At 63.5% G+C, this 103,167-nt stretch carries 94 protein-coding genes and 2 pseudogenes (1 of these 96 only partly in view); 54 read left to right on the top strand and 42 right to left on the bottom strand.

Annotated elements, in window-relative coordinates:
- The 3 genes from NCR93_RS26065 to NCR93_RS26055 form a co-directional block, all read left to right on the top strand.
- The coding region (locus NCR93_RS26065; RefSeq protein ID WP_250507778.1) for an electron transfer flavoprotein subunit alpha/FixB family protein at positions 1 to 216 on the top strand (216 nt) is incomplete at its 5' end.
- A 2-nt stretch (positions 217 to 218) separates the two neighbouring features.
- Positions 219 to 743, top strand: coding sequence for a DUF2889 domain-containing protein (locus NCR93_RS26060; RefSeq protein WP_175981697.1), 525 nt, complete (start codon positions 219 to 221; stop codon positions 741 to 743).
- Positions 744 to 825: 82 nt separating this feature from the next.
- Positions 826 to 2,298: a mechanosensitive ion channel family protein gene (locus tag NCR93_RS26055; RefSeq protein ID WP_175981519.1), complete on the top strand. Its 1,473-nt coding sequence runs from the start codon at positions 826 to 828 to the stop codon at positions 2,296 to 2,298.
- Positions 2,299 to 2,307: 9 nt separating this feature from the next.
- On the opposite strand, the gene flhC is transcribed toward NCR93_RS26055, so the two are convergent.
- Together flhC and flhD are read right to left on the bottom strand one after the other, a co-directional pair.
- Positions 2,308 to 2,916, bottom strand: coding sequence for a flagellar transcriptional regulator FlhC (flhC, locus tag NCR93_RS26050; protein ID WP_175981699.1), 609 nt, complete (start codon positions 2,914 to 2,916; stop codon positions 2,308 to 2,310).
- A gap of 22 nt (positions 2,917 to 2,938) precedes the next feature.
- The gene (gene flhD, locus NCR93_RS26045) at positions 2,939 to 3,256 is read right to left on the bottom strand and encodes a flagellar transcriptional regulator FlhD (protein WP_008346874.1); all 318 of its coding nucleotides are present in this window, start codon (positions 3,254 to 3,256) and stop codon (positions 2,939 to 2,941) included.
- A 305-nt stretch (positions 3,257 to 3,561) separates the two neighbouring features.
- Between flhD and NCR93_RS26040 the strand changes: the two genes are divergently transcribed.
- The 5 genes from NCR93_RS26040 to NCR93_RS26020 all read left to right on the top strand — a co-directional run bounded on the left by NCR93_RS26040 (position 3,562) and on the right by NCR93_RS26020 (position 8,888).
- Positions 3,562 to 4,446: a LysR substrate-binding domain-containing protein gene (locus NCR93_RS26040; protein WP_008346873.1), complete on the top strand. Its 885-nt coding sequence runs from the start codon at positions 3,562 to 3,564 to the stop codon at positions 4,444 to 4,446.
- 138 nt (positions 4,447 to 4,584) lie between these two features.
- The gene (locus tag NCR93_RS26035; RefSeq protein ID WP_175981521.1) at positions 4,585 to 5,826 is read left to right on the top strand and encodes a CaiB/BaiF CoA transferase family protein; all 1,242 of its coding nucleotides are present in this window, start codon (positions 4,585 to 4,587) and stop codon (positions 5,824 to 5,826) included.
- Entirely contained in the window at positions 5,823 to 6,599 is a 777-nt protein-coding gene (locus NCR93_RS26030; protein ID WP_175981522.1) for an enoyl-CoA hydratase-related protein, read from the top strand. The genes NCR93_RS26035 and NCR93_RS26030 overlap by 4 nt, the downstream gene beginning before the upstream one ends.
- A gap of 30 nt (positions 6,600 to 6,629) precedes the next feature.
- The gene (locus NCR93_RS26025) at positions 6,630 to 7,451 is read left to right on the top strand and encodes an enoyl-CoA hydratase-related protein (RefSeq protein ID WP_175981524.1); all 822 of its coding nucleotides are present in this window, start codon (positions 6,630 to 6,632) and stop codon (positions 7,449 to 7,451) included.
- A gap of 63 nt (positions 7,452 to 7,514) precedes the next feature.
- Positions 7,515 to 8,888: an MFS transporter gene (locus NCR93_RS26020; protein WP_175981526.1), complete on the top strand. Its 1,374-nt coding sequence runs from the start codon at positions 7,515 to 7,517 to the stop codon at positions 8,886 to 8,888.
- Between the two features lie 49 nt (positions 8,889 to 8,937).
- Here NCR93_RS26020 and NCR93_RS26015 read toward each other — a convergent pair whose 3' ends face one another.
- Entirely contained in the window at positions 8,938 to 10,314 is a 1,377-nt protein-coding gene (locus NCR93_RS26015; protein ID WP_175981528.1) for an NAD-dependent succinate-semialdehyde dehydrogenase, read from the bottom strand.
- Between the two features lie 125 nt (positions 10,315 to 10,439).
- On the opposite strand from NCR93_RS26015, the gene NCR93_RS26010 reads away from it, so the two are divergent.
- Positions 10,440 to 11,420: an AraC family transcriptional regulator gene (locus tag NCR93_RS26010; RefSeq protein WP_239295255.1), complete on the top strand. Its 981-nt coding sequence runs from the start codon at positions 10,440 to 10,442 to the stop codon at positions 11,418 to 11,420.
- A 14-nt stretch (positions 11,421 to 11,434) separates the two neighbouring features.
- Here NCR93_RS26010 and NCR93_RS26005 read toward each other — a convergent pair whose 3' ends face one another.
- Positions 11,435 to 12,388 carry a LysR family transcriptional regulator gene (locus NCR93_RS26005; protein WP_033535810.1) on the bottom strand — a complete coding sequence of 318 codons (954 nt, stop codon included), beginning with the start codon at positions 12,386 to 12,388 and terminating at the stop codon, positions 11,435 to 11,437.
- 185 nt (positions 12,389 to 12,573) lie between these two features.
- Between NCR93_RS26005 and NCR93_RS26000 the strand changes: the two genes are divergently transcribed.
- The 6 genes from NCR93_RS26000 to NCR93_RS25975 are packed head-to-tail and all read left to right on the top strand — an operon-like array spanning position 12,574 to position 20,675.
- Entirely contained in the window at positions 12,574 to 14,619 is a 2,046-nt protein-coding gene (locus NCR93_RS26000; RefSeq protein WP_008346862.1) for a hydantoinase/oxoprolinase family protein, read from the top strand.
- A gap of 4 nt (positions 14,620 to 14,623) precedes the next feature.
- Entirely contained in the window at positions 14,624 to 16,357 is a 1,734-nt protein-coding gene (locus tag NCR93_RS25995; RefSeq protein WP_175981530.1) for a hydantoinase B/oxoprolinase family protein, read from the top strand.
- Positions 16,354 to 17,523 carry a CaiB/BaiF CoA transferase family protein gene (locus tag NCR93_RS25990; protein ID WP_175981532.1) on the top strand — a complete coding sequence of 390 codons (1,170 nt, stop codon included), beginning with the start codon at positions 16,354 to 16,356 and terminating at the stop codon, positions 17,521 to 17,523. Before NCR93_RS25995 ends, NCR93_RS25990 begins: the two co-directional genes overlap by 4 nt.
- Positions 17,520 to 18,332 (top strand): enoyl-CoA hydratase-related protein, encoded by an 813-nt coding sequence (locus NCR93_RS25985; protein WP_175981534.1) that lies wholly within the window; start codon positions 17,520 to 17,522, stop codon positions 18,330 to 18,332. Before NCR93_RS25990 ends, NCR93_RS25985 begins: the two co-directional genes overlap by 4 nt.
- A gap of 32 nt (positions 18,333 to 18,364) precedes the next feature.
- Positions 18,365 to 19,726 (top strand): MFS transporter, encoded by a 1,362-nt coding sequence (locus tag NCR93_RS25980; RefSeq protein WP_008346855.1) that lies wholly within the window; start codon positions 18,365 to 18,367, stop codon positions 19,724 to 19,726.
- A gap of 13 nt (positions 19,727 to 19,739) precedes the next feature.
- Positions 19,740 to 20,675, top strand: a complete 936-nt coding sequence (locus NCR93_RS25975; RefSeq protein ID WP_175981536.1) for a hydroxymethylglutaryl-CoA lyase — start codon at positions 19,740 to 19,742, stop codon at positions 20,673 to 20,675.
- Between the two features lie 14 nt (positions 20,676 to 20,689).
- On the opposite strand, the gene NCR93_RS25970 is transcribed toward NCR93_RS25975, so the two are convergent.
- Positions 20,690 to 21,442 (bottom strand): alpha/beta fold hydrolase, encoded by a 753-nt coding sequence (locus NCR93_RS25970; protein ID WP_051996399.1) that lies wholly within the window; start codon positions 21,440 to 21,442, stop codon positions 20,690 to 20,692.
- A gap of 225 nt (positions 21,443 to 21,667) precedes the next feature.
- Between NCR93_RS25970 and NCR93_RS25965 the strand changes: the two genes are divergently transcribed.
- Together NCR93_RS25965 and NCR93_RS25960 are read left to right on the top strand one after the other, a co-directional pair.
- Positions 21,668 to 23,056, top strand: coding sequence for an MFS transporter (locus NCR93_RS25965; protein WP_008346849.1), 1,389 nt, complete (start codon positions 21,668 to 21,670; stop codon positions 23,054 to 23,056).
- A gap of 5 nt (positions 23,057 to 23,061) precedes the next feature.
- Complete coding sequence (locus tag NCR93_RS25960; RefSeq protein WP_175981537.1) at positions 23,062 to 24,051, top strand: D-2-hydroxyacid dehydrogenase family protein; 990 nt, start codon at positions 23,062 to 23,064, stop codon at positions 24,049 to 24,051.
- 6 nt (positions 24,052 to 24,057) lie between these two features.
- Here the strand turns inward: NCR93_RS25960 and NCR93_RS25955 are convergent, their stop codons facing one another.
- The 6 genes from NCR93_RS25955 to NCR93_RS25930 form a co-directional block, all read right to left on the bottom strand.
- A complete protein-coding gene (locus NCR93_RS25955; RefSeq protein WP_175981539.1) occupies positions 24,058 to 24,861 on the bottom strand; it encodes an amidohydrolase family protein in 804 nt (267 codons plus the stop codon).
- Positions 24,858 to 25,865, bottom strand: a complete 1,008-nt coding sequence (locus tag NCR93_RS25950) for a hydroxyacid dehydrogenase (RefSeq protein WP_008346842.1) — start codon at positions 25,863 to 25,865, stop codon at positions 24,858 to 24,860. Before NCR93_RS25950 ends, NCR93_RS25955 begins: the two co-directional genes overlap by 4 nt.
- Entirely contained in the window at positions 25,862 to 26,923 is a 1,062-nt protein-coding gene (locus tag NCR93_RS25945) for a LacI family DNA-binding transcriptional regulator (RefSeq protein WP_175981541.1), read from the bottom strand. Before NCR93_RS25945 ends, NCR93_RS25950 begins: the two co-directional genes overlap by 4 nt.
- A 19-nt stretch (positions 26,924 to 26,942) precedes the next feature.
- Complete coding sequence (locus tag NCR93_RS25940; protein WP_175981543.1) at positions 26,943 to 28,838, bottom strand: TRAP transporter large permease; 1,896 nt, start codon at positions 28,836 to 28,838, stop codon at positions 26,943 to 26,945.
- Between the two features lie 31 nt (positions 28,839 to 28,869).
- Positions 28,870 to 29,910, bottom strand: a complete 1,041-nt coding sequence (locus tag NCR93_RS25935) for a TRAP transporter substrate-binding protein (RefSeq protein ID WP_175981545.1) — start codon at positions 29,908 to 29,910, stop codon at positions 28,870 to 28,872.
- 237 nt (positions 29,911 to 30,147) lie between these two features.
- The gene (locus tag NCR93_RS25930) at positions 30,148 to 31,086 is read right to left on the bottom strand and encodes a LysR family transcriptional regulator (RefSeq protein ID WP_175981547.1); all 939 of its coding nucleotides are present in this window, start codon (positions 31,084 to 31,086) and stop codon (positions 30,148 to 30,150) included.
- A 178-nt stretch (positions 31,087 to 31,264) separates the two neighbouring features.
- Between NCR93_RS25930 and gbd the strand changes: the two genes are divergently transcribed.
- The 8 genes and pseudogenes from gbd (at position 31,265) to NCR93_RS25890 (ending at position 42,599) form a co-directional block, all read left to right on the top strand.
- The gene (gene gbd / locus NCR93_RS25925; protein ID WP_008346832.1) at positions 31,265 to 32,404 is read left to right on the top strand and encodes a 4-hydroxybutyrate dehydrogenase; all 1,140 of its coding nucleotides are present in this window, start codon (positions 31,265 to 31,267) and stop codon (positions 32,402 to 32,404) included.
- Positions 32,405 to 32,463: 59 nt separating this feature from the next.
- Complete coding sequence (locus NCR93_RS25920; protein WP_008346830.1) at positions 32,464 to 33,768, top strand: MFS transporter; 1,305 nt, start codon at positions 32,464 to 32,466, stop codon at positions 33,766 to 33,768.
- A gap of 63 nt (positions 33,769 to 33,831) precedes the next feature.
- Positions 33,832 to 35,034 carry an alpha-hydroxy acid oxidase gene (locus NCR93_RS25915; protein ID WP_081851806.1) on the top strand — a complete coding sequence of 401 codons (1,203 nt, stop codon included), beginning with the start codon at positions 33,832 to 33,834 and terminating at the stop codon, positions 35,032 to 35,034.
- Between the two features lie 18 nt (positions 35,035 to 35,052).
- Positions 35,053 to 35,841 (top strand): SDR family oxidoreductase, encoded by a 789-nt coding sequence (locus NCR93_RS25910; protein ID WP_175981549.1) that lies wholly within the window; start codon positions 35,053 to 35,055, stop codon positions 35,839 to 35,841.
- 447 nt (positions 35,842 to 36,288) lie between these two features.
- Positions 36,289 to 37,588, top strand: a pseudogene (locus NCR93_RS25905) (ATP citrate lyase citrate-binding domain-containing protein).
- Positions 37,589 to 37,599: 11 nt separating this feature from the next.
- Positions 37,600 to 40,299 carry a CoA-binding protein gene (locus NCR93_RS25900; protein ID WP_175981553.1) on the top strand — a complete coding sequence of 900 codons (2,700 nt, stop codon included), beginning with the start codon at positions 37,600 to 37,602 and terminating at the stop codon, positions 40,297 to 40,299.
- Between the two features lie 168 nt (positions 40,300 to 40,467).
- On the top strand, positions 40,468 to 41,766 hold the full coding sequence (locus tag NCR93_RS25895) for an MFS transporter (RefSeq protein ID WP_008346820.1): 1,299 nt from the start codon (positions 40,468 to 40,470) through the stop codon (positions 41,764 to 41,766).
- A gap of 50 nt (positions 41,767 to 41,816) precedes the next feature.
- Entirely contained in the window at positions 41,817 to 42,599 is a 783-nt protein-coding gene (locus NCR93_RS25890) for a substrate-binding domain-containing protein (protein ID WP_008346818.1), read from the top strand.
- Between the two features lie 14 nt (positions 42,600 to 42,613).
- On the opposite strand, the gene dctA is transcribed toward NCR93_RS25890, so the two are convergent.
- From dctA to NCR93_RS25855, 7 genes are all read right to left on the bottom strand, one after another.
- Positions 42,614 to 43,924, bottom strand: coding sequence for a C4-dicarboxylate transporter DctA (gene dctA, locus NCR93_RS25885; RefSeq protein WP_175981555.1), 1,311 nt, complete (start codon positions 43,922 to 43,924; stop codon positions 42,614 to 42,616).
- Positions 43,921 to 44,886, bottom strand: coding sequence for a LysR family transcriptional regulator (locus NCR93_RS25880; protein WP_008346814.1), 966 nt, complete (start codon positions 44,884 to 44,886; stop codon positions 43,921 to 43,923). The genes dctA and NCR93_RS25880 overlap by 4 nt, the downstream gene beginning before the upstream one ends.
- 609 nt (positions 44,887 to 45,495) lie before the next feature.
- A complete protein-coding gene (locus NCR93_RS25875; RefSeq protein ID WP_175981557.1) occupies positions 45,496 to 46,302 on the bottom strand; it encodes an alpha/beta fold hydrolase in 807 nt (268 codons plus the stop codon).
- A gap of 91 nt (positions 46,303 to 46,393) precedes the next feature.
- Positions 46,394 to 47,611, bottom strand: a complete 1,218-nt coding sequence (locus tag NCR93_RS25870) for a pyridoxal phosphate-dependent aminotransferase (protein ID WP_239295378.1) — start codon at positions 47,609 to 47,611, stop codon at positions 46,394 to 46,396.
- Positions 47,608 to 48,252, bottom strand: coding sequence for an RraA family protein (locus NCR93_RS25865; RefSeq protein ID WP_239295379.1), 645 nt, complete (start codon positions 48,250 to 48,252; stop codon positions 47,608 to 47,610). Before NCR93_RS25865 ends, NCR93_RS25870 begins: the two co-directional genes overlap by 4 nt.
- 2 nt (positions 48,253 to 48,254) lie before the next feature.
- A complete protein-coding gene (locus tag NCR93_RS25860) occupies positions 48,255 to 48,935 on the bottom strand; it encodes an RraA family protein (protein WP_175981563.1) in 681 nt (226 codons plus the stop codon).
- Between the two features lie 29 nt (positions 48,936 to 48,964).
- On the bottom strand, positions 48,965 to 49,624 hold the full coding sequence (locus NCR93_RS25855; protein ID WP_175981565.1) for an RraA family protein: 660 nt from the start codon (positions 49,622 to 49,624) through the stop codon (positions 48,965 to 48,967).
- Positions 49,625 to 49,766: 142 nt separating this feature from the next.
- On the opposite strand from NCR93_RS25855, the gene NCR93_RS25850 reads away from it, so the two are divergent.
- A complete protein-coding gene (locus NCR93_RS25850) occupies positions 49,767 to 50,687 on the top strand; it encodes a LysR substrate-binding domain-containing protein (protein WP_175981567.1) in 921 nt (306 codons plus the stop codon).
- A 304-nt stretch (positions 50,688 to 50,991) separates the two neighbouring features.
- Here NCR93_RS25850 and NCR93_RS25845 read toward each other — a convergent pair whose 3' ends face one another.
- From NCR93_RS25845 to NCR93_RS25795, 11 genes are all read right to left on the bottom strand, one after another.
- A complete protein-coding gene (locus NCR93_RS25845; protein ID WP_008346806.1) occupies positions 50,992 to 52,731 on the bottom strand; it encodes an ABC transporter substrate-binding protein in 1,740 nt (579 codons plus the stop codon).
- A gap of 102 nt (positions 52,732 to 52,833) precedes the next feature.
- The gene (locus tag NCR93_RS25840) at positions 52,834 to 53,115 is read right to left on the bottom strand and encodes a DUF2160 domain-containing protein (protein ID WP_175981569.1); all 282 of its coding nucleotides are present in this window, start codon (positions 53,113 to 53,115) and stop codon (positions 52,834 to 52,836) included.
- On the bottom strand, positions 53,115 to 53,927 hold the full coding sequence (locus NCR93_RS25835) for a carbohydrate ABC transporter permease (protein WP_008346802.1): 813 nt from the start codon (positions 53,925 to 53,927) through the stop codon (positions 53,115 to 53,117). Before NCR93_RS25835 ends, NCR93_RS25840 begins: the two co-directional genes overlap by 1 nt.
- Positions 53,917 to 54,810: a carbohydrate ABC transporter permease gene (locus NCR93_RS25830; RefSeq protein WP_008346800.1), complete on the bottom strand. Its 894-nt coding sequence runs from the start codon at positions 54,808 to 54,810 to the stop codon at positions 53,917 to 53,919. The genes NCR93_RS25835 and NCR93_RS25830 overlap by 11 nt, the downstream gene beginning before the upstream one ends.
- Entirely contained in the window at positions 54,807 to 55,931 is a 1,125-nt protein-coding gene (locus NCR93_RS25825) for an ABC transporter ATP-binding protein (protein WP_175981571.1), read from the bottom strand. The genes NCR93_RS25830 and NCR93_RS25825 overlap by 4 nt, the downstream gene beginning before the upstream one ends.
- A complete protein-coding gene (locus NCR93_RS25820; protein WP_175981573.1) occupies positions 55,918 to 57,009 on the bottom strand; it encodes an ABC transporter ATP-binding protein in 1,092 nt (363 codons plus the stop codon). The genes NCR93_RS25825 and NCR93_RS25820 overlap by 14 nt, the downstream gene beginning before the upstream one ends.
- A gap of 313 nt (positions 57,010 to 57,322) precedes the next feature.
- Positions 57,323 to 58,186: a hypothetical protein gene (locus NCR93_RS25815; protein ID WP_175981575.1), complete on the bottom strand. Its 864-nt coding sequence runs from the start codon at positions 58,184 to 58,186 to the stop codon at positions 57,323 to 57,325.
- The gene (locus tag NCR93_RS25810; RefSeq protein ID WP_175981577.1) at positions 58,183 to 58,971 is read right to left on the bottom strand and encodes a MetQ/NlpA family ABC transporter substrate-binding protein; all 789 of its coding nucleotides are present in this window, start codon (positions 58,969 to 58,971) and stop codon (positions 58,183 to 58,185) included. Before NCR93_RS25810 ends, NCR93_RS25815 begins: the two co-directional genes overlap by 4 nt.
- Positions 58,971 to 60,011, bottom strand: coding sequence for a formylglycine-generating enzyme family protein (locus tag NCR93_RS25805; protein WP_175981579.1), 1,041 nt, complete (start codon positions 60,009 to 60,011; stop codon positions 58,971 to 58,973). Before NCR93_RS25805 ends, NCR93_RS25810 begins: the two co-directional genes overlap by 1 nt.
- A 7-nt stretch (positions 60,012 to 60,018) precedes the next feature.
- On the bottom strand, positions 60,019 to 61,959 hold the full coding sequence (locus NCR93_RS25800; RefSeq protein WP_175981581.1) for an arylsulfatase: 1,941 nt from the start codon (positions 61,957 to 61,959) through the stop codon (positions 60,019 to 60,021).
- Positions 61,960 to 62,249: 290 nt separating this feature from the next.
- Positions 62,250 to 63,443 carry a porin gene (locus tag NCR93_RS25795; protein WP_175981583.1) on the bottom strand — a complete coding sequence of 398 codons (1,194 nt, stop codon included), beginning with the start codon at positions 63,441 to 63,443 and terminating at the stop codon, positions 62,250 to 62,252.
- A gap of 288 nt (positions 63,444 to 63,731) precedes the next feature.
- Between NCR93_RS25795 and NCR93_RS25790 the strand changes: the two genes are divergently transcribed.
- The 8 genes from NCR93_RS25790 to NCR93_RS25755 all read left to right on the top strand — a co-directional run bounded on the left by NCR93_RS25790 (position 63,732) and on the right by NCR93_RS25755 (position 70,934).
- Positions 63,732 to 64,199, top strand: a complete 468-nt coding sequence (locus NCR93_RS25790) for a RidA family protein (protein WP_008346786.1) — start codon at positions 63,732 to 63,734, stop codon at positions 64,197 to 64,199.
- A 243-nt stretch (positions 64,200 to 64,442) separates the two neighbouring features.
- Positions 64,443 to 65,663: a sulfite dehydrogenase gene (gene soxC, locus NCR93_RS25785; protein WP_175981702.1), complete on the top strand. Its 1,221-nt coding sequence runs from the start codon at positions 64,443 to 64,445 to the stop codon at positions 65,661 to 65,663.
- 25 nt (positions 65,664 to 65,688) lie between these two features.
- Complete coding sequence (locus NCR93_RS25780) at positions 65,689 to 66,282, top strand: c-type cytochrome (RefSeq protein WP_008346784.1); 594 nt, start codon at positions 65,689 to 65,691, stop codon at positions 66,280 to 66,282.
- 141 nt (positions 66,283 to 66,423) lie between these two features.
- Positions 66,424 to 66,645: a DUF6566 family protein gene (locus NCR93_RS25775; protein ID WP_033535802.1), complete on the top strand. Its 222-nt coding sequence runs from the start codon at positions 66,424 to 66,426 to the stop codon at positions 66,643 to 66,645.
- Positions 66,646 to 66,810: 165 nt separating this feature from the next.
- Positions 66,811 to 67,161, top strand: a complete 351-nt coding sequence (locus NCR93_RS25770) for a DUF3088 domain-containing protein (RefSeq protein WP_033535827.1) — start codon at positions 66,811 to 66,813, stop codon at positions 67,159 to 67,161.
- Positions 67,162 to 67,185: 24 nt separating this feature from the next.
- A complete protein-coding gene (locus NCR93_RS25765) occupies positions 67,186 to 68,514 on the top strand; it encodes an LLM class flavin-dependent oxidoreductase (RefSeq protein ID WP_175981585.1) in 1,329 nt (442 codons plus the stop codon).
- Complete coding sequence (locus NCR93_RS25760; RefSeq protein WP_008346779.1) at positions 68,514 to 69,467, top strand: aliphatic sulfonate ABC transporter substrate-binding protein; 954 nt, start codon at positions 68,514 to 68,516, stop codon at positions 69,465 to 69,467. The genes NCR93_RS25765 and NCR93_RS25760 overlap by 1 nt, the downstream gene beginning before the upstream one ends.
- Positions 69,468 to 69,596: 129 nt before the next feature.
- A complete protein-coding gene (locus NCR93_RS25755; RefSeq protein WP_008346778.1) occupies positions 69,597 to 70,934 on the top strand; it encodes an LLM class flavin-dependent oxidoreductase in 1,338 nt (445 codons plus the stop codon).
- Positions 70,935 to 70,976: 42 nt separating this feature from the next.
- Here the strand turns inward: NCR93_RS25755 and NCR93_RS25750 are convergent, their stop codons facing one another.
- The 3 genes from NCR93_RS25750 to NCR93_RS25740 are packed head-to-tail and all read right to left on the bottom strand — an operon-like array spanning position 70,977 to position 72,596.
- Positions 70,977 to 71,417, bottom strand: coding sequence for an OmpA family protein (locus NCR93_RS25750; RefSeq protein WP_175981587.1), 441 nt, complete (start codon positions 71,415 to 71,417; stop codon positions 70,977 to 70,979).
- Positions 71,398 to 72,048 (bottom strand): M35 family metalloendopeptidase, encoded by a 651-nt coding sequence (locus NCR93_RS25745; protein ID WP_175981589.1) that lies wholly within the window; start codon positions 72,046 to 72,048, stop codon positions 71,398 to 71,400. The genes NCR93_RS25750 and NCR93_RS25745 overlap by 20 nt, the downstream gene beginning before the upstream one ends.
- Positions 72,048 to 72,596, bottom strand: a complete 549-nt coding sequence (locus tag NCR93_RS25740) for a PAAR domain-containing protein (protein WP_175981591.1) — start codon at positions 72,594 to 72,596, stop codon at positions 72,048 to 72,050. Before NCR93_RS25740 ends, NCR93_RS25745 begins: the two co-directional genes overlap by 1 nt.
- Positions 72,597 to 72,761: 165 nt before the next feature.
- On the opposite strand from NCR93_RS25740, the pseudogene NCR93_RS25735 reads away from it, so the two are divergent.
- The 6 genes and pseudogenes from NCR93_RS25735 to NCR93_RS25710 all read left to right on the top strand — a co-directional run.
- Positions 72,762 to 72,950: pseudogene (locus tag NCR93_RS25735) on the top strand (IS5-like element ISCARN85 family transposase); the annotation flags it as partial.
- Positions 72,951 to 73,117: 167 nt separating this feature from the next.
- On the top strand, positions 73,118 to 74,716 hold the full coding sequence (locus tag NCR93_RS25730) for an ABC transporter substrate-binding protein (RefSeq protein WP_250497451.1): 1,599 nt from the start codon (positions 73,118 to 73,120) through the stop codon (positions 74,714 to 74,716).
- A gap of 12 nt (positions 74,717 to 74,728) precedes the next feature.
- Positions 74,729 to 75,709 (top strand): ABC transporter permease, encoded by a 981-nt coding sequence (locus tag NCR93_RS25725; protein ID WP_250437299.1) that lies wholly within the window; start codon positions 74,729 to 74,731, stop codon positions 75,707 to 75,709.
- A gap of 20 nt (positions 75,710 to 75,729) precedes the next feature.
- Positions 75,730 to 76,683 carry an ABC transporter permease gene (locus NCR93_RS25720; protein WP_175981597.1) on the top strand — a complete coding sequence of 318 codons (954 nt, stop codon included), beginning with the start codon at positions 75,730 to 75,732 and terminating at the stop codon, positions 76,681 to 76,683.
- Positions 76,684 to 76,697: 14 nt separating this feature from the next.
- Positions 76,698 to 78,386, top strand: coding sequence for an ABC transporter ATP-binding protein (locus NCR93_RS25715; protein WP_250532302.1), 1,689 nt, complete (start codon positions 76,698 to 76,700; stop codon positions 78,384 to 78,386).
- Positions 78,387 to 78,420: 34 nt separating this feature from the next.
- A complete protein-coding gene (locus NCR93_RS25710) occupies positions 78,421 to 79,623 on the top strand; it encodes an acyl-CoA dehydrogenase family protein (RefSeq protein ID WP_239295381.1) in 1,203 nt (400 codons plus the stop codon).
- A 66-nt stretch (positions 79,624 to 79,689) separates the two neighbouring features.
- Here NCR93_RS25710 and NCR93_RS25705 read toward each other — a convergent pair whose 3' ends face one another.
- Positions 79,690 to 80,676 carry a sulfonate ABC transporter substrate-binding protein gene (locus NCR93_RS25705; RefSeq protein WP_034470195.1) on the bottom strand — a complete coding sequence of 329 codons (987 nt, stop codon included), beginning with the start codon at positions 80,674 to 80,676 and terminating at the stop codon, positions 79,690 to 79,692.
- 266 nt (positions 80,677 to 80,942) lie between these two features.
- Here NCR93_RS25705 and NCR93_RS25700 point away from each other — a divergent pair, with 266 nt between their 5' ends.
- From NCR93_RS25700 to epsC, 4 genes are all read left to right on the top strand, one after another.
- Positions 80,943 to 81,764, top strand: a complete 822-nt coding sequence (locus NCR93_RS25700; RefSeq protein WP_175981603.1) for an ABC transporter substrate-binding protein — start codon at positions 80,943 to 80,945, stop codon at positions 81,762 to 81,764.
- Positions 81,765 to 81,776: 12 nt separating this feature from the next.
- Positions 81,777 to 82,508, top strand: coding sequence for an amino acid ABC transporter permease (locus tag NCR93_RS25695; RefSeq protein ID WP_008346762.1), 732 nt, complete (start codon positions 81,777 to 81,779; stop codon positions 82,506 to 82,508).
- Positions 82,505 to 83,236, top strand: a complete 732-nt coding sequence (locus NCR93_RS25690) for an amino acid ABC transporter permease (protein WP_008346760.1) — start codon at positions 82,505 to 82,507, stop codon at positions 83,234 to 83,236. Before NCR93_RS25695 ends, NCR93_RS25690 begins: the two co-directional genes overlap by 4 nt.
- 431 nt (positions 83,237 to 83,667) lie before the next feature.
- A complete protein-coding gene (gene epsC / locus NCR93_RS25685; RefSeq protein WP_008346756.1) occupies positions 83,668 to 84,603 on the top strand; it encodes a serine O-acetyltransferase EpsC in 936 nt (311 codons plus the stop codon).
- Positions 84,604 to 84,686: 83 nt separating this feature from the next.
- On the opposite strand, the gene NCR93_RS25680 is transcribed toward epsC, so the two are convergent.
- Together NCR93_RS25680 and NCR93_RS25675 are read right to left on the bottom strand one after the other, a co-directional pair.
- On the bottom strand, positions 84,687 to 85,889 hold the full coding sequence (locus tag NCR93_RS25680) for an acyl-CoA dehydrogenase family protein (RefSeq protein WP_008346754.1): 1,203 nt from the start codon (positions 85,887 to 85,889) through the stop codon (positions 84,687 to 84,689).
- Positions 85,890 to 85,923: 34 nt separating this feature from the next.
- Positions 85,924 to 86,499, bottom strand: coding sequence for a peroxidase-related enzyme (locus NCR93_RS25675; protein WP_008346752.1), 576 nt, complete (start codon positions 86,497 to 86,499; stop codon positions 85,924 to 85,926).
- A 209-nt stretch (positions 86,500 to 86,708) separates the two neighbouring features.
- On the opposite strand from NCR93_RS25675, the gene NCR93_RS25670 reads away from it, so the two are divergent.
- Entirely contained in the window at positions 86,709 to 87,350 is a 642-nt protein-coding gene (locus NCR93_RS25670; RefSeq protein ID WP_175981605.1) for a peroxidase-related enzyme, read from the top strand.
- 69 nt (positions 87,351 to 87,419) lie between these two features.
- Here NCR93_RS25670 and NCR93_RS25665 read toward each other — a convergent pair whose 3' ends face one another.
- A complete protein-coding gene (locus NCR93_RS25665; protein ID WP_008346747.1) occupies positions 87,420 to 88,247 on the bottom strand; it encodes a MetQ/NlpA family lipoprotein in 828 nt (275 codons plus the stop codon).
- A gap of 183 nt (positions 88,248 to 88,430) precedes the next feature.
- On the opposite strand from NCR93_RS25665, the gene NCR93_RS25660 reads away from it, so the two are divergent.
- Positions 88,431 to 89,762, top strand: coding sequence for an LLM class flavin-dependent oxidoreductase (locus NCR93_RS25660; protein ID WP_250532301.1), 1,332 nt, complete (start codon positions 88,431 to 88,433; stop codon positions 89,760 to 89,762).
- 96 nt (positions 89,763 to 89,858) lie between these two features.
- On the opposite strand, the gene NCR93_RS25655 is transcribed toward NCR93_RS25660, so the two are convergent.
- Entirely contained in the window at positions 89,859 to 90,497 is a 639-nt protein-coding gene (locus tag NCR93_RS25655) for an NADPH-dependent FMN reductase (RefSeq protein WP_033535800.1), read from the bottom strand.
- A gap of 248 nt (positions 90,498 to 90,745) precedes the next feature.
- Here NCR93_RS25655 and NCR93_RS25650 point away from each other — a divergent pair, with 248 nt between their 5' ends.
- The 8 genes from NCR93_RS25650 to NCR93_RS25615 all read left to right on the top strand — a co-directional run bounded on the left by NCR93_RS25650 (position 90,746) and on the right by NCR93_RS25615 (position 99,628).
- Entirely contained in the window at positions 90,746 to 91,333 is a 588-nt protein-coding gene (locus tag NCR93_RS25650; protein WP_008346743.1) for a nitroreductase family protein, read from the top strand.
- Between the two features lie 136 nt (positions 91,334 to 91,469).
- The gene (locus NCR93_RS25645) at positions 91,470 to 92,261 is read left to right on the top strand and encodes an EAL domain-containing protein (protein ID WP_008346742.1); all 792 of its coding nucleotides are present in this window, start codon (positions 91,470 to 91,472) and stop codon (positions 92,259 to 92,261) included.
- A gap of 116 nt (positions 92,262 to 92,377) precedes the next feature.
- Positions 92,378 to 93,877, top strand: coding sequence for an ATPase domain-containing protein (locus NCR93_RS25640; RefSeq protein ID WP_008346739.1), 1,500 nt, complete (start codon positions 92,378 to 92,380; stop codon positions 93,875 to 93,877).
- On the top strand, positions 93,874 to 95,544 hold the full coding sequence (locus tag NCR93_RS25635) for an ATP-binding protein (RefSeq protein WP_175981609.1): 1,671 nt from the start codon (positions 93,874 to 93,876) through the stop codon (positions 95,542 to 95,544). The genes NCR93_RS25640 and NCR93_RS25635 overlap by 4 nt, the downstream gene beginning before the upstream one ends.
- Positions 95,545 to 95,714: 170 nt before the next feature.
- Entirely contained in the window at positions 95,715 to 97,154 is a 1,440-nt protein-coding gene (locus NCR93_RS25630; protein WP_175981611.1) for an ATPase domain-containing protein, read from the top strand.
- Positions 97,155 to 97,167: 13 nt separating this feature from the next.
- Positions 97,168 to 97,554: a response regulator gene (locus tag NCR93_RS25625; RefSeq protein ID WP_008346734.1), complete on the top strand. Its 387-nt coding sequence runs from the start codon at positions 97,168 to 97,170 to the stop codon at positions 97,552 to 97,554.
- Between the two features lie 81 nt (positions 97,555 to 97,635).
- Entirely contained in the window at positions 97,636 to 98,016 is a 381-nt protein-coding gene (locus NCR93_RS25620) for a response regulator (RefSeq protein WP_008346733.1), read from the top strand.
- A 37-nt stretch (positions 98,017 to 98,053) separates the two neighbouring features.
- On the top strand, positions 98,054 to 99,628 hold the full coding sequence (locus NCR93_RS25615) for a sensor histidine kinase (protein ID WP_008346732.1): 1,575 nt from the start codon (positions 98,054 to 98,056) through the stop codon (positions 99,626 to 99,628).
- Positions 99,629 to 99,651: 23 nt separating this feature from the next.
- Here the strand turns inward: NCR93_RS25615 and NCR93_RS25610 are convergent, their stop codons facing one another.
- From NCR93_RS25610 to NCR93_RS25590, 5 genes are all read right to left on the bottom strand, one after another.
- Positions 99,652 to 100,794 carry an amidase gene (locus tag NCR93_RS25610; protein ID WP_175981613.1) on the bottom strand — a complete coding sequence of 381 codons (1,143 nt, stop codon included), beginning with the start codon at positions 100,792 to 100,794 and terminating at the stop codon, positions 99,652 to 99,654.
- Positions 100,791 to 101,306 (bottom strand): nuclear transport factor 2 family protein, encoded by a 516-nt coding sequence (locus tag NCR93_RS25605; RefSeq protein ID WP_175981615.1) that lies wholly within the window; start codon positions 101,304 to 101,306, stop codon positions 100,791 to 100,793. The genes NCR93_RS25610 and NCR93_RS25605 overlap by 4 nt, the downstream gene beginning before the upstream one ends.
- Before the next feature lie 14 nt (positions 101,307 to 101,320).
- Positions 101,321 to 101,695, bottom strand: coding sequence for a tautomerase family protein (locus NCR93_RS25600; protein WP_175981617.1), 375 nt, complete (start codon positions 101,693 to 101,695; stop codon positions 101,321 to 101,323).
- A gap of 78 nt (positions 101,696 to 101,773) precedes the next feature.
- Positions 101,774 to 102,274 carry an aromatic-ring-hydroxylating dioxygenase subunit beta gene (locus tag NCR93_RS25595; RefSeq protein WP_175981619.1) on the bottom strand — a complete coding sequence of 167 codons (501 nt, stop codon included), beginning with the start codon at positions 102,272 to 102,274 and terminating at the stop codon, positions 101,774 to 101,776.
- Positions 102,271 to 103,167, bottom strand: the 3' portion of a protein-coding gene (locus tag NCR93_RS25590) for an aromatic ring-hydroxylating oxygenase subunit alpha (protein ID WP_008346725.1). Its footprint extends 387 nt past the window's final position; only the last 897 of its 1,284 coding nucleotides appear in the window; its start codon lies beyond the right edge, outside the window; its stop codon occupies positions 102,271 to 102,273. Before NCR93_RS25590 ends, NCR93_RS25595 begins: the two co-directional genes overlap by 4 nt.

The raw sequence follows: 103,167 nt of genomic DNA, 5'->3' as shown, positions 1-103,167 counted from the left end.
GACTTTCAGGTCGGTCAAACCGGCAAGATCGTCGCGCCGCAACTGTACGTTGCAGTCGGCATCTCGGGCGCGATTCAGCACTTGGCCGGCATGAAAGACTCGAAGGTCATCGTCGCCATCAACAAAGACCCCGAAGCGCCGATCTTCAGTGTCGCCGATTACGGTCTCGTCGGCGATCTGTTCTCCGTCGTGCCGGATCTCGCGAGCACGCTGTGACGATGGATCGCGTGCCGTTGCACACGCGCCAGATCACGCTGCAAGGCTTCAGACGCGCGGATGGCCTCTACGACATCGAAGGCCATCTGCGCGACACGAAGTCATACGATCGCGATTCCCATGGCGTGATCGTCAAGGCGGGCGATCCGGTACACGAGATGATGCTGCGCATGACCATCGGCGTCGATTTCGTCATCCGCGAGGCGAAGGCCGAATCGATCATCGTGCCGTATGTCGGCCATTGCGAAACGATCGCGCCCGACTATCGCAAGCTCGAAGGCATGAAGCTCGCGCCGGGCTTCATGCGCGAAATCAGAAACCTGTTCGGCGGCTTGCGCGGCTGCACGCATCTGACCGAACTCATCGGCGCGGTGGCCACCGCCGCATTTCAGACGATGAGCGAGGAAATCAACGCGAGCGGCACCATGCGGCCGTTCCAGCTCGACGGCTGTCACGCGCTTCGTACGGATGGTCCGCTCGTGAAGGCATTTCATCCGAAGTGGTACGAGGCGCCGAAGCGCCTGTGACGCATCGGCGTGCGAGCCGTGGCTAGCGCGCGTTGCCAGCAAATGTGTATTCTCTCGAAGTCGTTCCTCGAGAGGAGCATCCGTGAAATACCCCTTGCTTCTGGGCTTCGGCATCGTCGCAATCGACGTGATCGTATGGCGCGCGCGATTGCCCGACAACGACCTGGCCCGGCTCTTCATACGGCTCGCGCTCTTTTTTCTGTTGAGCTGGGTGCTCTTTGCATCGGGTCTGAGTCCGTTCACGCAGGCGCCGTTCGCCGACGTCGTCGAATTGCACTGGGCGGGGCAAATTCTCGAAATCATCTGGTGGATGATGGGCGCGCGTCTGCTCACGCTCTCACTCGACACGCTGCTGCTTCCACGCGCCTGGAGAAAACAGCGGCTGTTCTCGGACGTTTTCGGTGCCGTGGTGTTTCTCGCGGCGGCCGTGGCGGCGCTTGGCTTCGTGCTCGAACTGCCGGTACGCGGCCTCGTTGCGACATCGGGAGCACTGGCGATCGTGCTGGGCCTCGCTATCCAGAGCACGCTCAGCGATGTATTCGCGGGCATCGTCATCAACACGACGGAACCCTACGCGATAGGTGACTGGGTGACGATCGACGACGTCGAGGGCAAGGTCGTCGAGATGAACTGGCGCGCGACACATCTGTTGACGGGGCAAGGCAATACGCTCATCGTCCCCAACGCTGTCGCGGCGAAGGCGAAAATCACCAATAACAGCAGACCGGGCGACGTCCACGGCATATCGATCGTCCTCGAGATCGAACCCGAGGCGCGGCCGAAGAACGTGCTGGACGCACTCGGGCGCGCGCTTACCGGTTGTAATCTGATTCTCGCGACGCCGGCCCCATACGCCCGCATGAAGCGCACGACGACGAACTCGGTCCAGTATGAAGTGGTGGCCTTCGTCGACGACATGAACAAAAAGCTCGCCGTATGCAACGAGCTCTTCGACCTCTGCTACCGCCATCTCACCGCGGCTGGCGTGGCATGGCGCGCGCTGGGCGTAGCGGCGCCCGCGCTTGCATCGAGAGATGAAAAAGAAGCCTTGTTAAGACGCGTCGACTTGTTCGACAGCCTTTCAGGCGAGGAAATAACGCGGCTCGCGAAGCGTTTGTCGCGACACGAATATCAGGCGAATCATCAGATCCTGGCGCCCGACACCGTGCCCGATAGCTTGTCGATCGTGCATTCGGGCGTGCTCTCGGTCGCGGTCGTCGAAGCGGCAGGCGCTCGCGAGGTTGCTCGCATCGGGCCGGGCGAAGCATTCGGGGAAGCGGGATTGCTCGCCGGAATCGCGATGCAAGTATCGATCTCGACGCTCACGCCATCGGTTCTATTTCAGCTGGCCAAGGACGACATGACGTCGTTTCTCAAAGATCATCCGGAAGTAGCGAAGCAAATGTGCGAGCTTCTGGCGTATCGGCAGGATAAGCTCGGCAAGCTCGCGACTCCGATGCCCGCCGAGCACGAACAAGGCCACTCGCTGTTCCAGTGGTTGATCGGGAAAGTATGGAACGCGCATTCGCTGAATCACGACTCCCGAAGCGATTGAGCATACGGCTCAAGCTGCTTCAGCGGAGATGGGTCGCGCGGCCGGATCGATGACATTCTCGTCAGTCACCGACGCAAAAGCCTGAACGGCCGCGCGTGCCGCCGCTTTCCTCGTCTTGCCCGCACGCGACGGCGGCTGACAGGCGCCGCACACGACGCCGTGCTGCAAGTCATGCTTGTGCGCGACGAACTTGCCGGTGCAGCGGCAGCAGGGCGTCAATTGCAGCATCTCCGCCTCGAAGAAACGCACGAGCGTCCAGGCGCGCGTCAGGTCGAGCACCGGTTCGGCGTCGTTGCGCGTGCAGTGCTCCAGATACAGCCGATATCCTTTGGTCAGCGCATCGAGGTGCGAGCAGCTCGCTTCGTTCTTGAGGAACAGATAAGTGTTGAAGAATAGCGACGCGTGAATGTTCGAAAGCCACGGCATGTACCAGTCCGCGGAGAAAGGCAGCATTCCCTTTGGTGGCGACACGCCTCGCACTTCACGATAAAGACGGATGAGACGTTCGCGCGAGAGCGTGAGTTCGCTTTCGAGGACCTGCATGCGCGCACCGAGTTCGATGAGCGCGACTGCGCGAAACACCTCTTGCGCTTCTTCGGTCAGGCTTTTCTTTGCAATGAGGTTCATGGAGGACGGCGCCTTAGATCAGCAGTTTGACGGGTTGGCCTGCCAATAGAACGGCAGCATGCGTCGAAGCGATGTCGGCGTGCTTCGGAGGTTGCGTCAGCGCGGAGAGCAGCATGTGATCGTTGAAGCGGAACGCGCATAACAGCTGATCGGAAGAGGCGAGCTTCACGACTTGGGGCAGCGAGAGGCTCATCAGCAGATCGGCAACCTCGGCGGATAGCCCGAGGCGAAACATGCCGATCGCGCGGTCCTCGCGCAAGATTCGCTGCGCCAGGATGAGATAGGAAAGATTGATCTCTCGAATGCTTTCTTGGATTTCGAAGGTGCTCATCTTTTTAGGCCTTGATGTCTCCAAGGCTTTCGTTGCCTTCAATGATTTCAGTCTAGGCGCGCGTCTCCACCGGATCAATCGTCAGAAGATTGATTTTAATTAATCGATTAGCAACACCGTTAAAGGATTGTTATCCCGTTCTCCGGGAACGGAATATGCGCTGCGGGGCGGCCTTGTCGGGACAGGAAAGCGGCTTTGCCACGATGATCGAGCGGCAGTCGATACTGGCGGCGAGTGGCCGCCTACCAACCTCCCTTCGACCATTTTCGCGCCACAATCCCGACATGCTTCCACACGGACAGGCTATGGAACGTCGCGCACTGCTTCCCCCGTTGAATCCGACCCGGGCGTTCGAGGCGACCGGACGCCTGCTGAGTATTTCCAAGGCCGCCGACGAATTGGCCGTGACGCCCGCCGCCGTCAGCCGGCAGGTACGCACGCTCGAAGCCTATCTGGGCGTCGATCTGTTCGAGCGTGTGAAAGGACGGCTTGAGCTGACCTCGGCGGGTGCGCGGTATCTGGCGGAGTTGATGCCGCTCTTCGCAGCGCTGCGCGAAGCCACCGACAGTCTGCGTTCGTCGGAACGGCGCGCCCGCGTGCTCAAGATCCGCTCGCCCGCCACATTCGCGGTGCGCTGGCTGATTCCGCGTCTCGCGAGCTTTCATCGGCTGCATGAAAACATCGACGTGCAACTGACGACATCACCGGCTCCGCTCAATTTCGCGCGTGAGGATATCGACGCCGGCATTCAGCTAGGCGACGGCAAGTGGCCCGGTCTGCGCGTGCAACGTCTGATCGCGAACGAACTGGTGCCTGTCGCCGCGCCGTCGAGACAGGTCAAGGCGCGCTCGCAGTTACAGGGCGAAACGCTTCTGCACACGCTCGCACGCCCTGAAGACTGGACCTTGTGGCTGAAGGCTGCGGGCCTTCCATTGAGCGGGCGACGCCGCGAGATGCGCTACGAAACGTCGCTGCTCGCGTATCAGGCAGCGATCGAAGGGCACGGCGTCGCGATCGCGCAGAAGGCGCTGGTGCGCAGCGAACTGGAAAGCGGTCTGCTCGTCGCTCCGTTTTCATTCGAACTCGACCGCGGCAATCACACGTACTACTTCGCGTGGCCGACGGCGCGTCCGCAATCCGATGCACTGAAGATTTTCCGCCGATGGCTGCACTCGTTGCTCAACGAATAGCGCTCACGAATCGCCGACCCTTTAACAAAAAGTCAAAGGCTCGTTTCTAAATTGTCGATTGTCCGGAAGGCCGGTGAGTACCTATTCTCGTCGGCATGATTCGTCGCAGTGACGAGTCACGAGACAGGACAATCACAAATGCCAAGAGACAGCCTCAACGGCGTGCGGGTGATCGATTTCTCGCATGTCCTCGCCGGTCCGGTCTGCTCGATGACGCTCGCCGATCTCGGCGCGCACGTCGTCAAGATCGAGCCGCCCGACGGCGAGATCGGGCGGCGCATCGGCCCGCCGTGGATCAGCGGTGAAAGCCCGGCCTTCATCAGCGTCAACCGCAACAAGTACAGCGTCGCGATCGATCTGAAAACCGACGCGGGGCGCGAAGCCGTTCGCCGCATGTTGCGCGAGGCCGACGTGCTCGTCGAAAACTTTCGGCCGGGCGTGATGGCATCGATGGGACTCGACTTCGACGCACTGCGTCAGTTGAATCCCCGGCTCGTCTACTGCTCGATCTCCGCCTTCGGTCAGACGGGCGCGAATCGCAAGCGGCCGGGCGTCGATGGCGTGATCCAGGCTGTCAGCGGTCTGATGAGCACGCTCGGCACGACGAACGCCGAGCCGCTGAAAGTCCCGATTCCCGTTGCCGACATGATGGGCGGCTATCTCGCATCGATCGCGATTCTCGGCGCGCTGCATCAGGTTCGCGCGGGCGGCGGTGCCCAGCATCTCGACGTGAGTCTCTACAACGCGACGCTGATGCTGCAGCAGATCGGCTTCGCTGCGTATTTCGCGTCCGGCCGCGAGCCGGAAAAAACCGGCAGCGCCGCGCCTTATGCGTGCCCGAACGAAGCGTTCCCGACGCAGGACGGCTGGATGATGGTCGTCGCCTATCATCCGGAACGATGGCGCGCGCTGTGCGAGGTGCTCGCATCGTCCGCACTCGCAGCCGATCCGCGCTTCGCCACCAACGACGATCGCGTGCGCCATCGCAAGGCGCTGCATCACATGCTCGCGGCGCGTTTCGTCGAACGCCCGACCGCGGAGTGGATGGAACGGCTCGCAGCGCGGGACATTCTGTGTTCGCCCGTCGCAACCTACGGCGATGTCATCGAAACGGCGGAATACGCCGAATGCGGACTGGCGCAGACGATCGATCATCCGGTCGCGGGAATCATGCGTACGCACGGCTTCGCGCTCGGTCCATCCGACCGCGCAAGCGTGCCCGACGTGCCAGCGCCGCTGACGGGCCAGCACACGCTGCAGATGCTGGAGCGATACGGCTTCGCCCAAAGCGAGATCGCGGAACTGCTGAATGCGGGCGTGATCCGCCTGGGCCGCGCAACGCGCGAGACCTGCGATGAAGACCGCAAGGTGAGCGCATGAGCGCCGCGATCATACGGAGCGAACGACGCGGCCAGGTCGCGCTCGTGCGTCTCGCGTCGAATAACCCGCTCAATCCGCTGACCGACGCGTTGATGGATCAGCTCATCGACGTCCTGCTGCGCAACGAAGCCGATCCGCAAATTCACGCAATCGTTCTGACAGGGTCCGACAAGGCCTTCGCCGCCGGCGCCGACATCGTCGCGATGTCGAAGCTCGAGTACGCGAGCGCATTCTCGGATGACTACATCGGACGAAGCTGGGACCGCATCCGCATGGCCCGCAAGCCGATCATCGCTGCGGTAGGCGGCTATGCGCTCGGCGGCGGCTGCGAACTGGCGATGATGTGCGACATCGTCATCGCCGCGGACGATGCGCTCTTCGGCCAGCCCGAAATCAAGCTCGGCATCGTGCCGGGCGCGGGCGGCACGCAGCGTCTGCCGCGCGCGGTGGGCAAATCGACCGCGATGCTCGCGTGCCTGACCGGCGAATCCTTCAACGCAAGCGAGGCATTGGCATATGGACTCGTGTCGATGGTCGTCGCTCGCGAGCGCTTGATCGACGAAGCGATGCGCGTCGGCGAGCAGATCGCGCGTCATTCGCTGCCGGTGATCGTCGCGATCAAGGAAGCCGTCAATCGTGCGTTCGAGTCCTCGCTGTCGGAAGGCCTGTTGTTCGAGCGAAGGCTATTTCATGCGGGCTTTGCGCTCGCCGATCAGAAAGAAGGCATGGCCGCGTTTCTCGAACGTCGTCAGGCCGCATTCCAGAACCGGTAGTTGCCGGCGAAACTATCAGGAGACTTTGTCGTGTCAGCTTATTCAAACGATTCGGGTTCGCTGGTCGAGTCATCCCTCGACGACGGCGTGCTCGTGCTCACGCTCAACAGCGCAAGCGACGGCAACGCGCTGAACGTCGCGATGACAGAGGCGCTGTCGGATGCGCTCGAAGAGATCAACGACCGGGGCGACGTGCATTGCGTCCTGCTGCGTTCGTCGTCGCGGCATTTCTGTACGGGTGGCAACGTGAAGGACATGCAAAGCGGCAGCGACCTGATGAGCGGCAGCGTCGAAGACGTGCGCGACCGCTTGCATCGCAGCTTGCACCGGATCACGCGCGCATTGAGCGGTCTCGATGTGCCTTCGGTATGCGCGGTCAATGGCGCCGCAGTCGGAGCGGGCTGCGATCTCGCGTTGATGTGCGATATCCGCGTGGCGAGCACGAAAGCCGTTTTCGCAGAGAGCTTCTTGCGGCTGGGACTTGTATCGGGCATCGGCGGATCGTGGTTTCTCGCGCGCATCGTCGGCTATGCGAAGGCGCTCGAACTGACGCTGACCAGCGAGTTCATCGATGCTGAAGCGGCACTCAAGCTCGGCATCGTCTCGAAGGTCGTGCCGGAGGATGCGCTCGACACCGAAGCGTTGTCGCTGGCGAAACGCATCGCGCACAGCCCGCCGACTGCACTGCGCATGGCGAAGCGGCTCGTGCGCGAAGCGGCCGATGCATCGCTTGAAACGACGCTCGAAATGGCGGCGAGCATGCAGGCCATTCTGTTGTGCGGCCGCGAGCACAAGGAGGCTGTCGACCGGTTTCTCGCGCAGCAAGCGGCGAAGAAGCGCACGCACATGTGATGCGCCTTACGGCCACTGCGTCGATCGCGCGGGGCCTCACGAACTGAATCACAGGAGACGACCATGTCCACGACTTCCGGCGCGCGACATTCAAAGCCCGGCATGCTGCGGATCATCGCGACATCGAGCCTCGGCACGATGCTCGAGTACTACGATTTCTTCGTCTACGTCGCGCTGACATCGACGCTGACGCACTTGTTCCTGCCATCGACGGATCGCACGGTCGCCGCGATGGCGGGCGTCGCCACGTTCGGCATCGCGTATGTCGCGCGGCCGCTCGGCACGATCATCTTCAGCCCGATGGCCGACCGCATCGGACGCAAGAAGACCTTCGTCATCACGCTCGCGATCATGGGTATCGCGACGGTGGGCATCGGCTGTCTGCCGACCTACGCGATGGCCGGCCTGCTTGCGCCGATCGGCCTCATCGCGCTGCGGGTGGTGCAGGGCATCGCGCTCGGCGGCGAATATGGCTCCGCGGTCGTCTACGTCATGGAGCATGCGCCCGCGGGCCGCAAAGGCATGGCGACGAGCGTGCTGCAAAGCACCGCGAGCCTCGGCCTTTTGCTCGCGCTCGCTATCGTGTCGGCGCTGAAGTTCGCGCTCGATGCAGCCGCATTCGAATCGTGGGGCTGGCGCGTCCCGTTCCTGATCTCGGCGCCGATCGTCGCGGTGGCGACATGGATCCGGCTCGGCATGAAGGAAACGCCCGTGTTCGCGGAGATGAAAGAGGCGGGCCGTCTGTCGAAATCGCCGCTGCAGGACACGTTGTCGAGCGCGACGTCGTGGAAGGCGATTCTCGTCGCGATGTTCGGCGCGCAAGGTGGAACGTCGGTATCGCTTTATACGTCGATCGTCTACATGCTGTACTTCCTGCAGAACGTGTTGAAGGTCGATCCGTCGCGCGCGAATCTCTGCCTTGGCGTCGCTATCGTCGTGGCCGCGCCGCTTTATCCGGCGTTCGGCCGTCTGTCCGATGCGATCGGCCGGGCGCGCGTGATGCTGATCGGCATCGTGCTCTGGATACTCGCAGCGTATCCGGCATTCGCGGGCATCAGGACGAATGCGCTCGCGGGCGGCTGGGTCACGGTGACGCTGCTCGTCGCGCTGCTCGCCGTGTTGACCGCGATGATCATGGCGCCGCTGCCCGCGTTCATCGCCGAATGTTTTCCACCGCAAAGCAGGACCACGGGCTTCGGATTGTCGCAACAACTCGGCAATGTGCTGTTCGGCGGGTTTCTTCCGCTCATCAGTCTTTCGCTCGTCAATCTCACGGGCAACCCGCTTGCGGGCGTCGGGTATTCGATCGTTTCGCTGTTGCCCTGCCTTGCCGTTACCTATTTTTGGGGACTGCGGCAGGATCGGCTCATTCGTCAGCGTCATTACGAAGTGCAGCGCGCGAGCCCTGCCGACACGGCTCAATTGCCGGTACGTTGAATCGGCGATGACACGAAGCGCGGCATCGCGAAGCCGCGCCTCGCGTGGTTCAGGCGAGACCGGCCATCAGCGTGTATTTCACATGCACATATTCCTCGATTCCATGATGACTGCCTTCGCGTCCGTAACCGGATTGCTTCACGCCGCCGAACGGCACCGAAGCCGTGCCGACCGAGCCGGAATTCAGAATCACCATGCCCGCCTCGATGTTGCGCGACAGCCGGAACGAGCGGCCCAGATCGCGGGTGAACGCATAGGCGACGAGTCCATATTCGCTGTCGTTGCTGCGTGCGATGACTTCTGCTTCGGTCGAGAAGCGATAGATCGGAAAGACGGGACCGAAGATTTCGGTCGATGCGATCGGCATATCGTCCGCGACATCGACGAGAATCGTGGGCGCATAGAAGAGTCCGCCTTTCGCGTGCGCATGTCCGCCGAGCACGGCCTTGGCGCCGCGTTCGCGCGAATCGTCGACGAGCTTGCCGACCTTGTCGATGGCCGCACGATTGATCAGCGGACCGACGACGAACCGGTCCTGCAGCCCTTGATCGACCGGGATCGCTTCGACGAGCGCCTTGACGCGCTGAACGAACGCATCGTGGATGCTCGCCTGCACATACACGCGGTTCGGCGAAATGCAGACCTGTCCGCTGTTGCGCAGCTTCGCGGACACGAGCGCTTTCGCGGCTTCGTCGAGATCGGCATCGTCGAAAACGATGAAGGGCGCGTTGCCGCCGAGTTCCATCGTCATTGTCTTCAGCGTGCCGGCGCACTGCGCGGCGAGCAGCTTGCCGACCGCGGTCGAACCCGTGAACGAGATCTTGCGAATGCGCGGATCGTCGGTGATGAGTTTGCCGATCTGAACGGGGTCGCCCGTCACCATTTCGAACACGCCTTCCGGAATGCCGGCGCGGCGCGCATATTCGAGCAGCTTGTATGCGGTCAGCGGCGTTTCCTCGGCAGGCTTCAAGAGGATCGTGCAACCTGCCGCGAGCGCGGTCGCGACCTTGCGCGTAATCATCATGAACGGGAAGTTCCATGGCGTGATCGACGCAACCGGCCCGACAGGCTCTTTCGTGACGATCACCGCTGCGTCTTTCGCGTGCGTGGGGATGGTATCGCCGTACACGCGTTTCGCTTCCTCCGCGTACCATTCGACGAAGCCCAGGCCATAGTCGATTTCGCCGAAGGCTTCCGACATGCACTTGCCGTTCTCGCGGCACATCAGTTCGGCGAATGCGGTCTTGTCGGCGCTGACGAGGTCGAACCATGCGCGCAGCAGTGCGCTTCGTTCGCGTGCCAATGTGCGCGACCACGCCGGAAAGGCCGCGCATGTGCGGTCGATGGCGGCGCGCACCTGCGCTTCCGTATGATGTTCGACTTGCCCGACGAGCGTGCCGTCGGCGGGATTGAGTACATCGATCATGCTTGTTCTCCGAGGTGAGTTGACTTGCATGATCGAATGTTAGGCATATGGCAATGCGACGAGAACGCGTGATCGTCTGCAAAGCTTGCCCGATTCTATGAACACGCCTTTATCGAACTCGACGCATGAAAACGCATCGCCCGCCCAAATTGCCGACGATGGAAACCGAAGCCGCCGCACTCGCTCGCGTGCACGCTTCGATGGTGAGCCGGCTGCTGGAACTCGCGCCGAACGAAGGCTATAACGCGACGCCGATGCCGGACATTCGCCTGTTGCGATCGAACCGTCCGCTCACGCGTACGCCGGTGCTGTACGAGCCGGGTATCGTCGTCATCGCGCAAGGCCGCAAGCGCGGCTATCTCGGCAGCAAGGTGTATGTCTACGATGCGCAGCACTATCTGGCTGTCGCGTTGCCGCTGCCGTTCTCGATGGAAACCGACGCCACCGCCGACGAACCGTTGCTCGCGGTGTACGTGCGTCTCGATGCGACGCTCGCCGCCGATGTATTGCTTCAGATCGACGAGCGCAATGGCGTGGTGCCCGGCGAGCCGGGCGGCATGGCCACGACGCGGCTCGATCTGGCGCTCGGCGAAACCATGCTGCGCTTTCTCGACGCAATGCGCGATCCGCTCGAAGCCGCGCTATTGGGGCCGACGCTGGTGCGCGAGATTTACTTTCGCGTGTTTATCGGCGAGCAGGGCGCTTCGATGCGCGCCGCGCTTGACCTCGATGGACATTTCGGGCGCATTTCCAAGGTGCTGCGCAAGATCCATTCGAGCTATGCCGAGGCGCTGACGATCGAAACGCTCGCAAGGGAAGCGGCCATGAGCGTGCCGTCCTTTCATATGCACTTCAAGGCGGCCACCAATACTTCTCCGCTGCAGTACATCAAGTCGACGCGACTGCATCAGGCGAGGCTATTGATGGCGCGGCAAGGCATGACGGCTGCGGCGGCGAGCGCGCGAGTCGGCTATGAGAGCGCATCGCAGTTCAGCCGCGAATTCAAGCGGCTTTTCGGCGGCACGCCTTCGGAAGAATTACGACGAATGAAGCAGCATTTCGCGGTGCCGGAGGCGGGGCCGTCGCCTTATGTGTCGTCGCATTGAACCGACGTTCCTCGTTAAAGCTCATTGCGTCGAAGCTGCTCGTCGCGCTTCTCTTTGCATAACTCGATGAACCTCTGCACCGGCGCCGTCGGCGTAGCGCCGCGACGCGTTGCGATCCCGTACGGTGCGCCACGTCGCTCGATACGGATCGGCAGCACCGCCATCATGCCGTGCGCCTGAAAGTATTGCGCGACCTTCAGTGGCATCAGCGCAACGGTCCCCGCGCTGGCGCGCAATAACGACAACGTCGCGAACGTCGATGACGTTTCGATCGCGTATCGCGGAAAAGGAACCTCCGCGTCGTCGAAAAGCTGTTCGAGCAGCGAGCGCATCGGCAGGGCGGCTTGCGGCACGATCCACGGATTGTCCGCAAGCGCTTCGAGCGTCAGGCGCTGCACGCTCGCGAGCGGATCGGCGCCATCGACCACGAGACACACTTCCTCCACTTCGAGCGGAATGAAATCGTAAGCCTCAGGGTGAACGCTGATGCTCGGCCGCCCGATGACGAGATCGAGCAGACGCTGATCGAGCATCGACAGCAAACGCGCGCTGTTGTCCTCCCAGACCTCGACGGACACGTCCGGCTGCACTTGCCGCAGCGCACGCAGGATGGGCGCGAGCCACTCGGGCATCGAACCCATCACCGCGCCGATGGCAAGCATCCCTCCGCCGCCGCGCATGATGGCCGCAAGCTCGTCGCGCAGCGCGCCGATCTCCGAACGCACCGCGCGCGCGTGACGAATCACGCAGCGCCCGAGTTCGTTCGGCACGATGCCGCGCGGCGAACGGGCAAACAGTTCAGTGCCGAACATGGCCTCGATTTCGCGCAGCGACTTGGTCGTCGCGGGCTGCGAGAGCGACACCTGTTGCGCCGCCTTGCGCAGCGAGCCATGGTCGTCGAGCGCGATCAAAAGCGCGACGTGATTGCCGCGCAGCCGCCTCAATATCGCATCGATACTGGTTATCACCGATATAACTCCAACGTCTCACCTGATCGGAACGTTTCATTATCTGGCCGCGCCGATGCCTCTTTAAACTGGCTCGGTCGATGTTCGTCACAGCCGGGCGCTCGACGGCGCGGCTCGATCATGCCGGAACTCACGCGGCCTCGGCAAGCGCAGCAGAAATCACGCATCCACAGGAGAGAGGCAAATTGAAAAGAATCGGACTCGATGTCGGCGGCACCTTCACCGATGTCGTGATGGTGGACGACGAAGCAGGGCGCATCTGGTCGACCAAGGTGCCGACGACGCCGAAGGATCGCGTCATCGGCACGATTGAAGGCTTTCGCAAGATTCTCGAACTCTCGGGCACCGACAGCGCCGACGTATCGTTCATCGGCCACGGCACGACGATGGCGACCAACATGGTCGTCGAGGGCACCGGCGCGAAGACCGCGCTCGTCACCACGCGCGGCTTTCGCGACATCCTCGAACTAAGGCGCGTGTCGCGTCACGACCGCGCCGATCTTTACGATCTGCTGTTTGAGAATCCGCGTCCGCTCGTCGAGCGCCGCTGGCGGCTCGAAGTGAACGAGCGCCTGCGCCATGACGGCAGCATCGAAACGCCGCTCGATCACGCGCAGCTCGAAGCGCTCGCCGAAGAGATTCGCGCGTCGGATATCGAAGCCGTCGCCGTGTGCTTTCTGCACGCGCACGTCAATCCGCGGCACGAACGCGAAGCCGTCGAAACGCTGCGCCGTCTGCTGCCGGAGCGCTTCGTGTGTGCATCGCACGAAGTGAATCCCGAATCGATGGAATACGAGCGCGCGAGCTCGACGGTCATCAACGCGATGCTCGGTCCGGTCTGCGGGCGCTACATCGGCCGGCTCATCAGCGCGCTGGCGCAGCATGGCTTCGCGGGCAAGTTCCTTTTCATGCAGTCGAACGGCGGGCTCGCGAGTCCGGCCATGGTCGCCGACAAGCCGATCGTGCTGCTCGAATCGGGGCCCGCGGGCGGCGTCTCGGCGGCGATCCGCAACTGCGAGAAGAGCGAGCTGAAGAACGCGATTCTCGGCGACATGGGCGGCACGACCTTCGATGTTTCGCTGATCCGCGACTCGCGCCCCGAACTGCGCAACAAGAGCCTGCTGCACACGTACACCGTGCGCTCGCCCAGCATCGACATCGATTCGGTCGGCGCGGGCGGCGGCTCGATCGTGTGGATCGACGCGGGCGGCGGCGTGCGCATCGGACCGGAGAGCGCGGGCGCCGATCCCGGACCGGCGTGCTACGGGCGCGGTGGCACGCGCCCGACCGTCACGGACTGCAATCTGGTTCTCGGCTATATCGATCCCGACAGCTTCCTCGGCGGCGAATTCAAGCTCGATGCGCAGGCGGCATGGCGCGTCGTCGATGAAGTCATCGCGCAGCCGCTCGGCGTCTCCGTGCCCGAAGCCGCGCAGGTCGTGCGCTCGGTCGCGAACGCGTTGATGGCGCAGGCCATCCGCATCATGACAGTCGAGCGCGGCTACGACCCGCGCGAGTTCTCGTACATCTGCTACGGCGGCGCGGGGCCGGTGCACGCGGTCGATCTCGCCCACGAAATGGGTATCCGGCGCGTGGTGATTCCGCCGCTGCCGGGTCTTTTCAGCGCGTTCGGCATGACGGTCGCGGATCAGCAATACGACTATCAGCGTCCGCTGGAAAGCGATCTCGCGATGATCGACGACGCGACTCTGAACGCCGCGCTCGATGAACTGGCAGCGCTTGGCATGGAAGAGCTTCAGCGTCACGGCGTCGAAGCGCAGGGCGTGAAGGTCGTGCGTCTCGCCGATTGCCGCTACGCCGGCCAGCCCGATGTCATCACGGTCGAAGTGCAGGCGGACGCAGTGGGCATCCGTGCGGCGCTCGCGCAAGCCTTCGAGGACGCGCATCTGCGGCAATGGAACTTCATCAGCAAGGACAAGCCGGTCGTGGTCGCCAACGTGCGTCTGCAACTCGTGACGACGACCGGCTGGCGCGGCTCGGTCGCGAGCGCCGATGGTGGCGCGCTGCCGCAGCCGGTTCGCACCCGCGAAGTGTATTTCGATGGCCACGCGCGCACGCTGCCGGTGTTCGCGCGCACGCAGATTCCGGTCGGCGCGACGATCGAAGGGCCGGCGGTCATCGAAGAACACAGCAGTTGCGCGGTGCTGAAGGCGTCGCATGTCGCGCGCGTCGATCCCGATCTCAATCTCGTCATCGAACTGGCAGCCTGAATTCATGGACATCGTTACTTACGAAATCATCCGCAGCAGTCTCTTCGCGATCGCCCGTGAAATGAAGATCGCGATGATGCGCACCGCCGGCAGCCCGCTCATGCACGCGAGCGGCGATTCGTCGGCGGCCATTTTCGACGCCGACATGCAGCTCGTCGCGCAAGGCAACGACATCCCGACGATGCTCGGCTCGGCCGTCATCTCGACGCGCGTGTCGGTGGAAGCGGTCGGGCGCGAGAACCTGCGTCCCGGCGACGTCATCGTCAGCAACGACGCCTATGTGGGCGGCGGCAATCATCAGCCGGACGTGCAGTTCACGCGGCCCGTTTTCGCGGGCGGCAGGATCGTCGCCTTCGTGATGACGCGCGGCCACTGGACCGACATCGGCGGACAGTCGCCGGGCAGCTATACCGTCACGACGTGGGACGTGTTCGCCGAAGGCATCCGCATTCCGCCGGTGTTTCTGTATCGTAACGACGAGCCGGTGCAGGACATGCTCAACCTGCTCACGCGAAACAGCCGCAACGCGCACGAACTGCTGCTCGACATTCAGGCGCAATACGCGGGCACGTTCGTCGGCGACCGGCGCATCGGCGAACTGGTGGCGAAGTATGGCGCCGATGCATTGCGCGACGTGATGAGCCAGAGTCTCGATCACTCGGAGAAGCTCATTCGCGCGGAGATCGCACGCATTCCGGACGGCGTGTACGAAGCGCAGGAGTATCTCGATCCGATCGAGGCGCCGGGCTGGAAACAGGAGCGGCCGCTGCTCAAGGTGAAGATCACGAAGACGGGCGATCACATCACGTTCGATTACACCGGCACCGGGCCGCAGGCGCGCGGCGGCATCAACTGTCCGCTTTCGGTGACGTGCAACAGCACCTGGTTCACCGTGAAAGCGCTGACCGATCCGGGCATTCCGACCAACCAGGGCTGCTATCGGCCGGTGACGATCATCGCGCCCGAGGGCAGCGTGCTGAACTGCCGCTATCCGGCGTCGGTGGTGTCGGGCAACACGGAGACCTCGCCGCGCGTGATCGATCTGCTGCTCAAGGCGCTTGCGCCCGCGGTGCCGGAGCGCATCACCGGACAAAGCAACTGCGCGTCGTGCGCGGGCATTTTCAGCGGACGCGATACCGATGCCGCGCGCATCGCCCGAACCGGTCAGGAGTTCGTCACCATGCACGACGTCCACGCGGGCGGCATGGGCGCGCGCGCGCAGAAGGACGGCGTGAGCGGCGTGCGCGTCTACGTGGGCAACGCGGGCAGTCAGTCGATCGAAATGATCGAAGCGACTTCGCCGCTGATGGTCGAGGAATGGTCGCTCGTCACCGACAGCGGCGGCGCGGGCCGCCAGCGCGGCGGGCTGACATCGCGGCGCGTGTATCGCGTGGAATACGACGAAGCCACCTTCACCGTGTCCGGCGAACGCGGACGTTCCGCGCCCGAAGGTCACTTCGGCGGGCAGGCCGGCACGCGCTTTCTGTGCGTCGTCGAACGCGCGGACGGCAGCACGCAGGAGGTCGCGGCGAAGGGCGGACAGACGGTCGTGTATCGCGGCGATCGCGTGACCGTGCAGCCCGCGGGCAGCGGCGGCTATGGCGATCCGCGCGAACGCGATGAGAAGCGCGTCGATGCCGATGTCGCCGATGGCTACATCAGCGCCGATGCCGCCGCGCAAGTCTACGGCCGCACGCGCGAAACCATCGACGCACCGCTCGAAGTCACCGCCGAATGAGCGCGAGCGAAGCCATGAACCAGCCTTTGCCGCTCGCGGGCGTGTGCGTGATCGAGATCGGCCACAGTCTCGCCGCGCCGTATGCGGGCATGATCCTCGGGTCGCTCGGCGCGGACGTCATCAAGATCGAAAGCGCGGAACACGGCGACTACGCGCGCGATTGGGGCCCGCCTTTCGTCGATGGCGCGGCCGCGTTGTTTCATGCGGTGAATCACGGCAAAAAAAGCATCGCGATGTCGCTGTCGAATCCGGACGAAGCACAGGCGTTGCGCGAGCTGATCTCGCAACGCGCCGATGTCGTGCTGCAAAACCTGAAGGCGGGTGGCACGGAGAAATACGGTCTCGGCGGCGAGGCGATGCTGCGCATGAAGCCGTCGCTCGTCTATTGCAATCTCGGCGCGTTCGGCACGGCCGGGCCGCTGCGCGACAAGCCCGGCTACGATCCGCTCGTGCAGGCGCTTTCGGGCCTGATGAGCTTTCTCGGTCAGCCGGGCGAGCCGCTGTCGCGCATTCCGGTTTCGGTGAACGACATGGGCACCGGACTCTGGGCCGCGATCGGCGTGCTCGCCGCGCTCTTCCGGCGCCAGACGACGGGCGCGGGCGAGATCGTGTCCGTGTCGCTGTACGAGACGGCGATCAGTTGGGCGGGCATCCAGATCGCCGACTATCTCGCGTCGGGCGTGCTGCCGGGACGCTGGGGATCGGGGACGGCCGCGATTGTGCCGCATCAGGCCTTCGAATGCGCGGACGGCACCATCATGGTCGCCGCGGGCAACGACCGCCTGTTCCGCCGCTTGTGCGACGTGCTCGATATCGCCGCGCTCGCCGACGACGCGCGCTTCGTCACCAACGGCGCGCGCGTGACCAATCGCGTCGCGCTGATCGACTTGCTGCATATCGAGTTCCGCAAGCGGGGCACCGCGCACTGGCTGGAAGCGCTCGATACGGCGGGCATTCCGTGCGGACCGATTCAGACCGTCGATCAGGTCGTCGAACACGAGCAGACCAAGGCGCTCGATCTGCTGCGCATCACCGACGACGGCGCGGCGACGGTCGTCGGCGTGCCGATTTCATTCGGCGGCGTGCGGCCTGCGCGCACCGGCGTCACGCCGAAACTCGGCGAACACAATCATCTGCTGGCGAAGAAAACACTGGAGACATCGTGAAACTTGCATCGCAACTGGTCGGCGCGCCCGACACGCTGACGCTCGAAGAAATCGACGAACAGATTCTCATCGTCAAGCTGAACCGTCCGGAAGTCTCGAACGCGATCAGCACGACGATGGGCGACGAGATCATCCGCGTATTCGGTGCGCTCGAAGCGAACCCCGCGCTGTATCGCTGCGTGATCCTGACGGGCGCGGGCGAACGCGCGTTCTGCGGCGGCGCGGACCTCAAGCAGCGCGAAGGCATGACCGACGAGCAGTTCGGCGTGCAGCACTATCTGTTCGAGCGCATGAACCGCGCGCTCACGTATTGCCCGGTGCCGGTCATCTGCGCGGCCAACGGCGCGGCGGTCGCGGGCGGACTCGAACTGCTGCTCGCGTGCGACTTCGCTTATGCCGTCAGCCACGCGACGTTCGGCTTCACCGAAGTGAAACGCGGCATCATGCCGGGCGGCGGCGGCACGCAGCAACTGCCGCGCGCGATCGGCGTGCGGCGCGCGAAAGAGCTGATCCTGCGCGGCGGCAAGTTCACGGCGCAGGAAGCGCTCGCGTGGGGCGTCGTCAACCGGCTGTGCGAGCCGGGGCGCGTGCTCGCCGACGCCATCGACGCCGCGCGCGACATCTGCACGAGCGCGCCGCTTTCGGTCGCGCAGGCGAAGAAGGCGATCGACCTCGGCATGCAGGGCGATCTGCGCACCGGGCTCTATCTGGAAATCGAAGCGTATAACCGGCTGATTCCGACCGAGGATCGTCTCGAAGGCATCAGCGCTTACAACGAGAAGCGCGCGCCGCGATTCAAAGGCCGCTAGATCAAAACCCGGACTCACCGGAGGAGACAGACATGACACCCGACATCGGCAGCTTCGACAGGCCCAAGGCCGAAGCGACCTACGGCAAGATCACGCGCAGGCTCATCCCCTTTTTGTTCCTGTGCTATGTGTTCGCGTTTCTCGATCGCATCAACATCGGCATCGCGCAACTCGACATGAAGCACGACGTGGGCTTCAGCGATCTCACTTACAGCATCGGCGCGGGCATCTTCTTTCTCGGCTACGTGCTGATGGAAGTGCCGAGCAATCTGCTGCTCGCGCGTATCGGCGTGAAGCGCACGTTCTCGCGCATCATGATTCTGTGGGGCTTGATCGCGGCGGGCACGGCGTTCGTCACGCTGCCATCGCATCTCTATACCGTGCGCTTCTTTCTCGGGCTCGCGGAAGCGGGGCTTTATCCCGGCGTGATCTTCTATCTCACGCGCTGGTATCCGGTCGAGCGGCGCGCGAAGGTCATCGCCATCTTCACTTGCGCGACGGGCATCGCGGGCCTGTTCGGCGGGCCGCTGTCGGGCGCGCTGATGACTTACTTCGACGGCTATGGCGGCCTGCACGGCTGGCAGTGGATGTTCATCGTGCAAGGCTTGCCCGCGAGCGTGCTCGGCGTGATCGCGTTCTTCTTTCTCGATGACGGCCCGCAACAGGCGAAGTGGCTCACCGAGAACGAAAAGGCGATCGTGCTCGACGACATCCGCAAGAGTTCGAGCGTCTCGACGAAGCACGCGGAGCATACGTTCGGCCGCGCGCTGAAGGACTTTCGCGTCTACGTGATGGGCTTCGTGTGGTTCACGCAGATCGCCGGCGTATTCGCGATCGGCTTCTGGCTGCCGACGCTCATCAAGAGCGCGGGCGTGTCGGGCGCGTTGCAGATCGGCTGCTATTCGGCGATCCCGTACTTCGTGAGCTGGATCGCGCTCATCGCGCTGAACCGTCATTCGGATCGCACGATGGAGCGGCGCTGGCACTGCGCGATCGCGATGGTGTTCGGCGCGGCCGGTCTCGTCGTCGCGGCGTTCACGACGGGCAACCTTGCGCTGTCGCTCGCGGCGTTGTCGGTGGCCACCGCCGGCATCCTCGCGCCGAATCCGCTGATCTGGGCGATCTCGACCGATTACATTCGCGGCAGCGGCGCGGCGGGCGGCGTCGCGGTGATCAACTGCGTCGGCCTGCTCGGCGGCTTCGTGAGCCCGATGATCATCGGCTCGATCAAGACGATGACGAACAGCATGGCGGGCGGACTCGGCGCGATCGCGCTTCTGATGGTGCTCGGCGCAATTGCAGCCGTGGTGCTTGCGCCGTCGACATCGGCGGTCGCAAGCGGCGCAGGACATACGGATGAAGGCAGCGATGCCGTCGCGGACGCGACCATCTGAAACCGGAGCAGACATGAAAGAAAGAGACGTGCAGATTCGCGAAGTGGGCTTGCGCGATGGTTTGCAGATGGTGCGAACGATCCTCACGAGCGGGCAAAAGCTCGAATGGTGCGCGCGCATGGTCGATGCGGGCGTGGTCGATATCGAAGTGACGTCGTTCGTGCCGCCGAAAGTCGTGCCGCAATTCGCGGATGCGGTCGAGGTCGCGGCAGGCGCGCTTGCCATCGACGGTCTTCATGCAGCGGCACTGGTGCCGAATCTGAAAGGCGCGCAACGTGCATTCGATGTGGGGCTGAACAAGGTGCATTACGTGCTCTCCGCGAGCAACGAGCACAACCTGAAGAACGTGCGGCGCAGCACGGCGGAATCGGTCGCGGACTTCGAGCGCATCGCGGCGGAGCGTGACGAACTGAATCGCGATGTCGTGCTCGGCGCGGGCGTGGCGACCGCGTTCGGCTGCACGATCGCGGGCAAGGTCGATGAACGCACGGTGCTCGGACTCGTCGAGACGCTCATCGATGCGGGCGCGCAGGAGATCACCATCGCCGATACGGTCGGCTATGCGAATCCCGCGCAAGTGCGCGCGCTGATGCGGCAGGTCATGTCGCTTGCGGGAGCGGTGCCCGTCGCCTGTCACTTCCACGATACGCGCGGGCTGGGCCTCGCCAATGTCATGGCTGCGCTCGATGCAGGCGTGCGTGCTTTCGATGCATCGCTCGGCGGGCTCGGCGGCTGTCCGTTCGCGCCCAACGCGACGGGCAACATCAATACCGAGGACACGGTGTTCATGCTCGAAGCGCAGGGCTTGCGCACGGGCATCGACATAAACAAGCTGCTGGCGATACGCGAGACGATCGCCGCATGGTTGCCGGGCGAGCCGTTCACGGGCGCGATCGCCCGCGCGGGACTACCCGCGACCTTCGTCGCTCGCGAGGCCGTCGCCGCGTAACTTCAGTCAGCGGCTCAGGATGCCGCCGCGAGCCGTTCCAGCAGATCGGCGAGCAGGCCGGGCGCGAGCACCATCGCGTCATGGCCGGTGTCGATGCGCTCCCAGCCCCAATCCGGGCATTGCGATTTGACATGCTCGCGCACCGGCGCGAGCGTGTCGTATGAAGGATTCGCGCAGTGCACGTAAGTGCAGGGCAGGCCATTGCCGAGCGGCGATTGGAGTTGAAGCGGCGTGGTGTAGGTCGCGAGCGGATGGGGCGTGAGCCGCCGTTGAACCCACTCGGCAAGCGGATGATCATCCGGAATGCCGGTGCCTTTCAGTCCGTTGACGGGCATCGCGATTGCCTGGCCGCTTGCGCCGACCGATGCCATGCGCTCATCGACGACGCTTGCGGGCAGCACATCGAACGCGGACTGGCCGCTTTGCGCGAGCAGGCTGTCGAGGAAGACGATGGTGCGCAGCGTGTGCGCGATGCGATCGGCGACGCCCGACGCGACGAGTCCGCCATAACTATGGCCGACCAGCACGACGCCGTTCAATTCCTCCGCCTCGATGACGTTGACGATATCCTCGATGTTCACATCGAGCGACGTGACCGACTCAATCAGATGATGGCGCTCGCCGAGTCCGGTCATGGTCGGCGCGACGACGCGATGACCACGCGCGATCAGTTCATCCGCGACGAAGCGCCAGACCCAGCCGCCATGCCATGCGCCGTGAATCAGGACGAAGTTGAACTGCGTGTCGTTCCGTGGACTGCTCTTCAAGTCGGTCTCCTGATCGATGTGCACGAATGCACAAATCGTCTCAGAGATAGCGCGGCCACGCAACCGGTTACGCATGCAACTATCGCCGCTGCTTACTGGTTATCACCGATATAACCCGCGCGTCTCACCTGATCTGATCTTTTCACTATCCGCGTCTATCGATGTTTCTTAGACTGGCTCCATTGCTCGAATCGTGGCCCACGCCGTCAATCATGGAGAGCGCGAGTGAACCCGTCCGTTGTGGAATCCGATCCGGCGTCAGCCGATTCTTCGCAAGTTCCTTCCACCGCACTCGCGCATGAGCGGGCGCTCTACTGGCGCGTCACGCTGCGCATCGTGCCCTTGCTATTCGTGTGCTACGTCGTCGCGTTTCTGGATCGCATCAATGTCGGCTTTGCGAAGTTGCAGATGCAGGACGCGCTCGGTTTCAGCGACAGCGTGTACGGCCTCGGCGCAGGCATCTTCTTTCTCTCGTACTGTCTGCTCGAAGTGCCGAGCGCGATGCTGCTCCGGCGCATGGGCGCGAAGAAGACCATCGCGCGCATCATGATCTGCTGGGGCATCGTCGGGGCATGCTCCGCGTTCGTCACGAACGTCACGCAGTTTTATATCGTGCGTCTGCTGCTCGGCGTGTTCGAAGCGGGCTTCTTTCCCGGCGTCATCTTCTATCTGAGCTCGTGGTTTCCGGAGAGACGGCGCGGTGTCATCATCGCGTGCTTCATGGTCGGATTTCCGGTCGCGGGTCTTGTCGGCGGTCCGGTCTCCGGTTGGGCGATGACGAGTCTCGCGAACGTCGCGCATCTCGCCGGATGGCAATGGCTTTATATCGTCGAGGCGTTGCCGGCGGTCGTGCTCGGTCTCGTCACGCTGATGCTGCTGGACGACAACATCGACAAAGCGAAATGGCTCACCGAAGCGGAGAAGGGCGTGCTTCGCCAAGGTTTCGATGTCGAGATGGAACGAAAGCGAAGGGCAGGGCAACACGGTCACGCGAAGCTCGCCGAGGCGCTCGCGGATCCGAAAGTCTATATGCTCGCGTTCATCGATTTTGCCTTCGTTTGCGGCACGTATTCAGTGACGTTCTGGCTTCCGACCGTCATGAAAGACTCGGGCATTACGAATCTTTCGCTGCTCGGATGGCTTTCCGTCATACCGTACGGAATGGGCGCGATCGGGATGGTCACGATAAGCCGAAGCTCGGATCGCATGCTCGAACGCCGTTGGCATGCGGCGATCTCGGGTTTCATCGGCGCTGCCGCGTTGTTGATGGTTTCGCATCCGACCAACTCGCCCGCGTTGACCGTTGCGTTGCTGACGGTGGCCTGCGTCGGCATCTTCGCGACCAACGTGCTGATCTGGTCGCTCGCAGCGGATTATCTGAACGGATCGCCGGCGGCGGCGACGAGCATCGCGTTCGTCAATTGCATCGGCTTGTTGAGCGGCTTTTGCAGTCCCTTCGTCATCGGATGGCTGAAGACCGCGACGGGAACGCTCGTCAGCGGCCTCTACGTGATGACGGCGATACTCGTCGCGGGCATTCTCGTGATGCTGCTCGGCTTCAAACGTCATACCGAAACGCAGGCGCGCGCCGCGCTGACGGCAGGAACAGAGTGAACCCTATGCATAACATCGCCATTCTCGATGACTTCCAGAACACCGCGCTTCGCTTCGGCGAGTGGAACAGCTTGCGCGAACACGCGGACATTACCGTTTTCACGGACCCTATCCGCGACGAGAACGAACTGGTCGAACGTCTTCGACCCTACGACATTCTTTGCGTGATGCGCGAGCGCACATGGTTCACGCGCAGCGTGCTTTCGCGATTGCCGAATCTGAAATTGCTGGCAAGCACGGGGCCGTGGAATGCAGCCATCGATATCGAAGCCGCCGATGAACTCGGCATTGCCGTATGCGGCACGGCATCGTCGCCGACGGCCGCCGCCGAGCTTGCATGGGCGCTCATTCTCGCCGCGACGCGGCACATCCCGAGCGAGGTGGCATCGTTCAGAAGGGGAGGCTGGCAGGTGTCGGTGGGCGGCGATCTGCACGGCAAGACCATCGGACTGATAGGACTCGGCTATACCGGCGGCGCGACCGCGCGAGTCGCGCAGGCTTTCGGGATGCACGCCATCGCATGGAGTCAGAACATGACGCAGGAGTCCGCCGCGAAATTCGGCGCGCGCTACGTGTCGAAGGAAGAATTGCTCGCATCGAGCGATATCGTTTCGATTCATGTGCGGCTATCGGAGCGCACGCGCGATCTCATCGGCGAGAAGGAGCTCGCGACGATGCAACCGCACGCGCTGCTCGTGAACACGGCACGCGGACCGATCGTCAACGAACACGCGCTGATCGATGCGTTGACCGCGAAACGAATCGCGGCCGCCGCGCTCGATGTTTTCGATCAGGAGCCGTTGCCCGCCGATCATCCGTTCCGATCGATGGATAACGTGATCGCGACATCGCACATCGGTTATGTCACCGATGACTCTTATCGCATCTACTACGGCGAGTCTGTCGAAAACATTCGCGCATGGATCGCGGGCACGCCCATTCGCGTGCTGACGTCCCAGAAACGCGAGATCAGTTACGTCAGCGGGGTCGCATAGCGGTCGCTAGAACCGATACAACTCAGCGGGATTATCGACGAGTATCTTGCGGCGAACCGCGTCGCTTTCCACGAGCCGCATCGTCCAGTCGAGCATGCGCGCGTCGTCCGGAACGGGCTTGACGTTCGGATGCGGCCAGTTCGACGCCCACACGCCGCGCTCGGGAAAACGCGCCGATATCGCGCGCACGAGCCAGGACACGTCGTCGAAATCGGGCGCGCCGGTGCGCGAGCTTTCATACGGCGCGGACAGCTTGATCCAGCAACGCGGCCCGTCGAGCAGGCGGCACAGCGACGCGAATCCATCGCTTTGCGATGTGACCGGCGCAAGGAACTTGCCGAGATGATCGATGACGAGATTCGACGGCAAACGCGCGAGCATCGCTTCGTGCTGCGGCAGCGTGTGGCCGTCGAGCTGAAGGTTGATGTGCCAGCCGAGCGGTGCAATGCGCGCCGACATGTCCGCGAGTGCGTCCCACGGCAGCACGCCGCCCGGCAGCATCATGAAGCGCACGCCGCGAATGCCCGCATCGTGCAGACGCTGCAGTTCGTCATCGCCGATATCCGGCGGGACCACCGCGATGCCGCGCGCGCCGTCGCCCAGTTGCGCGATGGCCGCGAGCGTGCAGCGATTGTCGAAGCCATACCCGGTCGGCTGCACGACGATCGCGCGCGAAAAGCCCAGCGTGCGCTGCACGTCCCGATACGCCGATGCGGGCGCGGGCGGCGGCGCGAACGTCGCGGTCTTGGCGAGCGGATAGCCTGCTTCGTAGACGTGAATGTGGCAGTCGCAAGCGCCTTCGAGTTTCATCGCGCGTGCTCCTGCACATCGAAACCGGCGAGACGGAACGCTTGCGCCGCGTTCACCGCGCCCGCGGGCACGCGGCCTTCGAACAGCGCTTGCGTTTGTGCGACCGTTTCCATCGATTGATGCTCGATCGCGCCCGGCGTCAGCCCGCCGACATGCGGCGCCGCGATCACGCGCGGATGCGCCGCGAGCACCGGCGCGGGCATCTGATCGGCCGCGCGTCCGACATCGAGCGCGCATCCCGCGAGATGGCCGCGCTCGAGCGCATCGAGCAGCGCGTCATCATCGACGAGTTCACCGCGCGCGGCGTTGATGAAGTACGCGCCGCGCTTCATCGCGGCGAAGGCGCGCGCGTTCATCAGATTCGCCGTCTGCGCATTGGCCGGCGCGAGGCACACGACGAAGTCCGACTGCGCGAGCAAGTCATCGAAGCCGGTTTGATGAAGCCGCGTATCGTCGATCGTCGCGTAAGGATCGGACACGACGACGCGCATGCCGAATGCCAGCGCCAGATCGCAAAGATAGCGCGAAATCTGTCCATAGCCGATCACACCGAACGTGCTGCCGCGCAACTCGCGGCCCATCATCGGCGCGGGCGCTTCGTGGCGATGATAAGCCTCCGCATACGCGGTCGTGCCGCGCGCGAGATCGAGCATGGCGCCGATCACCCACTCCGACACGGACGGCACGAAGCCCGCGCTCGCCTGCGTGACGAGCACGCCGAGCTCGCTGGCGGCATCGACATCGACGGTGCGAATATCCACCGCGCAGCGCACGAACGCGGCGAGCTTCGGCAGCGCCTCGAACAAGGCGCGCGGCGCGGGCGTTTGCCGGTACGCGATGATGACATCGGCATCGCGCGCGGCATCGGCGAGTTCGGCGGTCGTCAGCTCGCGATCTTCAGTGTTGTACGCGACGTCCGCGAACGCCGCGAGCGCAGCCGAAGCGCGTGCGCCGAAGTAATGATCCAGCATGTGCCGGGGATGACTCACGAATACCTTGTTCATGTCCTCGTCCTGATTCGTTTCGCGGGCGCGGCGACCGACTCGCGCTCCACCAGCGTGATATCCGTGAACAGCGCCTGCTCCGATGCCGGCATGGGTTCGTCGTGTGGACGCATCGCGCGCTCGACCATCGCGGCGGCCATGGCGGGCACGGGAAGCTGCACGGTCGTGAGCGCGGGATTCGAGATCGCCGCCAGAAAATGTCCGTCCATGCCGACGATCGACACGTCTTCCGGCACGCGCAAGCCGCACTCGCGCAAACCCGCCATCAGGCCGAGCGCCATCAGATCGTTGACGGCGACGATGCCGGTCGGGCGCGCATCGTCCTGCGCGAGCAGACGCGCGAGCGCGCGGCCGTTTTCGGCGATCATCGAATCGCCGTATTCGTTCACCGGGCCGCTATCGAGCACGCGCGCCGTCTGCGCGAGACCTGCATCGTTTGCGGCGGAAAGAAAGCCGTTGATCTTGTCGCGCCGGCTCATCGTCACGCCGGTCAGCGTGGCGAAGGCGAGCCGCGTATGGCCATGTTCGATGAGATGCCGCGTCGCGATGCGCGCCGCTTCGAAGTTGTCGGGCGTGACGTGCTCGACGCGCGTCGCTTCGCCTTCGGTCGCGCGCCGGTCGTAGCTCACGACGACCATGCCGCGCTCGACGGCGGTTTCCAGATGCCGCTCGTTCGCGAGCGACGAGATCACGATCACGCGCCGCACGCCTTGCGAGAGCAAGTCCTCGAAGAACGACGCTTCCTTCGCCGGATCGCGATACGTGTTGCCGATCATCACGCGATAGCCGTAGCGCTCCTGCGCATACGTTTCCACTTCGCGCGCGATATAGCCGTACATCGGATTGGCGATCGATGGCACCAGCAGTCCGATGATCGGCGTCTGCCCTGTCTTCAACTGACGCGCAAGCGTGCTCGGACGGTATTGCAGCGCGTTCATCGCGGCCTGCACGCGTGCGAGCGTTTCCTGGCGCATCTGGTCGGTGCGGCCGTTCAGCACGTTGGATACCGTGCTTACGGACACACCGGCCTCGCGGGCGACATCCTGAATGGTGCTCATAAGGTTTGACATCTGCCGGCTACAGGCCGAGCCGGGTCGGCAACCACAACGAAAACGACGGCACCAGAATCAGCGCAACCAGTGCGATGAACAGCACCAGCAGATATTTGAGCATAGGACGCGCGACGGCTTTCATTTCCGTGCCGGTGATGGCGCAGGTCGCGAAGAGCCCGAGCCCGACCGGCGGCGAGAAGAGACCGAGGCCCATTGCGACGACGATCACCGTGCCGAAGTGCAGCGGGTTGATGCCGAGCTGCGTCGTGATCGGCGTGAGCAGCGGCCCGAAGATGATGAGCGCGGGCGCGCCTTCCAGCACCGCGCCGAACACGATCATGATGAGCACGGACAGCAGCAGGAACATCGTCGGGCCGTATTGATGCGCGAAGGCGATCATCGAATCGGACACGAGCGCGGGAATCTGCTCGATGGTCAGCGCGAAAGACACGCTCGAAGCCGCCGCCACGATGAACAGAATGCTGCTCGCCATCGACGCGGAGCGCACGAACACGCGCGCCACCGACTTCGGCGTGAGCTCGCGAAACGCGATCCAGCCGACGATCAACGCATACACGACGGCGAAAGCCGACACTTCCGTCGATGTCGCGATGCCCGAGGTCACGCCTTTGCCGATCATCGTGATCATGACGAGCGCGACCAGCGCGCCGCCGGCGAGCGGCAGCCACTTGCGCGGGTTCGTGAGCGCATCGGCGAGATTGATGCGCCGGCCGCAGATCACCGCGACGATCGCGAGCGCCACCGCCAACACCGCCGCCGGAACGACGCCCGCGAGAAACAGCCCCGCGATCGAAATGTTGGCGACAAAGCCCATGATGATCATGTTCACGCATGGGGGAATGGTCTCCGCCATCACGGCGCTGCACGCGAGAAGCGCCGCCGCTTCGTTCGGATCTTCCTTGCTCTGGCGCACGGCAGGCATGACGACGCCGCCGACCGCCGCGATATCCGCGAGCTTGGAGCCGGATACGCCCGAGAAGAACGCCGTCGCCATGATCGTGATGAGGCCGAGTCCGCCGCGCACGCGCCCGAAGATGCGCAGCAGCAATTCGATCAGGCGCGACGACATGCCGTTGGTTTCCATCAGCAAGCCCGCCAGCACGAAGAACGGAATCGCGAGCAGCACGAAGTGGTCGGTGCCGGCCATCACTTGCTGCGAGTAGACGAGCATCGGCAGGGTCGGTTCGGCGAGGAAGTAGAGCAGGGCCGAGAACGCGAGCACGAAGCCGATCGGCACGCCGAGCACGAGCCCGCCGATGAAACCGGCCATCAGCAGAAAGCCGGGCTTGAGCGCGTGGGCGGGCACGAATGCGTTCCACGCAAACACGGCTGCCGCGAGCAGCACGCAGCCGGCGAGGGTGCCGAGCACGGTCTTGCGCGCACCGTTCAGCGCGTTGGCGAGCGCGAAGACCGTCATGAAGACGCTGCCGATCACGAGCGGATAGACGTTGATCCACGCGGGCAGGCCGCTCGGCGTCATCTGGCCGTAGGAATCGACGAGCAGCAGACACGACGACACGCACAGATTGCCCGCGACGCCCGCGATCACCCAATGTCCGACGTGCACGAGCGCGGGTTGCCAGCGCCTCGGCAACATGCCGCGAAACAGGTCGACGCCGACGTGCTGGCTGCGTCCGAGCACGGTGGCCGCGCCGAAGAACACGAGCACGATCATCAGCGCGCCGGCGACTTCCTCGGCCCAGTCGAACGGATCGTGCAAGAAATAGCGGTAGATCACCGAAAGGAACACCACGATCACATCGGCCGCGAGCACGGCCGCGCAGAAGTATTCGATCCAGTGCATGAGGCGCGCGAGGCCGCGCGCGAGCACGGTCTCATGGCCGAAGCCGGGCGCGGCGAGTTGCGCCTCGGGTCCGGGCGTCGCGGAGAAGGTGGTCATGGTGTCGGCCTCTTTGGCGTCGTTGGTGCGCTCAAGCGCGCGCGGCGGCGATGGCGGCGAACAGCGGCGCGGTCGCCGGATACTGCTTCGCGAAACTCGCATACAGCTGCGACTGCATTTCAGCGCGTGCGGTGTCGCGATCGGCCTTCGACATCGGGTAGAAGGTCATGCCTTTCTTCTTCAGTTCCTGCTCGGCGGCGGCGGCGGTCTGAATGGCGGCGGCGCGCTGCTTCGCGGTCGCGTCCTGCGCCGCTTTCTGAAACGCGGGACGCAGGTTTTCCGGAATCTTCGCGAGCGCGCGGCGGCCCGTCACGACGACGAGCGGGCTGAACACGTGCTGCGTCTGCCAGCACGACTTCACGACTTCGTCGTACTTGCTTGCGAGGACCGTTGCGCAATCGTGTTCGAAGCCATCGACGACACCGGTCTGCGCGGCCATATACAGCTCGCCGATGGGAATCGGCGTGGGCACCGCGCCCATCAGCTTGAAGGTTTCCATGAAGGCGGGTGTGGGCAGCACGCGCAGCTTCACGCCTTTGATATCGGCGAGCGACTGCGTGGGCTTCTTGGTGAACACGTTGCGCGCGCCGAAGGAATAGCCCCACGTGAGCACCGAGCAACCCGCGCGCTGTTGCAGCAGCGTATCGAACGATTTGCCGACGGTGCCGTCCATCGCGCGGCCGACGTGATCGAAGTTGTCGAACACATAGCCGAGATCGAGCATGCCGAGCTCGGGAAGCGCGGTTGCCCAGATCGACGAGCCCGTCACCATCATGTCGACCGCGCCGACTTTCACCTGCTGGACGACGTCGCTTTCCTTGCCGAGCTGGTTGTTCGGGAAATAGTCGATGCGAATCTGATCGCCGACGCTCGCCTTCAGGTTCGCGGCGAGGTTCTGATACCAGACGTAGTGGGCGGCGTTTTCGTTCGGCGGCATCGATGACGACAGCCGCAACGTGGCCGCGGGCTGCGCGCGCACGATCGCGGGAAAGCCCGCGCCCGCCGCCGCGAGCGTTGCCGCCGAGGCCGTCTGAAGGAACCGTCGGCGGGAAATGCCTGAACCGAATTGCATGGTGTTGTCTCCTGGATGCCGCTCTGGGCGCGGGCGGAAATAGGCAGCGCGACACGATAGGCGTGGCGCGACTGTATCGATTTAGTGTATCGATACAGTAAAGGGAAGCGTGGGTGGGTCATATGGGCGTATACCCGCGGGCAATCACGCGCCGAGGTGGGTTCGAAGAGGGAGAACGCGCGGAAACTCGACTGCCGCGGCAACCGCACTCCACCGCATCCTTTCGCGGCAGCGCTTCTAACCCCCCAACACCTCCTTCTCCGCCACCAGTTCGTTTCGCAACAGCCGCGCCCCGGGCGAAAGCGGCGCACCTCGCGTGGTCACGAGCTCATACGGCTCGCTGCGCGAGGTGAACGACAGCGGCAAAATGCGCGTGGCTTCGTGCCTGACGAAGAACTGAGCCACGTCGATGGACACCAGCGCCACGAACGAAGGATTGTCCTGAAGCAGGCTCAGCGTCGCGAAGGCCGACGTCGTCTCCAGCAGGCTCGACGGAAAGCGAATCGCGGCTTGCTGAAATTCGCGCTCCAGCAGCACGCGCATGGGCATGTTCGCGCGATAGACCACCCAACGGTACGCGGCCAGATCCTTGAGCATCACTTTCTTCGCCTTGCGTAACGGATGCTGCACGTTCGCCACGACCGCGAGCGTTTCATCCTGCAGCTTGATGCTCTCGTACATCTCCGGATGCTGGCTGACCGAGGTCCGGCAGATAGCCAGGTCCAGCCGTCCCGCATCGATGAGACTCAACAGCGTCTCGCTGGCGTCCTCGATGATCTCGACAGACATTTCAGGCTGCCGCGCGATCAGCGCGGACACGGCCCGGGTCAGCAAAGGCACGGCGCCCATGATGACGCCGACCGCGACACGTCCGCCATGTCCCCGCAGGATGCCCGCGATCTCTTCCCGCATGTGCGACAGATCGGTGTAGATCAGCCGCGCATACCGGATCGCGCAATGGCCCGCGTCATTCGCTTCGAGCCCGCGCCGCGTGCGCGTGAACAGCGCTGTTCCAAAGGTGGTTTCGATTTCCTGAAGCGCCTTGCTCGCGCCCGGTTGCGTCAAGCCGACTTGATTGGCCGCTTTCAGAAGCGAACCATGATCGCCCAGCGCAACAAGCAACCTGAGTTGCCTGACGTGGAGGCGCGAGGCGATCGAATTCACGTTGGGTGTCATGAGACTTGAGAGAGAGTTATATCAGCATGAGAACTTCTCAATTTTGCTCCGATGCGCCGCTCTCTATACTTCGCCGAAAGAACGCATGAAAACAGCGCGCCTCGATCATTTCCGGAAGATGGGCAGCGCAAACCGACAGCGCGTCGAGTATCGGAAACTATAACGGAAGGTCATCATCATGTCTCTCATCAACTACGTTACGCAGATCCAGTTCGACTTCGGCGCGGTGAACCTGCTGAAGAGCGAATGCGAACGCCTTTCGATCCGGCGGCCGCTGATCGTCACGGACCGGGGCATTCGTGCCGCGGGCATTCTCGACACGGTGCTGAAGGTGCTGGAGCGCGCCGACGGCGAAATGATCTACGACGCCACCCCGCCGAATCCCAACGAAGCCGCGGTGCGCGAAGCGGTCGCGCTGTACAGGCAAGCGGAATGCGACGGCATCATCGCAGTGGGCGGCGGCTCGTCGATCGATCTTGCAAAGGGCGTGGCCGTCTGCGCGACGCACGAAGGCCCGCTCCAGAGCTTCGCCGTCATCGAGGGCGGCGCGAGCCGGATCACCGCGAAAACCGCGCCGGTGATCGCGGTGCCGACCACGGCGGGCACCGGCAGCGAAGTCGGACGCGGCGCCATCCTGATCCTGGACGACGGCCGCAAGGTGGGCGTGATCTCGCCGCATGTCGTGCCGAAGGTCGCGATCTGCGATCCCGGCCTGACGGTCGGCCTGCCGCCGCAACTCACCGCCGCCACCGGCATGGATGCGATCGCGCACTGTCTGGAAACCTTCATGTCGCCGATGCGCAATCCGCCGGCCGACGGCATCGCGCTGGACGGGTTGCGCCGCGCCTGGGCGCATATCGAACGGGCCACGAAAGAGCCGACCGACCAAACCGCGCGGGAAAACATGATGATGGCTTCGATGGAAGGCGCACTCGCTTTCCAGAAGGGACTGGGCTGCGTCCATAGCCTGAGCCATTCGCTCGGCGGAATCGACCCGCGACTGCATCACGGCACGCTCAACGCCATCTTTCTGCCGGCGGTCGTGGAGTTCAACCGAAGCGCTCCGTCCATGCGCGACGAAGAAAAGATGGAGCGCATGGCGAGCGCCATGCAGTTGCGTCAGGACACGGAGATTTCGTCGGCGCTGCGCGACATGACGGCACGCCTCGGCTTGCCGACCGGCCTTCGGGCGCTGGGCGTCACGCGCGAGATGTTTCCGCGCATCGTGTCGGGCGCGCTCAAGGATCACAGTCACAAGACCAATCCGCGCGAAGCATCGGAAGCGGATTACCTCGGCTTGCTGGAAGCGTCGTATTGACGAAGAGACGGACGCCCGGCCAACGAGGCGTCCGCGCATGACACGGACGGAGACACCGCATGAACAAGAGCAAACGGATCGTACGGATCCAGCGCATTTCGATCTTCTTTCTGACCCTCGCCGGCAGCATCAACTATCTGGATCGCAGCGCGCTCTCCATTGCGAATAGCGTGATTCGCGGCGAGATGGGCCTGAGCGCGTCGCAGATGGGCCTGCTGCTGTCGGCCTTCTCGCTCGCCTATGCGTTCGCGCAACTACCGGTCGGCGCGATGCTCGACCGTTTCGGCGCGCGCGTGATGCTGGGCTGGGGCATGATCCTGTGGTCGGTCGCGCAGGCCTGCTGCGGGCTCGTCGGCAATATCCAGCAGTTCTTCCTGGCGCGCGTGTGTCTCGGCATCGGCGAGGCGCCGCAGTTTCCGGCCGGCGCGAAGGTCATCGGCGAGTGGTTCGCGGTGCGCGACCGCGGCACGCCGACCGGCATCTTCGTCGCGTCGACGACCGTGGGCCCGGCTATCGCGCCGCCGATCCTCACCGCCATGATGCTCGCGCTCGGCTGGCGCAACATGTTCTTCGCGACGGGCGTGTTCGGCGTCATCGTGGCGATCGGCTGGTATGTCGCCTATCGCAATCGCGACGAAGTGAAGCTCGCGGCGGAGGAGACCGCCTATCTGAACCAGGACTCGCAGGAAGACGAAAACAGCAAGCCGCTCAGCGGCGCGCAATGGCGCAGCCTGTTCCGGCAGAAGACGACGTGGGGCATCTTCTTCGGCTTCATGGGCGTCATCTATACCGTGTGGCTCTACCTCACATGGCTGCCGGCGTATCTCGAACACGAACGCGGCCTGAGCATCGCGAAGGCGGGCTGGGTCGTCTCGATTCCCTATGTCTTCGGCACGCTTGGCATGCTGAGCAGCGGCTTCACGGCAGACCGCCTGTACCGCAGAGGCCTGCAGGCGATCACGAGCCGCAAGTGGCCGATCTGCATCGGTCTCGTGGGCGCGGCGGCGTTCACCGTTCCGGCGGCGCTGACGCCGTCCACCACGCTCGCCGTGATCTACATCTCGGGCGCCATGTTCTTCATCAATCTGGCATCGGGCGGCGCGTGGTCGCTGATCTCGATCGCCGCGCCGCGTCAGGCGGTGGCCTCGCTCGGCGGCATCCAGAACTTCGGCGGCTTCCTGGCCGGCTCGGCCGCGCCGATCGTCACCGGCATCGTCGTGGACCGGACGCATTCGTTCGTCGCCTCGCTGATCGTGAGCGCGGTCATCGCGCTGCTCTCGGCGGTGGCGTATCTGCTGCTCGTGCACCGGCCAGTCGCGGTATCGGAAGACGTCGGGGAAACGGCCGTCGGCGCGCTTTCCTGATTCGCTCGCCATGCCGGCGTTGCGTGTCGTTTGAAAAGATCTTCTGTCGGAGTTCGAGCTTCAATGCAAACAGTAACGTGTGTCGAAGACCTTCGCCTCATGGCGAAAAAGCGGGTGCCCAAGGCGTTCTACGATTACGTCGATAGTGGCTCGTACACCGAATCGACTTATCGCGAGAACGGTCGCGCGTTCGCCCGGCTGACGCTCAAGCAACGCGTGGGCGTGAACGTGGAAGGGCGCAGCACCGCAAGCACGATGCTCGGACAGCGGGTCGCAATGCCCGTGGCCATCGCACCGACCGGACTGACGGGCATGCAATGGGCCAACGGCGAGATCCTGGGTGCGCGCGCGGCCGAGCGCTTCGGCGTGCCGTTCACGCTCTCGACCGTGAGCATCTGTTCGATCGAGGACGTTGCGGCTCATACGAAGGCGCCGTTCTGGTTTCAGCTCTACGTCATGCGCGACCGTGGCTTCAACCAGTCGCTGATCGAGCGCGCGAAGGCCGCCGGTTGTTCGGCGCTGGTGGTCACGCTCGATCTGCAGATCAACGGGCAGCGTCACAAGGATCTCAAGAACGGCATGACCGTGCCGCCTCGCCTGACGGCGGCGAACCTGCTTGATTTTCTGCGCAAGCCGGGCTGGGTGATGCGCGCCGCTTCGGGCAGACGCAACTTCGGCAATCTCGCCGGCTTCATCAAGGGCGGTGACGATGTGATCGCGATCAGCAAGTGGGTCGCATCGCAATTCGATCCGAGCCTCGACTGGAACGACATCGCGCATATCCGCAGTCTCTGGCCCGGCAAGCTGGTGCTCAAGGGCATCATGTGCGCCGAGGATGCGCGCATGGCGGCTTCGCTGGGCGCCGATGCCATCGTCGTCAGCAATCATGGCGGACGGCAGCTCGACGGCGCGCCGTCGACGGTCGAGGCCTTGCCCGCCGTGGTGGATGCCGTGGGCGACGCCACTGAAGTGTGGGTCGATGGCGGCATCCGCACCGGCCAGGATGTGATGAAGGCGCTCGCGCTAGGCGCGAAGGGCACGATGGTTGGCCGAGCCTTCATGTATGCCCTCGGCGCGATGGGCGAACCCGGCGTCGCGCGCATGCTCGAGATTGTGCGGAACGAACTCGACGTGACGATGGCGCTGACCGGCGTCCGGTCGATCGAGGAGATCGGGCCGCACAACTTTCACGAGCCGCGTGTTGCACAGGCTTTCCGCGCGCGCACGGCCGGGGCCATGACTCAACGAGAAGAATCTGTCATTTGATTGGAGGTTGGACGCGCAATGGATCTGCAAATCGAGGGTAAATGGGCGCTCGTTTGCGCCGCGAGCAAGGGGCTGGGTAAGGGCTGCGCCGAAGCGATGGTCGCTGAAGGCGTCAACGTCGTGGTGACGGCGCGCGGCGAGGACGCGCTCGAATCGACGGCAGCCGGGCTTCGGCAACTGAACCCCCGCGTTCAGGTGATCGCGGTGGCAGGCGATATCACGACGAGCGCCGGTCGGGAGCGGGCACTGAGCGCGGCGCCTCGCATCGACATCCTGATCAACAATGCGGGTGGCCCGCCGCCGGGCGATTTTCGCGACTGGACCCGAGACGACTGGATCGCGGCGCTGGATGCGAACATGCTGACGGCCATCGAACTGATGCGCGCCACCGTCGATGCAATGGCCGAGCGAGGCTTCGGCCGGATCGTCAACATCACGTCGGGTGCGGTGAAGGCGCCCATCGATGTGCTCGGGCTGTCCAACGGCGCGCGTTCCGGCCTGACCGGCTTCGTCGCGGGTCTGGCCCGGCAGAAACGGATCGCGGAGCATAACGTGACCATCAACAATCTGCTGCCGGGCTTGTTCGATACCGACCGCCTGAAGCAGTCCACCCAAGCGGCCGCTACCGCGCAGGGCAAGGCGTATGACGCTGTGCTCGAAGCGAAACGTCAGGCAATACCGGTAGGGAGATTCGGCACGGCGCAGGAGTTCGGCGCGATGTGCGCTTTCCTGTGCAGCGGACACGCGGGCTACCTGACCGGTCAAAACATCCTGATGGATGGGGGCTCGTTTCCCGGGACGTTCTGACGGTTCGTTTCATCGCGGCCGTCAGTCACGAGGGGCTTTCTTCTCCGAGCGCCAAAATCAGGCGGCGTTACCGGCGTGCAACGCGTCGTCCAGTCGCCGCCTTTTTCGGCATTGATAACGTTTGAACATCAATGCTTCGAAAAATTGCACTTCTTGTTTCAGCCTTCTTGCGCAAGTATCTGGTCTCAAGACGTTCATAAAAGAGAACGCGTCGGAGACAGGCACGAAGCGCAGCACAGCGTTTCGCTGCATCCCGGTGCACGCCCGTTCAGGGCTGCCGTCAAGAGTCATCGACGCCTATCTCGCGTAACCCACCTCGCTACTTGAATCCTGCCGCCGCTTTCGAGCGCGTCTACGGCAGCGGTGCATCTCGCGCCTGCCGCAGCGAGTCGATGCACTTCCAGTATCCGCTTCATTCGTCATTGCTCAAATCAGGAGACACGTCACATGCAGATCACCGGAATGTTGCACGGCTCGCGCTTGCTGCAATTCGTCGGCTTTCCGTCCAGCGAAGTGCTGGGCCCGGGCGCCAGCGAAGAAGAGATCAAGTCGCTCATCGACCGTCACGGGCAGATATTCATCAAGCCGGTGTTCAAGGGCGGTGTGGGCAAGAAGGGCAAAGCGGGCTTGCTCGGCCGCGCCCACGGATCTCAAGACGGCGCTCGCCGAAAAGGAACGACTGTACTTCGCCGAACACGCCGTAGGCCATGTGAAAGCCAAGGCGAACGGCGTGACGTTCGAAGCGGGCGTGCCGGCCAAGCATGAGGTCTACTTTTCGATCACCGATTCCACGCGTTTCCGCGCGCCGACGATGACGCTTTCGCACATGGGCGGCATGGACATCGAGGAAGTCGATCCGAAGCACGTCGCGATGGTGCCGTTCGATGCGCTGACCGGATTGAAGGCGTTCGTCGTGGCGAATGCGCTGAGCGAGATCGGCGCGCCGCGCGAAATCATCTCGCCGCTCGTGCAGCAGTTGCCGAAGCTCTGGGAGTTGTTCCACGACTTCGGGATGACGACGCTCGAACTCAACCCGATCCGCATGCGCGAGGACAAGAAGGGACGTCTCACGCCCGTCGCGTGCGACTTCAAGTGCGGATTCGATCGCGACGATCCGCGCTTCTCGCGGCTCGGCCTGCCCCCGCATCTGTTCGCCGCCGACTACTCGGATTTCGAACAGGAGATCAACCAGTTGCGCACCCACCAGGGTCAAAGCGATGTCTACGTGATCAACGACAAGGGCACGATCCTCGCGCCCACCTTCGGCGGCGGCGCGAACTCGCTCGTCACGGAAATGCTCGGCGATGCGGCCATCATCTCGTCGGACTTCGGCGGCAATCCGCCCTACGAAAAGATGAAGGAAGTGGCGCGCATCTGCTTCCGGCACTGGCTGAAGCAGTCGAATGTGCTGTTCATCATCGGCGGCAAGTCCAACAACACCGACATCTTCGAAACCCTGCGCGCGATGGCCGATGCGCTGCGCGAGCACTTCAGCGAGCACGGACCGACGCCGCTCTATGTCGTGCTCGGACGCGGCGGCCCGAACCTCGTGCGCGGCATGTCCGCGCTGCGCGACACCTGCGACTCGCTCGGCCTGCCGTATCGCCTTTTCGGTTTCGACTCCGACATCAGCGAGGTGATCCAGTACGCGCGCCGTGCCGATACATGGATGCAATCGGGCGGACGCGCGCAAGTTGCGACGCGCATCGGCGCGCGCGACGCGCAATCGCACACGGCATCGGCTTGAGGAGATCGGACATGCACAAGCAAGGCAATAGTCGTTTCAAATACTTCGTCGGCATACAGTCGCTGGCGGATATCGCGACGCGCGAAGACCGCGTCTGCGTGCTCAACATCCTGGGCGGCGAATCATCGGACGTGACGCCGGTGAGCCACGCTTTCTCGGGCGCGAATGTCGTCTTCGGCACGGCGCCCGGCAAAGGCGGACAGATGCTTGCGACGCCCGCGGGCGACATTCCGGTCTTCAACAACGTGCGAGAAGGGCTGGAAGCCGGACATCGGTTCAACTGCGGCGTCGTCTATCTGCCGCCTTCGGCCGCGCGCGACGGCGTGGCCGAACTGATCCGCGTGAATCCGGATCTGCGCAAGATCTTCATCATCACGGAGAAGATCGCCGTGCACGATGCGCGTGAGATTCGCGCGATGGGTCAGCAGGCGGGCATCGACATCTTCGGCGCGAACGGGCTGGGCGTCGCGGACTCGTGGCAACGCGTACGCATCGGCGGCGCGCTCGGCGGCGACGATCCGGGCGCGACCTTGCGCCAGGGATCGATCGCGATCTTCTCGAATTCCGGCGGCTTCAGCACAACGATTGCGCAATACCTGCGCATGAGCGGCTGGGGCACCTCGACGGTCATTTCCAGCGGGAAGGATGTCTACATCCACTATGCCGCGCCGGAATTCGCCTTCGCGCTCGCAAACGATGCGCGCAGCAAGGCTGCCGTGCTGTACTGCGAGCCCGGCGGCTATTACGAAGCCGACGCGGACTTCACGAAGCCCGTGGTCGCGTGCGTGGTGGGCCGCTGGAAAAGCCGTCTGACGCGCGCGGTGGGACATGCTGGCGCGATGGCGGGCGGCGCCGACGATGCGCTCGCGAAGGAACGCTGGTTCAAGGAGAAATTCGGCGTCGAAAGGCTTTTCACGCCCGGCGATCCATGCTGCTCGGCGAAGGGTGCGGTGGTGACGAACATCGCGCATATTCCCGCCGCGCTCACGGCGGTGATGCGCGCGAACGCGACGATGCCCGACTTCGAGCCCGAAGGCAGCCTCGCGCTCAAGCCGTGGTTCGGCTCCGATCAGGGGCTCGATTTGCCCGACGATCTCGCGCTTACGGTCGTGAAAGCCGTCGCGCCCTATGACGAACAAGTCGCGCGGGTGAACGACCAGATCGGCGCGATTCCGCCGCGGCAGCCGTTGAAGGACGCATCGGGCGCCTCGCAGATGGATGCGAAGACTCAGGTGAGCAGCCTGCACGGCGTATCGATGCTCGACGCGTCGACGCATTCCTTCGAAGCGAACGTGTGCCTCGCGCTGCTGCACGAGTTCGGCGGCGCGAACGATGAGAAACTGATCGACGTCGCGGTCGGCGCGGCGGTCAACCTGTACGGCACGCCCGAACTGGCGGCGGCGCAGGCGGCGCGCGAGGCCGGCAATGCGCCCAATGCCGTGCTCGCGGCTGCTGCCGCCATCGTCGGGCCGAATCGCCAGCGCGCGGCGCGCGAGGCGGCCAAGCTGATGATCGACCGGTTCGCCGCAGCAAGACTCGTCGACGCATTCGATCGCGATTTCCACATCGACGCGATCGACACCGAGGGCAGCGCGGCACTGTTCTGCGAGGAACCGGATCCGAAGGCCGAAGCCATGCTCGCCGGTCTCGCCGCCCGTGGCGTGAATTCCGTATTCTTGCGATGGATTGCCAGCGGCCCGGGCCATCCGCGCGCGGACGCCGTGCTCGCGGCGATCACGACGACACTCGCCTGGGGCCCGCTCATGCGCAAGCGCATCTCGCGTCTGACGGCGGAAAGTCTGCCGTGGTGGACGAAGCTGTTCGGCACGCTGATCGGCGCTTCGGCGGACGCGTCGCGCCATCGTCCCGACAGCTTCTGCGATGTTTCCACCGAGGCGTTGCTCGGCGAGCGCTCGCTGACGGAGATTGCGTTCGCGGCGCTGCTCGGCCTCGAACCGTCCGCCGACGACCTGTTCGCTTTCAGGACGCTGACCGGATTGCTGCTCACGAACGGACCGGGTGCGATCTCGGCGCAAGGCGCGAAGGGTGCGGTATCCGCCGATGGCCCCGAATCACCCGAACGCGTGCAACTGAACAAGGCGTTGACGGGTTTTCTGACGCACACCGGCTATACGCACGGCGGCAATGGCTACGAAGGCATCGCCTTTCTCAACGATGCGTTTCGCGACAGCGCCCTCGACGATCCCGCGGACCCGCATCACGGCGTCGATCTCGACGCGCTCGCGCGCCGTTCCGTCGAGCATTACGCGCGCTACAAGGCGAGCCAGAAGCAGGCCGGCAGCCTCGACATCGCCAAGCTGCCGGGCGTCAATCACCCGGTTTTCAAGGACAAGCCGGTGAATCACGATCCGCGCGAGGTGTTCATCGCCGATCTGTACGAGGCGCGAGGCGAGTACAACGCGTTTCATGCGTATTACCGCGCGCTGGTGCAGGCCTTGTTCGACGCGGGCGTCTCGCGCAACGTCTACTGCGTCAATGTCGATGCCGTGATCGCCGCGCTGCTGCTGAAAATGCTGTGGCAACCGCTCAAACGCGGCGCATTCAGCGAGGCGGATCTCGAAACCGCTGCGTTCACGATCTTTCTGTATCCGCGCATGCTCGGTTGCGCCGCGGAAATCGACGATCACCTGAACCGCGGTCGAAACATGGACACGCGCACGCCCGCTTCACAGTGCCGTTTCGTGGCCTGAGCGCCGACATCCGGGAGGTCGGCCGAGCCGACCGTTTCCGGCGATTGATAACCATAGGACATCAATCGTTGAGAACATTGCACTTATCGTTTTGATGGCGACGCGCCATCATTCCCGAAAGACAAGAGCGGACACTCCGCAAATTTCGGGACTTCAGGAGACACATCGATGCATCCCTCACCTTCCACCCTTTCGCCGGGACATTCCAAGGCTGCGGCGGTTTTCCGCGTAACGGCCGGCAATTTCCTGGAGCAGTTCGACTTCTTTCTGTTCGGCTTCTACGCGACGCAAATCGCCGGCGTGTTCTTTCCGGCATCGAGTGAATTCGCTTCGCTGATGATGACGTTCGCGGTCTTCGGCGCCGGATTCCTGATGCGTCCGCTGGGCGCGATCGTGCTCGGCGCGTACATCGACGATGTCGGCCGCCGCAAGGGCCTGATCGTCACGCTTTCCATCATGGCGAGCGGCACCATCCTGATCGCATTCGTGCCGGGATACGCGACGATCGGTCTTCTGGCCCCCGCGCTCGTGCTCGTCGGACGTCTGCTGCAGGGGTTCTCCGCGGGCGCCGAACTGGGTGGCGTATCGGTCTATCTCGCCGAGATGGCCACGCCCGGCCGCAAGGGCTTCTTCACGAGCTGGCAGTCCGCGAGCCAGCAGGTCGCGATCGTCGTGGCCGCGGCGCTCGGCTTCGCGCTCAACCAATTCCTCGACACCACGGCCATCGCGAGTTGGGGATGGCGTGTGCCGTTCTTCGTCGGCTGCATGATCGTGCCGTTCATCTTCATGCTGCGTCGCAATCTGGAAGAAACGCAGGAATTCAAGGCACGCCAGCATCGCCCGAGCATGAAGGAAGTGTTCCGCACGCTGGCCCAGAACTGGGCCGTCGTGATCGCCGGCATGATGCTGGTGGCGATGACCACCTCGAGCTTCTATCTCATCACGGTCTATGCGCCGACTTTCGGCAAGACGGTCCTGCATCTGAGCACGGCGGATAGTCTGCTCGTGACCTTGTGCGTGGCCGTGTCGAACTTCGTGTGGCTGCCGATCGGCGGGGCGCTCTCGGACAAGATCGGCCGCAGGCCGCTGCTCGTCGGCATGACGGTGCTCGCTATCGCAACCGCATACCCCGCGCTGTCGATACTCGCCCACGCGCCGAGCTTTATCAACATGCTGCTCGTGCTGCTTTGGCTCTCGTTCATGTACGGCATGTATAACGGCGCGATGGTCGTCGCGCTGACCGAGGTGATGCCGGTTCAGGTGCGCGTGGCGGGTTTCTCGCTTGCTTACAGCCTTGCGACGGCGGTGTTCGGCGGCTTCACGCCGGCCATCTCGACGGCGCTCATTCACATGACCGGCGACAAGGCCGCGCCCGGATACTGGATGAGCTTCGCCGCCGGCTGCGCGCTTCTGGCGACGTTCGCGCTCTATCGCCGGCGTGCGGCGACGCTGACTCCGGCGCACTGACGCGTCGCTCGTTGCGCCAAGCGTCTATCGAACCCTACACGACTCCGATCATGAAAAATCTGCTTCCGAAACTATGCGCGGCTGCGCTCATCGCCACCTCGGCCGTTGCGTTCAGCGTGCAGGCCGCCGACCTGCACGTCATGAGCTCGGGTGGCTTTACCGCGGCGTACAAGGTGCTCGGTCCGAGGTTCGCGTCCGAGACGGGCAACACGCTCGACACGGCGCTGGGTCCGTCGATGGGCAAATCGCCCGAAGCCATTCCCAACCGTCTCGAACGGGGCGAGCCGGCCGACGCCGTCATCATGGTCGGTTACGCGCTCGACGAGCTGATCAAGCAGGGCAAGGTCGTGCCCGGATCGCGCGTGGAACTGGCGGACTCGCGCATCGGCATGGTCGTGCGCGACGGTGCGGCCAAGCCCGACATCAGCTCGGCGGAAGGCCTCCGGCAGACGCTGCTGCATGCCAAGTCGATCGCCTACTCGGACAGCGCGAGCGGTGTCTATATCGAGCGGGAGCTGTTCACGAAGCTCGGCATCGAGGATCAGGTCAAGCCCAAGGCGAAGATGATCCCGCGCATACCGGTGGCCTCGGTCGTCGCGAACGGCGATTACGAGATCGGCTTTCAGCAGGTGAGCGAGTTGCTGCCGGTCACGGGCGCGACCTTCGTCGGAAAGATTCCCGAGTCTTTGCAGTCCGTCACGCGTTTTGCCGCCGGCATTCCCGTGAGCGCACAGCATCCGAAGGAAGCGAAGGCGCTCCTCGACTATCTGGCATCGCCCGGCGTTCAGGCAGATGTGAAATCGACGGGACTCGATAGCGTCGCCGCGCATTGATACAGCCTTCGCCGTCAACTTCTCGAGGTGCTGCTCGCGTGGTCCTCTGCGCCGTCGGCGTCGCCCGGCGCCGGCGCGCGCAGCATCCGGGCGAGGCGCGCGCGATCGCAAGCGCCTTCCCACATCGAAACGAAGATCACCGCGCACGCGTTGCTGATGACGCTCGTGAGCGCGCGCGCTTCGGACATGAAGCGGTCGATGCCCACCAATAGCGCCACGCCGGCGACGGGAAGATCCGGAATCACCGTCAGCGTCGCGACGAGCGCCACCAGGCCGCTCCCGGACACGCCCGCCGCGCCTTTGGACGTGAGCAGCATGACCGCGAGCATCATCGCGATCTGCGGCGCGGAGAGCGACACGTCGCACGCCTGCGCGATGAACATGGAAGCAAGCGTCAGATAGATCGCGGTGCCGTCGAGATTGAACGAATAGCCCGCGGGCAGCACGAGTCCGACGACGCCCTTGTCGCAGCCGAGCATCTCCAGCTTGGTGATGAGGCGCGGCAACACCGGTTCCGTCGACGAAGTCGCCAGTACGATGAGCAATTCCTCGCGCAGATAACGCAAGAGCCGCCAAAGCGCGAAGCCGTGCAAGCGCGCAAGCGCAGCGAGGACGAGCGCGACGAACAGCACGCATGCCACGTAGAACGACACCATCAACATGCCGAGGGAGCCGACCGAGTGAATCCCGAAGCGGCCCACCGTGAAAGCCATCGCGCCGAATGCGCCGAGCGGCGCGAGCCGCATGATCATCGCGAGGATGCGAAACAGCGCCTGGGCGATGCCATCGATGAGCGCGAGCACGGGCCTGCCTGCGCCGGGATGCAGATTCAGTGCAAAGCCGAATAGCAGCGAGAGCAGCAGCACCGGCAGCACCTCGCCCTTCTCGAAGGCGCCGAGCATCGTTTCGGGGATGACGTTCAGTGCAAAGGCGACGAGACCATCCGGATGCGCCTGCTTCACATACTGCGCGAGGATCGTCGTATCGAGACTTCGGGCGTCGATATGCATGCCCGCGCCGGGCCGCATCAGAAAGGCCGTGACGAGTCCCAGCGCGAGCGCCACGGCAGTCAGAAAATAGAAGAGTCCCAACGCCCGGAAGATTGCGCGCCCGATGGCTTTTCCGCTCGCGACAGACGTGATCCCGGATACGATCGTGCAGAAGACGATCGGCGTGATCATCATCCTGACGAGGCCGACGAAACCGTCGCTGACAGGCTTGAGAAGCGAGCCGGCTTGCGGCCAGAAGTGCCCGAGCGCCATGCCGAGCAACATGCCAAGCACGACCTGCACATAGAGTAAACGGAGCGTTCTCGCCACCCTCACGACGCGGGCTTCCTGCTCGGGCGCGCTTTTGGAGCGACGTCGTCGGTTAATGTGCCGCTGCTCCTGACATCGCCTCTCATATCCAGAATCGTTTGATGAAACTCCTGCGCGGCCGGCGTCAGCGTACGCCCGCGGCGTCTCACGATTCCGACTCGTCGCTTCACGACGGGGTCGACCAGCGGCACACTCGTGAGGATGTGATGATTGCGTCCGGGCATGGCCATCGACGGTACGGCGGCGACGCCGAGGCCCGCTTCGACGAGACCGAGCATGGTCGTGACGTGACGTGTTTCGCACACGCTGGGCGCGCGCGGCGATACGGCCGAAAGAGCCTGATCGAGCAACAGGCGATTGCCGGACGTCTTGTCCACGGAAACGTATTCGTGTTCGTAGAGCTCGTTCCAGGTCACGCGTTTCTTGCGCGCGAGCGGGTGGTCACGACGGCAAGCCGCAACGAACTGCTCCTGTAGCAGCACTTTGAAGTCGACCTCGGACTCCTGGCTTCCCATGAAGCTGACGCCGAAATCGGCCTCGCCGCTGATGACGGCGGAAAGCACTTCGTTCGCGCTCGCATCGAGCAGTTTCACCCGGATGCGCGGAAAACGGCGATGGAAGCTCGCAACCGCGCTTGGCAGAAAGTAGTAGGCCACGGATGGCACACAGGCAATGGTTACGTGACCCAATCGGCTCGATGAGACATCGCGGATGCCGAGCAGGGCGACATCGAGATCGTCCAGCAGCTGCTCCGCGCTCGGCGCGAAGGCGCGGCCGACAGTCGTGAGCGTCACGCTGCGCGTGGTGCGTTCGAAGAGACGCACGCCGAGCGCTTCCTCCAGCTTGTCGATCCGGCGGCTCAAAGCCGGCTGGGATATGTTCACCGCCTCGGCTGCCTTTCGGAAGCTGCCCAGTTCCACCACGGCTCTGAATGCCTGCAAGTCGTTGAGGTCGAAGTTGACGCCCACGGGCCATTCTCCGCGTTCTTAGATGCCGATATTGTGCATTACGCGGAGGGGGGCGGCTATTTGTGGGGGCGGGTTGTGATCTTGGTCTGGTCGGACGAGGGTGGCGGTGGGGCTTCGCGAAGCCGTGAGCCGGAGATGATGGCGAGCGGATAACGATTGATGCGTTCGATGCTATTTTCCGGTTGTCGATCGGCGCGCGTTTTCAAGCGGCAGGGAGCGGGTGGGCGGGTCTCTCGGCACTAGACGTCGATCGTTACAACCCCGACCGCACGGCGGAGGTTTGGGCAAAAAAGCGTGCAGTGAGCAAGCGGGTCGATCAGAGTCGGAAGTTGGTTCGAAGGGGGCTTATCGGCCATAAAGGGACCTTCGAGCAACGCAGTACCGAGGAATTGAGACGGCTGCTCCACTTCAGCAAGCGGTCAGTCGATCGGCAACAGCTGGCGAGTCATTCGTCCCTGCCAACTCGATGCGCTTTTATGGGATTGGATGAGGAAAGCGCATCGTTGCAACAGTCCGGTGCAGGCGCTGGAGCCTTGGTCGTTTCATGTTCCGCGAACATGCTTCACATCTCGTCAGTTGCACGGGGTCAAATCTGCGTGTAGCGAGGCGTCAGGCCGCTCGCTGATGAAGCGAGGCAATAGCCCTCCACATCAGCACGGGATTCGAATACATCGGGAAATGCCCACAGTCAGGAATCTCGGCCAATTCGACGCCCTGCTCGCGGATGTAGTCAAGATAGGAAAGCGACGCATTTTGCTCGCCGTACATGAACATGCGCGGAAACGGTAGGCCGAGGAACTTCGTCATCAGGTCGCCGTTGTCCGACAGGTCGACCATTGATCGGAAGATCCCACCAACCGCTTCGGCGCGTACCTTGTGGCGTAGGCTCGCCGAATAGAGCGCACTGGCATACGCCGGCGCGAGCAACGTGCGTTCAATGAAATCATCGAAAAACTTTCGCGCGCCGTCGCGCGGGTGCTCGATGATCTGCCGGCTGAGAAAGCAGTCTTCCGGGGCGATGTTGCCCTCGATATCGACAAAGCTGATCACGCGCTTCGGATGCCGGTGCGCAAGCATCAGCGCAGTCAGACCGCCCATCGAATGGCCGACCAGATGAAATCGTTCGAATCCGGCGCGCTCGAGCACGGCGAGCGCCGTATCCACCAGGAACGGGATGCTGATCTTCAGGAGGTCAGCGCAATGCGTCTCGCCGCAACCCGGCGCGTCGTACGCTATGAACGGATGACCGGCGAATTCGGCATGGCGGACGATGTCCGCATAGTCTTCCTTGGTCGACCCAAACCCATGCAGGAAAAGGATCGGCGCCTTGTCGCCGTCGCGACGGATAGCTGAAACCTCCAGCGCTGTTCCGTCGACGGACAACACGAACTGTGCACGGGAAAATTCTGCAGGCATCGTTTTTACTCTTTGAATAGGGATCGCGTGGTCCCGCTAGGAACGCGTTGGGTGCCGTCGAGGCCGGCCATGAGGCCATGGACGCGATGCGTTAGTTTGTCAGTGTCCGGCAGAAGTCCCGAATGGCTGTACACGCGCGCAAGAGCGACTCGTCATCGAGCGCATACGCAATGCGGAAGTAAGGTCCGTGACCGAATGCACTCCCATGCACGGTCGCAACGCCCATCTCGTCGAGCAGCGCGTTGACCACGGCTTCGTCGCTATCCAGACGGACTCCCGACGGCGTGGTCTTGCCGATCAGGCCTTTGCACGATGCGAACACGTAGAACGCGCCTTGCGGCACTGCGCAGTGCAAGCCAGGAGCGCGGTTGATCTGGTCGACTACCAGATCGCGCCGGCGCTGGAATGCCACGCGCGAATGCTCGATGGAGTTCTGCGGCCCTGTCAGTGCGGCTAACGCCGCGTATTGCGAAATCGTCGACGCTCCGGACGTCTGCTGGCCCTGCAACTTCTCCATCGCTTCGATAAGCCATCCGGGGCCGGTGCCAAAGCCGATGCGCCAGCCCGTCATCGCGTACGCCTTCGACACACCGTTCATCGTCAGGACACGCTCGTGCAACCGGGGCTCGACCTGGGCAATAGTGAAGAATTCGAGGTTGTCAAAAATCAGATGCTCATAGATGTCGTCGGACAGTACCAGCACCTGCGGATGCGCGAGCAGCACTTCGGCCAGCGCCTGCAGTTCCGCGCGGCTGTAGACCGCGCCGGTCGGATTCGACGGCGAGTTCAGGATCAGCCAGCGCGTGCGCGGCGTGATCGCGGCCTGCAATGCATCGGCCGTGAGTTTGAAGCCGCTGTCGGCCTCGCACGAAACGAGCACGGACTGCGCGCCGCACAGTTGCACGATTTCCGGGTAGCTCACCCAGTACGGCGCCGGTACGATGACTTCATCGCCTTCGTTAAGCGTCGCGGCCAGCGCATTGAAGATTACCTGCTTGCCGCCGCTGCAGACGAGCGTATGGCGCCAGTCGACGTCGAGACCGTTTTCGCGCTGGAACTTAGTGGCAATCGCTTCGCGCAGCGCGCGCAGTCCAGCCACCTGCGTGTAACGCGTATGGCCCGCGCGGATTGCTGCGACGCCCGCGTCGCAAACATGCTCGGGCGTGTTGAAGTCTGGCTCGCCGGCGCTCAAAGAGATCACAGTAGCGCCGCTCGCCCGCCGTGCTGCGACGCGATCCATGACTTTGTAGGTCGCCGACGGGCGTGCAGCGGCAAGGAAACGATTCAGACCTTCAGTCGGCGCGGTCATTGCTGCTCCCTCCAGTTCGTGAGTCCCATCAATTCCAGCGTGCTGCGGCCTTCACGAAGCGCGTCCATCATCTTCGCTTCCTTGTCTGCACGAGCTTGCCCCTGCGACAGAGTCTCTCCAACGTGTGCAGCGGGGATCACGAGCACGCCGTCATCGTCCGCGACAACCAGATCGCCAGCCGCCACGGGTGTTCCCGCGATGTTGATCGGCTGCCCGACCGATGGCGAACTCGCCTTGACCGTGCCGCGCATGCAGACGCCGCGAGTGAACACCGGGAAGCGTCGCGCGGTCAGAGCCGCGACGTCACGAACACCGCCATCGATAACCAGACCGACGACGCCGGCTGCTTCCGCCGCGACCGTCAGCACCTCGCCCCAGTAGCCGGCAACAAAGCCCCCGGTCGATATGACAAGCACGCTGCCGCGCGGTACTCTCTCCATTGCGATATGGATCGAGAGGTTGTCGCCGGGCGAGCATTCGAGCGGATACGCCGCACCCGCGACCGACGCGCCAGGCCACGCCGTGCGGATGGCCGGATCGACTGCACTTGTGGAAAGACCTGATGCTTCGAATAGCGTGGACGTACCCAGTCTGCGGGCTTGCTCCAGCAGAGGCTGATCGTAGGATTGAACGATGGTCATGGTTAGCCTTTGGTTTGCAGCGTGTGATAGCCGAGTGCGGCACGCGCATCGCCCAACGACTTGCCATGGGCTATCTGTTTGCGGATGTGCGATTCGACTTCCTCTATCTCGCGGGCGATCTGCGCGACTTCGCGTGCGCGGCCGCGCGGTACGATGACAACGCCATTCGCGTCAGCCACTACAATGTCACGCGACGCGGCGCGAGCTGTGCCAATCCCGACCGGCAAGTTCACCGACTCGACCTGCACGCGGTCCTTGCCGGTGCGCATGAAGCGGCCTGCCGTGAACAGCGGATAGTTGTCGCCGAGCGCCTTGTTGACATCGCGGCAGACGCCCGCGATTACCGTGCCCGCGATGCCGCGCAGCCCCGCGTACTGGGTCATGATGTCGCCCCAGACCGTGCAGTCCGTGCGGCCGTCGTTGTCGAGCACGATGACATCGCCTTCCGCCACGTCGTCGATGAAGTCGCCGACCGTGCCGGGCGGATTGCTTGCGGGTACGTATTTGACAGTGTATGCAGGCCCCACCACGGCCTTCGCATAGTTCGCCAGCGGCATGATGCCGAGCGCCTGACCATGCAGACCGAGCTTGTCCATGGCATCGGAAACGCCTGGAGTATCCAGTCCAGCGAAAAGCGCGACCAGTTCCTGATCTTCTGCGCCCGCCTTCTTCGGGTTCGTCATTTCAGAAATTCCACAAAAACGATGTCTGATCACCGCACAGCGATGGCTTCGAATTCCTTGTCGTGCATGACTTCGGCAACCGGGCGGCCAGCGCGCACGGCCGCCACCATGCCATCCTGGCGGCTTGCGATACGCTCGCCAAGATCCAGCACTTCCTCGATGCGAGCAGCCGCAACGAATACGGTGCCGCAGCGGTCGGCGAGCACGTAGTCATCTTCGCTTACGGTGACGCCCGCCATCTGGACAGGCTTACCCGAATCAATCTGGATCACGCGGTTGCGCGCGCTGATCATCGTCACGCCGCGACCGAAAACGGGATAGCCGATCGACTCACTGCCGTCGATGTCGCGGCTCAGGCCGTCGATGACAGATCCGCGGACCTGCTTTGCGGTGGCGGCATTGGCCAGGATGTCGCCCCAGCAGGAGACGCCCTCAGCTCCGCCGGCGATTACCAGTACGCGGTCGTCCGTGATCACGGCGTCGATGACCGGCGAAATCAGATGCACGGTCGGCTTGGCATCGGCTTTCGGTCCGAGCTGGATGGTGCTCGCCCGACCGACGATCTTAGGGCAGTTCCACAACGGACGCAGTCCGTACGTCGCACCGGGCAGACCGAGAAAGTCCAGTGCGTCGGAAACCGTGCTGGTGTCCAGCGCCGCGAGGCGATCAAGAATGGATTTCGGGTTCATCGAGGTGGTTCCTTAGGGAAGTGTGGCAATCCTCGCGCTGTGCAGTTGATATGTAAATTTCGTATTTCGTATCTCAGTGATACTGTTTGCAGAACAGGCACAATGGGAGATTCACTTCGCTTCCCTTAGACAACGAACTAGCATGGGCAATACGATCGATTTCAGGCTGATCAGGCAGTTATGGATGTTTCTCGCCGTCGCGGAGGAGCAGCATTATGGGCGGGCGGCAAAACGGCTAAACATGTCGCAGCCGCCGCTGACGGAGCAGATCAAGGTTCTTGAGCAGTCGCTTAAACTGCAGCTTTTTTATCGATCGCGTCAAGGCACACAGTTGAGCCCCGCGGGCGCGGCGATATTGCCCGCCGTCCGGCAATTCGCGGAGCAGGTGGAACGACTGGAACGCGTAGTCCGTGAAGTAGCTGCCGGCCAGTCCGGCGTGCTGCACGTCGGTGCTATCACTTCCGCCATGCTGGAAACGGTGCCACCCGTGCTGGAAGCGCTCAAGCGCGCTCACCCGCATCTGACCGTCTTCGTTCGCGAAATCGATAGCGTCGATGCCATCCCCGCACTGGAAGCGGGCGAGATCGACTTGGCATTTGTCCGTGTCGATGGCGAGGTGGGAAACGGAATCGCCACCCTGCCGCTAGCTGAGGACAGGCTGGCTGTAGCGCTTCCGAGGGATCATCCGCTGGCCGCCTTGTCCAGGGTGCGATTGCAGTCGCTGGCGAATGAACAACTTGTGATGTCCTCCCGACAAGTCAGCCCGGTCTACTTCGACCTGCTGACGTCGGTCTGCCGTTCACATGGATTGACCCCACACGTCACTCGTGAGGTGCGCTCGGTCACCTCGCAGATTGCATATGTCGGGTGCGGGCAGGGCGTAGCGCTGGTACCAGCGACCATGCGAAAGCTGGCACCAGAGAATGTCGTGGTGAGGCCTCTTAAAGAGAAGGTCATGGTCGTAACCGCAGCTTTGGTATGGAATACCGAACGTCACCATCCGATGGTCGACGAAGTCGTTTCATGGCTGGCAAAAGGAGCGACGCGGTCCTTAGGACACTGACGCAGATATGAACTCAGGGGACGCGAATGGCAGTTGGTCGGATGACCGCTTAGCCCCTCTCAAGCCGCCATTGAAGCGGCGTCGTCAGGAACGGCTGGTTCGGGTTGGCTTCAGCCCTTCGGACCACGGTCGTAGCAGAACAACGAGGCGGTAATCCGCGAATTTCGGCTGATGGTCATCGAGGGCCGTCAGAGATTGCATCCGCATCGAATCGTCGCTGCCGCTTCCAGCCCCACCGCGCCCGTCCAGCAACCCACAAAAAAGGCGGCACAACCAAGTGCCGCCAATCCAAAAACCAAAACCCCTACCGCACCTTACCCGCCTTCCACGCCGACAGCAGTTGCTCATACTTCACCGTTTCCCCCTTCGGCTTCTCATTGGCAAGCGCCTTCCACGGCGCGTGCTGGTCGGACAGCCACTTCGACGGATCGCTCTGCGCATTCAGCTCCGGCGCGCAAACCTTCATCCCCGCCCGCTGCAAACGGGACAACACCTGGTCCATTTCCTTCGCCAGGTTATCCATCGCAGCCTGCGGCGTCTTCTCACCGGCGACAGCAGTGCCGACGTTCTTCCACCAGAGTTGCGCCATCTTCGGATAGTCGGGCACGTTGTTGCCGGTCGGCGTCCACGCGACGCGCGCCGGGCTGCGATAGAACTCGATCAAGCCGCCGTATTTATCCGCGTTCTTCGTGAAGTAGTCGCTATGAATGTCGGAGTCGCGAATGAACGTGAGACCGACAATCGACTTCTTGAGCGACACGCTCTTCGACGTCACGAACTGCGCGTATAGCCACGCGGCAGCGCGCTGATTCGGCGGCGTCGACTTGAAGAAGGTCCATGAGCCGACGTCCTGATACCCGTTTTGCATGCCCTCCTTCCAGTAGGCGCCGTGCGGGGAGGGCGCCATGCGCCACTTCGGCGTGCCATCCGCATTCGTGACGTTGCCCGGCTTGAGCATCGACGCCGTGAACGCGGTGTACCAGAACACCTGTTGCGCGATGCGTCCCTGCGCGGGCACCGGGCCCGCTTCGCTGAAGGTCATGCCCGACGCTTCCGGTGGCGCGTATTTCTTGAGCCAGTCGATGTATTTGGTCGTCGCGTAGACCGCTGCCGGGCTATTAGTGCCGCCGCCGCGCGATACCGACGCGCCTACCGGATGACAGCCATCAGGCGTCACGCGGATGCCCCATTCGTCGACGGGCATGCCGTTCGGAATGCCCTTGTCGGCTTCGCCCGCCATGGAAAGCCACGCGTCCGTGAAGCGCCAGCCGAGCGACGGGTCTTTCTTGCCGTAATCCATATGGCCGTAGACCTTTTCTCCGTCGATGGTTTTCACGTCGTTCGTAAAGAACTCGGCGATGTCTTCATACGCGGACCAGTTGACCGGCACGCCGAGTTCGTAGCCATATTTCGCCTTGAACTTGTCCTGCAAGTCCTTGCGTGCGAACCAGTCCGCGCGGAACCAGTAAAGGTTCGCGAACTGCTGGTCGGGAAGCTGATAGAGCTTCTTGTCCGGCGCGGTCGTAAAGCTCGTGCCGATGAAATCTTTCAGGTCAAGACCGGGGTTCGTGTATTCCTTGCCTTCGCCCGCCATGTAATCGGATAGCGGAACGATCACGCCATAGCGATAGTGCGTGCCGATCAGGTCCGAGTCCGAAATCCAGCCGTCGTAAATGCTTTGGCCGGATTGCATCGAGGTCTGCAATTTCTCGACGACGTCCCCTTCCTGAATGATGTCGTGCTTCACCTGAATGCCGGTGATTTCGCTGAACGCTTTCGCTAGCGTTTTCGATTCGTAGGTGTGCGTGTCGATGGTTTCCGACACGACATGAATCTCTTTGACGCCCTGCGACTTGAGTTTCGCCGCGGTATCGATGAACCATTTCATCTCGTCCATCTGCTGCTGTTTCGACAGCGTGCTGGGTTGAAACTCGCTGTCCACCCATTTCTGCGCCTCGGGCGTTCCCGCCAGAGCCTGGTTCGCGAAGGCACCCGACACGATACTTGCCACTGCCAGCGCGACGATCCGTCTCCTCTGATGCATGGTCTTCTCCTGTGTCTTCCGTGCCCCTTCGATCTTGTCGGCGCCCGCTGGGGGCATCAGCGGAACCGGCAGTTGTCAGTCATCGCTGCATGCGTCGGCTTGCTAGCCTTTCCACATGATCGCGAGCAGCACCAGCACCGAGGCTACGAAGCCCGGCCACGAACTCGAGCCCTCCGCGCTGATCGCAAGCCACGCGAGATTCACATAAGCGGCAGTCAACAGGCCGATGAAAAGGCGATCGCCGCGAGTCGTCGCGATAGGCAGAAAACCCTTGCGTTCATGAGTCGGCGAGCACAGTTCCCATACCGTCATGCCGCCCAGCATCACGACGATGCAGCCGAAAAAAATCGCCACCTCGGGCGTCCAGTACATCCACGTGAACATCACACTCTCCCCATCGCGAAGCCCTTCGCGATGTAGTTGCGCACGAAGTAGATCACGAGCGCGCCGGGAACGATCGTCAGCACGCCCGCAGCCGACAGCACGCCCCAATCCATGCCGGCAGCCGACACGGTGCGCGTCATCACGGCAGCGATAGGTTTCGCATTGACCGAAGTCAGCGTGCGCGCGAGCAGCAGTTCGACCCAGCTGAACATGAAGCAGAAGAAAGCCGTGACACCGACGCCCGACTTGATGAGCGGCAGAAAGATCTTCACGAAGAAGGCGGGAAACGTATAGCCGTCGATATACGCGGTTTCGTCGATCTCGCGCGAGACGCCCGACATGAAGCCTTCGAGAATCCATACGGCAAGCGGCACGTTGAAGAGCATGTGCGCGAGTGCGACGGCAATGTACGTGTCGGTCAGGCCGATGCTCGAATAGAGCTGGAAAAACGGCAGCAGGAACACGGCGGGCGGCGTCATGCGGTTGGTGAGCAGCCAGAAGAACATGTGCTTGTCGCCGAGAAAGCGATAACGCGAGAACGCATACGCGGCAGGCAGCGCGACCAGCACGGACATCACCGTGTTCATCAGCACGTAGATGATCGAATTGATGTAGCCCCAGTACCACGAGGGATCGGTGAAGATCACCTTGTAGTTGTCGAACGTGACGTGCTGCGGCAGCGTGGCGAACGTCGACATGGTCTCCTCGTTCGTGCGCAGGGAGATCGACAACATCCAGTAAAGCGGAATCAGCGCGAACAGCATATAGACGACGAGCACCAACGTCCGCATCCAGCGGCGCTTATCCTGCATGGTCGTCTCCTTGCGCAGCGGGGCCGCCTCTGCCGACGCGATTCATCCAGTTATAGAGAATGAAGCACAACAGCAGAATGATCAGGAAATAGATCAGCGAAAAAGCCGCGGCCGGGCCGAGGTCGAACTGGCCGACCGCTTTTTGCGTCAGGTACTGACTGAGGAAGGTCGTGGAATCGCCGGGTCCGCCGCCTGTCAGCACGAACGGCTCGGTGTAGATCATGAAGCTGTCCATGAAGCGCAGCAGCACGGCGATCATCAGCACGCCGCGCATCTTCGGCAACTCGATGTAGCGGAATACCGCAAAGCGGCTTGCGCCATCTATCTCCGCGGCCTGATAGAAGGCGTCCGGAATCGCGCGCAAGCCCGCATAGCACAGCAGCGCGACGAGCGGCGTCCAGTGCCAGATGTCCATCACCAGCACCGTGAGCCATGCGGCGGTGGGACTCGCCGTGTAGTTGTAGTCGAAGCCGAGACTATTGAGCCAGTAGCCGAGCAGTCCGATATCCGGGCGCCCGAAGATTTGCCAGATCGTGCCCACCACGTTCCATGGAATCAGCAACGGCATGGCGAGCACGACGAGCGTCGCCGATGCGCGCCATCCCGAAGCCGGCATCGACAGTGCGAGGCCCACGCCCAATGGAATCTCGAACAGCAGAACGCACGCAGAGAAAATGACCTGTCTGCCGAGTGCCTGGCGCAAATCCGGATCGGTCATGGTGTTGCGAAACCACTCCGTACCGACGAACACATGCTGCGTCGGGCCGATGATGTCCTGCACCGAATAGTTGACCACGGTCATCAGCGGCAGGATCGCGGAGAACGCGACGCAGATGAACACCGGAACGACCAGCAACCACGCTTTCTGATTGACGGGCTTCATCGCGCGGCCTCTTCGGAGATGCGTGTTTCGATTCGTTCGTCGTTGCAGAAGAATACGGTCTCAGGCGCAACCAGATGCAGCCAGGCAGGTCCGTCGACAATCCGTACATGCGGTTCGAGCCTCGCATTGAACACATGGCCGTCGCATTGCGCGGTCACCAGTTGATAGTTGCCGAGTTGCTGTGCGCGAAGCACCCGCGCGTTGAGCGCACCCGCTCTGCCTTCATGCGAAAGCCGTACGAATTCCGGGCGAATCCCCAGCTTGAGCGCGCCGTTTGTCTGCTGATGCGCGGCCCGTAGCGTCGCGAGCGTGCCCGCGTCGAGCGGCAGGCGCTGGGAGCCGATTTTTGCGCCGTCTGCGTCGAGCTCGATCGGACAGAGATTCATGCCCGGACTGCCGATGAAGTAGCCGACAAAAGCGTGATCCGGCCGCAGAAAAAGCGCATCGGCTCCGCCTTTCTGAACGACGCGGCCATTCGTCATGACCACGACTTCATCCGCGAAAGTCAGCGCTTCTACCTGATCGTGCGTCACATAGATAAGCGTGAGCTTGAGTTGCTGATGGATCTTCTTCAACTGCCGGCGCAGCATCCACTTCATCGCGGGATCGATCACGGTGAGCGGTTCGTCGAAGAGAATCGCCGCGACGTCCTTGCGCACGAGGCCGCGCCCGAGCGATATTTTCTGCTTGGCGTCGGCGGCCAGATTGCTCGCCTTGAGCGGCAGGTCGCGCGTCATATCGAGGATTTCCGCGACTTCGTGCACGCGCTTCGTGACCTCGGCGGTCGACATCATCCGATTGCGCAGCGGAAACGCGAGGTTGTCGAACACGGTCATCGTGTCGTAGACCACGGGGAACTGGAACACTTGCGCGATGTTGCGCTCGCGTGCGCCGAGCGCAGTCACGTCGCGTCCGTCGAACAGCACCTTGCCCTCCGACGGCTTGACGAGCCCCGACACGATATTCAGCAGCGTGGTCTTGCCGCAACCCGATGGCCCGAGCAACGCGTAAGCGCCGCCGTCATCCCAGACCATGCTCATGGGTTGAAGCGCGTAGTCGTCGAGCGTCGCGGGGGCCGGTCCGTACGCGTGCCCGAGATTCTGGAACTCAATGCACGCCATGAGCTGCCTCCGGGCTGGACACCAGTTGGGTATCCGCGCCGAACACGAACAGTTCGTCAGGGTCGATGAAAACATCGAGCTGCGTGCCGAGCTCGATCTGATGCACGCCCTGCAATTGCGCAACCAGGTCGACCGCGCCGGTCAGCGTGCGCAAGTGCAGGTATGTTTCCGAGCCGCTCAGTTCAGCGAGTTCGAGCCGGCACGCAACGGCGATCGCATGAGCGGCCTTCGCCTCGAGACGCACGTGCCCCGGCCGGATGCCGATGCGGCATGCGCCGTTCGCGGCGAGACCGTGCCGGACCGGAACTTCGACGCCGATCGGCAGACGCGCGCGGCCGTTGCCGCAGTCGCTCGTCAGCATGTTCATCGGCGGGTCGTTGAAAACGGCTGCGGCCGCGACGTTGACCGGTGCGTTATAGACATCGAGCGTGGGACCGAACTGCAGAACCCGGCCTTTATCGACGATTGCCGTATAGCCGCCCAGCAGCAGCGCTTCGAGCGGTTCGGTGGTCGCGTAGACGACCGTCGTCTTGCCGTCGGCGAAAAGCGTGGCCAGTTCGAGGCGCAATTCCTCGCGCAGCTTGTAATCGAGATTGACGAGCGGTTCGTCGAGCAGCACCAGCGACGTGCGCTTCACGAGTGCACGCGCGAGCGCGCAGCGCTGCTGCTGTCCGCCCGACAGTTCGCCTGGCCGCCGCTCCAGCAAATGGTCGATATGCAGTCGGGCCGCGACTTCGTGCACGCGCCGGCGGATTTCGGCAGGGTCGGTTTTTTGCAGACGCAAAGGCGAGGCGATGTTCTCGAACACCGTCATCGCGGGGTAGTTGATGAACTGCTGATAGACCATCGCGAGATTGCGCTGGCGCACGCTGACGCCTGTCACGTTCTGGCCGTCGACGAGCACCCGGCCGTCGTTCGGCCTGTCGAGACCCGCCATCACGCGCATCAGCGTGGTTTTGCCGGCCTGTGTTGGTCCGAGAAGCACGTTGATGGCGCCTGGGACAAGGCGCAAATCCACGCCGTACAGATACGGCTGCCCGCCAGAAACGACACTGACCCGCTCCAGTTCAAGGACCAAATCGCTCTCCTCTCGGCATGCACGACGCCAGCCGCAGAGCTGGCGCTTCAGAATGACGTCAATTGGGTTGCGCTTCGATTACATGCAGCAGCCAGAATGTCCCTTTTGTTGGTTTGCGTTTAAATCGGGGTAAACCTTACGACAGGATGAAATCCGGAAACCGGCTGCGGGCTGGGGGCGATCGGCATGAGATACGTTGAAATAGAGCATTGACTCAATTTCTTTAGACGCACGTTGGACGGTCCGATTGCTGCGTAGCAAAAAGGCGGATTCGTATGCTGCCCGTCGGCACGAACGGCGCATTCGCCGAACCTCAGAAGAGAAACCACGCCTCGGCGTCTTTCGCGAGCGGCGAGGCTGCGGTGCGTTCGGGCAGCGCGCGGAGATGCGCGCGTGCATGCTGAAGTGCATCGGAGAAACCGCGCAGTGTCTGCGTCGTCGGCCGGTCGTCGAGGCGGCGGCGTTGCACGGCCTGCGCGACGTTCCGGTGTATCAGCGCCGTCTGCGCATCGATATAGGCGATGCACGCGCGCGCGAGCGCCGTCGATAACGTGCCGATACCCATGAGCGCCGGCACGCTCGCAATGGTGCGATAACCGTCGGAAGGAAGCATCGCGAGCGCGCGGCGCGGATCGGCGAAGTCGCGTCTCAGGACATCGAACAACGGCGCGGCCCATAGCTCGCGCTCGATGCCTAGCGCGTGCCGTCTGCGTTGCACGGCCGCCTTGGCCTCTTCATCCACGATCTCGCCAGCCTTGAGGAGCAACGCACCCGGATGCTCGCCCGGGCGGATGCATTGCGCGCCGATCCATCCCGCGCCACGCGAGCGCTGCGCAAGCACCGCATGTTGCAGGTGATCGGGCACGAGCGGGTCGAGCGGCACCGCGATGCACTGATCCGGCTTGCCCTTTGCATGAAGGCCGCACAACCCGTCATGCGCAAGCGCGGAACAGCGGCCGAGCGACGGGTAATCGAGCGCAAGCGTCGCGATGGTGATGGCACTGGCCTCATCGACGGGAAACGCGTGCAGTGGCGTGTCTGCGCCTCGCGGCATGCGTCCGAGCGCGATGCAGCCGACGAATACGTCGCGGTGTTCGAACAGTTCGCGTAGCGACATCGCCGGCGGACTGTTGCAGCATTTGCCGCACGCGGTGCAGTCGAACGAGTAGCTATTCACCAAGGCCGGCGCACGGAATCCTGATACTGCGTGAGGATGAAATGCGCGACGTCGTCGGAATGAAAGACACGAACGAGTCGCCCGACCCAGGCGGCCTTCGCGTCGCGCGTACGCACGGCGAGAACATGCTGATAAGGCGAGCGCGCATCTTCGATGCCGATGCTGTCGCGGCCCGGCTTCAGCTTGTTGCGCGCGGCGTCGTCGGCGTTCATCGCGACGAAGCTCGCCGTGTCGAGCGCTTCGTAGAGCTTCGCGCGTTCCACCCGGCGGATCTTCAGACCGAAGCGATTGCCGGCGATATCCCCGAGCGTCGGATGAAGGCCCGCGCCGTCCTTCAGCGTGATGAGCGCATAGTTCTGCAGGAGGATCAATGCGCGCGCGGTGCCGGCGGCATCGGCCGGAACGGCGACGGTCGCGCCGCGCGGCAAGTAGGCGATCGATGCGAGCTTGCGCGAGTAGAGCGCCATCGGCAAGGTCACGGTCGCGGCGACGCTTTCGATCGCGTAGCCGTTGCGCGCGCTGCGGGCGGCGAGGCTGGCTTCGTCCTCGAAACTGGCGGCATCGATGGTACCGTTTGCGAGCGCGGCGTCGATGCGCGCGGCATCGTCGAAAGTCACGACGGCGAGCGGCAAGCCCTGCTTCGCGGCGACTTCACGCACATGCGCGACGATCGTCGCTTCCTCGCCCGGCATCACGCCGATGCGAACCGTCTGCTCCGCGGCATGCGCCGTCGTCACGAAAGAGGCTGCCAGAACCGCCCGCGCGAAAACGAATCGCGCGCGCATCAGCCGTCCCTCAGCACGGTGCGAAAGCCGATATGCGACGCGGGCAAATCCGCTTCCTGCTGCTCGCGCGACGACGCCCGGTAGCGCACGCAATAATCCTGCGCGCACAGGAACGAGCCGCCCTTGATGACCATGGCCGTGTCGTGCTTGCGCGCTGGGATCACCGCCGCCGTGTCGCCGTTCGAATGCGGCTGACGCGGACCGGTGTAAGGATCCTTCGTCCATTCCCATGCGTTGCCGATCATGTCGTACAGCCCGAAATCGTTCGCCGCATAGCAACCGACCGGCGCCAAACCCGCATGGCCGTCTTCGGCGGAGTCGAGCACGGGAAACACGCCTTGCCAGTAATTCGCCGATGGCTTGCCGCGCGCATCGCGCGGAGCGGCGTCGAGCTGCGCGCCTTCCCGCCCGGCCTTGCCCGCGTATTCCCACTCGGCCTCGCTCGGCAGATCGCGGCCGAGCCAGTGCGCGTAGGCGAGGGCGTCGGCGAGCGTCACCATCGTCACCGGACGATTTTCGTGCCCTTTCCATGTGCTCGACGATCCCGTGGGATGCTTCCACGACGCACCTTTCACCCACGACCACCACGCGAGATCGCGTGCGTTCATTTCTTCGCGCGTCGGGACATGGAACACGACAGCGCCGCCCTGACGCTCGGCTTCGGTCACATAGCCCGTCGCGTCGACGAAAGCGGCGAACTGCGCGTTGGTTACATCGGTCTGGTCGATCCAGAAGGCTCCGACCTTCGTCTTGCCATCGCCCATCGGGCGCTCGTCGTCATAACCCAGTGTGCTGCCGAAGACGAATTCGCCGCCGCGCAGGTGCACCATGCCCGCGCGCGGATCGTCGCGCCACTTGGCGGGAATGCCCGAATAGCGTTCGCATTGCTGCTCGGAGCCGAGCGGCGCCAGCGTGCGCGCGAGATTGCGCGGATCGAAGCCGTGCTCCGCGTTCACGGCGAGCGCCCCGCCGAAGCCCGCGCCGAACAACGCGAGCGTCACGGCGCCGGCGCCTGCAACGGATGTCCATCGACGACTCACCGCGCGCTCAGTAGTAGCCGCGCGGCCGCAGCGGTTCGACGCCGCCCACCGTGCTCATGTAGCTGTTCCACTGCTGCACGAGACTGTCGATGACCGACGGATTCTGCGCCGATACGTCGTTGTTCTCGCCGCGATCGGCCTGCAGGTCGAAGAGCTGCCAGTGACCGTCGACGGGACCGGTCGGCGGCTCGGTCCAAAGCGCCTTCCAGCGGCCATCGGAGCTGCGCAGATAGCCGCGTCCATAGGCTTCGTCACCGAACGCGGCGGTGTGCACTTCCGCGGTGCCGTCGCCCTTGAGAATCGGGAGCAGCGACTGTCCGGTGACCGGATAGACGTAGCGGTTGTTATAGACCACCTTGCCCTTGTTCGAATCGACGCCCGTGAGCGTATTGATCGAAGCCGGCGCGGGCTGCGTCGGCGGCGTGATCTGTGCGACGGCGAGGAAGGTCGCGGTGTTGTCGGTGACGTGCGTGAAGGCGCGCAAGGTGGGCAACTGCGCCGTCTGTCCGGGCAAATGTGCGATGAGCGGTGTCGATACGCCGCCTTCGCCCGCGTAGCCCTTGGTGAGGCGGAACGGCGTCGCGCTGACTTCGGCCCAGCGCAGGCCGTATTGCAGACGCCGCGCGTTCTGCTGACCGTTGTCGGTGCCGAGCGTCGAATAGACCGCATCGGATGCGTTCGCGGTATCGGTCGCGGTCGGATCCGCGCCCGAGTCGATCGGCCAGCCTTCCGCGCCGTTATCGGACTGAAACAGGATGAACGTGTTGTCGTATTCGCCGATGTCTTTCAGATGCTGGATCAGCAGGCCGATGTTGTGATCGAGATTCTCGACCATGCCGGCATAGATTTCCATGTAGCGCGCTTGCGCCTTCTTCTCGGCGGCGGACAGGCTGTTCCACGACTTGTTGACCGTGCCGGGACCATAGTCGCTGTAGCCTTGCGCGGCGTTGTGCACGGCGCTGATGTATTTCGCGTTCGCGGTGCCATTGTTCGCCGTGGCGGGCGACGAGGTCAGCGTTTCCGGCGCGCCCTGATACGGATTGAAATCGGCGGGAATGATGCCGAGCGCCTTCTGCCGCGCGATCCGCGCATTGCGGATGACGTCGTAACCTGCGTCGTACTTGCCCGCATAGTTGTGCAAGTAAGGCTCGGGCACCTGCAAAGGCCAGTGCGGCGACGTGTAGGCTGCGTAGGCGAAGAAGGGCTTGCCGTCGCCCTTGTTCGAATCGATGTAGGAGATCAAGCGCTGCGTATAGAAGTCGGTCGAATAGAAGACGCTCGGACTGCCGCCTGCGCCGCCTGGCTGGCCGGGCTGTCCCGGCTGAACGTATTGACCGTCTTCCGTGTAGTTTTTCGAGGCTGCGGGTTCGTGCGCGAAGTGATTCGTCGCGGCGCCGCCGAGCAGCGCATAGCTATGCTCGAAGCCCCACTGATCCGGCGTTTGCCCGCCGCCTGTGGTGCTGCCTACGATTCCCGAGCCGATGTGCCACTTGCCCGCCATGTACGTGTGATAACCGCCATCCTTCAGCAACTGCGCGACCGAGAGCGCCCGGTCGTTCAGATAGCCTTCGTATCCCGGCAGGCCCTTGCGTTCGTCGGTTGGCGTGCCCATCGTGCCTTCGCCGACGAGATGGTGGTCGGTGCCTGAGATCAGCATGGCGCGCGTGATCGCGCAGACCGTGCCGGTGTGATGGTTCGTGAGGATGCGGCCCGATGCGACGAGCGCATCGAGATTCGGCGTGTTGATTTCGCCGCCGAACGCGTGGATATCCGAGTAGCCGAGATCGTCGGCCATGATGTACAGGATGTTCGGCCGTTTGGCGGCGGCGACCGGCGCGGTCGTCGGCGAGCTGTCGCTGGAAGAGCCGCACGATGCCAGCGCGAAGAGGCTGGCGACGGCGAGCGCAACGGCGGCGCGGCGGGTAGCGATCGAGCGGTGCAAGGTCATTGTCGTTATGGCGGTCCGTTGAAAGCGAGCGGCGATCTTAGCAACCGGCTCAAGGCCGCCAAAGATCGATTTCTGCTTTGCTTGTCACCTTCAGAGATTTGAAAGAACCGCGATTGCGCGTCGCGCGAATGCGCTCGGCGACGCTCGAAGCACGAGGCTTCGAGCGTGTCTTCCGGATGCGCCCGATTCGTGTAAGCGCGTAGGGAAACGGTGTGAGCGCAGCGTATCGAGGGTGTCGTTCCGCGCTTTCGCCGCGGGATTTTCACCGGTTCGATGCGGTTCTTCGCAGCTCAGAAGCGCACGCGCACGCCGCCGAACGCCGCCACTTGCCGGTTCGTCGACGACGGCGTGCCCGCGTCGGCGATAGCCGCGATCTTCTGATAGCCGTTGCCGACGCGCGTCGAGGCATCGCCCGCCGCGAGCTGATAGACGCCGGAGAGATAGAGGTCCGTGCGCTTCGACAATACATAGTCGACGCCGAGCGTGAACTGATGCCAGCGCGGCTTGAGTGTCGCGCCGCCGGTGCCGGGCAGACTGTTGGCGCGGCCATCGGTGAAGGTGTACACGCCGATCAGCGTCGTCGCCGGCGTAATGTTATAGCGGCCGTTCACATCGTAGTTGTTGAACTTGCGCGACGAGCCATCGTTGTAGTCTAGCTGCGTGTGGCTCCATGCGAAGCCGACTGTCGCGACCGATCCGATCGCATAGTTGCCGCCCGCGACCGCCACTTGCTGCCGCGCGACGCCCCCGTTCAGGCCATAGAAGAAGGCGCCGCTGTAGTCGTCGCCGGACGTGGTCGATGCACCGCCGACCGCGCCGCTCGTGTTCGACGCGACATTCGGATGATCGAGCAGCAAATAGCCCGCGCCGAGTTGCAACGGCCCGCTGGCGTAGCTCGCCGATACGCCCCAAGCGCGGTTGTTGCCGAAGCCCGCGCCCGCGCCGTTGCTCGCCTGATTGCTGAACCCGTAGAGCGCATCGACAGTCACGCCCGCGAAGGTATCGCTCTTGAACTTCACGGCATTGTTGATGCGGAAGGTCTGATTCAGATTGTCGTTATCGCCGACGTGCGTGGCGGGCGACCAAAATCCCGGCCCCGCGAAGAGCGCAACGAGATCCGTGTTCGGATCGTACTGACGCCCGAGCGTCAGCGTGCCGATGCCCGTCTTCGCCACGCCCACATAAGCTTGCCGCCCGAATTCGCGTCCGCCTTGAGCGAGTGTGCCGTCGTTGACGCGATAGCCGCTCTCGAGCGTGAACAGCGCCTTGTAGCCGCCGCCCAGATCTTCGACGCCTTTGAGGCCCCAGCGGCTGCCGTTGAGCTTGCCGCTCGTCGCCTGCACATTGGATGCGCCACGCTGATTGTTCGTATAGGCGAGGCCGGCGTCGATGATCCCGTACAAGGTGACGGAACTCTGTGCCTGAACGATGCCCGGAAGGGCGGCCAGTATGCCAGCGGCGCCGGCGAGTGCGACTCGTTTCATTCGCTTCCTTAGGTATTAACCATGAGTTCGAGGAAGCCGGATACTACGGTCGTGCTTACCGAAGTCCAACAAAGGATTTTTCGTTTGTAATGGTCGGAGCGTCTGATTTGGATTCCGGATTACATCGGAGAAGCGATGCAGAAATCGCGAGCAGGCGCGCAACGAACGCTTCGCGCCGCGCGAGGCCGGTCATATCGATATGAGGCTTCGTTGGTTAGCGCGCCGGCCGTTGCTGCATAACATGAGCGGCTGCGCGTGATGTCACGCATTCATACCGACAGGAGCACCATGAGCGCCGACGAAAGACTCGACCGTCTGATCGACCCCGAACGCACTTCGAGCAACCCGAAGGCTAACTATCGCAATGCCACGCGCTGGGGCGATCTCGTGTTCGTGTCGGGCAAGTCGGCGGGCGCCGCCATCGACGGTAAGCCGTCCAAAGGCAGGCTGGGTGACACGCTCACGCTCGAAGACGGCGTTTCGTTCGCACGCGAGGCGGCACTGGAACTGCTGCTCGTGCTGCGCGATGAACTCGGCTCGCTCGAGCGCGTGAAGCAGGTGCTCGACGTGCAGGGCTTCGTGAACGCCGACGCCGCCTTCGAAGACCACGCGAAGGTGCTCGACGGCGCATCGGATCTGCTGGTCGAGGTTCTGGGCGATGCCGGCGTGCACGCGCGCTCGGTGTTCGGCGCCGTGTCGTTGCGCGGCGGGCAGCCGGTGATCCTGCGCGCCGTCGTCGGCGTGAGCGACTCATGATGTCATCGCATTCGCAGGAACGCGTCAGACGATGGCGCTTAAGCAACCCTTGTCATTTGCATAGTCGCAATCGCGATTGGGCATCCCGAAACCGCGACCTATAATCGGGCGCCCGACTGCCTGTCTTCTCTGCCCGACTCATCGAGCATGCCGAAAATCCCGCGTTTCTCATCGTTTTCCGCCACACGGCCCGGCGATCCCGCGAAGCCGGAGCAACACGCTCCCGCGTCGCCGCGACGCCGGATGCTGGGCGGCCTCGCGCTGTCGGCAGTCGTGGCGCCTCACGCGAATGCGGCGTCCGGACTCTTGCAGCCGCTCAGCGTCGAGCCGTGGACGCGCATGCCTGGCGCGCCGATTCTCGATCATCCCTATGGCCTGCCATCCCCGCGCGAATCCGAGGTCGTGCGTCGCGCGGCGCGTGCGTGGCCGGTGCCGGGAGCGGCTTCGTCGCTGACGCCGCTCGCCGATCTGCACGGCGCGATCACACCGAACGGGCTTGTCTACGAACGCCATCACTCCGGTGTGCCGGATATCGACCCGGACCAGCACCGGCTCGTGATTCATGGCCTCGTGCGCGAGCCGAAGCTCTTCACGATGGACGATTTGCTGCGGCTGCCTTCCGAGTCGCGCGTGCACTTTCTCGAATGTTCGGGCAACACCGCCAGCGAATGGAAGGGGCCGAGCGGGCTGCCCGTTCAGCTCACGCACGGGCTTCTGTCGTGCTGCGAGTGGACCGGCGTGCGGCTTTCGACGTTGATCGAGGCGGCCGGCGGGCTCGCTGCGAACGACGGCCACGCGCCGCGCTGGATTCTCGCGGAGGGCGCCGATGCAGCCGCGATGACGCGCAGCCTGCCGCTCGATCGCGTGCTGGATCGCGCGCTCGTCGTGTATGCGCAGAACGGCGAGCGGCTGCGGCCGGAGAACGGCTATCCGCTGCGGCTTCTGGTCCCCGGCTTCGAAGGCAACACCAACGTGAAGTGGCTGCGCAGGCTGAAGCTCGTCGACGCGCCGCTCGAAACGCGAGAGGAAACGTCGAAATACACGAACTTGCTGGCCGATGGTCGCGCGCGCCAGTTCGTGTTCGAGATGGATGCGAAATCGGTCATCACGCGGCCATCGCCCGGGCACAAGTTGACGACTCACGGTTACTACCCGATCGTGGGGCTCGCCTGGTCGGGACGCGGTGCGATCCGTCAGGTCGAAGTATCCGTCGATGGTGGCCGCTCATGGCAAGCGGCGCGGCTCGATGGCACGCCCGGCGATCGCGCGCTCACGCGCTTTCATGCGGGATGGGTGTGGAACGGTGAACCGGCCACGATCCTCTCGCGGGCAACGGATTCGACCGGATACATCCAGCCGACGCGCGAGGCGCTCGTCGCCGCGCGCGGGCTGAACTCGAACTACCACTACAACGGCATTCAGCAATGGCGCGTCGACGCCGATGGCAGCGTGAAAAATGCATAGGGAATCAACTCGACAACTTCGCGCCGTGCGCCCGCTGATCGTGGGTCTGACGGCGCTGTGTCTTACCGCCTGCTCGGGGCCGTGGCGGGACGGGCGCGCGTCGCAGGCCGGGTTAGACGATGCAACGCATCGCGCGGCTGTCGGCACGATCGGCACGATCGGCACGATCGGCACGCCCGTGAGCGCGGCGGACATCGCCGCGTGGAACATCGATGTCGCGCCTGACGGTCGCGGCCTGCCCGCGGGCAGCGGCGACGTGGTGACCGGTGCGCGGATCTTCGCGGCCAAGTGCGCCTCGTGTCACGGCGCGAAAGGCGAGGGCGTGCTGGGCGACCGGCTGATCGGCGGGCGTGGCACGCTCGCGAGCGAGAAGCCGGTGCGCACGGTCGGAAGCTACTGGCCGTACGCGACGACACTCTTCGATTACATTCGCCGCGCGATGCCCTATAACGCGCCGCAATCGCTGAGCGCGGACGAGGTGTATGCCGTGAGCGCGTGGATCCTGAATCAGAACGGCATCGTTCCCGACGACGCCCGCCTCGATGCGCATTCGCTTGCCGCCATCCGCATGCCGAATCGCGATGGATTCGTTCCGGACCCGCGACCGGGACGCCTTTGACCTGCATGGCATGACGTAATGACGAATCGATGCGGCCGGTGATTTGCAAACGTAAAAGGATTGGTTGGCCATGCGTTCGTCGGCCCCTAGCATGAAGCGGTTCGGGCAATGTTGCCTGAATTTGCCGCGAGGACTCGCTCCATGCAATACAAAGGTTATGAGGTTGCACCCTCCGCTCAGGCCATGCCGAGCGGCTTGTATGCGGCCAACCTGACGATCGAACATCGCCGGTACGCGCACGGTGCAAGCTTCACTTTCGATGCGCTCGATTACTTCTTCGAGCGCGATCATGCGATCGCCTATGCGGCACGCTGGGCGCGGCTGTGGATCGATCAGCGCAGCGCGCGCAAGAAGCGCGGATAACGTCGACGAAGCATCGGATAGCCGCATGAGCTGTCGGTCCGGAAGGCGCCCGCGATCCGTCTTTCGTCATGCGCGCCGCAGATTTGGTTAGCAGATCCAATTCGTTCCAATCTCCGCGCGGGATGGTTACGCTGTGGCGGCTCTCAACCACGCATGACGCTGACCATGACCCAACGCGATCTACTCATTCTGCTGGAACCGGGCTTCACCGATCCGAAGCGCCCGGGCGAAGTGTTCATCTGCCCGGACGGTGCGCCGATCGAAGGTTTGCTCGCAAGCGATCCGGCGCGCAACGCGCGCCTCGATATCCGCCGCGTGCCCTTCGAGCGTCCCCGCAAGGCCGCGGTCGAAGCACTGAGCGAGGCGCATCAAAGTCTGCCGGTGCTGGTGCTGGGCGATGCGTACCCCGCGCCGTCCGACGCGCAAACCGTCGGCGAGAAACGCTTCGTCACCGATACGCGCCGCATTCTCGCGTTGCTCGCCGAGCGCCACGGTTTTCCTAAAGTGCATGACTGATCCGGCAAACGAGACTATTCGCTCATGCCCCGACCTATACATCTGAATCTCTTCGTTCACGGACGCGGCCATCATGAAGCAGGCTGGCGTCATTCCGGCGCGACGCGCCAGGCGCTGACCGATATCGACTATTTTCGCGATCTCGCCGTCAGGGCGGAGCAAAGCCTGTTCGATTCCGTGTTTTTCGCCGATGCCCTCGCGCTCGGCGATGGCGCGCAATTCGTCGCGTCCGGCGCGCTCGAACCGATCACCACGCTCGCGGCGCTTTCGCAGGCGACTTCGCGCATCGGGCTGATCGCGACGGCATCGACCACGTACACCGAGCCGTTCAATCTCGCGCGTCAGTTCGCTTCGCTGGATCACATTTCGCGCGGGCGCATCGGCTGGAACATCGTGACCTCGTGGGTCGGCGGCGCGGGGCCGAACTTCGGCTACGAGCAGCAGATCGAGCATGCGGAGCGCTACGCACGCGCGCACGAGTTTCTCGAAGTCGTCACGCAACTGTGGGATAGCTGGGCTGATGACGCCATCATCGATGACGCGTCGAGCGGACGCTTTCTCGATCCGGCGCGCGTGCGCAAGATCGGCTATCGCGGGAAGTTTCATCGCGTGGCGGGGCCGCTGAATCTGCCGCGCCCGCCACAGGGGCATCCGGTGCTGGTGCAGGCGGGCTCGTCGGCGACGGGCAAGGCGTTCGCCGCGCGCCATGCGGAAGCCGTCTTCACCGCGCATCTGACGAAGCAATCCGCGATCGACTTTTATGCCGAGCTCAAGGCGGGCGCGAGGGCCGCGGGCCGCTCGGAGCAGGACATCGTGATCCTGCCGGGCATCAGCGCGGCGATCGGTTCGACCGAAGCCGAAGCCAGCGCTCTGCTCGACGAACTCGACTCGATCACCGATGTCAGCGTGGGACTCGGCCGCCTGTCGAACCGCTTCGGCGGCTACGATTTCTCGACGCTGCCGCTCGATCAGCCGCTGTCCGTCGATGACTTTCCGGACCCGTCGACGGTGCAGGCCGCGCAAAGCCGCGCGGCAGTCATCACGCAACTGGTGGCGCGCGAGCGTCCGACCTTGCGCAGCCTGTTGAGGAAGCTCGCGGCGGCGCGCGGGCATTTCACGCTGTCCGGCACGCCCGAACAGATTGCAGATGTCATTGCCGACTGGACCGAAAGCCGTGCCGCCGATGGCTTCAACGTGATGCCGCCCATACTGCCCGCGCAGCTCGAGCACTTCACCGAGCATGTCGTGCCGATTCTGCAAAGGCGCGGCCTGTTCCGGCGCGAGTACGAAGCCGCCACGCTGCGCGGTCACTACGGTCTCGCACGTCCCGCCAATCCTTATTTCAAGTCTTGATGCCGATCCGCTTCCTGAAATCCATCATCGCCGCCGGTTGCTTCGCCGCCGCGTTTGCCGCGCACGCTGACGAGGGCTATCCCGCGCAGATCAACATCGGAATCCAGAAGGGCGACGGTCTCGTCGCGCTGCGGGCATCGGGCAAGCTGGAGCAGGCTTTCGCTTCGCATCACGTCAAGGTTTCGTGGCACGAGTTCGTGTATGGCGCGCCGCTCGTCGAAGCCATCAATGCGGGCGACGTCGATGTAGGCACGGTCGGCTCGACGCCGCCGATCATGGCGCAGGCGGGCGCGGCGCCATCGGTCGTGTATGTGGCGTATGCGCCGAGACTCGTCAAAAGCTATGCGATCGTCGTGCCGAAGGATTCGCCCGTGAAGGACCTGCGCGATCTGAAGGGCAGAAAGATCGCCTTCGCCAAGGGCTCGCAAGGGCACCTGTTCGTGCTGAAGGCGATGCAGGATGCCCACATGGACCCGAACGCCGCGCAGTTCACGTACCTGTCGTATGGCGATGCGCGCTCGGCGTTCGAGCGCGGCTTCATCGATGCGTGGGCCGTGCCCGATCCGCGTTACGCGGACACCGAACTGACCACCGGCGCGCGGACCATTCTCACCATCGGGGATCTGTCGGTGCCGCAATACGGCTTCTATATCGCGACGCGCGACTTCGCGCAAAAGTATCCCGCCGCGCTGCGTCTGCTGTTCGATCAGCTTGCACGTCAGACGAACGACAGCCTCGCGCATCCGCAGGATACGGCGCGCTTTTTGTCCGCCAATACGGGCGTGCCGCTCGCCGTATGGAACCGGGCGATCTCGCGCCTGGAGTGGGGCGCGAGCTATCCGATTCCCGACGACGTCCTTGGCGCGCAGCAGGACTCGGCGAATCTGGCTTTCGATACGAAGGTGATTCCGCGCCGCATCGATGTGCGCCAGGCGGTGTTGCAGATCAGGTAAGCATCGACGCGCGCTACGCAAGCCTTATCCGTTTAGCGCCGCTTTTCATATGCTTCGTCGAATTCGTTCGTGGCGTCGTTCGCGTCGCCCGTACAAGATGGAGAGTTATCCCTTTCTGTGGAGCTTTCCATGAGCGGCGATGCCCCGCGCCAACTGCATCTGAACATCAACGCGCTTCATTCCGGATTCGTGCCGTCGGCATGGCGTCTGCCGGATTCGGATCCGAACGTATTCCTCGACGTGAGCCACTATGTGCGCCTGGCGCAGCTGGCGGAACGCGCGTGTCTCGATGCAATCTTTCTCGCCGATAGCGCCGCGATCTCCGATCAGCTCGACATGCGCCCCATCACGGCGCTCGAACCGACGATGCTCCTCACGAGCATTGCAGCCGCGACCACGCATCTTGGGCTGATCGCGACGGCATCGACGAGTTACAACGAGCCGTATAACATCGCACGCCGATTCGCGACGCTCGATCTGATCAGCGGCGGGCGCGCGGGCTGGAACATCGTGACGACCGCGGACCTGCCGTCCGCGCGCAACTTCGGTCACGACACGGTCCCCGACCATGCAACGCGCTATGCACGCGCGGACGAGTTCGCGGCGCTCGTCAAGACGCTGTGGAATAGCTGGGATGACGACGCATTCATCGCGGACAAATCGAGCGGGCGCTTCGTCGATCTCGACAAGGTGCATCCGGCCGATCATCGTGGGCGATTCTTCAGCGTGCGCGGCGCGCTGAATCTGCCGCGCTCGGCACAGGGTCATCCGGTTCTGGTGCAGGCGGGCGCATCGGGCGACGGACGCGAGCTTGCCGCGCGTCACGCGGAAGCGGTGTTTTCGGCCTCGCAATCGTTCGATGAATCGCGTGCATATCGCGAAGATCTCAACGCGCGCGCGGCGCGTTACGGACGCGGCGCGAACGCGGTGAAAGTGCTCGCGGGACTGACGACGATCATCGGTTCGACGGAAAGCGAGGCGCTGCGACGCCGTGACGAACTCGTCGATCTGATTCCGGTGCAGTACAGCCTGAACCGCATCGCTGGCACGCTCGGCGTGCCCGTCGATTCGCTTTCGCTCGACAGGCGTTTGCCCGACGACTTGCCGCTGCCCAATGGCGGCAACGGCAATCACACGTTCTTCAACGCGACGCTCGCGCAGGCGCGCACGCATGGCTACACGGTGCGCGAGCTCATCCGTGCGCTGGCGGGCGGCGGCGGACATCGCGTGATCGTCGGCACGCCCGAGCAAGTCGCGGATGACATCGAGCACTGGTTCAGGAACGGCGCCGCCGACGGCTTCAATCTGATGCCCGACGTGCTGCCCGATGGTCTCGAAGCCTTCACGGAAGGCGTCGTGCCGATACTTCAGCGGCGCGGCATTTTCCGTCGCGCGTATGAGGGCAAGACCTTGCGCAGCCATCTGGGGTTGTCGGTGCCCGAGGGCGCGGTGCTCGACATGCATTAGGCGGGTGGTGGGGGAGCGGTGCGCGTGGCGTAGCGATCGCCTCTAGCGCGTGCAACAGTTGTTCGGGCATCCGGGACCGAACGTGATTTCCACCCGCTGCCCACCCGGCTCGGAAAACCTTCGTGGCTCACGCACGGTATAAACGCGCCCAGTTACCCACAAATGCGAACTTTGTAAGCCGAACTGCTGCATGGCGCTCCACACCTTTTGGGCACGCTGCTCTGCCAGCTTCCTCGGCATAACCTCGATTGATTCCGCGAGGCCGACCACTTGAATAACGTCCGCGTATTCAAACTTTCGCATTTCTGCGGACCATGCCGAGAGCCGTGCCAATTCCTTGACACTGAGCGACGCAGAATTTCGCGCGAAGAGAACATCGATATTTTCTCCACGTTGATTCTGTGGGCCATCACAGGCCAGTGCTGAACCGAACCACGTGAGCAAGAGCGCCGGAATCAGGAGCTTAATTTTCAGAAAAGACACAGTACCCCGCCACGCTGTCAGCATTCACTATTGCAAGATCCGGATGCGCCTGCCCCCATTCCTTTAGCCTGAAAGTTATCGTGTACTGAGGGTCGCCTGTTGCCATCGTGTCGAGAAAATGAGTCGCCTCATGAATGATAGTTGATGCCTGCGAGTCACCTGTGCCGCTCCACGGCCGCATCGTGCAAAAGTTCAGATCGATTGCCATTGTGTGCGTGGCGGTATCCGGGGCGCATACGTGCGCCGCAACGCCATCCGTGCGTGAGTTCGGAAGGCAGCCTGTTGCATGGTCTGCTTCGCTCCCACTTCGCACTACGTTTTCGGGCCCGAAGCCGCGCACTACCTCAAGGACTTTCGTGAGTCCATCTCGAAGCCGCCTATGAGTGGCCTCGTCGTTGCGGCCGAACCATCGCCATACACGAGCCTTTTCGCTGGCGCTCCAGACATCTAACGCAGCCAGGCGCATTTCAATCTTCTGAACTGCTTCGTCCTGCGCCGCAGCGAACATCTTTCTGAATTCCGCATTCGTCATATTCGGGCAAATGCGCTCCGTGTTGACATACACATCCACGGACGAACCCTCGACCGTGTTAGTCATCGACGAATGAACTTCGAAGAACTCCTTTGCCATTACTTCACATCCTCCACCGCGACCGTCACACGCTCGGCCGCATTGGTCCTGATGCGTTGCGTCCTGCCGGCTGCGTCGGTCACGCCCTCGATGAGCGTTCCGCTTTCGCCAATCAGGCGATACGCCACGTTAGAGAGTGGCTTGCCGTTCATCTTGCTGCGAAGAACGTACGCTTCATCGAACACGGACGCCAAAGGCGCGGCAGCGATGTTGTCACTTCCAGTCGCGCAATGACGGATGGCCCCGAGACTCTCGACAAGATCTTCGTACCAAGCTTCCCCCGCGAGTCTTGCGAAGATGCGCGGATGGTCCGGACAGTCGCATATGACGACATCATTTTCTAGCGCTATCTCGCTTGCACCTAACGTCATGCGGCGCGGACCGCCTTCCTTCGCGATATAGCCGGTTGTCTTGCAGACGGGACAATATGCGGCACCGTTGATAAGCGCGGCTTGATGGCCGCTCAACGTGAAAAAGGGCCCTTTGTAATCGCAAATCTCACCGTTGTTACTTAGCTTATCGCCGACCACAGCAAACCGGCGCATCATGATTGGGCCCTGCTACCTGTTTGGTTATTCTTGCTTTTTGGCATATGTTTTCAGGCTTTTGGAAAGACGCCACTCGGTTGAAGTAGTGACGTCAGCATACGAACTCGTTGGAAAAGTTCAACGGGATGCTGGTAAAAAAATCTTCGAATCTACAAACTTCAACGTATTGCTCCGTTAAGCACGCGCGTCGAGCCTTGGTAGTACGACCGGATAATGTACGAACGTCGCAACGAAGTGGCGCGGCTGTTCCGTCGGTTGAAGGGCTTTCGTCGGATTTTCTCGTGATTCGACAAAGTCTTTCTGATGTTCATCGGCTTTATCAACTTCGCCCTCATCGTGGAAACACTTCGATAGTGTGAACACGCCTCTCGGCATTGCACCCAACGTCACATGCTTTTCGCGCCGCCATGCTTTCCATATGCATAACCGTTCGTTCACGCGCGCGCGCAGCCGTTTTATCGTGATCGCCGCGGCGCGTCATATTCGGCCGTCGAACAACGAACAGAGAGGAATGGCATCACATGGCAGGCTTCAACCGACGCGATTTTCTGGTCTCATCAGGCGCGGCGCTCGCGTCCGCCGGCCTGTCTTCGCTCGCCTTCGCGCAGGAAGCGGCACCCAGGCGTGGCGGCACGCTCAACATGTTGATCAATCCCGAGCCGCCCGTGCTCGTATCGATCTTCCAGACGACGGGCCCCACGCTCGTCGCGAGTTCGAAGGTGCTCGAAGGCCTGCTCGCCTATGACTTCGATCTGAAGCCGAAGGCGCAGCTCGCGACCGCGTGGAACGTGAGCCCGGACGGTCTCAAGTACACGTTCACGCTGCGCCAGAACGTGAAGTGGCACGACGGCGAGCCGTTCACATCGGCGGATGTGGCGTTTTCCATCGACTTGTTGAAGTCGATCCATCCGCGCGGGCGCAGCACCTTCGCCAACGTGACGCGCGTGTCGACGCCCGATGCGCGCACCGCGATCGTCGAATTGTCGAAGCCCGCGCCGTATCTGCTGAAGGCGCTGTCGGCGGGCGAATCGCCGATCGTGCCGAAGCATCTCTACGCGAACGGCGATCCGCTGACGAACCCGCATAACAACGCGCCCATCGGCACCGGGCCGTTCCGCTTCAAGTCGTGGACGCGGGGCGCGAGCATCGTCTACGAGCGCAATCCGGATTACTGGGACGCGGGCAAGCCGTATATCGATTCGCTCGTGTTCAAAGTGATTCCCGATGCCGCCGCGCGCTCCGCCGCGTTCGAAACCGGCGCGCTCGATCTCGGCGGCGAGAATCCGGTGCCGCTTTCGGATCTGCCGCGTCTCACGCAATTGCCGCAGCTCGCCGTGGAAACGCGCGGTTATCGCTTTCTGGAACCGCTCTCGGAGATCGATTTCAATCTCGCGCATCCGATCCTGGAGGACGTGCGCGTGCGTCAGGCGATCGCCCATGCGATCAATCCGCAGATCGTGCAGAAGACGATCGCCTACGGTTACGCCGACATTTCTCCGACGCCGATCACGCCCGCCTCGCCGTATCACGACGGGAAGCTCGCGCCTTACGCATTCGATATCGCGAACGCGGAAAAGCTGCTCGATGCCGCGGGTTATCCGCGCAAGAACGGCGGCCCGCGCTTCCAGTTGACGCACGATTTCCTGCCTTATGGCGACATGTACCGGCGTCAGGCCGATTACGTGAAGTCGGCGCTCGCGCGTGTGGGCATCGACGTGACCGTGCGTTCGCAGGATCTGCCTTCGTTCCTCAAGCGCGTGTATGCGGACCGTCAGTTCGACTTCACGAGCATCGGCGTGAATACGTTGTTCGATCCGAGCGTGGGCGTGCAGCGTCTCTACTGGTCGAAGAACATCCGGCCCGGCGTGCCGTTCTCGAACGCGCCGCACTACAGCAATGCGGAAGTCGATACGCTGCTCGAATCGGCATCGATCGAAACGGATGAGAAGAAGCGCGTGGCGCTCTATCAGCAGTTTCAGCAAATCGTGTATCGCGACCTGCCGATCCTGAATCTCGTCGCGCCGCGCATGGTCACGCTCGCGAACCGGCGCGTGCGCAATCACACGGTGTCGGCGCAGGGGCTGGAAGGCAATCTCGCCGATGTGTGGCTGAGCGCCTGAGGACGGACGCCGATGAACCGACGCACGCGCTTCGCCGCCATCGCGCGGCGCACCGCATGGCAGGCCTTGCCGACGATGCTCGCCATCGTGGTCCTGAACTTCTTCCTGCTGAAGCTGATGCCCGGCGACGCCGCCGATGTGCTCGCGGGCGAAGCGGGCTCCGCGACCGCCGAAACGCTGCAGGCATTGCGCGCGAAGTTCGGCCTCGACCAGCCGGTGCTGCATCAGCTCGGCGCGTATCTGTCGCATCTCGCGCACGGCAGTCTCGGCTATTCGCCGCGTTACGACGCGCCCGTCATGCAGCTGATTCTGTCGCGGCTGCCGAACACCTTGCTGCTGATGGGCACGGCGCTCGCCCTCGCGATCGTCGCGGGCATCGTGCTCGGCGCGGTCATGGCGCATTGGGCGGGCAAGTGGCCGGATCGCGTGCTGTCCGTGCTCGCGCTCGTGCTGTATTCGACGCCCGGCTTCTGGATCGGCCTGCTCGCCATCGTGCTGTTCTCGGTGCATCTCGGCTGGCTGCCGAGCGGCGGCGATATCACCGTCGGCGCGTCCTTGCACGGCTTCGCGTATGCCGCCGATGTCGCGAAACATGTGCTGCTGCCGGCCGTGACGCTCGCGACTTTCTTCGTCGCCATCTACGCGCGTCTCACGCGCGCCGCGATGCTCGAAGTGAAGCGCCAGGACTTCGTGCGTACCGCGCACGCGAAGGGGCTGCATCCGCTGCGCGTCACCGTGCGTCATGTGCTGCGCAACGCGCTGATGCCGCTCACGACGATGGTCGGCATTCACTTCGGCACGCTGCTCGGCGGCGCGGCCGTCACGGAAACCGTGTTCAGTTGGCCGGGCCTCGGGCGTCTTGCGCTCGATGCCGTCATGGCGCGCGATTTCAGCGTGCTGCTCGGCGTGTTGCTGCTTTCGTCGCTGCTCGTGATCGTCGCCAACGTGACGGTCGATCTGCTGCAGGCGTGGCTCGATCCACGCATCGTCTGACTCATCGAACCTGAAAACGCATGGCTTCCGATTCCACCGAACTCGCTTCATCCGGCCAGGGCTCGGCGTGGCGGCGCCAGCTCGCCGGTGCGCTATTCGGCGCGCGGCGCGCTCAACGTGCGCCTTACGCTCGCGCCTCGCGCGGCGTGTGGCGCGCGCTGCTGCGCAATCCGTCCGCGCTCGCGGGCATCGTGCTGCTGACTGCGTTCATCGCGCTTGCGCTGAGTGCGCCGTATCTTTTTCCCGGCGATCCGCTCGATATGGTCGCCGCGCCCTTCGAATGGCCGGGCAGCGACCCGCTGTATCGCCTCGGCACCGATTCGCTCGGCCGCGATGTCGCCGCCGGCATCGCGCACGGCACACGCGTGTCGCTGCTGATCGGCGCATCGGCGGCGGCGATCGGGCTCGTCATCGGCACGCTCGTCGGCGCGATCGGCGGCTTCTTCGGCGGCGTCATCGACGATCTTCTCGTGCGCGTCACCGAGCTGTTTCAAACCGTGCCGTCGTTTCTGCTCGTGATCGTGATCGTCGCGATAGGGCGGCCGAACGTGACGGTGATCGCGCTGGCCATCGGCATCGCTTCGTGGCCGACGGTCGCGCGTATCATGCGCGCCGAGTTCCGCACGCTGCGTTCGTCGGACTTCGTGCTCGCCGCGCGCAGTCAGGGCTTTTCCGACGCGCGCATCATCTTCGGCGAGATCTTGCCGAACGCACTGCCGCCGGTGATCGTGACCGCATCGGTGATGGTCGCGAGCGCGATCCTGATCGAGTCTTCGCTGTCGTTTCTGGGCATGGGCGACCCGAACGTCGTCACATGGGGCGGCATGATCGGCGCGGGGCGCGATTCCTTGCGCACCGCGTGGTATCTGACCGCCGTGCCGGGCGCGGCGATCGTGCTCGCGGTGCTCGCGCTCAATCTGCTCGGCGACGGCCTCAACGACGCACTCAACCCGCGCATGCGCGAACGTTCCTGACCCGAGACCTGTCCGTGGCGAATCTTCTTGAAGTGCGCGATCTGCGCGTGAGTTTCGGCGCGCATCGTGCGGTGCGCGGCATCGATCTGGACATAGCCGAAGGCGAGACGCTCGCGCTCGTCGGCGAGTCCGGCTGCGGCAAATCGGCGACCGCGCTGTCGCTCATGCGGCTCGTGCCGGAGCCGGGCCGCGTGACGGGCAGCGTCCGCTTCGACGGACGCGACGTGCTCGCGCTGAGCCCGCGTGAAATGCGCGATGTGCGCGGCCGCGACATCTCGATGATCTTTCAGGAGCCGATGACATCGCTCAATCCGGTGCTCACGGTCGGCGCGCAGATCGTCGAGACCTTGCGACGGCACGAAGCGCTGTCGAAGCCAGCGGCGATGAAGCGCGCCGTCGAACTGCTCGATCTCGTGCGTATTCCGGAGCCGCATCGACGCGTCTTCGACTATCCGCACGAGCTGTCGGGCGGACAGCGCCAGCGCGTGATGATCGCGATGGCCGTCGCATGCCGTCCGCGTCTGCTGATCGCGGATGAACCGACCACCGCGCTCGACGTCACGATTCAGGCGCGCATTCTCGAACTGCTTGCCGAATTGCGGCGCGATCTGTCGATGTCGCTGCTGCTCATCACGCACGATCTCGGCGTCGTCGCCGAACATGCGGATCGCGTCGCCGTGATGCTCGCGGGCGAAAAGGTCGAGGAAGCGCCGGTGCGTCAACTCTTCGAGCGGCCGCGGCATCCGTACACGCGCGGGCTGCTGGGCGCATCGCTGAACGTGGCGACGGAGTTGCATTACCGCGACTGGAAGCTGCCGGAGATTCGTCACGTGCAAGGCGCCGATGACAAGCCCGCGTTCAACGTGACGCCGCTTGCGCCCGTCAGCGCGCCGGAAACGCGATTCGACAACGACGCGCCGCTGCTCTCGGTGCAACATCTGACGGTCGATTATGTGCATCGGCATGGCAGGGGCGCGTTGCGCGCCGTCGACGACGTGTCGTTCGATATCGCGCGCGGCGAAACCGTGGGTCTCGTCGGCGAATCCGGCTGCGGCAAGTCGACCCTTTCGAAAGCGATCCTGCGTCTCGTGCCGGCGTCGGGTGGCGCGATCCGCCTGCGCGGCGTCGATCTGACGCCCCTGAGCGAACGCGCGTTGCGCCCGCTGCGGGCGCAGGTGCAGATGGTGTTTCAGGACCCGTATGCGTCGCTGAATCCACGCCGCAGCGTCGGCGACATCCTCGATACGGTGATGATCGTGAACGGCATCGCCGATGCGCGCGAACGCCGCCGACGCGCAAGCGCGATGCTCGATCGCGTCGGTTTGCCGAGCGCCGCGCTTGATCGCTATCCGCACGAGTTTTCGGGCGGTCAGCGGCAGCGCATCGGCATTGCGCGCGCGCTCGTGCTCGAGCCCGCGCTGCTGATCTGCGACGAACCCGTCTCCGCGCTCGATGTGTCCATTCAGGCGCAGATACTCAATCTGCTCGTCGAGCTGAAACGCGACCTCGGGCTCGCTTATCTCTTCATCTCGCACGATCTCTCGGTGGTGCGCTATATCGCCGACCGCGTCCATGTGATGCATGGCGGGCGCATCGTCGAAAGCGGCGATCATCGCGAGATATGGCGCGCGCCGAAGCATGCGTACACGCGCACGCTGCTCGAAGCGATTCCCGGCAAACGATTCGACGCGCAGGCCGCGTAGAGCACGCATCAATACCATAGGAACGTCACGTCATATGTCGAATAAAAATCAGAAACTCGAAGCCGCGCTCGCCGCGCTGCCTGAGCTGGCACAGGCCATCGGCGAAGATGCGGCCGCGCGCGAGGCGCGCCGCGAACTGCCGTTCGATGCCTTTGCGCTGTTTCGTCGATCGGGCCTCGGGACGTTGCGCTTTCCGCTCGAATGGGGCGGACTCGGCGGCTCGCTCGAAGACGTCTTCGACGTGATCGCAACGCTTGCCGCGCACGAAAGCAACGTCGCGCACGCGTTGCGCATTCACTTCGACCAGACCGAAGCGCTGCTGCTTGCGCCGCGCACGCCGTTCAATGCATTGCAGATCAAGCGCGTGGCGGAAGGCGCGATCTTCGGCGGCGCATCGACCGAAGCGGGCACGTCGCGCCCCGGCGAAATCACGACGCAACTTCGGCGCGAAGGCGATCACTTTCGTCTGAGCGGCCGCAAGTACTACGCGACGGGCACCGCGTTCTCCGACTACGCGCGCCTGAACGTGCAGGACGAACACGGCGAGGCCGCCATAGCCGTCGTGCCGGTTCAACGCGAGGGGCTGCGCGTGCTCGACGACTGGGACGGCATGGGGCAGCGCATGACCGCGAGCGGCAGTCTCGAGTTCGACGATCTGATCGTGTACGCGGACGAAGTCACGCCGCGCGTGCAGACGACGCTCACGGGCCGTCACGGTGGCGCGCTGCGTCAGTTGCATCTGGTGGCGGTGGCGGCGGGCATCGTACGCAACGTCGTCGCGGATGCGGAGCGCTATGTGCTGAAACACGGACGCCCCGTGCTGCATAGCGCGGCGCCGTCGGCCCGCGAGGATGCGTTCATTCAGCAGGTCGTGGGCGAATTGAGCGCGAACAGTCACGCGATCGATGCGCTCGTGCGCGACAACGCGCGCGTGCTCGAACGATCGTCGCAAGCGATCCGCAACGGCGATGCCGGCGCCGACGCGCTCGTGCTGGAAGGCGCGCTCGCGACGGCGCGCACGCAGATCGTCGTCAGCAAGCTCGCGTTGAGCGCGGCGGAGCGCATGTTCGAAGCGGGCGGCGCATCGGCGACGGCGCGCGCGCATAACTTCGATCGCCACTGGCGCAATCTGCGCACGATCTTCAGCCACAATCCGCTGATGCATAAGGCGCGCGTGATCGGCGATTACGCGCTCAACGGCGTGACGACGCATCTGACCGAAGGGCGCGTGTTCTGACGTCTTGCGCGGATCGCTACACGATGCCGCGGCTTTCAGGCGCGGCGCGCGAGGCATCGACGGCCGTCAAGCAAGACCGGGCGGCGCGGCCCTCAGCACGTCGACATGTTTCGGCACCAGCCCGAGCTCGACGAAGGTGTCGGCGATCTGCTGCTGCTCCGCGATGATCGCCCGCGTGATGGCTTCCGTACCGAAGACCTGCCGGCTCACCGCGAGATCGACGACAGGTTTGGGCAGGCCCCAAAGCCGCGCGAGTTCGCTCGCGAGTTCGTCCGGATGCTGCTTGCCCCATTGATCGACGGCCTTGATCTCCTCGATGACGATCCGGATCACGTCGGCATTCTTCGCCACATAGTCTTGCGACGAAAAATAGTAGGCGCGGTTGCCCACGACGCCGCTCGCGTCCGCCACGACGCGCGCATTCAGCGACTGCTGCGCGGCGGCGAAGTACGGGTCCCAGATGACCCACGCATCGATCGAGCCGCGCTCGAAGGCGGCGCGCGCGTCGGCGGGCGCGAGATAGGCGAGTTCGACGTCGCGATACTGAAGGCCATGTTGGCGCAGCAGCTTCACGAGGAAGTAATGGACATTGCTGCCCTTGTTCAACGCGATGCGCTTGCCTTTCAAATCCGCCACCGTTTTGACGGACGATTGCGCCGGCACCAGCACGGCTTCGGAATGCGGCCGCGTCGGCGTGGCGGCGACATAGGCGAGCGGCGCGCCGGCCGCCTGCGCGAAGATCGGCGGCGCTTCGCCCACGTCGCCGAAATCGATCGAGCCGACATTGAGCGCTTCGAGCTGCACCGGACCCGCGGAGAACTCCGTCCAGCTCACGGATACGTTGAGCGGAGCCAGACGCTTCTCCAGCGTTGCACGTCCCTTGAGCAGGTTCAGATAGCCTTTCTGATTGCCGATGCGCAACACGCGCGGCTGCGCTTGCGCGGCTTGCTGGGCGAACGATGCCGGCGTGACCGCGAGCGCGGCGGCGCCCGTCGCGGCCCGCGCGGTCAGGGAGAGAAAAGCGCGGCGATCGGTGGTTTTTGTTTTCGACATGGCGGAAGCTCTGGTTGGCGAAAGCTTCCGATGCTAAGACGAGCGCCCATTCGGACCAACGTAGCGATGCACATATCGCTATGGCAACGGAAGTCATAAGCATGTGCACGCGACGGCAATGCGGGCGTCGCGCCAAATCTCCACGCCTGCTTTCTTCGTGACAAAAACTTCGTTCCGTCGGAGCGGCGGCACCGATAGAGTGCCAGCCTCGCCATCGTGCCGCCGCCCGGCGACGCACACCGGCGCAACGAACAAGGAACTCACCAATGAAAATCAGGACCTGGGGCGCGGTGCTCGCTGCACTGCTGGCAGTGGCTTCGAATGCCGCGCATGCGGACAAGCTCGACGACATCAGGAAAGCCGGCGTGCTGCGCGTCGCGGCGTTCGACAGCAATCCGCCGTTCGGCTTCGTCGATCCGAAGGACAATCAGATCGTCGGTCTCGATGTCGACTATGCGCGCGCGGTGGCGAAGAGCCTGGGCGTCAAGCTGGAAGTGCAGCCGACCAATCCGGCCAACCGCATCGCGTTTCTGAAGTCGGGCAAGGTCGATCTCGTCTTCGCCAACTTCACGATCACCGACGAGCGCAAAAAGGAAGTCGATTTCAGCACGCCGTACTTCGCATCGGGCACGCAGTTCATCGCGAAGAAGGGCGTGCTGAAATCGCCCGATCAGATCAACAGCCTGCGCATCGGCGCGGACAAGGGAACGACGAACGAACAGCAGGTGCGGGCGAAATTCCCGAACGCGACCATCGTCGCCTATGACGACACGCCGTTCGCTTTCGCCGCGCTGCGCACGGGCAACGTGCAGGCGATCACGCAGGACGGACCGAAGCTGGTTGCGTTGCTCGCGCGCGTGCCGGACAAGGCCAGCTACGAAATTCCGGCCTTCACGATCTCCAACGATTACGAAGGCGTCGGCGTGCCGAAGGGCGAGACGCGCCTGCTCGACGCCGTGAACGGCACGCTCACCAAACTCGAAACGGACGGCGAAGCGACGCGCATCTACGACAAGTGGTTCGGCCCGAAGAGCGCCGCGCCGCTGCCGCGCCTCTTCAAGATCGGCGATCCGCAGAAGAACGGTTGATCGCCGTCGATCATGCATAGCTGGCTCGATCCGAAATATCTCGCGTGGCTGGAGCAGGGCTTCGCCGTCACGCTGATGTTGTCCGCCTGCGCGGCGATCTGCGCGACGCTGCTCGGCTTCGCGCTGGCCGTCGCGCGCACGTCGGGCAATGCGGCGCTCGCACGCGTCGCGGCATCGTATGTCTTCGTCTTTCGCAATTCGCCGCTGCTCGTCCAGTTGCTGTTCTGGTATTTCGGGGCGGCCGCGTTGCTGCCGTCCGAATGGATGACGTGGCTCAACACGCCGCATGCCGCGACGTTCGGGCCGTTCGTTTTGCGTTGGCCGAGTTTCGAGCTGTTCGCGGGCTGGATCGGATTGACCTGCTACACGACGGCGTTCATCGGCGAGGAGTTTCGTGCGGGTATGCGTGGCGTGAGTGCGGCGCAAGAGCAGGCGGCGGCCGCGCTCGGCATGAGCCGCTATGCCGCGCTGCGCTACGTGATCCTGCCGCAGGCGCTGCGCATCGCGACGCCGCCGCTCGCCGGGCAATACATGAACGTGGTGAAGAACTCGTCGCTGACGATGGCGGTAGGCGTCGCGGAGCTTTCGTACATGTCGCGTCAGGTCGATACCGAGTCCTTCAGGACATTTCAGGCATTCGGCACGGCCACGGTGTTCTATGTGCTGACCATCGCGGTCATCGAAGCGGCGCTGGTCGTGTGGCAGCGCACCGGCGTGCGCGCGTTGCGGCGAGTCCACGCATGAACGAGGTCGACTGGTTCGCGTCGCTGCGCTATCTCCTGCTGGGCGCGTTTCCTTCCGGACCGCTCGGCGGCGTTGCGCTGACGCTCGCGCTTTCCATTTCCTCCGCGATTCTTGCGGCGATCATCGGGCTCGCGGGCGGCATCGCGCTTTCGATGACACGCGGCGTCGCGCAGATCCTGCTGACCGCGCTCGTTGCGTTCTTTCGCGCGATTCCCGTGCTGATGCTGATTTTCTGGACCTTCTTTCTGATGCCGATTCTGCTGCACGTCAATGTGCCGGGCCTCGCGACCGTCGTATGCGCGCTCGCGCTGATCGGCGGCGCGTATCTGTCGCATTCGGTCCATGCGGGCATCGTGTCGATCGGCAACGGGCAGTGGCAGGCGGCGATGTCGCTCGGACTCACGCGCTGGCAGGCGCTGCGCGAAGTCGTGCTGCCGCAGGCCGTGCGCGTGATGATGCCGTCGTTCGTCAATCAATGGGTCTCGCTCATCAAGGATACGTCGCTTGCCTATATCGTCGGCGTGCCGGAATTCACGTTCCTCGCCAATCAGCTCAACAACCGGTTGATGGTCTATCCGGCGCAGATCTTCCTGTTCGTCGGCTTCGTCTATCTGATGCTGTGCGGTGCGCTGCAAGCGCTCGCGCACGCACTGCTCTCGCGCCGCTCCGCAGAGCGCAGCCGGGTCCGCACGATGCCTGCAATGCAACGCAGAAAAGCTCGTTTGTGAAACGCGTCGCGCGGGCCTAGATTGATGTCATCGTCATTCGAAGGTAGCGAGTCATGGCGCATATCCTGACGTCTTGCTGGCACATGCTGTCCAACCGTTTCGAACGGTCGCGCGAGCGCCGCTTTCTGCGTGAAGCCAGACGCGCGATGAATGCGTGCGGGTGCGAACCGCCGCGCACTTCTACGCGCGGCGACGGAGAGGCGAGCCGCGCGGAGCGGCTTGAACACATCGCGTTATTCGCGCAGGCGGGCTACTTCAACATGGGCAATGCGGTCGACATGTTTCAGCCGCCGGTCGAACCGCCGCTGTTTCGCTGCGATGCAGGCGGCGCGTCGACCGCTCGCTCCCATCGATGAGCGCGCGCGACGAATTTACCGCTCGCGCATCGCGCGCCCACGCGAGCTGACCCATTACATAGAAAGGACTGCACTGTGGCTGTATTCGACATCGACGACATCGTCCAATCGCTTCAGACAGTCCGCCAGCAGTGGCGCGAAGCCCAGAAGCGCTCGCTCGAACCGGGCGGGCGCGAGCTTCCCGCACGCGAGGCGCTTGGCGACATCATCGGCGCACTGAAAGGCGCGCTCTTTCCGATGCGGCTCGGACCGCCCGACCTGCGACAGGAAAGCGAAAACTTCTACGTCGGCCACGCGCTCGACTTCGCGCTGCAAGGGCTGCTCGTGCAGGCGAAGCTCGAACTGCAATACAAGGCGCGTCATCTGCCGCGCGACGATCACGCCGTCGAAACGCGCGCGAGCGATGCGATACGCGCGTTCGCGAAAACCCTGCCGCGCATTCGCAGTCTGCTCGACAGCGACATCCTCGCGGCCTATCAGGGCGACCCGGCGGCGGGCAGCGTCGATGAAGTGCTGCTCTGCTATCCCGGCATTCTCGTGATGATTCACCATCGCGTCGCGCACGAGCTCTACCGGCTCGGGTTGCCGCTGCTCGCGCGCATCGTCGCCGAACTCGCGCATGGGGAAACGGGCATCGACATTCATCCGGGCGCGCGCATCGGCTCGGGCTTTTTCATCGATCACGGCACGGGCGTGGTGATCGGCGAGACGGCGGTCATCGGCAATCGCGTGCGCGTCTATCAGGCGGTGACGCTCGGAGCGAAACGCTTTCCGCGCGACGCGGAAGGTCATCTGGAGAAGGGCCTCGCGCGTCATCCGATCGTCGAGGACGATGTGGTCATCTATGCGGGCGCGACGATCCTCGGACGCGTGACGCTCGGACGCGGCGCGGTGATCGGCGGCAACGTATGGCTCACGCACGACGTCGCGCCCGGTGCTTCGGTGACGCAGGCGCTTTCGCAAAGCGGTGAGGAAGGCGCGCGTGCGTCCGCAGTGGAGGTTGCGCGGTAAGCACTATGATTCGCGAAGCGCAAGCCTGAATGCAGAAGTTCAAGCGCGCAACGCATGGAAAAGTCAACCGTGCGCCGCGACGCTCACGCCTGACCGAGCACCCCGAGCCAAGCCTGACCGATGACTTCATGCGCCGCATCCGCGTTCGGCGGATGAAACGCGCCCGCGCGCACATCGCGATACAGCCGTTCCAGCTCGCTATGACGCGACAGCGAAGCCGCGCCTGCGATCTTCAGCGCGAGGTTCACCACGCGCAACGCGCCATCGACGGCATGCTGTTTCGCCGCAAGCAAGTGCGCGATCCACGGTTCGCTTTCGCCGTAACCCGTCCACCAGCGCTCGGCCGCGCGCTCGACGAGCGCCTCGATGCTCGCAAGCTCGATGGCCGCCTGCGCGACCGCCTGCTGCGTCAGCGGCTTGTACGCATAAGTCTTGCCGCCGATGGCCGGCGATGCACGCTGCTTCGCCGATTCCACCGCGATGTCGAACGCGCGCTTCGCGATGCCGTAATAGACCGCGCCGAGACCGGGCAGCACCGCGCCGAGAATGCCATCGACGAAAGGATCGTCGGGAATGCCCGCGGGCAGCACGCGGATCACCTTGTCGCGCGGCGCGATGGCGCCTTCGAGCCAGGTATCGTCGCTGCGCGTCGCGCGCAGGCCGAGCGCATCCCAGGTCTGCACCGTGCGATGTCCCGCCGCGTCACGCCGGATGAATGCATGCACGATCTTCGGCGCCTGTGGATCGGAGTCGTCGATGCCATGCACGCCGAGCCAGTCCCATGCGGGCGCGAGCGAGGTGAAGATCTTGCGGCCGTCGAAGCGATAGCCGCCGTCCGGCAACGGCGTCGCCTTCACCGACGACCACGCGAGACCGAGATCGTTGCCCGGCTCGCCATGGCCTGCCGCGAACACCTTGCCCGCGCCCGCTTCCTCGAGAATCCATTGCGCGGACTTGTCGCCGCGCCGATACAGATGCAGCGCCGCGCCGACCCAGTACAGATGCATGTTCAGCGCAAGCGCCGTCGATGGCGCGCGGGCCGCGAGCCGCACCTGCTCGCGCAGCAGTTGCGGCAGCGTGAGGCCGAGTCCGCCGAATTCGATCGGCACCGTGGCGCGCAGGAAACCGGCTTCGTGAAGATCGCGCAGGTCGTCGGAGAAGAAGCGATTCTCGCGGTCATAACCGGCGGCGCGCTGGCCGATCGCATCGAGCAGCGCGTCGGACAGCAGATGCGAGGCATCACCCGGCGCGGGCGACGCGATGACGGGTTCGAGTACGGCGCTCATCGAAACTCTCCTGTGTGCGGATGCGGGATCGGCATTACGCGAGCGCCGAGAAATACTTCTCGTCGGGCACGACGCCGGCCGCGATGAAGATGCGGTTCGTATGGTTGAACCACGACGCGGTCTCGATCGCTTCGAGGATATCGGCGTCGTCGAGGCCGAGCGTGCGCAGGCGGTCGAAGTCCTTACGGGTAATCGCGCGCGGCGATGTCGTGATGGTCTCGGCGATTTCGGCGAGCGCCAGTTGCCGCGCGGACAGATCCGCGAGGTGATAGTCGAGCGCAATGCGCCGGGCCTGCACGCGGTCGCCGAGCGCCTCGCCGAGCGCATGCGCGTGATGGATTGCGCACAGCCCGCAGCCGTTCGTGCGCGACACGATCACCGCGATCAGCTCGCGCTCGTCGAGCGGCAGTCGTCCGCCCGTCGCGCTGAAAAGTTTCTCGAAGTACTGCGTGAAGCGGCGCGCGGTATCGGCATTCAGGGACAGCGCCCGAATCCAGTTGTCGCCGCCGTGCTGCTCGACCAGTTGCCGGAGATCGTCGCTCAGCGCATCGTGCGTCGGAACATCGAGCCGTCCGATGACGTGCGTCTCAGTGCTCAGAACTTCTGCCATGTCACATGCCTCGCCTGGAAGGAGTGAAGAGAAGCTGCGGCTCATTATGCGCAGCGATCTTTCGTGCGATCCAATATCGATTTGCGATTTGCAATTCGGCGAGCGCGATGTGTCCAAACACCGATTAGCTTATGAAAAATCAGTCACACCGCTCGTCGGCGAGTGCGTTAATTTGGATGCCCGAACATAGCGCCAGGAGACTCCATACGATGTCCACTCTTGCACCTTCAGATCCGTTCGCCGATCAGCTGAATTCGGATGCCGATGCAATACGCGAACCGGTTTCCCGTTTCGGCTTGCCCGACGAGGCCCGCTTGCCGCCGCACGTCGCGGCGATCCACGCGAAGTTTCGCCGTCAGTATGGCTTCGTGCCCAACTGGCTTGCGGCGCTTTCCGTCAACCCCGATACCGCGTACCGGCTCGTCACGTTCTACGAGCATCTATTCGATCCGCACCGCAGCCATCTCACGGCAGCCGAGCGCGAGTTGATCGCGGTGGTCACGTCGGCCGTGAACGAATGCAGCTATTGCGTTTTCAATCACACGCAGGCGCTGGCGGCCGTCTCGGGCGATACCGTGCGTGCGCAGCGCATCGCGCAGGGCTTTCGCCATGTGCGCCTGTCCGTGAAGGAGGCGGCGCTCGCGGAGATCGCGGAGCGCCTCACGCGCGAGCCGGGCAGCATTCGCGATGAGCATCTGCAATGGCTGCGCTCGATAGGCTTCACGCAGCAGGCGGTGACCGAAGTGCTGGAGATATCGGCGTTCTTCAACTATGCGAACCGGCTGACCATCGCGTTGAATGTGGTGCCGGACGAACAGTTCTTTGCGGGCCGCGATCCGGCGACACTATGAAGCCGGGGCCTGTTTCCTTCCGAAAACAGGCCCCGCGTCCCGATGATCGGCGATGCTTCGCCGTCGCGTTCAATGCTGCGGCGCGTCTTCCCACGCCGGCAACGTCGCCCCGTGATACACGGAAAGAATCGACGACGCGACATTCGCCTGCTGATAGCTCTCGACCAGTGCCTTGACCCACGGCGCCTGCGCATCTTTCGCGTTCACCGCGATGAAGTTGCGATACGGATTGTTCGTCACCTTTTCCTGCGCGATGCGCTCCTGCGGAATCTGGATGCCCGCCTTGATCGCCCAATCGGTATTGACGACGGCGGCGTCGACATCGCCGATCGCGCGGCCGACGATACCCGCGTCCAGTTCCTTGATCTGCACATGCTTCGGGTTGCTCGCAATGTCACGAGCGGTCGGCAGCAGGCCGACGTTCTCGCGCAGCTTGATGACGCCGTTCGCCTGCAGGAGCAGCAGGGCGCGGCCTTCGTTGCTCGGGTCGTTCGGCACGCCGATCGACGCGTTCTGCGGCAGCGCGTCCACCGACTTCACCTTGCGCGAGTAGAGGCCGATCGGCTGCACATAGGTGAAGCCGACCGGCACGATGTCGTAATGGCGCGCCTGGATCTGCGCATCGAGATAAGGCTTGTGCTGGAACGAGTTGGCGTCGAGATCGTGCTGCGCGAGCGCCTCGTTGGGCTGCGTATAGTCGGAGAAGGTCGTGACCTTGACCGTGATGCCGCGCTTCGCGGCGTTGGCCGCGACGGTGCGCCAGACATCCTCGTCCTCGCCGGACATGATGCCGACCCGCACGGTCTGGTTCGCCGCGAACGACGGCTGCGCGCTCACGACGGCGCACGCGAGCAGGACCGGGAACAGGACAGTCTTGAATGAATGCTTGATCTTCACGAATGGACAGGCAGGCTGGTTGAAAGAAGCCGATGCTAGAGGCGCGGCGCGTGCGCGGCAAATAATATCGGGCGCTATGGATATGTCCCGTCGCATGATTTGCAAATGGTCAGCGCGATCGAGCGTGTTTGCGCGAGTTGGAGTAAGTTGACGCGGTTCGCCACTCCTTCATTCATCGACGCGATGCCACAGTCCCGACAACTCCATCTCGGCGCATTCATGCGTCCGGTGAGCCTGCACACCGGCGCGTGGCGCTATCCCGGCGCGTATCCCGATGCGAACTTCAACTTTCGACATCTGAAGCGGTTCGTTCAGACGCTGGAGAAAGCATGTTTCGATGCGTTCTTCATGGCCGATCATCTTGCCGTGCTGAACATGCCGGTCAACGCGCTCAAGCGCAGCCACACGGCGACATCGTTCGAGCCGTTCACGCTGCTGTCCGCACTCGCTTCGGTGACCGAGCGCATCGGCCTGATCGCTACTGCATCGACGACGTTCGACGAGCCGTATCACATCGCGCGGCGGTTCGCATCGCTCGATCATCTGAGCGAAGGGCGCGCGGGCTGGAATCTCGTCACCACGTCGAACCCGGATGCCGCGCTGAATTTCGGCCGCGACGAACACATGGAGCACGACGAGCGCTATCGGCGCGCGCACGAGTTCTACGATGTCGTTACCGGTCTCTGGGATAGCTGGGCCGACGACGCCTTCGTGCAGGACACGCAACGCGGCCTCTTCTTCGATCCCGCGAAGCTGCACGTGCTCGATCACAAGGGCGAATATCTGTCGGTGCGCGGGCCGCTGAACATCGCGCGGCCGGTGCAGGGCTGGCCGGTCGTGGTGCAGGCGGGATCGTCCGAAGCGGGCAGGCAGCTCGCCGCCGAAACCGCCGATGCCGTCTTCACCGCGCAGCCGAATCTCGCCGCGGGCAAGCGCTTTTATGCCGATGTCAAAGGCCGGATGGAGCGCGCAGGCCGCGCGCGCGAGCATCTGAAGATGCTGCCGGGCGCGTTCGTCGTAGTGGGCGACTCGCGTGACGAAGCGCAGGAAAAGCGCGCATTGCTCGACGCTTTCGTGCATGACGACAGCGGTTTCGCGTCGCTGTCGATCGCGCTCGGCCACGATGTCTCGTCGTTCGATCCGGACGGCCCGTTGCCCGAGATTCCCGAAACCAACGCGAGCAGAAGTGCGCGCGAACGCGTCATCGACATGGCGCGCGCGGAGGGGCTCACCGTGCGGCAACTGGCGCAGCGTGTCGGCGGCTATTCCGGCTTGCAGATGGTCGGCACCGCGACGGATATCGCCGACGAAATGGAACAGTGGCTCGTCGAGGAAGGCAGCGACGGCTTCAACGTGATGTTCCCGTATCTGCCCGCGGGACTGGATGATTTCGTCGCCAAGGTGGTGCCGGAGTTGCAGCGGCGCGGCATTTTCCGTCGCGCTTACGAGGGTTCGACACTGCGTGAGCATCTCGGCTTGCCGAGGCCGGCCAACCGTTTCTTCGCGCGCGGCTGATGCGCGCGGCATCGCGCGGAACGTGCGTCGGGATACTAATCATCGTCATCGTCGAAGCGCACGGATCGACCGTATGCTTTCGACGTCTTGCCTGCCTCAGCGCTGTGCGAGCGCGACTTCGCGAGTCACTGCATGCCACGCATCCGGCCGGTGCGAAGCGAACGCGAGTGCGAAGTTCGACGCCTGCTGTCCGACGGTAAACAACTGCTCGACGACCTTCGGATCGGAACAATGGTCGGCGCTTTCGAAGCGCGTTTCCAGCGTGTTGACGGCGGCGCCGAAGGGCGTCGGCCAGCCGCGCAGCGCATGCACGATCGAGCGCAGCGAGGTCAGCACCGTGCCCGCCGCCTGCCAGCCATAAGCGGTGACGATGCTGCCGACCGCGCGGCCGTCGAGATAAGGGCGCTCGTCGTTGCGCAGTTCTTCGAGTGTGTCGAGCGCGTTCTTCACGAGCCCGGAGATACCGCCGTGATAACCGGGCGTCGCGATGACGAGCGCATCGGCGTCGCGCACGGCTTCGATCAGTTCGCGCTGGGCGTCGGTGAGATCGCGCGTTTCGGGCGCGTAGTGGGGCAGGCTGTGCAGAAATGCGCCGCCGAACAGACGCACGCGAGCGCCGGATTCTTCCGCGCCTTTGAGCGCGAAGCCCAGCGCGCGTTCGGTGGACGATGCAGGGCGCGTAGTGCCGCCGATGCCGACCACGAGCGGCCGGCGAATGGGTTCGATACGGGACAAGATGACAACTCCGGATAAGGCGGAACAGCGCGCAGTGACTATTCAGCGGGCGGCTAAGACTGACCATGATAGTCGCCCGGATCGCCAAGCGGAAAGCACGAATCGAGCTAAGGATATGCGTGTACATGCCCGCGGCGCGGGAAGGCGGCTTATCGTCGGCGCCGATTTAATCAGCACGGGAAGTCATATCGCGTTCGCGCCGCACGGCTTATGCTGGAAGCCCTTTTTTATTTCGATCGCCAGAATCCATGACGCACCGACCCGCACCGACCGATATCGACATTCATCCTTTGCTCGCCGGACGATGGAGTCCGCGCGCCTATGGCGAACAGCCCGTCGCGCACGCCGATGTGCTTGCGCTGCTCGAAGCGGCGCGCTGGGCGCCATCGGCGTATAACGTGCAGCCCTGGCGCTTTCTCGTGTTCGAGAAGACCCGGAACGCTGCCGCATTCGAGGACGCCTTCGCCACGCTGGTTCCGTTCAACCAGACGTGGAACCGGAACGCGCAAGTGCTGATCGCGGTGCTCGCGGATACGCTCAACGCCAAGGGCGAGGTCAATCCGAACGCGAGCTACGATACCGGCGCCGCGGCGCTGGCGCTGCTGCTCGAGGCGCATGCGCGCGGCCTCGCCGCCCATTCGATGAGCGGCTTCGACGCGAAGGCCTTGCGGGACGCGTTCGGCATCGCGGAGCGTTACACGCCGCTCGCCGTGATCTCGGTTGCGCATCATGGCGATGTAGGCGTGCTGTCCGACGCGTTGGCCGAACGGGAGCAAGCGCCGCGCAAGCGGCTGCCGGTGGTCGACATCGCGCAGTTCGGCGGGTGGAAGAACTGAGTAAAGCGGGAGCGCGCCGCGACATGGCGCGCGACTGTGCAGCGCACGGTTTCTCGTCCGGGGTGTAAAGCCCATGTCGATTCGTGTCGATAAAGACTAGTCAAAACGTGCGCCGCGTGCGCGATCCGAAAAATTCATGAAAGATAAGCCAGCCATCCAGCTCGCGCACGGCGATGCGTCGCACAAGTGCACGGGTTGCCGCGTCCCCGATAGCGACGTCATCGATCTGGCCTTCGCGTTCCAGCCTATCGTCGATACGCGCAATGGCGTCGCGTATGCCCATGAGGCGCTAGTGCGCGGCCCGAACGGCGAATCGGCGGGATCGGTGCTCGCGCGGGTCGACGAAGCCAATCGCTACCATTTCGATCAACGCTGCCGCACCGTGGCGATCGAACAGGCCGCGTCGCTCGAGATGAGCGGATTCCTGTCGATCAATTTCATGCCGAACGCGGTTTATCAGCCTGAAGCGTGTATCCGCAGCACGTTCGAGGCGGCCGAGAAATTCAAGTTCGCGACCGATCGCATCATCTTCGAAACCGTAGAGGGCGAGAGCGTCATCAGCCGCTCGCATCTGGTCGAGATATTTCGTGCGTACAGACGCTTCGGCTTTCAGACCGCCATCGACGATTTCGGCGCCGGCTACTCCGGGCTCACGCTGCTCGCCGAATTCCAGCCAGATTTCATCAAACTCGACATGGAACTGGTGCGCGGAATCGACACGGATTCGGTGCGGCAGAGCATCGTGCGGGGCGTGTTGTCCATGTGCGGCGATCTCGGCATCCGCGTGATCGCCGAAGGCATCGAAACCCGTGGCGAGCGGGACTTCTTCTTCGCGCAGGGCGTCACGCTGATGCAGGGATATTTCTTCGCGAAGCCCGCGTTTCGCTCTCTGCCCGCGCCGACCGAAGACTGGACAGTCCAGTCCTGAGCGCGCGAAATTGCCGTTTCAGCCGTGCTTTTCGCAAAGCAAGCTGACTTGGCGACCAAAACTCTTCAAGGCCGAAAAATTGCTAGGAGGTAAAAAACACCACTCAAAGGCCGGTTATGCCAGAGATCGTTCCACTGCCGCTCACGAAGACAGGAATCCCCGAACTCGATGTCGTTCTGCGCGGCGGGCTGCCGACGCATCGGCTGCATCTCGTCGAAGGGGCGCCCGGCACTGGAAAAACCACGATCGGCATGCGCTTCCTCATTGCGGGCGTCGAGAAAGCTGCGAAGTGCCTGTATGTCACCTTTTCGGAGTCGGAGCAGGAGCTTCGAAGCGCGGCAGCCACGCACGGCTGGGACATGTCCGGTATCGATATCTTCGAACTGATACCGGACGAGGCCAACGCATCGCGTCAGCAAACGGTGCTCTTTCCGTCGGAGGTCGAGTTCGACAGGACCATCGAACGGATCATCCGCCGCGTGGAGGAGACAGGCGCCGAGAGGGTCGTCATCGACAGCGTGTCGGAGTTGCACATGCTCGCGCAAAACAAGCTCGCCTACCGGCGGCAGATGCTCGAACTCAAGCGCTTCATGCAGGGAAGGGAGGTCACCGCCATCCTTCTCGACGACCTTCTGAGCGGAGAGGACGGAGAACTTCATAGTTTTGTCCATGGCGTCATCACGCTTCAACTGATCGAGCGCGACTACGGCGCCGCGCGCAGGCGGCTGCGGGTCGCAAAAATGCGCGGCATGAACTTCCAGAGCGGATGGCATGACTACATGCTCGTGCCGGGAGAAGTGCTCGTGTTTCCGAGCCTGATCGCCGACGAACATGCGAGTCTTCCCGGCGGAGCGCCGCTCGAAAGCGGCTTCGCGGACCTCGATCGCATTCTCGGCCACGGACTCGATCGCGGGACGACCACGATGATGATCGGTCCATCGGGTGCGGGAAAATCGTCGATCGCCTTGAGCTATGCGCTGTCGAGCGCGAACAACGGCGAGTTTGCGTCCTACTTCTCGTTCGATGAGACCTACGAGACATTCCTGCGACGCGGCCACAGCCTGGGCCTGAGCGCGGACGAGGCCATGGCGAGCGAGCGATTCTCATGGCGGCGGATGAACCCGTCGCGTCTCTCGCCGGGCGAATTCGTGTGGGCCGTGCGCCGCGATGTCGAAGACCGCAACGCTCGCGTGGTCGTCATCGATAGCATCAATTCGTATCTGAGCACGATGCCGGAAGAGCGTTCGCTCGTCCTGCATCTGCATGAGTTGCTCACCTATCTGAATCGGCGCGGCGTCGTGACGATCATCGTGCTCGCTCAACAGGGCGTGGTCGGCGATGTCCAGAACCCGATCGACCTCAGTTTCCTCAGCGACACCGTGTTGCTTCTGCGCTTTTTCGAAGCCGCGGGCCGTTTGCGGCGCGCACTTTCGGTCATCAAACAGCGAACGGGCCTGCACGACAACGCGATCCACGAATATCAGCTTTCGTCGATTGGCGTGGAAGTCGGGCCACCGCTCGAAACCTTGCGCGGCATTTTCACCGGCGTTCCGACCTACGAAGGCGCCCGCGAAGAATTGATCGGCGAGGGCGACCAACCGGCTGACGCGTCATGATGCGTCACGAAGCGCCGACGACGGTGCAGGTGCTCGCGCCGGTCGGACAGGATGCGCGGATCATCGTCGAGACGCTGCGCGCCGGCGGCATCGATGCGCTCGAAATCGGCACATTGGCCGATATCTGCAAACAGCTTCGGCAAAACGACGGCATGAGCATCGCGGGGCTGCTGTTGACCGAAGAGTCGCTTTCCGAGCTGGCGCCGTCGGGCGATTTTGCCGACTGCCTCGAAAAACAGCCGCCGTGGTCGGACATTCCTATCTGCATTCTGACGGTGCCGGGCGATCGTCCGAGCACGGTGCAACGCTGGCGTCTCTTCGAAGCGCTCGGCAATGTCACGTTGCTCGCACGCCCGTTGACCGCGGAAGTGCTTCAAAGCGTGGCGCGCGGTCTGATTCGCGCGCGCGCACGGCAGCTTCAGACGAAACGGCATCTCGACGAGCTCAAGGACGCCGCGCAGCTTCTGGAACGGCGGGTCGCCGAGCGCACCGAAGAGCTGATGACGGCCGAAGAAACGCTTCGGCAAGCACAAAAGATGGAGGCGATCGGTCAGCTCACGGGCGGCATCGCGCACGACTTCAACAACCTGCTGCAGGTCATCAACACCAACATGGAGTTGACCAAGCTGCGCATGCGCCAGGGCCGTTTCGCCGACATCGAACGCTTCGTCCAAAGCGCGCACGATGCGACGCAGCGAGCCGGCGCGCTGACGCATCGGCTGCTTGCCTTCGCACGCAGACAAACGCTCGACCCCAAGGCGATCTCGCCGAACCGCCTGATCGACGGCATGCTCGATCTGATAAGGCGCACCTTGGGACCGTCCGTCGAAGTGAATGCGCGGCTCGAAGAAACCCTGCACACGACGTTGAGCGACCCGGTGCAACTGGAGAACGCCGTGCTCAACCTGTGCATCAACGCACGCGACGCCATGCCCGCGGGCGGCACGCTGACGATCCGCACGAACAACGTCTCCTTCAAGGGACGCCTTGCGCGCCTGCACGGTTTGAGCGATGGCGATTACGTCGTGATCGCGGTCGCCGACACGGGATACGGCATGGCAGCGGAAATCATCGACAAGGCGTTCGATCCGTTCTTCACCACGAAGCCCTTGGGGCAGGGCACGGGCCTGGGCTTGTCCATGGTGTACGGATTTTCGCGTCAGTCGGGGGGCAAAGTGTCGATCGAGTCGCAGGTCGGCAAGGGCACGACGGTGAGCATCTATCTGCCGCGACTGACGGATTCGACACCGGAAACGGAAGATTTGCCGGCGACGATCGTCCTGCCTGCTGTCGGAAAGCAGCGCACGGTGCTCGTCGTCGATGACGAAGCCGATATTCGCCTGGGCTGCACCGAAGTGCTGAAGGATGCGGGTTTCAATGTCATCGAAGCCAGCGACGGTCCGTCCGGGCTCGACATCCTCAATTCGAACGCGGAGATCGACATCCTGGTCAGCGACATCGGCATGCCGGGCATGAACGGGAAGGAGATGGTGGACCGGGCGCGGTTCAGGCGGCCCGCCTTGCCGGTCCTTTTCATGACGGGATATGCGGAGAAATCGGTGTTCGGCAACGGCAGGGTCGAAGAGGGCGCGCACCTGCTGACGAAGCCGTTTGCGATCGAAGAGCTCGTGCTGAAAATCAACGACATGATCGACGCAGAAGACTGACGCGCTCGACGTCGAACCTGCGAGACGGGAAGTCCGGAGCGTCGTCTTGCCCTGTCATTTCGAGTACACTGCCGACCTGAAGTGGCGGGATCGGAACCGACAGGTACGGAACGGCGGCGGCAAATGGGTAGCGATGCCCGGCTTGCCACCCAACATAATGGATCGACGCAATGGACAAACTCGCGCGGCTACGCAGCGAAGTTCCGGGACTTGACGATATCTGCGACGGCGGACTGATAGCGGGCTCGTCTTATATCGTGCAGGGACGGCCGGGAGCGGGAAAAACCATCCTCGCCAATCAGATTGCCTTTGCGCAAGCCCGTCAGGGACACAAGGTTCTCTACATCACGCTGCTCGCGGAATCGCACGACCGGCTGTTCCAGTCGCTATCGGCGCTGAGTTTCTACGATGCGAGCCGCCTCGGCAAGGATCTGACTTACCTCAGTCTTTTTCGCACGCTTCGCGAGAAGGGATTCGATGCGCTGGTCGCATTGCTGCGCTCCGAGCTCGCGCGCACGCAGGCCAGCATTCTCGTGCTCGACGGATTGCTCAATGCCCGCGAAAGCAGCGAAACCAATCTGGACATCAAGACCTTCGTCGCGGAATTGCAAGGTCATGCTGCGTTCACCGGTTGCACGGTTCTCTTCCTGACCAGTGCCCGGATCGACGAATCCAGTCCCGAACACACGATGGTCGATGGCGTGCTGCACCTCGAGGAGAACCTGTTCGGGTCGCGCACCGTACGGCACATTCGCGTTGCGAAATCGCGCGGCAGCCGTGCGCTGAGCGGCTTGCATCTCTATGAAATTTCGGAGCGCGGCATCGCCGTATTCCCTCGCCTCGAAGCCGCTCTCGCTCGACCGTCCACGCAAGAGACCGTCGGGTTGACGAAGGTCGCCACGGGTACGGGCGGGCTCGACGAACGGCTCGGCGGCGGTTTGCCTGCCGCCTCGATGTCCGTCGTGGTGGGGCCAGCCGGCAGCGGCAAGACGACCTTCGGAATCGGCTATCTCAACTGCGCGACCGTCGAGCGGCCTGCCGTGCATTTCGGTTTCTATGAAACGCCGGAGCGGCTGTACGCGAAAGCGAAGGCACTGGGTCTCGATCTGCAAACGCTCGTCGAAAAGAAGGCGCTGTGCATGTTGTGGCGCCCGCTCACCGAAAATCTTCTCGACAAGCTCGCCTACGAGCTGCTCGACGCGGTTCGCACGACGCGCGCAGAACGTCTGTTCATCGACGGCCTCGCCGGTTTCGAACGCGCGACCGTCGATCCGCATCGCATGGTCGAATTCTTCGCCGCGTTGAGCAACGAGCTGCGCGCGATCGGCGTGACGACGGTGTGCACCTGGGAAACGAAGGAGCTGTCGGGGCCGTGGCGCACCAATCCATCGCCGGAAATCCTGTCGCAGATCGACAATGTGATCGAGATGCGCCATCAGGCGGCGGGTGGTCCTTTGCGACGCAGCATCACGGTGCTCAAGGTGCGCGACAGCCTCTTCGATACATCGACCGCGGAAGTGCAGATTTCCGGACTCGGCGATGGGCTGCACGTCACGGGAACGATGTCCACGGCGCGAGGCGCAATGGGCGACGACGCGAGCGGACGATAGCCAGGCTGCGCGCATGGCTAATCTTGTCGTCGTGGACGATGAACCTCTCGTTACCGATTTCCTGAAGTTCCTGCTGCAGGACTTGGGGCACGTCGTGCATGCTGCTTCGAACGGCGCGGACGGGTTGCAGACGATCCAGCGCATCAGACCGTCGCTCGTGGTGACGGATTTCATGATGCCCGTCAGTTCAGGCGTGGACCTTGCGCGAGCGCTCAGCGGCGACGATGACTTCCGGCGGATTCCGATCGTCCTGTGCAGCGCCGCCCCGCACGCGATCGATCCGGCCGATCGGGCGTTGTTCGCGGCAATACTGCAAAAGCCTTATCCGCCGTATCGTCTGATCGAACTGGTGACATTGCATGTTGAAAGAGGCGGCGCCGGATTGCGCGGCCAGCCGTAGTGACGAACAAGCAGGATACTGAGGATTTGACTCAGTCCCGCGCCGGGATTCCAACCGTTTTTGTATGGCTGTGAGCGGTCCATGACGCGTGTCCTTCTCGTTGATGACGAACCTGATCTGCTCGAAGCGTGGAGCTTCGCGCTCGAATATTCCGGCTACGAGGTGGAGCGCGCGCGCGATGGACGAGAGGCCATTGCCGCGATGCAACGCTCGGTGCCCGACCTGCTCATCACAGACCTGATGATGCCCGGCATGGACGGAGAGGCATTGTGCCGGGCCGTTCGCGAGCGGCCGGAATGGGCGGCGATTCCCATCGTGCTGCATACGTCCGCCCATGTGGCTCGGCCAAGCGGCATCGTTCTCTGGAACGCCTTGCTCAGAAAACCGGCCTCGATGGACCAGTTCCTGAAGACCGTTGCCGAACTCACGCAGGGATTTGGACAAGGAGAGGATCGATCGTGACGAAGCGTCCTCTGGCAACATCACCACGGCTCTTCCGATGACCGACTCGACTTCCCGTTCGGCGGAAGCGAGCGCTGTCGGCACGGCCGACCGGGCGATCTTCGACCGCTTGATCGAGCCGTATCTCATGCTCGATCCGGGCCTGAGAGTCGTGTTCGCGAACCGGGCATGGCTTGCGATGTTCGGCGAGACCGAAGCGGCTTTGGGGCAATGCGAACATCTGATCCGCGCGCTCGTGGCGAATCTGCACCCGGGTCAGCGCCGCCTCTCGCCCGCTTTCAGCCTGGACACGCCGGATCGCGCCGCCACGCACGAACAGCCGTCGCGGTACTGGCAGATCCACGTCTCGCATCTTCCCGCGACCGCCGATGAACCGCCGCTCATCCTGCTGCGCTTCGATGACGTCACGATGCACACGCTGGCGACGCGCACGGAACGGCGAGAGAAAGCGCGACTGCGCTCGCACGCGCGGCTCCGGCAGATTCTTGCGAGAGAAGCCGAGCAGCGCCTGCACGATCATCGCGTTCGGTTCGAACGGGCGTTGGCTTTCGCTGGCGTGGGCGCGTGGGAGCTCGACGTCGGAACGGGCGCGGTGCATTGCAGCGAACAATGCGTCGAAGATCTCGGCTTGCCGGACATCGCCGGGCTGGATCGGCAAAAGCTGTTCATCGAGCAGCCCGATCCGGTTGCGGAGCACTGGCAGGCGCTGCAAGCCAAACGAAGCTTCGAGTGCGAACGATGCATCGATGGAGCGCGTGGCCGGCGCTGGGTCCTGATTCGCGGCACAGGGCAGTTCGCGGACGACGGCACCATGCAGTCGGTGATGGGCTTCACGCTCGACATCACGTCGCGCAAGGAACGTGAGCTCGAGCTGTCCGCGACGGCCGGCGAGGAACGTTCGGGGCGCGAGCGCAGCGAAGCGCTCGCCAAGACAATGGATCATTTCATCGCGGCCGTCAGTCACGAGTTGCGCTCGCCTTTGAACGCGATCGTCTCGTGGGCGGAACTGCTGCAGGTCGTCGCCGATCCTTCACACGTCGCGCGGGCGGGCGAAGCGATCCGCCGCAACGGCCGCCAGCTGTCGCATATGGTCGACGATCTGCTCGATAGCGGCGCGGTCGTTACCGGCAAGCTCTCGGTTCATCTGCAGCCGGTGGATATCGGTGCGCTCGCGCTCAACGTCGTCGAAGACATCCGCAAGACCGCGGAGCACAAGGGCCTGCGATTGCAGACGCCGCACGTCGAGCCGTGCATCGTCATGGCGGATGAAAGCCGCCTCGAGCAAGTCGTCTGGAATCTGCTCACGAACGCGGTGAAATTCACGGACGCGGGCAGCGTGTCCATTTCCGTGAGCACATCGGACGGCCAGGCGGTGCTGACCGTTCAGGACACGGGGCGCGGCATTGCACCCGATGCGCTGCCGGACGTCTTCGACCGCTTTCAGCAGATCGCGCCGCAGTCGAGCGGACGCGTCGGCGGCCTGGGGCTCGGACTGTGGCTCGTCAAGAACATCCTGAGCCTGCACGGCGGAACGGTCGATGTTGCGAGCGCCGGACGCGGGCAGGGCGCGACTTTCACCGTGCGTCTGCCGCTCGACTCGAACTTGCGTTGAGAGGCGCACGGCTCGTCGGCTCGTTACGCATGCGGAGCGAGCATCGCTTCGATGTATGCGGCCACCGCGCACACCGTCTCGTCATCGCCTTTGCGGCCGACAATCTGCAATCCCGCCTTGAGCGACGCCCCTTCAACCGGAACCGGTAACGTAAGCGCCGGATGTCCGCTCAGGTTGAAAGGCCGGATAAGCGACGACATTGCGATCACCGGAGTGCCCGCGCGCGCGGCCTCGATCGTGATCGGCAGCGATGGCATGGTCGGAAGAATGAGGACGTCGGCGTCCGCCAGCACGCGATCGACCTCGTCCGTGAAGTCGCGACGTATGCGCTCGGCTGCATCGAGCTCGGATACCGGCGTGTTCGCGGCGGCGCTCAACCGCGCCAGGATATCCGGGCCAAGCTTTCCGCTGCCGACGAGATGACCGAACGCGCGCCAAGTCTCGGCGTTGATGACGGCGAGACCGGCCGTGAACGCATCCTGAATGGATTCGAGCTGCACGGCGCGCGACGCGAGTCCGCTGCGCGCGACCGCGCTCGCCACCGCGTCGCGGATCCGACCTTCGGCTTGCACATCGGGCAACGCGACGCGTATCGCTGTCACGTCGCGGCGCGCACGGCCGCCCTGAAATGACGGATCGATTGCGAGCATTACGTCGATGACCGTGTTCATCGCCCGTGCAAACGGGCCGACACAGTCGAGCGACGTCTGGCGCGGCGCGATACCTTCACGCGACACGCGCCCGAAAGTCGGCTTCAGGCCGATCACGCCGCAGCATGCCGCGGGGCAACGCACGGAGCCGCCGGTATCGGTGCCGAGGGCGGCATCGACGAGCCCGAGCCCCACCGCCGATGCCGAGCCGCTCGACGATCCGCCGGGAATGCGCGCCGGATCTTGGGGATTGACGGGCGTGCCGCTGAAGTCGTTGAGGCCTGTCATGCCGAACGCCAGTTCGTGCATGTTCGCCTTGCCTGTAATGCGCCAGCCCGCATCGAGCAGCCGCTGCACGACTTGCGCGTGGCGCGGTGCGGGCGGCGCATCGGCGAGTGCGCGGCTGGCCGCGGTCGTCGGATAGCCGGCTATGTCGATACTGTCCTTGATCGCGATCGTCGGTGCATCGGCGGCGGCATGCGTCGCGAGATCGAATTGCTGCAAAAAGGCGCTCATGCACGGACTCCTTGCGCGGGGTTGAGTTGCCAGGGCGCGTCGAAAAGGCGTTCGGTGCGGAAGTGGCGAATCAGCCAAACGTCTTCATCGTGAGGCGACGGAGTGAAATCCACATCGAGCCGCGCCGAGATGAGCTCGGCGTGTGCATCGACATATCCGGATGCCTGCAACATGATCCAGCGGCCCTTCGCCGTATCGCCTTGTACTTCGATATGCTCGCTCGTCAGGAAGTGGACGTTGGTCGCGAAGTGCGGCGTGGGCGGCAGGTAGCGTTGCAGCATCGCGACGATAGCGTTCGGCCCCGCCAAGCGGCCGAACTTGTCCGCGTACTGTGGACCGATGCCTTCCCACACGGCGTCATCGCTGAAGAGTGCCGTCAGCGATTCACCTTCGAGCGCGCGTGCCGGCACATCGCAGAGCGCCATGTATCGGGCGATGGTCTTGCGCACCGCGTTCTGCGCTTCGAGCACGCGCAAGCGCGCCTGCAGGCTCTCGATGATTTTGTCCGTCATGGCTTCACGTATTCTTATCGGCCCAAGGCGCGAGCGGTCTTTCCGCCCAAGCCGAAATCGGTATTCGGGATGTCTTTGATCAACACGCGCGTGGACTGCAAGGGCACATTCAGCACGGAAGCGCCGGTCTCCGACAGATGCGCGATCAGCGCTTCTTTCTGCGTCTGCGTGCGGCCAGCAATCAGGATCGCGATGATGACGGGCAATCCCGCCGCGCTGACTTTGCCGCCGAGGCCGCTGTCGGATGCGGGCAACTCCGACAGCAGAATGCGCACGGATTCGGCCGGCGCACCGATCGCGTCGACGGTCGCTTGCGTGAGCCCTTGAATGAGCGATGCCTTGCGTTCGTCGGCGTGACCTTGAGGCAAATAGACTTCGAGTGTTGGCATGAACGTAGCGAATGGATAGCGCGCGCATCGCTGAAGGCAATGCCGGACGACCGACATCGACACGACGCGCGCATGACTTCAAAGCAGAAAGCCGATGGCGCTCAGCGCCTCGGTCGAGTCGATCAGGCGGATCACCTTCTCCGACAGACGCGGCTCGCCGCTCGACATATCGATCTTGTGCGTCAGGTCGGCAGCAAAGATCGTGGACAGACCGCGCTTGTAGGCAATCACGATCTGCGAGGACTTGACCTCGACGAGGTCCGCGCTGTCGCCAGAGAGCGTGAAGCGCGACACCGTGCGTACCGTGCGCGCCGCATCGGAGGCCGACGCCGAAAAGCCGGACGTCATGCGCTGCACGCGCAACTCGCGCATGTGATGGTCATCGTATGCGTAGTTGAGCGTGGACGCGTAGTCGGTCGTCCGCGGATCGATCGGCACGACGTAATGGCCTTTCGGGTCCCACAGATCCAGCCAGGCGCGATAGTCCCGGCGGTCGAGCAGTTCCGCTTCCCGCCAGATGAATGCGATCGCGCGCGCCAAGGTCTGGTCCGTGAAGAGTGCGTTGCGTTCGTCCATCATGCTTGCTCCATCATCGCGCGCCATTGTCTGTAGGCTTCGCGCATGCCGGTTTCGTCGGTCGAATGCGCGGTCTTCTCACCGTTCGGTGCGGTCGTTTCGCGGTTGAGGCCGCGGTTCACGAGGATAGGTACGTCAGGGCCGGCGTATGAGCCGCGCTGCACGCGCTCCCACGCTTCGGCGTCGTCAGGGCTGCCGAAGCCCAACGGGCCCTGGAAGTGCTCGTGCATGCGCAAGCGCGCGCGATTGGCTTCCTCGGGGCCGCCGTCCATTCCCAGCGCGACATGGCGGATTTCCGTTTCCACCGCGGAAATCGGGCGCAGCACGCGGAAGAACGCCATCGAAAGCGCGAGGTTTGGAAACAGATTGAGGTTGAAGCCGACGCCCATCAGCGAACGCACGATGCGGCGCACTTCTTCTGGCGTGTGTTTCTCTGCGAGTTGCGCGGCGAGTTCATTGAAACGTTCGGGCAGCGGCGCGCCGTCGTCCTGATCGAGATCGACGAATTCCGGCATCAGCACGGCAAGGCTGTGACCATTGCCGAGCGATCGGCAGAACGCCTTGTCGCTCGTCATGAAGCTCGTGATGACGGCGGCCGTTTCATCGTCGATGGACTTCATCCATGACTTATGGACGACGGGAAAGTGATACAGGTCCGTCGTGTTCTCGAGCTGGATCTTCCAGTTGCCCTTGAACCTGAACTTGTGCTCGCCATTCGCCTTGATGGGGTAGCCCGCGCCCTGCTTCATGAAAAGATCGATCCACGGTTTGGCGCCGCCGAGGAAGTCCTCGAGCGGTTCGATCGATTCATCGAAGCTCGCAAAAATCAGCCCTTGATAAACGCCCACGCGCAGCTTCTTGAGTGGCAGATCGCCTTTCTCGCACACGCCTTCATA

This window comes from Caballeronia sp. ATUFL_F1_KS39 (genome assembly GCF_023630985.1).
Lineage (GTDB): Bacteria > Pseudomonadota > Gammaproteobacteria > Burkholderiales > Burkholderiaceae > Caballeronia > Caballeronia zhejiangensis.
Note: the sequence above shows the minus strand (reverse complement) of the source record. Positions and strands in the feature narration are given on the sequence as shown.

What these genes read in the sequence shown, in the direction of transcription:
- NCR93_RS25660 (WP_250532301.1), top strand. Translation starts at nt 88,431, where the DNA reads ATGCCACAGTCCCGACAACTCCATCTCGGCGCATTCATGCGTCCGGTG.
- NCR93_RS25950 (WP_008346842.1), bottom strand. Translation starts at nt 25,865, where the DNA reads ATGAACAAGGTATTCGTGAGTCATCCCCGGCACATGCTGGATCATTAC.
- NCR93_RS25695 (WP_008346762.1), top strand. Translation starts at nt 81,777, where the DNA reads ATGCATAGCTGGCTCGATCCGAAATATCTCGCGTGGCTGGAGCAGGGC.
- NCR93_RS25650 (WP_008346743.1), top strand. Translation starts at nt 90,746, where the DNA reads ATGACGCACCGACCCGCACCGACCGATATCGACATTCATCCTTTGCTC.
- NCR93_RS25980 (WP_008346855.1), top strand. Translation starts at nt 18,365, where the DNA reads ATGACACCCGACATCGGCAGCTTCGACAGGCCCAAGGCCGAAGCGACC.
- NCR93_RS25890 (WP_008346818.1), top strand. Translation starts at nt 41,817, where the DNA reads ATGAAAAATCTGCTTCCGAAACTATGCGCGGCTGCGCTCATCGCCACC.
- NCR93_RS25930 (WP_175981547.1), bottom strand. Translation starts at nt 31,086, where the DNA reads ATGACACCCAACGTGAATTCGATCGCCTCGCGCCTCCACGTCAGGCAA.
- NCR93_RS25670 (WP_175981605.1), top strand. Translation starts at nt 86,709, where the DNA reads ATGTCCACTCTTGCACCTTCAGATCCGTTCGCCGATCAGCTGAATTCG.
- NCR93_RS25870 (WP_239295378.1), bottom strand. Translation starts at nt 47,611, where the DNA reads ATGACCGCGCCGACTGAAGGTCTGAATCGTTTCCTTGCCGCTGCACGC.
- NCR93_RS25825 (WP_175981571.1), bottom strand. Translation starts at nt 55,931, where the DNA reads ATGGCGTGCATTGAGTTCCAGAATCTCGGGCACGCGTACGGACCGGCC.
- NCR93_RS25845 (WP_008346806.1), bottom strand. Translation starts at nt 52,731, where the DNA reads ATGCATCAGAGGAGACGGATCGTCGCGCTGGCAGTGGCAAGTATCGTG.
- NCR93_RS25620 (WP_008346733.1), top strand. Translation starts at nt 97,636, where the DNA reads ATGACGCGTGTCCTTCTCGTTGATGACGAACCTGATCTGCTCGAAGCG.
- NCR93_RS25600 (WP_175981617.1), bottom strand. Translation starts at nt 101,695, where the DNA reads ATGCCAACACTCGAAGTCTATTTGCCTCAAGGTCACGCCGACGAACGC.
- NCR93_RS25790 (WP_008346786.1), top strand. Translation starts at nt 63,732, where the DNA reads ATGAGCGCCGACGAAAGACTCGACCGTCTGATCGACCCCGAACGCACT.
- NCR93_RS25795 (WP_175981583.1), bottom strand. Translation starts at nt 63,443, where the DNA reads ATGAAACGAGTCGCACTCGCCGGCGCCGCTGGCATACTGGCCGCCCTT.
- NCR93_RS25910 (WP_175981549.1), top strand. Translation starts at nt 35,053, where the DNA reads ATGGATCTGCAAATCGAGGGTAAATGGGCGCTCGTTTGCGCCGCGAGC.
- NCR93_RS25840 (WP_175981569.1), bottom strand. Translation starts at nt 53,115, where the DNA reads ATGTTCACGTGGATGTACTGGACGCCCGAGGTGGCGATTTTTTTCGGC.
- NCR93_RS25865 (WP_239295379.1), bottom strand. Translation starts at nt 48,252, where the DNA reads ATGACCATCGTTCAATCCTACGATCAGCCTCTGCTGGAGCAAGCCCGC.
- NCR93_RS26010 (WP_239295255.1), top strand. Translation starts at nt 10,440, where the DNA reads ATGAAAACGCATCGCCCGCCCAAATTGCCGACGATGGAAACCGAAGCC.
- NCR93_RS25855 (WP_175981565.1), bottom strand. Translation starts at nt 49,624, where the DNA reads ATGAACCCGAAATCCATTCTTGATCGCCTCGCGGCGCTGGACACCAGC.
- NCR93_RS25630 (WP_175981611.1), top strand. Translation starts at nt 95,715, where the DNA reads ATGGACAAACTCGCGCGGCTACGCAGCGAAGTTCCGGGACTTGACGAT.
- NCR93_RS26020 (WP_175981526.1), top strand. Translation starts at nt 7,515, where the DNA reads ATGTCCACGACTTCCGGCGCGCGACATTCAAAGCCCGGCATGCTGCGG.
- NCR93_RS26030 (WP_175981522.1), top strand. Translation starts at nt 5,823, where the DNA reads ATGAGCGCCGCGATCATACGGAGCGAACGACGCGGCCAGGTCGCGCTC.
- NCR93_RS25635 (WP_175981609.1), top strand. Translation starts at nt 93,874, where the DNA reads ATGATGCGTCACGAAGCGCCGACGACGGTGCAGGTGCTCGCGCCGGTC.
- NCR93_RS25610 (WP_175981613.1), bottom strand. Translation starts at nt 100,794, where the DNA reads ATGAGCGCCTTTTTGCAGCAATTCGATCTCGCGACGCATGCCGCCGCC.
- gbd (WP_008346832.1), top strand. Translation starts at nt 31,265, where the DNA reads ATGTCTCTCATCAACTACGTTACGCAGATCCAGTTCGACTTCGGCGCG.
- NCR93_RS25710 (WP_239295381.1), top strand. Translation starts at nt 78,421, where the DNA reads ATGTCGAATAAAAATCAGAAACTCGAAGCCGCGCTCGCCGCGCTGCCT.
- NCR93_RS26035 (WP_175981521.1), top strand. Translation starts at nt 4,585, where the DNA reads ATGCCAAGAGACAGCCTCAACGGCGTGCGGGTGATCGATTTCTCGCAT.
- NCR93_RS25680 (WP_008346754.1), bottom strand. Translation starts at nt 85,889, where the DNA reads ATGAGCGCCGTACTCGAACCCGTCATCGCGTCGCCCGCGCCGGGTGAT.
- NCR93_RS25705 (WP_034470195.1), bottom strand. Translation starts at nt 80,676, where the DNA reads ATGTCGAAAACAAAAACCACCGATCGCCGCGCTTTTCTCTCCCTGACC.
- NCR93_RS25615 (WP_008346732.1), top strand. Translation starts at nt 98,054, where the DNA reads ATGACCGACTCGACTTCCCGTTCGGCGGAAGCGAGCGCTGTCGGCACG.
- NCR93_RS25640 (WP_008346739.1), top strand. Translation starts at nt 92,378, where the DNA reads ATGCCAGAGATCGTTCCACTGCCGCTCACGAAGACAGGAATCCCCGAA.
- NCR93_RS25720 (WP_175981597.1), top strand. Translation starts at nt 75,730, where the DNA reads ATGGCTTCCGATTCCACCGAACTCGCTTCATCCGGCCAGGGCTCGGCG.
- NCR93_RS25595 (WP_175981619.1), bottom strand. Translation starts at nt 102,274, where the DNA reads ATGATGGACGAACGCAACGCACTCTTCACGGACCAGACCTTGGCGCGC.
- NCR93_RS25625 (WP_008346734.1), top strand. Translation starts at nt 97,168, where the DNA reads ATGGCTAATCTTGTCGTCGTGGACGATGAACCTCTCGTTACCGATTTC.
- NCR93_RS25765 (WP_175981585.1), top strand. Translation starts at nt 67,186, where the DNA reads ATGCCCCGACCTATACATCTGAATCTCTTCGTTCACGGACGCGGCCAT.
- NCR93_RS25725 (WP_250437299.1), top strand. Translation starts at nt 74,729, where the DNA reads ATGAACCGACGCACGCGCTTCGCCGCCATCGCGCGGCGCACCGCATGG.
- NCR93_RS25760 (WP_008346779.1), top strand. Translation starts at nt 68,514, where the DNA reads ATGCCGATCCGCTTCCTGAAATCCATCATCGCCGCCGGTTGCTTCGCC.
- NCR93_RS25700 (WP_175981603.1), top strand. Translation starts at nt 80,943, where the DNA reads ATGAAAATCAGGACCTGGGGCGCGGTGCTCGCTGCACTGCTGGCAGTG.
- NCR93_RS25990 (WP_175981532.1), top strand. Translation starts at nt 16,354, where the DNA reads ATGAGCGCGAGCGAAGCCATGAACCAGCCTTTGCCGCTCGCGGGCGTG.
- NCR93_RS25935 (WP_175981545.1), bottom strand. Translation starts at nt 29,910, where the DNA reads ATGCAATTCGGTTCAGGCATTTCCCGCCGACGGTTCCTTCAGACGGCC.
- NCR93_RS25995 (WP_175981530.1), top strand. Translation starts at nt 14,624, where the DNA reads ATGGACATCGTTACTTACGAAATCATCCGCAGCAGTCTCTTCGCGATC.
- NCR93_RS25810 (WP_175981577.1), bottom strand. Translation starts at nt 58,971, where the DNA reads ATGCGCGCGCGATTCGTTTTCGCGCGGGCGGTTCTGGCAGCCTCTTTC.
- NCR93_RS25830 (WP_008346800.1), bottom strand. Translation starts at nt 54,810, where the DNA reads ATGAAGCCCGTCAATCAGAAAGCGTGGTTGCTGGTCGTTCCGGTGTTC.
- NCR93_RS25975 (WP_175981536.1), top strand. Translation starts at nt 19,740, where the DNA reads ATGAAAGAAAGAGACGTGCAGATTCGCGAAGTGGGCTTGCGCGATGGT.
- NCR93_RS25755 (WP_008346778.1), top strand. Translation starts at nt 69,597, where the DNA reads ATGAGCGGCGATGCCCCGCGCCAACTGCATCTGAACATCAACGCGCTT.
- NCR93_RS25645 (WP_008346742.1), top strand. Translation starts at nt 91,470, where the DNA reads ATGAAAGATAAGCCAGCCATCCAGCTCGCGCACGGCGATGCGTCGCAC.
- NCR93_RS25860 (WP_175981563.1), bottom strand. Translation starts at nt 48,935, where the DNA reads ATGACGAACCCGAAGAAGGCGGGCGCAGAAGATCAGGAACTGGTCGCG.
- NCR93_RS25835 (WP_008346802.1), bottom strand. Translation starts at nt 53,927, where the DNA reads ATGCAGGATAAGCGCCGCTGGATGCGGACGTTGGTGCTCGTCGTCTAT.
- NCR93_RS25895 (WP_008346820.1), top strand. Translation starts at nt 40,468, where the DNA reads ATGCATCCCTCACCTTCCACCCTTTCGCCGGGACATTCCAAGGCTGCG.
- NCR93_RS25955 (WP_175981539.1), bottom strand. Translation starts at nt 24,861, where the DNA reads ATGAAACTCGAAGGCGCTTGCGACTGCCACATTCACGTCTACGAAGCA.
- NCR93_RS25775 (WP_033535802.1), top strand. Translation starts at nt 66,424, where the DNA reads ATGCAATACAAAGGTTATGAGGTTGCACCCTCCGCTCAGGCCATGCCG.
- NCR93_RS25745 (WP_175981589.1), bottom strand. Translation starts at nt 72,048, where the DNA reads ATGGCAAAGGAGTTCTTCGAAGTTCATTCGTCGATGACTAACACGGTC.
- NCR93_RS25605 (WP_175981615.1), bottom strand. Translation starts at nt 101,306, where the DNA reads ATGACGGACAAAATCATCGAGAGCCTGCAGGCGCGCTTGCGCGTGCTC.
- soxC (WP_175981702.1), top strand. Translation starts at nt 64,443, where the DNA reads ATGCTGGGCGGCCTCGCGCTGTCGGCAGTCGTGGCGCCTCACGCGAAT.
- NCR93_RS25940 (WP_175981543.1), bottom strand. Translation starts at nt 28,838, where the DNA reads ATGACCACCTTCTCCGCGACGCCCGGACCCGAGGCGCAACTCGCCGCG.
- NCR93_RS25945 (WP_175981541.1), bottom strand. Translation starts at nt 26,923, where the DNA reads ATGAGCACCATTCAGGATGTCGCCCGCGAGGCCGGTGTGTCCGTAAGC.
- NCR93_RS25915 (WP_081851806.1), top strand. Translation starts at nt 33,832, where the DNA reads ATGCAAACAGTAACGTGTGTCGAAGACCTTCGCCTCATGGCGAAAAAG.
- NCR93_RS25800 (WP_175981581.1), bottom strand. Translation starts at nt 61,959, where the DNA reads ATGACCTTGCACCGCTCGATCGCTACCCGCCGCGCCGCCGTTGCGCTC.
- NCR93_RS25850 (WP_175981567.1), top strand. Translation starts at nt 49,767, where the DNA reads ATGGGCAATACGATCGATTTCAGGCTGATCAGGCAGTTATGGATGTTT.
- NCR93_RS25875 (WP_175981557.1), bottom strand. Translation starts at nt 46,302, where the DNA reads ATGCCTGCAGAATTTTCCCGTGCACAGTTCGTGTTGTCCGTCGACGGA.
- NCR93_RS26060 (WP_175981697.1), top strand. Translation starts at nt 219, where the DNA reads ATGGATCGCGTGCCGTTGCACACGCGCCAGATCACGCTGCAAGGCTTC.
- NCR93_RS25730 (WP_250497451.1), top strand. Translation starts at nt 73,118, where the DNA reads ATGGCAGGCTTCAACCGACGCGATTTTCTGGTCTCATCAGGCGCGGCG.
- NCR93_RS26040 (WP_008346873.1), top strand. Translation starts at nt 3,562, where the DNA reads ATGGAACGTCGCGCACTGCTTCCCCCGTTGAATCCGACCCGGGCGTTC.
- NCR93_RS25690 (WP_008346760.1), top strand. Translation starts at nt 82,505, where the DNA reads ATGAACGAGGTCGACTGGTTCGCGTCGCTGCGCTATCTCCTGCTGGGC.
- NCR93_RS25960 (WP_175981537.1), top strand. Translation starts at nt 23,062, where the DNA reads ATGCATAACATCGCCATTCTCGATGACTTCCAGAACACCGCGCTTCGC.
- NCR93_RS25675 (WP_008346752.1), bottom strand. Translation starts at nt 86,499, where the DNA reads ATGGCAGAAGTTCTGAGCACTGAGACGCACGTCATCGGACGGCTCGAT.
- NCR93_RS25920 (WP_008346830.1), top strand. Translation starts at nt 32,464, where the DNA reads ATGAACAAGAGCAAACGGATCGTACGGATCCAGCGCATTTCGATCTTC.
- flhD (WP_008346874.1), bottom strand. Translation starts at nt 3,256, where the DNA reads ATGAGCACCTTCGAAATCCAAGAAAGCATTCGAGAGATCAATCTTTCC.
- NCR93_RS25740 (WP_175981591.1), bottom strand. Translation starts at nt 72,596, where the DNA reads ATGATGCGCCGGTTTGCTGTGGTCGGCGATAAGCTAAGTAACAACGGT.
- NCR93_RS26015 (WP_175981528.1), bottom strand. Translation starts at nt 10,314, where the DNA reads ATGATCGATGTACTCAATCCCGCCGACGGCACGCTCGTCGGGCAAGTC.
- NCR93_RS25900 (WP_175981553.1), top strand. Translation starts at nt 37,600, where the DNA reads ATGCACAAGCAAGGCAATAGTCGTTTCAAATACTTCGTCGGCATACAG.
- NCR93_RS25770 (WP_033535827.1), top strand. Translation starts at nt 66,811, where the DNA reads ATGACCCAACGCGATCTACTCATTCTGCTGGAACCGGGCTTCACCGAT.